Raw genomic sequence first — 99,635 nt, forward strand, 5'->3', positions numbered from 1 at the left:
TCACTGGTTCGAGACCGGTATCGCCCACCACTTTATTTTCAAATTCTCCAAATAATTTTCTTTTCCCGTTCAATCTATTACGTTTACGTGATAAAGTGCGCAAACATTGTCATGTCTCATTTTAGTCTGTTATACATCATAGGGAAAATTCATGATCGCTTATATTTTCTTAGCTTTATTCACGATTGCGGCAGTGATTTTTATCGTAAACTCCCATTATCGTTGGACTTATTTCTTTGCTATTACGCTTTTTACTTTTTTATTTGGTGGCATGCTTATGGTTTCCGGCCAATGGCAACGTGCTTTAAATTTTTCATCTGTGCTTTTTGTGGTACTGATGTTATTTCACCGTTTAAAAATTCATTATTACAAACAGCCTTTGCTAATTTCAGATTTCTTTCTTGTGGTAGATTGGCGAAATTGGGAAACCTTAATTCATTATAAAGGTGCATTGTTTGGCGTTATTGGGCTAATTGCGTTATTAGGTTATGCGATTTTTGGTTTTAATGATGTCGAGTCTTTAGGGCTATTAGGTAACAGCATTGGGGCGTTATTGTTTATCGTTAGCTTTAGCTTGATGTGGCATTATTCTAAAAAGCCAAGTGCGGTGCAAGTTTGGTTAGATTCTTTGCCCGATGATGGTCGCGATGTGTTTTTGAATTTACCAATGTCTTGCCGCGGTATTTTTTTCAAAGTGCCAAATTTTGATGGCAATAGCCAAAATTTTATTGAAAAAATGACCGCACTTTCATCTGATACAAACAACCTATCTGAAACAAAACCTGATATTGTTGTGACATTAATGGAATCCACGCTGAACCCTCATCAATTTGCTTTTAGTCAGCAATCTATTCCAGCACTTTCCATGTTTGAACCTCAAAATGATACAGTATTTGCTTCGCCGTTGCGTGTACATACTTTTGCTGGCGCAACGTGGAAATCAGAATTTGCTTTTTTAGCTGGTGTGCCCTCGACCGATTTTGGGGCGTTAGCAAGTGGTGTTTTTTATTCTGTTGTACCGCACTTGCAATCTGGCTTAGTGAAAAATCTAAAAGCTCAAGGATATTTTTGTGTTGCTTTGTCGCCTTTTACAAAAGGCAACTACAATGCAAAATCAGCTTATGATCATTTCGGTTTTGATTTGATGTTACAGCCACAAGATCTTGGTTATCCTGCACCTATTAGTAAAAATCTTTGGGATATTAGTAGTGAAGAAATGATGAAGTACACTCGAATGATTTTGGAAAAGCAGCATCCTGAATTAGAAAATGTAGATCAGCCGATGTTTGTTTATGTGTTGACTATGCGTGAACATGGTCCATACGAATTGGGCATGGAAAATACATTTAATCTTCAAATGCCTAATTTAGGGGCTAAAAGTATTTCAGCATTGAATGACTATACTCAACGTATTGTCGCCTTGAATGAAGCGATTGAAGGAATGAATAACTATTTACATGAACGTAAGAAGCCTTTTGTTCTAGGTTATTTCGGTGATCACCAGGTGGCATTTGATAATGTTATCCCTCCGAAGAAAGGAGATTATGCTCAGCCCGATTATGTGACTCAATTTGTTGTAAGAAGTAATTGTGCGAGTCAATTTAAGCAAGAGCAACGTTTTTTAGATCTCGCTTTTGCCGGAGGCGTCTTGATGAATGTAGCTGGATTATCAGCAGAAGATGAATTTATGAAAGCGAATATGGCAATGTGTAAACTAAGTCACGGAAAATTGGAAGATTCCTCTAATCCTGAATTCGTGAATGACTATCGTCATTATCTCTATCAAACCTTAAAGATTGCAAAATAGCTAAATAAAAAAGACCGATTGTGATAAATCGGTCTTTCTATTCTTATTCTTTTAATTCGCCTAATACTTCAGATAATTGTGCCCCGACCAACACAACTAGCCAGCTAATCTGAATCCACAATAGCATAATCGGTAATGTTGCCATTGCGCCATAGATTAGTTGATAAGAAGGGAATGTGGTGATGTACCAAGTAAAGGCTTGTTTACCGAGTGTAAAGAAAATAGCAGCAATAAGTGCACCACAAGCAGAATATCTGATATCCACTTTCTTATTTGGCACGATGGTATAAATTAATGTGAAAATAAACCATGTGAAAAAGAATGGGAGTAAACTGAGCAATTTCACACCGAGAGAAAGCGTTTCTGATTGTTCAAATACCACTTTTATATAAGAGCTAATCCCTATACTTGTACCTATAAGGAGAGGTCCAAAAGTCAGAATCATCCAGTAAATCGCGAAAGAGGTAAAAATAGGACGAATACTTGTATCATGCCAAATGCTGTTGAGGGTTCGGTCGATGTTATTAATTAGCATCAAGGCAACGGCAATTAAACTCACAATTCCCACCGCACTCATTTTCTTTGAGTTTGAGACGAATTGATCGATATATTCACCTACCATATCACTCGCTGATGGCGCAAAATTGGTGAAAATCATTTCTTTCAATTCTCCAGTGACTTCATTGAATACAGGAAAGGCAGAGAATATAGAAAAAATCACCATCACCATTGGCACGATAGCAAGCATCGTGCTGTAAGTTAGTGCGCCAGCAGCTTGGTTGAGTTTATTTTCTGAAAAACGTTTCCAAAAGAGCAGGCTAAATTGTTTCAATGAAATCATAAAAATCCCCCACAGCAATGTTTAAATTTTTTACCGGAACCACATACACAAGGTTGTTTCATTGTAGGCAAGGATACGGTCGGATCCACAAAATACCAACGATTTTCAATTTTCACAAAAATTGACCGTTCTTCATGAGCTAGTTCTCCCTCTTCGCCTTGAAAAATAGCTTTAAATTCCACCGCACTTTGAGTTTTTGTGAGATTTTCTGTTTTTAGGATTTCTAACCCTAGCCATGTAGTATTGTCAGCCCATTCTTGCAATAGATGAGTCTCTAACAAAGTTTGTTGGCTTGGCACAGTTGTTGCAACAATATAAGGTATATTTTTTAAAACATAAGCCGTATAACGTGAACGCATGAGTTGTTCTGCCGTTTCGGGAAACGCTTGTCTTAAATGAAATTTTCCACAACAATCTGCGTACTGATGACCAGATTGACATGGACAGTCTTCTGAAAGTGCGGTTGAAATTTCTGACATATTTATACCTATTGTTTGAATTTCGATACTTGCGATCGAATTGAGCGTTTAAAGGCCTCAGCTAATACTTCAATCTCTAATGCCGCTTCTAGTTCAGCTTCATTTTCGGGGGCGGATAACAAGCGATTTAAATGGCGAATTGTTACTTGCGGATAAGGGCGCGCGAGCAATTTTAATTCATCACCTTGTCTAATTTCTCCTGTTTCAATGACGCGAACATACCATCCACTGAGCCCAGTTTGATAAACAATATCGCGAGTCTCTTCGTTTTCCGTATTTTTTGATAAACGCTCACAAGGTTTACGTGGCTGAGATACTTCTAAAATTGTTGACCCGATTTGATAACGATCGCCAATGCAGACATTGTCTTCATTCAAGCCTGACACAACAAAATTTTCTCCGTATGTAGCAGTTTCCATATAAGAAAAATCTTTATTTAATAAAGCATTTAATTCATTAAAAGAATCTGCCGACATAAAAAAGAGAGATTTATCTACACCACCATGATGTTTTTTTAAACCGACATCATTCCCTTCAGCTCCAAGAGGATGAATTTTTACTGATTGTACGGTTTTCTTACGAATTGCGCTTTCGTATACGCTTCCATCTGAAAAGGTTAGGGTTTGAACTTGACCCACTTTTATGACCAAAATTTTTGCATTCATTTTACTTTTTTATTGTTCTAGAAAAAATTTTCGTGGAATTATAACCGAAAACGTTTAACTTTTTGACCGCACTTCTTTTTTTACTTATTATTCGTTACAACCAAAAATAAAAGGATATTCATTTATGCAATACGATCTCTCTCGCACAGAACAAGGTAAAATCCTAGGCATCACGGCCAAAATGGCTAACCGCCATGGACTTATTGCTGGCGCAACAGGTACGGGTAAAACTGTCACATTACGTAAAATGGCAGAAGCCTTCAGTGATGATGGGGTTCCGGTATTTTTAGTAGACGTAAAAGGCGATCTTTCTGGCTTAGTAAAGAGCGGTCAATTTCAGGGAAAAATTGCGGAACGAATTGAGCAGTTCGGGTTAGGCAATGAAAGTTATCTCAATGGCTATCCTGTTTCTTTTTGGGATGTTTTTGGCCAAACGGGCATTCCTCTTAGAACAACTATTTCTGAAATGGGGCCGTTGTTGCTTTCTCGTTTATTGAATCTAAACGCTACGCAAGAAGGATTATTAAACCTCGTATTTCGTGTGGCAGATGATAAAGGTTTATTGCTCATTGATTTAAAAGATCTTCGTGCAATGCTGAAATATGTTGCAGAGAATGCGAAAACCTTCCAAGTTGAGTATGGCAATGTTTCTACTGCAAGTGTTGGTGCAATCCAACGAGCATTACTGACACTTGAAAATGAAGGCGCCACAAATTTATTTGGTGAGCCAGCATTGAATCTAGATGATTGGATGCAAACTCACGATGGGCGAGGGGTGATAAATGTACTCAATTCTGAAAAATTGATTAATTCCCCAAGAATGTATAGCGCATTTCTATTATGGTTGATGGCAGAACTCTTTGAACAACTGCCAGAAGTGGGTGACCCTTATAAACCTAAATTTGTTATGTTTTTTGATGAAGCACACTTATTGTTTGATGGTGCGCCGAGCGTACTCGTGGAAAAAGTAGAACAAGTTGTGCGTTTGATTCGTTCTAAAGGTGTGGGAATCTATTTTGTCACGCAGAACCCACTTGATTTGCCAGATACAGTATTAGGCCAGTTAGGTAACCGTGTTCAACACGCTCTTCGTGCATTTACTCCTCGCGATCAAAAAGCCGTGAAATCAGCTGCAGAAACTTTCCGAGCAAACCCATCAGTGAATGTCGTCGAGACCATTTCAACCCTTGGAGTGGGCCAAGCATTGGTATCATTTTTAGATGAAAAAGGCATGCCAACGCCGGTTGAAATTGCCTATATCTATCCGCCAAAAAGTCAGCTTTCACCATTAACGACAGACGAACGTAATGCTTGGGTGAAAGATGATGATCTTTATGCGTATTATAAAGAATATGTAGATAATGAATCTGCCTTTGAAGTATTAACTGCTCAAGCGGATTTAGCTGCGGTACAACAAAAACAAGCAGAGCAAGCCCAAGCGGAAGAAGAAAACGGATTCTTAGGTAGTTTGAGCCGAATGATTTTTGGTACGCAAAAGCGCGGTGAAAAATTATCGCCAACTGAGCAAATAGTAAATAGTGTTGCGCAGTCTGTAGGGCGAAATATTCGAAATCAAATTACCAAGCAAATTATGAGAGGAATAATGGGCGCGCTTAAGAGATAAAGTTGTATTTTCGAAAAATACTCACGTGCTTTTATTTATTCAAAAATCTGATTTCACCTCAGGGTGAAATCATCACGTTAAATGGCAATAAGGAGATTTATTATGTCAGACGTATTCCACCTAAACCTCACAAAATCCCAATTGAAAGGGGCAACACTCGCTATTGTTCCTGGCGATCCTGCGCGTAGTGAGCGTATTGCTAAACAACTTGATAATCCAGAGTTTCTGGCTAGCACGCGTGAATTTACTTCATGGTTAGGCTACCTCAATGGACAACCTGTTGTGGTATGTTCTACGGGGATTGGTGGGCCATCAACATCAATTTGTGTAGAAGAACTTGCTCAACTTGGTGTTCGCACTTTCTTGCGTATCGGTACAACGGGTGCAATTCAACCACATATTAATGTAGGTGATGTTCTTATCACAACCGCTTCTGTTCGCTTAGATGGCGCAAGCCGTCATTTCGCACCATTAGAATATCCCGCTGTGGCAAACTTTGAATGTACAACCGCACTTTATAATGCAGCGAAAGCAAAAGGTATCGAGCCTTATGTAGGCGTAACTGCATCATCTGATACATTCTATCCAGGTCAAGAACGTTATGATACCTATAGCGGTAAAGTATATCGTGATTACCAAGGTCTACTTAAACAATGGCAAGATTTGAATGTGATGAACTATGAGATGGAATCATCAACATTGTTTACCATGTGTAGCGCATTAGGTTTGCGTGCTGGGATGGTTGCGGGCGTGATTGTAAACCGCACTCAGCAAGAAATTCCAAATGAAGCAACAATGAAACAAACGGAAGAAAAAGCGGTGTCTGTTGTGATCGCAGCTGCGCAGGCGTTATTAAGTTAATGTCTTTTAACTGAAAGAGTAAAGCCTTGTTTTCACAAGGCTTTATTATTAGGTCTAAAAAGTATTATTCAGCATTACAGAATCATTTTCACTAATTTATCCGCTTTAATTCGTGCAAATTTTTTCAAAAGTTTTTGCACTGGTTCTGGGTATTGATTCAATTCTTCTAATTCAGTGTAATGTTTTAATACTTTTGTATGTTGGCGAATTTGATTTTGCTCTTTTTTCACTTGGGCTAAAAGCTGTTGTTGTGGATCGTAAATTAATAAGCCATTTTCAGCATCCAAACGCCATGCTCGAGGGTTAAGATTATTGCCCGTAAGTAAAATATAACGGTCATCTACCCACACACCTTTTAAGTGGTAAGTATTATCGCCATCACGCCATAAACGCACCACAAGCTGACCATTTTCAATTTGAGACTCAAATTTTTCACAGAAACGGCGAAGATTACTTTCATAAAGATAAGGTAACGCTCCCGCCATTTTGAATGGTTGTTCTGGTGGAATATAAAAATCGTTTGCGACTTTATCGCCAACAATAATTTCTACTCGTTTACCATTTTCTAATAACGTTGCTATTTTATGTTGCAATGTACGTGGGAAATTAAAATATGGCGTACAAATCACTAATTTTTCTTGTACTTGCAAGAATAAATCTTCAATCACTTGATTTAATTCGTTGCCCGATGCCCCTAAGCCAAACAGTGGCGATACGCTTAAAACATTCGGTAATTTCACCGCACTTTTTAATGAATATTCACCATTTTGAGCAAGGTCTTTACGATAAGCGCGAATATTGCCTCGGATCTCTTTGGTACGAGGGCGGTTGGTCACATCAAGTGGATAAACTGCACTGAAATCTAACAAGTAATCATTGATGAAATTCACCATCGAATCAGCCAATTCTGCATTAACAATTTTTTGATAGCGGTCGTAACGATATTTTTCAAATTGATGAAGATAGACGTTATTAATGCTTGCACCGCTATAAAGCACCGTATCATCAAATACAAAGCCTTTTACGTGCAATACACCAAAAACTTCTCGCGTATTAATTGGCACGCCAAAGAACATATTCGGATCATCAGGTAGCTGATAAGTTTGGCGTTGTTCGCAATACCAATCTGCATTGGTGGCCGATTTTTCCGCACCTAATAAATTGCGTTGTGCGCGATGCCAATCTATGAGAATTTTTACATCTAAGTGTGGATTTTCTTGCTTCACGCGATAAATTTCATCGAGGATTTCCTGCCCCGCTTCATCTTTTTGCCAATAAAGTGCGGTGACATAAATACGTTTTTTTGCGTTTCTGATTAATTCAATAATTTGAGTTTTAAATTCAGCCGGGCTACCCAAAAATTCAATTTGCTCAGCTTGCAAAGCAAGGAATGGCAAATTATTTAAATTTTGTTCAGCTCGTTTGGTTTTATTGATTAACATAATCCATCTCGTGATTAAAGACTAGTGCGTTAGTTTACAATATTTCACGCGCTTATTAATAGAAAAAAGGCTTTTTTTCGTTATAATGCTCACAAATTTTAGCATTTTTTGGCTAAAAAACAGCCACTTTTACTCAGGGAAACCCTATGAACGACAAACGCAAACCGTCTTTTCAAGCCGTCGGCAGATCCTTTCAAGAACGCTCAGTAGGTGAAAAATACAGAGAAAAACCAACTCAAAATCGACCGCACTCTAATGATAAATTTAATGGAAAGAGAAACGAAAAATCTCGTTTTCCTCGTGATAAACAAGAAGTGAAAGAAACTAAAATTACGCAACTTTCTTTATCTCGTGCGCCATCAAATAAAAATGCAGAACAACCTAAGGTTCAAGTGACGATAAAAAGTACGGGTACGGTTTATAAAACAAAAGAAAAGAAAACGGGGGCGCTTTCTCCTCGAGCACCTGAAAAAATTAAGAAAAACCGTGCGGAAGAAATGAAGGTTTACGGTGAAAATGCCTGTTTAGCGTTATTTGCAGAACGCCCTGAAAGTATTGTTCGATTGTGGGCAACCGTACAAATGTCACACAAAATTGGCGAGGTATTGAGTTATTTAGCCGAAAACAAGAAGGCTTATCATGTTGTAGATAGCGGAGAATTAGCTCGAGTGAGCGGAACCGAACATCATGGTGGCATTTGCTTATTGGTGAAGAAACCGCGTGCTTTCACGTTGCAAGGGTATTTGGATATTCCTCGTGAAGAGGATTGTTTAGTGCTATTAGACAACGTGAATAATGCGCAAAATATTGGTGGCGTATTGCGTACTTGTGCTTATTTTGGCGTAAAAAATATTGTCGCCGATAATGTAGAAAATCTGTATTCGGCAGCCTCAATGCGCGTAGCAGAAGGTGGTGCAGAATATATTCGTGTGTTAGAAACGGATTATATTGATTCGGCTTTAATGCAATTGCGTAAATCAGGCTATCAAATGATTCACGTATCGCACAATAAACAAGGCGATCCGTTGGATAAAGTGCGGTTAAAAAATAAAGTGGTTTTTGTGCTAACTGAAAGTTCTACGGAAAGTTTAGCGACTCCAGAAGACACACAAGTGCGTTTAACGCTCGCAAGTCCGATTAAATCAGGCTTAAATATTGCAGTGAATGCGGGTGTGTTGTTAGCAAAGTGGTATTTTAGATAGTGTATGATTAAAGGGGAAAATGATTTCCCCTTTAAAATTTCAAATAAAAGTCTTTAGTCAATTCAATAAATGCTTCAGTGTATTGATTATCCGCATCATAAATCACCAATTGATCTTGTGTTAAAACTTCAGGCTGTTTGGCAAAGGTAAGTAGCATTCTCTGGGGCGTTTTCTCCATTTTTGTAATGACATTCGTTTGTTTTATACAAAAAAGTGCGGTGGATTTTATAAGTGTTTTGCCTGCATCATAAGGTAAAACAAAACTTATTTTCCCATTTTCCGCTAAGTGCATTGCTGCCCATTCTAACCAATTTAAGTGGCTTTGCTTGGTATAACGAGCCAATTCTCTTTCTTCATTTTTGCAAGCTATGCCTTGTTCAAAATAAGGTGGATTTGCCACAATTAAATCAAAGGTTTGTTCAGTGGTTTGTAAAAAATGTTGTATATCCGTTTGAATAAGTTGAATACGATTTTTCCAGACAGAATCATTGATGTTTTCTTGTGCTTGTTTTGCTGCAAGGGGATCCAACTCAGCCGCTTGAATTTGGCAGTTTTCTTCTGTTCGTTGTGCCAACATTAGAGCCAATAATCCTGTGCCACTGCCCATATCTAAAATATTTTTACAATGTTTTACATCAGCCCAAGCACCTAACAAAATGCCATCAGTGCCGACTTTCATGGCACAAGAATCTTGATTGATATGGAATTGTTTAAAGGTAAATCCTCTCATAAATTTTTCGTAAATTGACCGCACTTTTAGGTGCTTTTCGGGTATAATTCGCGCCAATTTTAACAAAGAACCGCACAATAATGAATTTATCCCAATTTGAACAATTTGATCTTTCTCCTGAGCTTTTAAAGGCGCTTGAGAAAAAAGGTTATTCCCGCCCAACAGCTATTCAAATGGAAGCCATTCCTGCTGCAATGGAAGAGCGTGATGTATTAGGCTCTGCACCAACGGGAACAGGGAAAACGGCTGCTTTTTTATTACCTGCGCTACAACATTTATTGGATTATCCGCGTCGTAAACCAGGCCCACCGCGTATTTTGGTATTAACGCCAACACGTGAATTGGCAATGCAAGTGGCAGAACAATCAGAAGAATTAGCGCAGTTCACTCATTTAAATATTGCAACAATTACAGGTGGCGTGGCGTATCAAAATCACGGTGATGTGTTCAATACCAATCAGGATTTGGTGGTGGCCACGCCTGGTCGTTTATTGCAATATATTAAGGAAGAAAATTTTGATTGCCGTTCCGTTGAAATGCTGATTTTTGATGAAGCCGATAGAATGTTACAAATGGGGTTTGGGCAAGATGCGGAAAAAATCGCGGCTGAAACCCGTTGGAGAAAACAAACCTTGTTGTTTTCTGCAACCTTGGAAGGGGAGTTATTGGTCGATTTCGCAGAGCGTTTGTTGAATGATCCCATTAAGGTGGATGCCGAACCAAGCCGTCGAGAAAGAAAAAAAATCAATCAATGGTATTACCACGCAGACAGCAATGAACACAAAATCAAATTGCTCGCGCGTTTTATTGAAACTGAAGAAGTGACGCGTGGAATTGTGTTTGTTCGTCGTCGTGAAGATGCGCGTGAACTTTCTGAAACATTGCGTAAACGAGGCATTCGTTCCGCGTATTTAGAAGGTGAAATGGCACAAACTCAACGTAATAATGCGATTGATAAATTGAAATCAGGTATTGTGACGGTATTGGTTGCAACGGATGTGGCTGCGCGTGGTATTGATATTGATGATGTAAGCCATGTTATGAATTTTGATTTGCCGTATAGTGCGGATACTTATTTGCATCGAATTGGACGTACAGCGCGAGCAGGTAAAAAGGGCACGGCAGTCTCTTTTGTCGAAGCCCATGATTACAAGTTACTGGGTAAAATCAAACGCTATACCGAGGAAATTTTAAAGGCGCGCATTTTAGAAGGTTTAGAACCTCGCACTAAGCCACCAAAAGATGGTGAAGTGAAATCTGTAAGCAAAAAACAAAAGGCACGTATTAAAGAAAAACGTGAAGAAAAGAAAAAAACAGAGGCGAAGAAAAAAGTGAAATTACGTCATAAGGATACGAAAAATATCGGAAAACGACGTAAGCCGAGTAATTCAAATACTGAACAATAATTTAATGATAGAGAGCCTTTCCTAAGATTTTGGAAAGGCTCTTCTTTATGCTTGATTTAACCTCTGTCTAGGCAAACATTGTTTAATCAAAAGTGCGGTAAATTTGTAATATGATTTTATAGTCTAATTTTTTCGCCACCAAATTCATCTAATAAATTTTCAGTGAGTTTGGCTAAAATACCAGTCATCAGTACAAAATCTGCATCGAAACGCTGTGCAAAATCTTCTTTCAGAATATCATCATTTTTTTCGCGTACACTATCTGCAAATTTTAAACGTTTGAGGGTGCAATCCTCGTTAAAAATGAAAGTTAAGGTATCTTCCCATTCTAAGGCTAATTTACTTACTACTTTTTTGCCATCTCGCAGAAGGGCGAGAATTTCTTCATTTTCTAAGGGTTGTTTTTTACAACGGATAACGCTGTCTTCCTGACTGCCACGAAGCTCGGCTTCTTCTAATGCAAGTAACCAATGCGGTAAGCTATCTTGAAGGATCCAATTGGTTAAAATCGTGCTGGGTTCATTAGCAAAGGTTAAAGGCACGACAGGAAGCGAACCTAAGGATTTGCGCAGTAATGCGAGCGCATCTTCCGCGCGTTTACTCGATGCGGCATCAACATGAACAAGATTATTTTCCGTATCAATCCACAGTGCCGTATGCTGATTTTTACTAAATGCACGAGGCAATAAATTCATAACAACATCATCTTTTAATGTCTGTTTTTCTACCTTTTTAAGTTTGCGATTTTCTTTTTGTTCAAGGCTTTCAATGCGTTCATCTAGTTCACGTTTGACCACATTTGCTGGCAAGATTTTTTCTTCTTTTTTCGCCACTAATAGAATTTGCTTTCCTACAGAAAAATAGAGTAAATCACTTCCTCGTAATGGGGCTGACCAGCCAAATTTACTTTGATCTTGTGCACCGCAAGGATGGAATTGACAATCTTCCAGTTGAGTTTGTAGCTGTGCAAGATCCCAATCTAGCGGTTTAGTCAGTCTATAAGTCATTAAATTTTTGAACCACATCGTAACACTTCCTTCAATATAGGGTAGAATGTGCGGCATTATAGCCCATAAAAGTAGGAAAAACGATGCAACACAAATTGATTGCCTTTATTGGTGGCGGCAATATGGCGCAGGCGATTATTCTTGGATTATTGAAACAAGGTTATCCAGCCGAGCAAATTATTGTGAATGATCCGAATGAGGAAAAAAGAGCATTTTTTGCCAATCTTGGCGTGGCAACTTCAGAAAATAATGTGGAAAGTGCAACCAAAGCTGAGGTTGTGTTGCTTGCGGTAAAACCTCAAATGATGGCTGATGTTTGTTCTCCACTAAGTGCGGTGGATTTTTCCGATAAATTATTAATTTCCATTGCTGCGGGTATTTCAACTGAACGCTTGAACGCATTAATTCCAAGTATAAAATCGATAGTGCGCGTCATGCCAAATACGCCCGCATTAGTGGGGGAAGGCATGGCGGGGTTATTTGCACCGAAAAAGACGAGCGAAAATCACCGCACTTTTGCACAAGATTTATTGGAATCTGTGGGAAAAACGGTTTGGGTGGGGGATGAAACTCAAATGCACGCAGTAACTGCCGCGTCAGGAAGTAGCCCTGCCTATTTCTTTTTGATGCTGGAAACGATGCAGCAAGCCTTAATCAAAATGAATATTGATGAGAAAACTGCCCGTGAATTAGTGCAGCAATCCATGCTTGGCGCAGCAAAAATGGTGACTGAAAATCCGCAAATTGCACTTTCAACTTTGCGTGAAAATGTTACCTCGAAAGGTGGCACCACTGCTGCGGCATTAGCGGTATTTGACGCACAACATTTTAATCAAATAATAGAGCAAGCTATGCAGGCTTGTTTGTCTCGTTCACAAGAAATGGAAACTTTATTCTGATGCAAGTTCGTCCTTTTTATTGGCTCGCCCTGAGCTTTCTAGGTTACTACTGCGCTTATGGCGTATTTTTGCCGTTCTTTCCCGCATGGTTGAAATCACAACAATATGGTGAAGAAATGATTGGTTTGGTGATCGGGAGTGCTTATATTTTCCGATTTGCAGGCGGATTATTTTTTTCATCGCTGATTAAAAAAGCTAATCATATTATTAATTCCTTACGTCTATTGGCATTAGCATCGGCCATTATTATGGCCGCTATGAGTTTAGTTGCACATAATTTTTGGTTGTTGTTTATTGCTATTGGTTTATATGCCTCTGTGAATTCAGCGGGAATGCCGATTGGAGATTCGTTGGCATCCACTTGGCAACGCCAAATTGGCTTGGATTACGGTAAAGTACGTTTAATTGGCTCTGCTGCCTTTATCCTTGGCGTAGTGGTGTTTGGTGGCATGATTGGCTGGGTTGGTGAGCAAAATATCGTGTGGATTTTAACCGCACTTTTATCTTTCTATACCATCATTCAGCTTTTAAAACCGACCATTCCCCCAAAAGATGAAATACCTGAAGGCGGCGCTCAAAATAATATTGGTTTTATTGCTTTACTGAAAAATCCCATTACATTGCGAGTCATGATTGCAGTGGGGCTGATTCAAGGCTCTCATGCGGCTTATTATGTTTATAGCACAATTTATTGGACAAGTATTGGGATCTCCGTTTCTCAAACTAGCTTACTTTGGGGCATTGGCGTATTAGCAGAAATTGTATTATTTTTCTTTTCTCGTCGCTTATTTCAAAATATTTCTATCAGCGTGCTGCTTTATATTTCTACGCTTGCGTGCATCGGACGCTGGGCTGTAATGGGATATATTGATGAAGATTTTTGGTTGATATTCTTATTGCAACTTATGCATAGTTTGACTTATGCCATTTGCCATTATGCGATCGTTCGCTATATCACCACTCAACCGCAAAGCCATATTGCGAAGTTACAAGGTTTGTATAATGGTTTATCGAATGGTGTGCTTATTGCCATTTTCACAGCGATTGCAGGTATGATTTATCCAACGTCGCCAGCGATGACATTTGTATTTATGAGTATCATTGCGGCGGCTGCATTTTTTGTGATTCCACGCAAGTTAAATGCCTTTTTGATTGTTCAGCATAAATAGGACGCATCGCTTTCCTTGTAGAAAAGTAATATGAAAAATCTAGCGCTCATTGATTTGTTTCTTAACGAATATTGGATTGAAAAAGGGCTTTCAGAAAATACCGTTCAATCTTATCGTTTGGATTTAACCGCACTTTGTGATTGGTTGGATAAAAACGGCTTGTCTTTGGAAACCTTAGATGCTGTTGATTTGCAAGGTTTTCTAGGTGAGCGTTTGGAGAAAGGTTACAAAGCCACGAGCACTGCGCGAATGTTAAGTGCGATTCGTAAACTTTTCCAATATTTATATCGGGAAAAATACCGAGTGGATGATCCAAGTGCGGTGCTAAGTTCGCCTAAATTACCCAGTCGCCTGCCAAAATATTTAACTGAGCAACAAGTGTCTGATTTGCTTAATACGCCAGATGTGGAAGTTCCTTTGGAATTGCGTGATAAAGCAATGTTAGAGTTGCTTTATGCGACGGGGCTTCGTGTCACGGAGTTAGTTTCGCTGACGATTGAAAACATGAGCGTGCAACAAGGCGTGGTGCGAGTGATTGGTAAAGGGAACAAAGAGCGTATTGTGCCAATGGGGGAAGAAGCTGCCTATTGGGTTCGTCAATTTATGCTTTATGGTCGCCCTGTGCTATTAAATGGGCAGAGTTCTGATGTTGTGTTTCCAAGTCAGCGCGCACAGCAAATGACTCGTCAAACTTTCTGGCATCGAGTAAAATATTATGCCATTCTCGCGGATATTGATGCTGATGCACTTTCCCCTCACGTTCTTCGCCATGCTTTTGCCACTCATTTAGTGAATCACGGTGCAGACTTACGCGTGGTGCAAATGTTGCTAGGGCACACAGATTTATCCACAACACAGATTTATACTCATGTGGCAAAAGAGAGATTGAAACGATTGCATGAAAGATTTCATCCTAGAGGATAGATAGGTTTAACAAGGCTTTACATGCTAATTGTGGTTTTCTAATTGAGTTCATTAACCAAATCAGGTAAACTATCGTCCCGTCTTTGATAGCTAGTTATCTTCGATTTTTGACCGCACTTTTGGTTGATTTTGTCTGTAAGATGATTAGCTATAATCATTTATATCCCAATACAGATTAGGTTCCCTATGGCTACAAATTATATTTTCGTCACTGGCGGTGTGGTTTCATCGTTAGGTAAAGGCATTGCGGCAGCATCATTGGCGGCAATTTTAGAAGCTCGCGGTTTAAACGTAACTATTATGAAATTAGATCCATATATTAACGTGGATCCAGGTACGATGAGCCCAACCCAACATGGGGAAGTTTTCGTCACTCAAGATGGCGCAGAAACAGATTTAGACTTAGGTCACTATGAGCGTTTTATCCGCACGAAAATGACTAAACGTAATAACTTCACCACAGGTAAAATTTATTCTGAAGTATTACGTAAAGAGCGTCGTGGCGATTATCTTGGTGCAACAATTCAAGTGATTCCACATATCACCAATGAAATTAAAGATCGCGTCATTGCTGGTGCTCAAGGTCATGATATTGTGATTGTTGAAGTGGGCGGTACCGTTGGGGATATTGAATCACTCCCATTCTTAGAAGCATTACGTCAATTAGCCGTTCAAGTTGGTCGTGAACATACGTTATTTATGCACTTAACTTTAGTGCCCTATATTCCAACTGCAGGTGAAGTAAAAACGAAACCAACTCAACATTCTGTAAAAGAATTGCTTTCTATTGGTATTCAACCTGACGTGTTGATTTGTCGTTCAGATCGCATGATTCCGCCAAATGAACGAGCGAAAATTGCTTTATTCTGTAACGTTCCAGAACGTGCAGTCATTTCATTAAAAGATGTAAATTCGATTTATCAAATCCCTGCATTATTAAAATCTCAAGGTTTGGATGATTTCGTCTGTGAACGTTTCCGTTTAACTTGTCCTGAGGCGGATCTTTCTGAATGGGAGCAAGTGCTTTACAAACAAGCGAATCCAGTGGGTGAAGTGACCATTGGTATGGTGGGTAAATATACTGAGTTACCCGATGCTTATAAATCTGTAAATGAAGCATTGAAACATGCCGGTTTAACGAATCGTTTAAGCGTTAACATTAAATATATTGATTCCCAAGATGTTGAAACCAAAGGTGTTGAAGTATTAAAAGGCATTGATGGTATTCTTGTTCCTGGTGGATTCGGTTATCGTGGTGTGGAAGGTAAAATTCGTACCGCACAATATGCACGTGAAAACAAAATTCCTTACTTGGGTATTTGCTTAGGTATGCAGATCGCGTTGATTGAATATGCACGTAATGTAGCGGGTTTGACTAAAGCAAATTCATCTGAATTTGATAAAGATTGTGAGCAACCTGTGGTTGCATTAATCACGGAATGGCAAGATGCAGATGGTAATACTGAAGTGCGTACCGATGAATCTGATCTTGGCGGAACAATGCGTTTAGGTGCACAACAATGTCATTTGGTGTCAGGTAGTCGCGCTCGCGAGCTTTATGGCAAAGAAACCATTGAAGAGCGTCATCGTCATCGTTATGAAGTGAATAACACGTTACTTCCACAAATTGAAAAAGCAGGATTGAAAGTAACGGGCTTATCTGCAGATAAAAAATTGGTAGAAATTATCGAAGTGCCAAATCATCCTTGGTTTGTCGCTTGCCAATTCCACCCAGAATTTACTTCTACGCCTCGTGATGGCCATCCGTTGTTTGCAGGCTTTGTAAAAGCAGCCTATGAAAATCACAAACAATCCGTGAAGTAATGGATTAAATTAGAGTAAAAAGAGCGGTGAGAAATGATGAATTTTTTCACCGCTCTTTTATTTTGTAAAAATAGATAAAGATCAAAGCATACGCATTTTTTACAAGACAAAATCTCAAAATAGCTTTATCATATCGCCTGTTTTAGGCTCGCCTAACCCGTTTTAATTAACTTAATTGAGGAAAATAAAAATGGCAAAAATCGTTAAAGTGATTGGTCGCGAAATCATCGACTCACGCGGTAATCCAACTGTTGAAGCTGAAGTTCATCTTGAAGGTGGTTTTGTTGGTTTAGCAGCGGCTCCATCTGGTGCATCAACTGGTTCTCGCGAAGCATTAGAATTACGTGACGGCGACAAATCTCGTTTCTTAGGTAAAGGCGTATTAAAAGCTGTAGCAGCAGTAAATGGCCCAATTGCTGAAGCAATTCTTGGTAAAGATGCGTCTAACCAAGCTGAAATCGACCAAATCATGATCGATTTAGACGGAACCGAAAACAAGTCTAACTTTGGCGCAAACGCAATCTTAGCGGTATCTTTAGCAAACGCAAAAGCAGCAGCAGCATCTAAAGGTTTACCACTTTACGCTTACATCGCAGAACTTAACGGCACGCCAGGCGTTTACTCTATGCCATTACCAATGATGAACATCATCAACGGTGGTGAACACGCAGATAACAACGTGGATATCCAAGAATTCATGATTCAACCAGTTGGTGCGAAAACGTTACGTGAAGCACTTCGTATCGGTGCGGAAGTGTTCCACAACCTTGCGAAGGTATTAAAATCTAAAGGCATGAGCACCGCAGTTGGTGATGAAGGTGGTTTCGCACCAAACCTAGCCTCTAACGCAGACGCGTTAGCCTGTATCAAAGAAGCGGTAGAAAAAGCAGGTTATGTATTAGGTAAAGACGTGACTTTAGCGATGGACTGCGCATCTTCTGAGTTCTACAACAAAGAAACCGGCAAATATGAAATGAAAGGCGAAGGCCGTTCATTTACTTCGCAAGAATTCACACACTATCTTGAAGAATTAACCAAACAATACCCAATCGTGTCTATCGAAGACGGTCAAGACGAATCTGACTGGGAAGGCTTCGCATACCAAACTAAAGTGTTAGGCGACCGCGTTCAATTAGTGGGCGATGACTTATTCGTAACTAACACCAAAATCTTAAAAGAAGGTATCGAAAAAGGTATCGCAAACTCCATCCTAATCAAATTCAACCAAATTGGTTCTTTAACTGAAACCTTGGCTGCGATTAAAATGGCGAAAGATGCCGGTTACACCGCAGTAATCTCTCACCGTTCAGGTGAAACCGAAGATGCAACTATTGCTGACTTAGCAGTGGGTACTGCAGCAGGTCAAATCAAAACCGGTTCTATGAGCCGTTCTGACCGTATTGCGAAATACAACCAATTAATCCGTATTGAAGAAGCATTAGAACGCGCGGGTACACCGGCGCCGTTCTTAGGTTTAAAAGCGGTTAAAGGTCAAGCGTAATTCACGCTGAATTTACTGTAAAATCTCACCGCACTTTGTATAAAAAGTGCGGTGTTTTTATATCTAATATTTAAAGGAAAGGGAATGTTACATTTAACTTTAGAGGATGAACTCTTTTTAGGAACGCCAAAGCAAGTGGGAACGCATTCTACGGTATTTGAGCATTTTGCTGTAATGTTTGAAGATGACGGTGAAACGGGCTATTTTTATGCACTTGATATGCGTCAAAATGCTCAACCGATAGTGGATATGTTGCACGTGTATAATGTTGATTCAACCTCTAATCATCATGAGGCTCGCAAACTTGAAATTTGTTGGGATGAAAGTGGTTATTTAGCATTGTTGCTTATTAATGGCTATCCTCATGCCGTATTTGATTTTGCTCGTTTAGTCGGCTATAACGGCAATAAATATCCACAACCAGATTTAATGAGTATGTGGACTCGTGAAGAAATTACTAATAAACAGGCCGAGCAATGGCTAGGCGTGAAAACCATTCGATAAAAATTGAGAACAATGAAAAAGAAAAATCAGATTTTAGTTAGTTTATCTATTGTGGCCTTATTAGGAGGCTGTTCAGAAGAACAAGTACAACGTGATGTGTATCAGTCTTTAGATGATTGTTTAGCGGATTGGAAAAAAATTGAGCTTTGTGAGGCAGATAAAAATACCGAGAGTACTCAGAAAACTGAAACCACACCACAACAGGGGCTTGGTTTAAATATTCGTAATAATGGTAATGAAGAAAGTGCGATAAAAAATCCAGTTGAAAATAATGCACAAGCGAATCAAAGCGAGAACAATGTCGAATCGACTGCAAAAGCTGAAAGTACCGATCCTTCTTTAGGGGCCACGATTGCTGGTGGAGTTATGGGGTATATGGCAGCTCGTGCAATTAGTAGTTTCCTTGGCCCAAGTTATCATCCTGGAAATCGAGCTGTCACCACGCCAACAGGGCAAGTTGTGCAACCACAAACAAATCGTTCTGTTGGAAAACCAATGCTTGTGAAAGGAAATGCAGGAAGCATGAATAGCAAACCTGTATCTCGTGGTGGTTTTAGTAGCCCAAATAATACTAATCGTAGCAGTGGGGGCTAAATGAAACGTGTAACAGGGTTTCCTACTCGACCGGATATGGTGCAACAGCTACTTAATGTTGGGTTTGATTATTATAACTTGCCTTCCAGTGATGGATCTCATTATTGGTCTGATAATGTCGCCTATGAATTTACCTTAGCGGAAATTGATCGCATTGAGGATACAACTAATGAATTACATTCAATATGTTTAGATTTTGCGGCGGATGAAATTAAAAAAGGCGATTATGAAAATTATCGTTTTACAGAGTTGCAAAAACAGCTTATTGAAACCTCTTGGCGTAACCAAGATCCTTATTTATATGGGCGTTTTGATTTTGGCTATGATGGCGACAACCTAAAAATGTTTGAATATAACGCTGATACGCCAACATCCTTGTTGGAGGCTGCGGTTGTTCAATGGCAATGGTTAGAACAAATTGAGGGCTTAAAACACCGTGATCAGTTCAACTGGATTCATGAAGAATTAATTAAACATTTCCAATTTTTGAAACAACAAAGTGGCAAAACAGATTTACATTTGAGTGCCATGCAAGATGCAGGCCGTGAAGATTGGGGCAATGTAGATTATTTAGCCGATGTGGCTTATAATGCTGGTTGGAATATTCATCAATTAGCGGTGGAAGATATTGGCTATAACAGCGAAACAGAAAAATTTGTAGATTTAAATGATCAGCCTATTGAAATGTTATTTAAATTGTATCCTCTGGAATGGCTAAGCCACGCTGAGTTTGCTCGTCATATTACGGTAGCTCAAACACGATTTATTGAACCAGCGTGGAAAATGTTGTTAAGTAATAAAGCACTATTGGCAAAACTTTGGGCGCGTTATCCTAATCATCCGAATTTATTGCCTGCTTATTTTACGCCTTTCGAATTACCAAAAGATTTATCGATGTGGGTGAAAAAACCATTGTTAGGTCGAGAAGGTGCCAATGTCTTCTATTATGAGAAAAACAATGGCGTAGAATTTGCAGCGAAAGGAAGCGAACACTCTACGTTTTATGGTAATTCAGGTTATGTTTATCAACAAAAATTTGAATTGCCGAGTTTTGATGGAATGTATCCAATTATCGGCTCTTGGGTTGTGGGTGATGTGGCTTGTGGTATGGGGCTACGCGAAGATTTTACTGCAGTGACAGGGAATGATAGCCATTTTATACCTCATTATTTTGTACCTTAATATGTCCTGAGTATTACTAAAATAATCAGAAAACTAACCGCACTTTTGTCTTTTTTGATAAAAGTGCGGTTATTTTTTCACCTAAAAACTATTACTAAAGAGTTATGGTTATTTTATCTGAAAAAATCTTGCAAAATATCAAATTTTGTTAGAATAAATCGTAGCATTTCTTTGAAATGAAAAATTAAAAGAGTAAAATGTCCTCGGTGGTAGAAGTATTTGAAGTTGTAAACATATTAGAAGTATTAAATTTTCATCAAATTTTTTAATATTTGGAGTTTGATTATGGCATCAGAAATTCAAAAACTGTCTTCTGTTGCTCTCACACCTGTTGAAGCAACGGATTATGCAGAAAGTACAGCTACTTATAAAGCAAATAAACGTCCATTTTTATCGTTTATGTCTGGCATTAGTGCTGGAGCTTGTATTGCTTTAGCTTTTGTATTTTACACGACGACACAAGCTGCTAGTGCCGGAGCACCTTGGGGGCTGACCAAATTAGTGGGTGGGTTAGTTTTCTCATTAGGTGTGATTATGGTGGTGATATTAGGATCTGAATTATTCACCTCTTCTACTTTAACATTAGTTGCCCGAGTGGGCGGTAGAATCACCACGACACAAATGATTCGAAATTGGATCGTGGTGTATTTAGGCAACTTCGTTGGTGGTTTATTTATTGCGGCTGTTATTTGGTTTGGTGGACAAACAATGGCAGCAAATGGCCAATGGGGTTTAACAATTCTTGCAACCGCCCAACATAAAATTCATCACACTTGGTTTGAAGCTTTTAACCTAGGTATTTTATGTAACATTATGGTGTGTGTGGCGGTTTGGATGTCTTATTCTGGTAAGACTGTTACAGACAAAGCATTTATTATGATTATGCCGATTGGTTTGTTTGTTGCGTCAGGATTTGAACACTGTGTGGCTAATATGTTTATGATTCCGATGGGAATTATTACTGCACATTTTAGTACTCCTGAATTTTGGCAACAAATCGGCGTTGATCCGATGAAATACGCAGATTTAGATTTGTATCATTTCATTGTGAAGAATTTAATTCCCGTAACGTTGGGAAATATTGTCGGCGGGGCAATTTGCATGGGTGTATTCCAACGTTATTTAACCAAAACGCATTAAAGATTTATTTACTTATTAATTAACAAAGGAAATGACTATGTCAGAACTTAATGAAGCGCAAAAATTAGCGTGGGCTGGTTTTACTGGTGGTGATTGGCAAGAAAATGTCAATGTACGTGACTTTATCCAAAAAAACTACACCCCATATGAAGGTGATGATTCTTTCTTAGCGGGTCCAACTGAAGCGACAACAAAACTTTGGGAGACTGTAATGGAAGGAATCAAAGTTGAAAACCGCACACATGCGCCATTAGATTTTGACGAGCATACGCCTTCAACAATTACTTCTCACGCACCAGGTTACATTAACAAAGACTTAGAAAAAATCGTTGGTCTTCAAACTGATGAGCCTTTAAAACGTGCCATTATGCCATTTGGTGGTATCAAAATGGTGGAAGGATCATGCAAAATTTACGGTCGAGAATTAGATCCTGAAGTGAAAAAAATCTTCACTGAATATCGTAAAACCCACAACCAAGGTGTATTCGATGTTTATACTCCAGACATTTTACGTTGCCGTAAATCAGGTGTATTAACCGGTCTTCCTGATGCTTATGGTCGTGGCCGTATCATCGGTGACTACCGTCGTGTAGCGCTTTATGGTGTAGATTTCTTAATGAAAGATAAATACGCACAATTCTCTTCTTTACAAAAAGATTTAGAAGATGGCGTAAATCTTGAAGCAACAATTCGTTTACGTGAAGAAATCGCAGAACAACACCGTGCATTAGGCCAATTAAAACAAATGGCTGCAAGCTATGGTTATGATATTTCTAACCCAGCAACTAATGCTCAAGAAGCCATTCAATGGATGTACTTTGCTTATCTTGCTGCAATCAAATCACAAAATGGTGCGGCAATGTCATTCGGTCGTACGGCAACCTTTATCGATATCTATATCGAACGTGATTTACAAGCAGGTAAAATTACTGAAACTGAAGCGCAAGAATTAGTTGACCACTTAGTCATGAAACTCCGTATGGTTCGTTTCTTACGTACACCTGAATACGATCAATTATTCTCAGGTGACCCAATGTGGGCAACAGAAACCATCGCGGGTATGGGGTTAGACGGTCGTACATTAGTAACCAAAAATACATTCCGTATTTTACACACCCTTTACAACATGGGTACTTCTCCAGAACCAAACTTAACGATCCTTTGGTCTGAGCAATTACCTGAAAACTTCAAACGTTTCTGTGCGAAAGTATCGATTGATACCTCATCAGTTCAATACGAAAACGATGATTTAATGCGTCCAGACTTCAACAATGATGACTACGCAATCGCATGTTGTGTATCACCAATGGTTGTGGGTAAACAAATGCAATTCTTCGGTGCGCGTGCAAACTTAGCGAAAACATTGTTATACGCAATCAACGGCGGTATCGATGAAAAATTAGGTATGCAAGTCGGTCCAAAAACTGCACCAATTACTGATGAAGTATTAGATTTCGATACAGTCATGACCCGTATGGATAGCTTTATGGATTGGTTGGCAAAACAATATGTGACAGCCTTAAACGTAATCCACTATATGCACGATAAATATTCATACGAAGCCGCATTAATGGCATTACATGATCGTGATGTATACCGTACCATGGCTTGTGGTATTGCAGGTCTTTCTGTTGCGGCTGACTCACTTTCAGCAATCAAATATGCGAAAGTTAAGCCAGTTCGTGGCGACATCAAAGATAAAGATGGCAATGTTGTAGCAAGCAACGTAGCAATCGACTTCGAAATCGAAGGTGAATATCCACAATATGGTAACAACGACAACCGTGTTGATGACATCGCTTGTGACTTAGTTGAACGTTTCATGAAGAAAATTCAAAAACTTAAAACTTACCGCAATGCAGTGCCTACACAATCTGTATTAACCATTACTTCTAACGTGGTTTATGGTAAGAAAACTGGTAACACCCCAGATGGTCGCCGTGCTGGTGCACCATTCGGACCAGGTGCGAACCCAATGCACGGTCGCGACCAAAAAGGTGCGGTAGCATCATTAACTTCTGTAGCTAAACTTCCATTTGCTTACGCGAAAGATGGTATTTCTTATACCTTCTCAATCGTACCAAATGCGTTAGGTAAAGATGCAGAAGCACAACGTCGCAACCTTGCTGGCTTAATGGATGGTTACTTCCATCACGAAGCAACGGTTGAAGGTGGCCAACACTTAAATGTGAACGTGTTAAACCGTGAAATGTTGTTAGATGCAATGGAAAATCCGGATAAATATCCGCAATTAACCATCCGTGTATCTGGTTACGCAGTACGTTTCAACTCTTTAACTAAAGAGCAACAACAAGACGTCGTAACCCGTACATTTACTGAGTCTTTCTAAATAAATAGAATTATGCTTTAATATAAACCACTCACAGAATAGTTTTGTGAGTGGTTTATTTTTATATAGGAGAGCAAATTATGCTAACAGTTATTGCCCAATTTTCAGTAAAAGCGGACAAAATTAATGATTTTCTAGCCCAATGCCAAGAATTAATTAAGCATACTCGTCAAGAAACAGGATGCGTATCTTATGAATTACAACAAAATAGCGAACAAGCTAATCATTATGTTTTTATTGAGCAATGGAAAAGCAAAGCCGATTTAGAACAACATTTTGCAACGCCACACTTTACCTCAATTGTACCTGTATTGGTCGAGTATTGTGAACAAGCGCCAGTGGTGCAAACTTTTCAAAAAGTCAGCGAATAATGACCGCACTTTGATAAATATATTTTAATTATGAGCCTGATTTAAATCAGGCTCATTTTTTATAAACTAAATCTTTGGTAAAATTTAGCTATATCTAGTTTTAGGAAATTTATGTATGTCAGTTCTTGGACGAATTCACTCTTTTGAATCCTGTGGCACTGTAGATGGGCCAGGTATTCGTTTTATTTTATTTATGCAAGGCTGCTTGATGCGCTGCAAATATTGCCACAATCGTGACACTTGGGATCTTGAAGGTGGTAAAGAAATCAGTGTCGAAGATTTAATGAAAGAAGTAGTGACTTACCGCCATTTTATGAATGCTACTGGCGGTGGTGTCACTGCATCTGGTGGCGAGGCTGTGTTACAAGCTGAGTTTGTACGTGATTGGTTCCGTGCTTGTAAAGCAGAGGGGATTAATACTTGCTTAGATACAAATGGTTTTGTACGTCATTATGATCATATTATTGATGAATTATTAGATGTAACAGATCTTGTTTTACTCGATTTAAAAGAGCTTAATGATCAAGTTCATCAAAATCTTATTGGGGTACCAAATAAACGCACCCTTGAATTTGCAAAATATTTGCAAAAACGTAATCAACGTACATGGATTCGTTATGTTGTTGTTCCTGGTTATACCGATAGCGATCACGATGTGCATTTATTAGGTCAGTTTATTGAAGGTATGACCAATATTGAAAAAGTTGAACTTCTTCCTTATCATCGATTGGGTGCGCATAAATGGAAAACCCTTGGGTTAGATTATGAGCTTGAAGATGTATTACCGCCAACCAAAGAATCGTTAGAGCATATTAAAACAATCCTAGAAGGTTATGGGCACACTGTAAAATTCTAGAATAAATGTCAGCTAACATAAGGAGTAAATAATGAAAAAAATTATTTTAACATTATCACTTGGGTTACTTACCGCCTGTTCTGCTCAAACTCAAAAGGCTGAACAAAATGATGTGAAGCTGACACCGCCGACTGATGTGCGAAGCGGATATATACGTTTAGTGAAGAATGTAAATTATTACATCGATAGTGAATCGATCTGGGTGGATAATCAAGAACCACAAATTGTACATTTTGATGCTGTGGTTAATTTAGATAAGGGATTATATGTTTATCCTGAGCCTAAACGTTATGCACGTTCTGTTCGTCAGTACAAAATTTTGAATTGTGCAAATTATCATTTAACTCAAGTGCGAACTGATTTCTATGATGAATTTTGGGGGCAGGGTTTGCGTGCTGCGCCTAAAAAGCAAAAGAAACATACATTAAATTTAACACCTGATACAACGCTTTATAATGCTGCTCAGATTATTTGTGCGAATTATGGCAGAGCACAGCCTTCAGATAAAAAATAACAAAATCTCGCGGATAAAAAAATACGGTGAAATTTCACCGTATTTTTTTAATTAAATATTCTTCTTTGTTTTCGTGTTTTGACTACTTGCACTATTAATAATAACGCAAGAATTATCACATATACTGCAAAAATAAATACCAACCATTGCACCATCGTCACACCAAATAATGACCATTGACTTTCATTACAAGAGCCGGTCGGGCTAAACATAAATGGAAACCATTGGTGAAACGGTAAAGTCTCAGGAAAGTTTGGAATAAATTCACATTGTTTCCAAGGGGCTGGATTCATTTGTAAATCAAGATGACGGAATGAAACCAATAATCCCTTAATGCTACTGAATAAGCCTAATGCCAAAGCGATTAATCGAATGATTAAAGCGCGAGGTTGAAGTAAACCTATAATGCCCGCAATAAATAACCCAATTATTGCTAAACGTTCATATACACAAAGTACACAAGGTTGTAATCCCATTCCATATTGGAAGTAAAGTGCGGTGGATTCTAGTGCTAAACTTGAGAATGCCAGCAGGAACCAAGCAGAACGTTTTTCAGAAAATCGTTTTAAAAGTGCGAGCATTTATTCTCCTTAGATTGGCAAAATTAAGCCTAAACTTGCTAGCCAAATAGTGGCGGCTGGTAAGATAAATTCAATAGCTAGTAAACCAATGAGTGAAAGTACAATCGTGTAAGGTAAAGCCATATAAACCATTCTTCCGTAAGAAAGACGAATTAATGGCGCTAGCGATGAGGTCAATAAGAACAAGAATGCGGCTTGTCCATTTGGTGTTGCTACTGACGGCAAGTTTGTACCTGTATTGATTGCAACTGATAGCAATTCAAATTGGTGCGGAGCAATTACGCCATTCGTTAATGCTGCTTTGGCTTCATTGATGTAAACCGTTGCAACGAATACGTTATCAGAGATAGAAGAAAGCAAGCCGTTAAATACATAGAATAAGGCAAGCTGTGTATTTTCTTCTGAAGAAAGAACGAAGTGAATGATTGGTGCAAAAAGTTTTTGATCAATAATTACGGCAACTACTGAGAAGAATACCACGAGCAATGCAGTGAAAGGTAAGGATTCTTGGAATGCTTTACCGATAGTGTGCTCGTCAGTCACACCTGTGAATGCTGTAGCAAAAATGATGATACTTAAACCAATTAAGCCTACCGCCGCGAGATGGAACGCCAATCCAAGAATTAACCAAATCGCGATTAACGCTTGGACGCCTAATTTGATTTTGTCTTGTTTAGACATTTTCTCTGAATTAGTGCGGTCTAAATCTGACAAGATTTTCCATACGTCTTCAGGTAACTTTTCACCATAACCAAATAATTTGAATTTTTCGACTAAGAAGCAAGTGAGCAATCCGCAGATAAATACTGGAACAGTAACTGGTGCCATGCGGAAGAAAAATTCGATGAAGTTCCATTTGGCTTGTTCGGCAATGATTAAGTTTTGTGGTTCACCCACCATTGTCATTACGCCACCAAGTGCAGTTCCGACACCAGCATGCATCATCAAACTACGTAAGAATGAACGGAATTTTTCTAAGGTTTCATGATGTTGTGTTGCAATTTTTCCATCATCAGCAATATCAACGGCATCAATTAAATTATTACCTGATGCGACTTTGTGATAAACACCATAGAATCCCATTGCTACGCTGATAATTACGGCAACAACCGTTAATGCATCAAGGAAAGCTGATAGGAAGGCTGCACTAAAACAGAAAGCTAAGGAAAGCGCGATTTTTGAACGAATTTTGACAAGTAGTTTCGTGAATACGTAAAGAAGCAGTTGTTTCATGAAGAAAATTCCTGCCACCATGAACATTAATAGCAATACCACTTCAAAGTTTGCCATAATTTCCGTTTTTACGTGTTCTACGTTAGTCATCCCTATAATTATAGCTTCAATTGCTAATAAGCCACCGGGTTGTAACGGATAGCATTTTAATGCCATTGCTAACGTAAAAATGAATTCAGCAACGAGCAACCAACCCGCAAGAAAGGGACTGATAAAAAAGAAAATAATTGGATTAACAATGAGAAAAACGACAATGGCGAGTTTGTACCAATCTGGGCTCGCTCCAAGAAAGTTTTTCATAAAGGCTTGTGTGTTTGTCATAGAGCACTCCATTATTTTTTATTGCGCTAACATTGTAATATATCCCCCTTTAAAGGATAATAAAAAGTGAGTAATTTTTTTATAAAATTGCATTTTTTTTGATTTTTATCTGATTTTTTAATATATGCAACATGATAATGACATTTTGAAAGCCCAAAGCCCCGCCGCTTTAGCTGAAGAATATATAGTGAAAAGCATTTGGCAAGATGTTTTCCCTGCGGGCAGCAATTTACCCTCAGAGCGTGATTTGGCTGATAAGATTGGTGTAACGCGTACAACTTTACGTGAAGTTTTACAACGTTTGGCTCGTGATGGTTGGTTGACAATTCAGCACGGTAAACCCACAAAAGTAAATAATATTTGGGACACAGCAGGGCCGAATATTATTGAAACGCTAATCGGTTTAGATATGCAGTCAGCACCTTTGATTATTGATAATATGTTGTCTTTACGCAGTAAAATGTCTGAATCTTATATTTATGAGGCAGTAAAAAATTCTCCTCAACAATCTGCCGCACTTTTTGCTGAATTAGATCAATTACAAAATACGGCGCAAGATTATACAGAATTTGATTATAAATTATTCCGTCAATTTACCGTAGTGGCTAATAAACCCTTTTATCGTTTAATTTTTAATAGTTTGAAAGGGGTTTATCAACGAATTGGTTTTTTATTTTTTAAAGAAGAAAAACATCGAGAACTTACAAAAACATTCTATTTAGAAATGCAACAAATTTGCCTTACGGGAAATGCTGATGCGGTGGTAGATTGTATTCGTAAACACAATTTACGTTCTTCAACTTATTGGAAAGCTATTCTAGAGCGATTGCCGCAGAACCTTTCGGATTAATTTCAACATCAAAAGTGCGGTGAAGTTTAACCGCACTTTTTTATTAATATAGATAAACATTATGCGCATACCAAGAATTTATCATCCTGAATCCCTTAAAAATCAAACTCAATGTCAACTTTCCGAAGACGCGGCAAACCATGTAGGGCGCGTGTTAAGAATGACAGAAGGCGAGCAAATTGAACTCTTTGATGGTTCTAATCATATTTATCCAGCCAAAATTATTGAGTCGAATAAAAAAGCTGTAAAGGTAGCGATTTTTGGGCGTGAGCTTGCGGATAAAGAATCCAATTTAAAAATTCATTTGGGACAAGTGATTTCTCGCGGAGAGCGAATGGAATTTACCATTCAAAAATCGGTAGAATTGGGTGTGAATGTGATTACGCCATTATGGTCAGAACGCTGTGGCGTAAAGCTTGATGGCGAACGCATGGATAAAAAAATCCAACAATGGCAAAAAATTGCGATTGCTGCTTGTGAACAGTGTGGCCGTAATATAGTGCCAGAGATTCGTCCACTGATGAAATTGCAAGATTGGTGCGCAGAAAATGACGGATCGCTAAAATTGAATTTGCATCCACGCGCGCAATATTCTATTAAAACGTTACCGAATATTCCCGTTGAAGGCGTTCGCTTATTAATTGGCTCAGAAGGTGGATTATCTGCACAAGAAATTGCACAAACTGAACAGCAAGGATTTACTGAAATTTTATTAGGAAAGCGTGTTTTGCGTACTGAAACTGCATCGCTTGCGGCGATTAGTGCACTACAAATTTGTTTTGGAGATTTAGGTGAATGATGGAGTTACAAGGGAAATTTTTGATCGCGATGCCACACTTAGACGATTATTTTAATCGTACTGTGGTGTTTATGTGCGAGCATAATGAGCAAGGCTCGATGGGGTTAGTGATTAATCAGCCAACGGATTTAAGCATTGCGGAACTTTATTCAAAACTCAATTTTATGATGAAAAATGACCGCACTTTCAGCAATGAAATGGTGGTAGCAGGTGGTCCTATGCATAGCGAAAGAGGTTTTATTCTACATAAGAATACACCTAATGAATTCCAGCATACTTATAAAATCACGGATGATCTTTCAATGACAACCTCTGCTGATGTAATAGAGACGCTAGGTTCTGAACTTGCACCAGAAAAATATCTTATCGCTCTAGGATGCTCTAGCTGGGAGGCTGGGCAGTTGGAAAAAGAAATCACTGATAATGCTTGGTTAGTCGCGACTGCGAACGATCAGATTTTATTCGATATGCCTTATGATGAGCGCTATGTTGCGGCGAATCAATTGCTTGGTATTCACCCACATAATTTTGTGTTTGCACAGGTGGGGCATAGCTAATGGGGATTACTGCACTTGCTTTTGATTTTGGTACCAAAAGTATTGGCTGTGCTGTAGGACAAAGTATTACTGGCACCGCACAAGCCTTGCCTGCTTTTAAGGCGCAAGATGGTATCCCAAACTGGGATGTGATCGAAAAATGCTTGAAAGAATGGAAACCAGATGTCGTCGTTGTTGGTTTGCCTTTAAATATGGACGGAACAGAACAAGATCTCACTTTGCGTGCTCGTAAATTTGCAAATCGTTTACAAGGTCGTTTTGGCGTTAATGTTCAGTTGCAAGATGAACGTCTAACAACAACAGAGGCTCGTAGTGAAATTTTTGACAGAGGCGGTTTTCGTGCCTTAAAAAAAGGTAAAGTAGATGGGATCTCTGCTTGTTTGATTCTAGAAAGTTGGTTTGAGGTCGCAGAATATTCCGAATAAAAAAAGCCCTTTCAAAAGCTGAAAGGGCAAAAATATTTGGAGTCATACTATGAGTTGTTGAATTAACAAATCAGGTATGTGGCGTATTATAATAATAAAATACAAAAACGCAACATTTTTTTAACAAATAATTTTTTGTCATTTAATTATGTGGATTTCTTGTATTGCTATTGACTAAATTACGCATTAGTAAAGCGTGGTCTAAGTTGATATCTTGTGGTACGTCTAAGAACACAAAATGCCCATCACCTAGTGCTGCATCAACTGCTTCATTTTTACGATTTAGCATTTTTTCAATCTTAAAGACGATGTTGCCTTGTGGTGTCATCATTTCCACTTCATCTCCAAGCAAGAATTTGTTTTTCACCGCCACTTCAGCCATACCTTGTTCGTTACGTTTACCAGTAAATTCACCGACAAACTGTTGACGATCAGAAATAGAATAACCGTATTCGTAATTTTGGTATTCATCGTGTGTATGACGACGTAAGAAACCTTCGGTATAACCACGATGAGCAAGGGATTCCAACGTATCCATTAAGCTTTCATCAAATGGTTTGCCCGCAGCCGCATCATCAATGGCTTTGCGGTAAACTTGTGCGGTTCTTGCGCAGTAATAGAATGATTTAGTACGACCTTCGATTTTTAAAGAATGCACACCAAGTGCGGTCAATTTTTCCACGTGTTGTACTGCACGCAGATCTTTTGAGTTCATAAAATAGGTGCCGTGCTCATCTTCAAAAGCCGTCATTTGCTCGTCTGGCTTTTGTGATTCGGTATAAAGGAAAACTTTATCTGTTACCGCACCTTCGCCTAAAGTTGGCGCCACATTTTTCACTTCGATTTGTTGAGCGGGATCGATTTTCGGCACGATGTTGCCCACTTCATCCGTAGTGCCTTCTTCCATTTTGTATTCCCAACGGCAAGCATTCGTGCAAGTACCTTGGTTTGGGTCGCGTTTGTTGATATAGCCAGAAAGCAAGCAACGGCCAGAATACGCCATGCACAACGCACCGTGTACGAAAATTTCGAGTTCGATATCGGGCACATGTTGGCGAATTTCAGCGATCTCTTCGATGGATAATTCGCGCGATAAAATCACACGCGTTAACCCCATTTGTTTCCAGAATTTTACCGTTGCCCAGTTTACCGCATTTGCTTGTACAGAAAGATGAATATCAATATCGGGGAAGTTTTCACGCACCAACATAATTAAGCCTGGGTCAGACATAATTAAGGCATCAGGGCCCATGTCAATCACAGGTTGTAAATCTTTGATAAAGGTTTTGAGTTTGGAGTTATGCGGTGCAATGTTTACGACCACATAGAATTTTTTGCCAAGCGCATGGGCCTCATCGATCCCGATTTTTAAATTGGCATGATTAAATTCATTGTTACGTACACGCAAGCTATAACGAGGTTGGCCTGCATAAACGGCGTCTGCACCATAGGCAAAAGCATAGCGCATATTTTTGAGAGAGCCAGCTGGGGAAAGTAATTCTGGTTTGAATTGGGTTGTCATAATATTCTCTTTTGTCTGATTTCAGGTCAGGGATTTGCGCTAGGCAAATCGTTAGGTGGGGTATTGTAGAGAAAATATTTGGCTTGTAAAGGAAAGTGCGGTCAAATCCTAATTAGAAATTCAGTTTATCTGGTTCTGATATAAAGATTTAACCGCTTGAATTATCCTATATTAAATAAAATTATGGGCTCCAAATTTTGCCCTATGACAATTGCTTGTCTTTTATTTTGATTATGAGTTAACTATATTACTTTCTTCCTTTAAAGCTTGCGTTGCTGATTTTATATTATTTGCTTGAGTTATGGCTGTGATCACAGCAACACCATCTGCGCCGTATTTCCGTAGGGGTTTCACATGTTCTAGTTTTATCCCTCCAATCGCTACAAGAGGTTTGGTGATACCTCCATTTCTCAAGGTTTGAATAAATTCCATTCCTAGAGTCGGGGAAGGATTTTCTTTTGACTGGGTTGTGAAAATTGGACCAACACCAAAATAGTCGATTTCAGATAATTCCTCTCCGATTCTGGCTTCATCTAATCGGTTGACCGACCAACCAATAATCAGAGGTTTATTGGTTTTTGCTCGAATCGTTTTTACAGGCGTATCGCTTTGTCCAACATGAATTCCATCCGCTTCAATTTCCAATGCTAAATCAACGTTGTCATCAACAATAAATGGCACATTATATTGACGACATAAGTCTCGGCACTTAATGGCTAAGGAGCGCTGTTCATCTGGCGAATTTTCGAGTGAGAATTTGCCTTTATCGCGAAATTGAAAACAGGTAATTCCACCTTCTAAAGCTTGTCTAAGAACAGAAAGCAAGTTATCAGCTGGATTATCACCTAAATGTCGGCAATCTTGTGTGCCTGCTACAAAATAGAGCGGTAAAATTTCTTGAATATTTTTCATCTTTCAATCCTTAAAGGCGACTGTAAGCCCAATGATTTGTTGGTCCATGTCCATGACCAATATTCAATGGGTGAGAGATGGCTGCCGTAATAAAATCTTTAGCAGTTTTTACCGCACTTTTTAATGGCGCGCCTTTGGCTAATTCTGCCGTTAAGCAGGCTGAAAAAGTACAGCCTGTACCGTGAGTATGTTGTGTATCGAAACGCGGACTTTCTAAAACAAGATGCTCAGCATTTTGTAAAAGGATCCAATCTTGGCATTGCTGACTTTGTGAATTGAGCGAATGTCCACCTTTAATAATCACATTCTTTGCTCCTTGTTTTTGCAAGTCTAACGCAGCTTGTTGAATGCTGGCTGTATCAGAAATTTTGATGCCTGTTAAAGCTTCTGCTTCGGGAATATTAGGTGTAATCACATCGGCAAGTGGCAATAAATATTTGCTTAATGCGGAAACTGCTTGTTGTTGCAATAAAGGCGCTCCACCTTTCGCAATCATCACAGGATCAACCACTAATGTGCCAAATGGGCGATGACTTAAAAAATCAGCAACACATTCAATAATATCTGCTGTGCCAAGCATACCAATTTTGGCACTTGCAATCTGAAAGTCATTTTTGACCGCTTCCAGTTGTGCTTGAATCGTGTTCAGTGGAATTGGGTGAATATCAAATACGCCAAGTGTGTTTTGAGCAGTGACTGCAGTAATCACTGAAGTGCCAAAAACACCCTGCATTTGAAAGGTTTTGAGATCGGCTTGAATTCCAGCTCCACCACCGCTGTCAGAACCAGCAATAGTCAATACTTGTGCGATGTTAGACATATTTCACCTCCGCATTTTGTTCTATTACATTAGGTGTTAAAGCAGACAATTCATCAAGTAAGCGAATTTGGAACTGCCCAACTTGTGTGGTTAAGTTTTTAGCCGCAATCTCTCCTGCAATGGTGTAAGCAGCACAAGCTTCGAGTGTTGCTGAAAAATGTTTACCTTCATCAACGGCTAAAAATGCTGCGCATACTGCACTTAATAAACAACCCGATGCGGTGACTTTTGGAAATAGCGGCGTACCGTTATGGATTGTGGCAGTTTGCTGACCATCACTGATAATATCGACCTCGCCACTAATTAGCACCGTACATCCATAGCGTTGTGCAACACGTTGAGCAACCTCTTGTAGATTTGTTTTTCCTTGTCCTGCATCGACGCCTTTTGCTTGCCAGTTTGCACCTGCAATTGCTGCAAGTTCACCCGCGTTACCTCGGATTAAGGTAAATTTCACTTCAGCCAATAATTGACGGATAGTTTCGCGTCGGTAGCTAGTCGCGCCTACTCCAACAGGATCAAGCACCACAGGAATACCTATTGAATTCGCTGTTTTACCCGCTAGTAACATGGCATCTCGCTCTTGACCAATGACTGTCCCGATATTGATGACTAATGCTTGGCTGATTTTTGGTAGTTCAATCATTTCTTCAATATTAGCAGACATCAACGGTGATGCACCCAAAGCAAGTAAACCATTGGCACTAAAATTTGCCGCAACAATATTGGTAATATTATGAATCAATGGATTCTGTTCACAGATTTTTGATAAATAAACTGATTTCATTTTACACCTTCATTTTTATGCTAAATCGAATCCCATTTGCCAAAATCCGATTTCCATTCGAGTGGCTGTGGTAAAAATCTGTTGGATATTAGCTATTTGAGAATCATTAAGTGGCTCACAAAGTGCGGTAAGAAAATCAACAGTTTCTTGTGCGGCTTGTTGATATTCTGGTGCCGAGTATGCGTCAATCCATGCTTGATAAGGATTGCTTGGTAGTTTTGGATAATTTTCTGTGATGTAGCGGGCGACTTGTGCGTAACCTAAAGCACAAGGCGTAACAGCTGCATATAGCTCTGGTAAGCCACCCATCATTCCACAATCAAGCAGGTAACGTGTATAGGAAATACATGCTGCACTTTCTGGTGTTTGGAATATTTCCTGTTCACTTATTTCCCATTGTCGGCAGTAATCCAAATGTAATTGGATTTCTTGGCAAAGAATGTCGAGCGTTTTACGCGGCATGTCCATTTCGGCAAAATTTCTCGCCTTGAACACGCCTAAGGCAAAAGCACGGCTATAATGGAAAAGATAGATGTAATCTTGTTTTAAATAGTGTTGAAAACAAGCTTTTGGCAAGGTGCCTTTTGCAAGTTGCTGCACAAATTCATGCTCAACATATTGCTTCCAATAAGGTTGTGCTTGCTGAATGAGTTGCTTGATCATCATTTTCCCTTACTGTAATTCGACAGTATAGTCTTTCAATTCAAGTGCTTTTGGAATCAAGCCTTTTTGATGCATAAATTCCGCCATTTGTTGATAACGTTTGGCATCCAATTGACGAGGTTTCGTTGCTAATAAAGGCAAGGTATCTTTCCACGCTAATTGATTTAATTCTGTATTGAGTTCTTTTGGCTTATGGTTCACAAAAGCTTGCCATGCTTCATCTGGATGGCTTTGTAGATAGGCTGTAGCTTGCTCAAGTGCGGTCAAAAAAGCAGAAATTTTTTTAGAGGCAAGACTGTTTCTATTCGCCACTAAAATCAATTCATCATAAGCTGGCACACCATATTGTTCTGGGAAAAATGCCACGCCTTCTTGTTTTTCTAAATGGATTTGATTCAGTTCGAAATTACGAAATGCCCCGATGACCGCATCGACTTGTCCTGTTAAAAGGGAAGGGGAAAGCGACCAATTCACATTCACCAATTTTACGTCTTGGTTGCTGAGCCCGATAGAGTGGAGCATGGTATCGAGTAATACATCCTCAAAGCCACTGACTGAATAGCCCACTTTTTTCCCTTTCAGGTCGGCAAGCGTTTTGATATTGCTATTTTTTAGAACCACTACGCTATTTAATGGGCTGGAAATCAGAGAGCCGACATGCACTAAAGGTAATCCTTCCGCAACTTGTTGATAAAGTTGAGGTTGATAATTAATGGCTAAATCCACTTTTCCTGCAGCAGCCAATTTAGGCGGTAACGATGGATCGGCTGGTTCGATAATTTCGACATCTAAGTTATTTTTTTCAAAAAAGCCTTTTTGTTGCGCCACGATGATCGCTGCGTGATCAGGGTTCACATACCAATCAAGCATTAAGCTAATTTTCTCTCTTGCCAAACTGGTAAAACTGGCGCTGAGTCCAATTACAAGACTGAAATAACGGATGATTTTCTTCATTTTTGTCTCCTTTTGTCATGAAGTGTTAAACGTGCCAAATAAAACGGCGTAGTAGCCAATCGATGCTGAAATATAAACAAAGCGAAATTGCCACTAAGATCAGCAATGCGGCAAACATTAAATCTACCTGCATACGAGCGTTGGCATGGATCATTAAATAGCCAAGCCCTTCTGATGAACCTACCCATTCTCCGATTACGGCACCAATCGGGGCGACTGAAACAGCGATTCGAAAGCCTGATGCAAATGCAGGTAAAGCAGCTGGTAAACGTACTTTAAGTAATAAACGTAAAGATGAGAGTTTGAACGTTTTAGCGAGATCGAGCCAAGCTTTAGGCGTATTGCGTAAGCCATCGTAACAAGCTGCAGTTACGGGGAAATAGATAATGAGAATAGCCATAACAATTTTTGATGGCATTCCATAACCTAGCCAAAGTACGAGTATCGGAGCGATAGCAAAAACAGGAATCGCTTGAGAAATCACTAAAACCGGTAATAGTAAGGACGATATTTTAGGCGAAAAAGAGAGTAATAGGGCTGATGACAATCCAAAAAGAAAACCCAGTAGCAGCCCTAAGCCAATTTCAATTAAGGTGATTAGTGTATGTTGCCAAAGCAGTTCTGAATGAGAAGTTAATTGCAGCCATACAGCTTGCGGAGAAGGAAATATGTAATGGGGAAAATCACCGAATACACCAATAAGTTGCCAAAGACAAAGCAATATAATTCCAATAAAGAGCGGTTTAAGAAGGCTAAGTTTCATCTTTTTCCCTCTAATAACTCGTTCAATAATTGCTGTTGGAGCATCCACAAATTGTTTTGGTTTAGATCTCGTGGTGCTTTACCTTCAGGTTTTATGACATCGGATAATGCTGATTGATTAGGCTGCGGTGAACGTAATACAAAAATACGTTGGCTTAAGCGTAATGCTTCTTGAGGATCATGGGTAACTAATAACACTGATTTATTTTTTAATAGTTCATAGGCCAAGTTTTGTAATTGGTAACGACTAATCGCATCAAGAGCAGAGAAAGGTTCATCAAGTAAAACTAAATCAGCGTTTTGCATTAATACTCGAGCGAGTGCCACTCTTTGTTTTTGCCCTCCAGATAATTGAGCACAGTTTTTATGCAGATGCTCTGACATACCCACTTGTTCAAGTAGTGCTTTTGCTTGAAGAGTTGTTTTTGCAGATTTATTTCCAAATAGTACGTTTTCTAATTGGACGTTATCAACAATTGAAAGCCAGGGATAAAGGGTATCTTTTTGTGGTAACCATGCCACTCGAATATTTGGATGTGAGATGATATTGCCTTGGATTTTCCCTTGTATATCAAGCCCTGCAATTAATCTCAAAAGCGTTGATTTACCTACACCAGAGCAGCCAAGTAAACTCACCCACTCATTAGGCAAAAGCGTTAAATCAAGGTGTTCAAATAGTACTTGTTCTCCAAAAGCAAGACTAAGATCCTGAATATGCACCATAGCACTAACCTAAGGATTAACTACTAAAAGTAACGATAGAAAAGGAATGAAAAGAGGTATGAAGAATGAGAAAGTATTTTTGCATATTAGTTTCCTACGTCAGTGCTAACTGTTTCAGGTTCACGGGTATCATCTCAGCCATCTTGTGGCACCCCGACTAAAAGTAGGAAAAATTCTATACTGCAATGAAAAATAAAACAAGGCTGAATTTTATTGGCTTTGGTTTATCATTTTTTAGAAAAACTAAATTTATAAAAAATGCCTTTCCGATTTTATACTTCGGAAAGGCATTGAAATTGAATGTGGTTTTATCCATTTTAGATATTTATACTATTTCTAAATAATACCGTAGAAATTAACCGCACTTTTGTCATCTAAGTAATTATTTTACGCGAGATACGTATTCGCCAGAACGAGTATCTACTTTGATTACTTCACCGATTTGAACGAAAAGAGGCACTTTTACTACTGCGCCAGTGCTTAATGTTGCTGGTTTACCGCCAGTACCTGCTGTATCGCCTTTAAGACCTGGGTCTGTATCGACGATTTCTAATTCAACAAAGTTTGGTGGAGTAACAGTAATTGGCGCACCATTCCATAAAGTCACGATACAATCTGCTTGGTCTAATAACCATTTTTCTGCATCACCTACAGCTTTTGCATCAGCAGAGTATTGTTCAAATGTTTCTGGGTGCATGAAGTACCAGAATGCATCGTCTTTGTATGAATAAGTTAAGTTAAGATCCATAACATCAGCAGCTTCAACCGAAGTACCAGATTTGAAGTTTACGTCTAATACTTTGCCTGAAATTAATTTACGAATACGAGTACGGGTGAAAGCTTGACCTTTACCTGGTTTTACGAATTCATTTTCAACGATTACGCAAGGTTCACCGTCTTGCATAAATTTTAGACCTGGTTTGAAATCACTGGTAGTATATGTAGCCATATTTTTAATATCCTAAAAATTAGAGATGGTTTGAAAAGTGCGTATTTTAACCCAAGAACCCGTCATTAGAGAAGAACAAAATTGGCTCACAATTCTAAAAAATGCGATTTCAGATCCTAAATTATTGCTAAAAGCCTTAAATTTACCAGAAGATGATTTTGAGCAATCTATTGCTGCGCGGAAACTTTTTTCTCTTCGCGTACCACAACCTTTCATCGATAAAATAGAAAAAGGTAATCCGCAAGATCCCCTTTTCTTGCAAGTGATGTGTTCTGATCTAGAGTTTGTACAAGCCGAAGGATTTAGTACGGATCCATTAGAAGAAAAAAATGCCAATGCCGTGCCGAACATTCTTCATAAATATCAAAACCGCTTGCTCTTTATGGCGAAGGGCGGTTGTGCGGTGAATTGTCGTTATTGCTTCCGCCGACATTTTCCTTACGACGAAAACCCAGGAAATAAAAAAAGCTGGCAACTGGCATTAGATTACATTGCGGTGCATCCTGAAATTGAAGAAGTGATTTTTTCAGGCGGTGATCCTTTAATGGCGAAAGATCATGAGTTAGTGTGGTTAATAAAACATTTGGAAAACATACCGCACTTACAACGTTTGCGTATTCACACTCGTTTGCCTGTTGTGATTCCGCAACGGATTACTGATGAATTCTGCACTTTATTAGCCGAAACTCGTTTGCAAACAGTTATGGTGACACACATTAATCACCCAAATGAAATTGATCAAATTTTTGCTAATGCGATGCAAAAATTAAAAGCCGTGAATGTCACGCTTTTGAATCAATCCGTTTTGCTAAAAGGCGTGAATGATGACGCACAAATTCTAAAAATATTGAGCGATAAACTTTTTCAAACAGGAATTTTGCCTTATTACTTGCATTTGCTAGATAAAGTGCAAGGGGCGAGCCATTTTCTGATTAGCGATATCGAGGCTATGCGAATTTATAAAACCTTGCAATCTCTTACATCTGGCTATCTTGTTCCCAAACTCGCACGAGAAATTGCCGGCGAACCAAATAAGACTTTATACGCGGAATAAGATCCGATAAAATATCGCGTAATTTTTTCGCCGCACTTCCGCGGCTAATTAACATGAATAACAACAAGTATCAGGAGTAATCCAGTGGATTCTATGAATAAAAATCAAAATGAACAATCATCTCAAGATGAATTAGATTTAGGTCTTAATCAAGTTGAACCAATTACACCAAAGAAAGTGGTGCAACCTAGCGAGTCAATTTTTAATAAAGCAAAAGGTTTATTTGCTAAAAAAGATCATGTAGAAACAAATTTTCATGAGCGTAAAGAACCCACTTTTGGCCATACTCCAGCTCAAGAAAGCGCGCCTTTTATTTCTAGCGAAACATTGAGAACAGAGCAAGAACCAGTTGTCCAGACTGTATCTTCAGAAGAGACAATATCTGCGGTTGAAGAAGAAATTAAAACTGAAACTATTGCCACAGAAACTATTGCCACAGAAACTATTGAGCAAGCGGAGAAACGTACTTTAAGCCAACCAGAAAAATGGAAAGTGTTGCAAGTATTACCAGCAAAACATCGCCGTTTATTTATGGCTATTTTGGCGTTGGTCATTTTATTAATTATTTTCTTTGCATTAAAACCAAGTTCTGACACCGTTGAGTCTTTCACTCAATCTAACAGCAATGAAATCCCCGTGCAGTTCCAATCTTTAGATCAAAATCAACCAGTTGAAACCACGATTTTAGATAATCCTCCTGCACAAAATCAGATGGCTGCAGAGCAAGCTAACCAACCTGAAAATGCGCCAAAAGCAGATGAATCAGTTAATAGTGCTACCGCTCAAAATCAACCTGCAGAAAACATGGCTGCGCCACAAAACATGGTTACGCCACAAAATATGGCTCAATCTCCAGTTCAAACCTCAAATACAATGGATTCAGCTTCAGCTAAACCTATGCAAGCAGCTCAATCAGAGCAACCACAAACTCAAGCTCAAGTGGAACAGCCAAAAGCGCCAACTGTTGTAGCACCAGTTCAACCGGTGAAAAAAGTAGTAGAACAACAAGTTGCGCATAAAGATATTGCGAAAAAAGAAGTGAAGGTTGCTGAAAAAGCACATGTACCAGCAAAAACAACTGAACAAAGCGTCGCTAAAACAGCAGGAAAAGCACCAATTGTTGAAGCCAAACCGATTCAAGTTAAAAAAGAAGCTAAAGTTCAAATTGTTGATGCCAAACCTGCAACGAAAGCAGCTGCACCAACTGCATCGGCGAAAACATTAACTGTGCCTAAAGGCGTTTCTCTTATGCAAGTATTCCGTGACAATCAACTTAATATTTCGGATGTTAATTCAATGAGTAAAGCAGCGGGTGCGGGCAATGTTTTAAGTAGTTTTAAACCGGGTGATAAAGTTGCAGTATCCGTAAATAGCCAAGGGCGAGTAAATGAAATGCGTTTATCTAACGGTACGCGATTTGTTCGTCAGTCTGATGGTTCTTATGAATATAAAAAATAATTTTTAGGGCGAGCAATCGCCCATTTTTCTTTTTCAAGTAGGATGTTATGTTTAAAAAAACGTTTCTAATTTTAACCGCACTTTGCTTGGTCGGTTGTGCTCAAAATGGTTTACCAAAGAAGCCAGAGCCGCAAAAGATGCAGGTGGAAAAAGTAGATAAGGCTTTGCAAAAAGGTGAAGCTAAAGTTTATTTGTGTAAAGATGATAAGCAAGTTCGTGTTGTTCATTCTACTCAAAAAAAACGTAAAAAATCATTGCATCACATTACGGTGACTTTCAATTCTATGTCAGAAAAATTGACATTAATGATTTCTGAGCGCGGTAAAAATTACGGCAATATTCGTTGGGCGTGGCAAGAGCGCGATGATTTTAGTGTGCTAAAAACTAATTTAGGTGAAGTTTTAGCGGAACAATGTGTGTTACAACCCGTAGAGCGTTTATCTGGTAATTAATTGTGCAAACCGAACTCCAGCGTGGCTTTATTCTTCATCGTCGCCCTTATAGTGAAACGAGTCTTTTAGTCGATTTGTTTACTGAAGAAAGCGGTCGCCTAACCGTGATTGCCAAGGGGGCACGAGCAAAGCGTTCATCTTGGAAGTCGGTTTTGCAGCCTTTCACACCTTTATTGTTGCGTTGGACGGGAAAAAGCTCATTGAAAACCCTCACTAAAGCAGAACCCGCCGCAATAACACTTCCTTTACAACAAACCGCACTTTATAGCGGTTTTTATGTGAATGAGTTACTGACTCGTGTCATTGAGCCTGAAACGCCGAATCCTTCGCTGTTTCAACATTATTTAAAATGCTTAACAGGCTTGGCAACTGAAACCAACGTTGAGCCAACTCTGCGTCTTTTTGAATTTCAACTTTTACAAATTCTCGGTTACGGCGTGGATTTTCTGCATTGTGCAGGGTCTGGCGAGCCAGTCGATTTCTCAATGACATATCGTTATCGTGAGGAAAAAGGTTTTATCGCGTCCTTAGTGAAAGATAATCTCACCTTTTACGGAAGAGATTTGTTAGCCTTTGAAGCTCTCGATTTTTCCGATGAGGCGGTTCGTCAAGCGGCAAAACGTTTTACTCGTATTGCACTTAAACCTTATCTTGGCGATAAACCGCTAAAAAGCCGAGAATTATTTTCACAGCACATTCTCTTGTTAAAATGATTTTTTAAAAATGTAAAGCAAAAATAAAGGCAAACAATGTTTGCCTATGATGTTTATTTTAAACCGTTTTCACTTACTCCCGCTTTTGTGCTAAAAAATAATCCGGCAAAGCCGAAAACAAAGAAACTTATTGCAGAGTAATATGCTAACTGAATGCAATTTAAGATAGGCATATTTTCATTATTAAATGTAAGAACCTCGCCTAAGGTAAAAGCATATCCAACACTTAATGACACAAGTACGATAATTTTTCCAATTGTTCTTTCTATATTCATTACTTTTAATCCAAATAATGCAATTAAAAGTAAAACTATAAGAATTCCAGAACTAATAAATAGATCATTCATTTTACTATTTCTTAATTTCTTCTAACATTTTGCAACCATTAGAAAAGCCATTTTTACAAGATTTTTGAAACCATAATATTGCTTTCTTTCTATTCTTCTTAGCTAAATAACTATGGCCGAGGACAGCTTGAGCCCCTGCAATCACATGTTGGTTAAATTCTTTAATAGGTGCGTTTGCTACAGGTTCAGCATATTCTATAGCTTTAGAATAATTACCTGCACCCATTTCAAGAGCTGCCTGCTTTACGCGCCCACTCATTGCTACTTGTATGTTTGATTGTTCAAGAGTTAATTCATAAGAGTAAGTAGATAAACTCATTAATGATAAACCGAGTAATGTTGTAGTAACAGTTATTTTAAACTTGTTCATTTTTCATTCCTTTTTATAGAAAATTTCTTAGCAAGATGTTTTGTGTTATCTCTGTAAAGAGATAACACTAGTAAGTATACTTACTGGAAAATTGGCTATAAAAAGAGTATAAAAAACAGCGATTACTGGCTTATATAAAGATGGAAATATCACTAGTGGTACAGTAAATGCGGTTGCCACTTACACCTTTTCTTATCAGTGATTTACTCTAAATAAAAATTATGCCAATATTTGCGGGATCAAAGTATCAAATGGGATATCAATGAATCACAATTCTGTAATGTGTATACTTAACTAATTTGGCGTAATTCTTCAAACAATGGTTCTTCTTTATACCCCAAAGCAAAAAACAAACAATGTTCAAACCATTACGGCTGATATTCTTGATTTAGATTATCAAGGTTTAGGCGTGGCGAAAATTAATGGTAAAACTTGGTTTATTGAAAATGCACTTCCGCACGAAAAAGTGGAATGTCGTATTCTGGAGGATAAACGCCAATATGGACACGCCATTGCAAAAAAATGGTTAGTAAAAAGTTCTGAACGTTTAGCACCTAAATGTGCTCATTTTATGCGTTGTGGTGGTTGCCAAGGACAACATATTCCTATTGAAATGCAGAGGAAAGCGAAAGAATCCGCATTGTTTAAACGATTAAGTAAATTACAGTCAGAACCGATTTCATTTCAACCTATGATTTGTGGCGATGCTTGGGCGTATCGTCGTCGTGTGCGTTTGAGTTTATGGTTTAACCCAAGCACAAAACAAATCGAGATGGGCTTTCGTCAGAAAAATACCAACGATTTAATTACCGTTCAATCTTGCGAAGTGGCAGAACCTGCAATTAATTATTTACTGCCTAAATTAACCGCACTTTTAGAACAATTCTCTGCGCCGAAACAGCTTGGGCATATTGAACTTGTGGCGGCAGATAATGGCGTCGCAATGTTGTTACGTTACACCAAAAAACTTGTAGAAATTGACCACACTTTATTACTTAAATTTGCTGAACAAGAAAAGTTAATGCTGTTTTTACAAAGCGATGAAGGCATTGAACAAATCCATGGCGATTCACCTTATTATCAATTTTCTGATGGCATAAAATTACATTTTGATATTCGTGATTTTATCCAAGTAAATCGTTCATTAAATGAACGTATGGTAAATACAGCCTTGGATTGGCTTGAATTGAGCCAACAAGATTGCGTACTCGATTTATTTTGCGGTATGGGAAATTTTACCCTTCCTCTCGCCAAACACGTGAAAAGTGCGGTAGGAATTGAAGGCGTTTTTGAAATGGTTCAAAAAGCGGCGCAAAATGCCGAAAGAAACCAAATCAAGAATATTGAATTTTTCCAAGCCGATCTTGACCAATCCTTTGTTGAACAACCTTGGGCACATCAGTCGTTCAATAAAATTTTGCTTGATCCTCCCCGCAGCGGCGCAGCTTTCGCGTTAAATGCTTTGTGCGAGTTGAAAGCAGATAAAATTTTATATGTGTCTTGTAATCCCGCAACATTAGTGCGTGATGCGGAAATTTTACGCGATTTTGGCTACAAGATTGAAAAAAGTGCGGTGATAGATATGTTCCCTCATACGGGGCATTTGGAATCGATAACGTTATTCACTATAAAATAACTCGGTTATTCGGTACAATATCCACCCAAAATAAAAGCGACAGGAAGTTGCTTGCTCTTCATCAACAAGGGGGTGTTATGGTTGCTGTTCGTGGTTCTCATTTGTTAAATCCGCAGGATTTTGTGATTGAACAATGGTGCGCTGGCTTAAAACTGGCAGAACAAACAGAAAAAAGTTTGATCGATGCGTGGTATTACGCACGTGACTTAATGAGCACCCATCCCGATGAAATGAAGAATGCTACCTTGATGCTCCAGTCTGGCGTGGAAATGGTAGAAATTTTGCACGAACTTAATATGGATGCAGAAACATTGCTTACTGCCATGTTGTTTCCTATCGTTGCAAATAAATTAACAGACTGGGAAAGCCTAAAAGAAAAATTTAGTGCGAAAATCACTAAATTACTTAAAGGCGTGTTGGAGATGGATAACATCCGTCAACTCAATGCCAGCCATTCCGCTAACGCATTACAAGTGGATAATGTTCGCCGTATGTTATTGGCGATGGTGGATGATTTCCGTTGCGTGATTATCAAACTTGCCGAACGTATTACTTTCTTGCGTGATGCAGAGCATCGTTGTGCAGAGGAGGACAAAGTCCTTGCCGCCAAAGAATGTTCTAATATTTATGCCCCTCTTGCCAATCGTCTTGGGATTGGTCAGTTGAAATGGGAGTTAGAAGATTACTGCTTCCGTTATCTCCATCCTGAACAATATCGCGCTATTGCTAAATTATTGCAGGAGCGTCGCCTTGATCGTGAACATTACATTGCTGATTTCGTAACTGAGTTGAGCGGTTATTTACGTGAAAATATCGAGCAAGTGGAAGTCTATGGTCGTCCGAAACATATTTATAGCATTTGGCGAAAAATGCAGAAAAAGCATCTTGAGTTTAGTGGTTTATATGATGTAAGAGCGGTCAGAATTATCGTGCAAAAATTGCAAGATTGTTATACCGCACTTGGGATTGTTCATACTCAATTTAAACACTTACCCAAAGAATTTGACGATTATGTCGCGAACCCGAAACCGAACGGTTATCAATCTATTCATACTGTTGTTTTAGGTAAAGGCGGCAAGCCAATTGAAGTGCAAATTCGAACCCAACAAATGCATGATGATGCAGAGTTAGGTGTGGCGGCCCACTGGAAATATAAAGAAGGCAATACAGGCAGTATGTCTGCCTACGAAGAGAAAATTGCATGGTTGCGCAAATTGTTAGCTTGGCAAGATGATATTACGGATTCAGGCGAAGTGATGGCAGAGTTGCGTAGCCAAGTGTTTGATGATCGTGTATATGTGTTTACGCCAAAAGGCGAAGTAGTGGATTTGCCAACGGGATCTACACCATTAGATTTTGCTTATGCAATTCATAGTGAAATTGGTCATCGCTGCATCGGGGCAAAAGTGGCAGGACGGATTGTGCCATTTACCTATCAGCTACAAATGGGTGATCAAATCGATATTATTACCCAGAAAAATCCGAATCCGAGCCGTGACTGGCTAAATCCAAATTTAGGATTTACTCACACGGCAAAATCTCGCGCCAAAATCCAAGCGTGGTTTAAAAAACAAGATCGCGATAAAAATATTCCAGCGGGTAAAGAATTACTCGATAATGAATTAGCGCGTTTAAATTTAAGTATTAAGCAAGTGGAACCTTATGCGTTACCACGCTATAACTTGAAAAATTTGGACGATCTTTATGCGGGCATTGGCAGTGGCGATATTCGTTTAAATAACTTAATCAATTTCTTGCAAAGTAAATTGATTAAGGTGACCGCTGAAGAGGCTGATCAAGAAATTTTACGCCATGTTGCTAACAAAAGTGCGGTGAATTCTCAGCAGAAATCTGAGAAAAAAAATGGCTATGTGATTGTGGAAGGCGTGGGCAATCTTATGCATCATATTGCACGTTGCTGCCAACCAATTCCAGGTGATGCGATTGTTGGTTATATCACAATGGGGCGTGGTATTTCTATTCACCGAGCGGATTGTGAACAATTCTTAGATTTGCAAGCAGCTCACCCCGAGCGCGTGGTGGAATCTATTTGGGGCGAAAATTACGCAAGTGGGTTTCATATTAATATCCGTATTGCGGCAGGCGATCGCAATGGCTTATTACGTGATATTACGACGGTTCTGGCAAATGAAAAAATTAGCGTGTTAGGGGTTTCAAGCCGTGCTGATACCAAAAAACAGCTTGCTACCATTGATATGGAAATTGAACTCCATAATGTTGAAAGTTTAAGTAAAATATTGGCTCGATTAGCAAAATTAGATGACGTAATCGAGGCGAAGCGTTTATAAAAATAGGAAAAGTTATGTATAAAACGACGGGGCTAACCCATTTAATCAACTCCACTAAATATTCATTACAAGGCTTAAAAAGTGCGTTTAAAAATGAAACGGCTTTTCGCCACGAATGTTTTTTAGCCTGCATTTTAATTCCTCTTGCCTTTTTCCTAGGTGAGACAAAAATGGAAATTATCTTGATGATTTCTTCTGTTTTGCTTGTGATGGCGTTGGAACTTTTAAACAGTGCGGTAGAGGCAGTTGTTGATCGCATTGGTACAGAACGCCACGAACTTTCAGGACGAGCGAAAGATCAAGGTTCTGCATCGGTATTTATTGCTCTTTGTATTGTTGGTATCGTTTGGGGCGGAATCTTATTCTTCTAGCCCTTCAAAAGTGCGGTAAGTTTTTACCGCATTTTTGATTTATCCAATCACGTCAAAATCATTTATAAAAATAAGGAAAAATATGACCGCACTTTTAAAAATTGGTTTGTTGTCTGTTTCTGATCGTGCATCAGCAGGCGTATATCAAGATCAAGGCATCCCAGAATTACAGGCTTGGTTAGAACAAGCACTTGTCGATCCTTTCCATTTGGAAACAAGATTAATCCCCGATGAGCAGCCAGTTATTGAACAAACATTAAAAGAGCTAGTGGATGAACAAGGTTGCCATTTAGTGCTGACAACCGGTGGAACAGGGCCTGCAAAACGCGATGTAACGCCTGATGCCACCCTTGCGGTAGCAGATCGAGAAATGTCAGGTTTTGGTGAACAAATGCGTCAAGTGAGTTTGCATTTTGTGCCCACCGCAATTTTATCTCGCCAAGTGGGTGTGATTCGTAAGGAAAGCCTGATTTTAAATCTTCCGGGTCAGCCTAAAGCGATTAAAGAAACCTTGGAAGGCGTGAAAGATAAAGAGGGAAATGTGCTTGTAAAAGGCATTTTCAGCGCGGTGCCTTATTGTTTGCAACTGATTAACGGCTTATATATTGATACCAAGCCTGAAATCATTGAGAGTTTCCGTCCTAAATCTGCAAGACGTGAAAATCTGGAGAAATAGCATGAAAAAAATCGAAGCAATGATCAAACCGTTTAAATTAGATGATGTGCGAGAAAGTCTTTCAGATATTGGTATTTCTGGTATGACAATCACGGAAGTACGCGGATTTGGTCGCCAAAAAGGTCATACAGAACTTTATCGTGGTGCGGAATATATGGTGGATTTTTTGCCGAAAGTGAAATTGGAAGTAGTGGTTCCTGATGAGCTTGTGGATCAATGTATTGAAGCGATTATTGAAACGGCACAAACAGGCAAAATCGGTGACGGCAAAATTTTTGTTTATAACGTTGAGCGAGCGATCCGGATTCGCACGGGCGAAGAAAACGAGGAGGCGATTTAGTGAAAAATAATTTAAATTTACACCGCACTTTGCTTAGCATTGCTTCGGTGATTATTATCTTAGCTGGCGTAGCATTGGCGGCAGAAATTGTGGTGCCATTCTTGCTATCGCTATTTATCGCGATAATTTGTTCACCGATAATTAAGGCAATGACGCAACGCCGAATTCCTCATTGGTTGGCCATTACTTTGCTTTTCGTCTTGATTTCTTTGGTGTTTTTCTTCTTAGTCGGGCTGATTAACAGCACGGCAAGAGAATTTACTCAATCTATTCCACAATATAAAGTTTTGCTTTCACAACGCGTGAGTGATTTAACTGGATTGCTGCAACGCTTCAATCTGCCTTTCACGCTTTCGCGTGAAACCATCCAAGAAAATTTTGACCCAAGCATCATTATGAATTTTGTGAGTCGAGTATTGCTGAATTTCTCTGGTGTAGTGAGTAATGTGTTTGTTTTGGTGTTGGTCGTGATTTTTATGCTTGTTGAAGCGCCAACGATGAAACATAAATTTGCTATGGTGATTAGTTCAACCCCTCATGATGCCGCCAAAGAAGAACGCCATATTGACCGAGTTTTGCAAGGCGTAATTGGTTATCTCGGCATTAAAAGTATCACGAGCTTGCTTACTGGTGTTGGTATTTTTATTTTGTTGGAAGCCTGTGGGGTTCAATATGCCATTTTGTGGGCAACTTTGAGTTTCTTGCTGAATTATATTCCGAATATTGGTTCTATCATTGCGGCTATTCCAATTATTGTGCAAGCCTTATTACTAAATGGTTTTGGTGTTGGTTTTGGTGTGGCAATCGGTGTTATTGCGATCAATATGGTTGTCGGTAACATTATTGAGCCTAAAATGATGGGCCAACGATTAGGGCTTTCAACTTTAGTGGTGTTCCTTTCATTATTGTTTTGGGGATGGTTACTTGGAACCGTGGGAATGCTACTGTCTGTTCCTCTGACGATGGCATTAAAAATTGCCTTGGAGTCCAGTCCCAATACGGCAAAATATGCCTGTCTATTGGGTGATGTCGAAGATTTCAAATAGATTTCATAGAGAAAGTGCGGTGAGTTTTCACCGCATTTTTTATGATAAGTCTTGTGGATCGACGTCCAAAATTAACCGCACTTGGCTGCTTTTTTCAAGTTCGGCTTGTTGATATTCTCTCAATGCTTTTTGCAACGTCATTCTTGACGGATGTTGCAATAATAACTGCCAGCGATATTGCCCTGCTTTTTTGCTGAACGGTGCAGGCATTGGGCCAAGCATTTGCAATCCCATAATTTGCTTCGATTTAAAAAAATCTGCAACGTGGCTTAAGCAATTTTCTGCAAGCTCAGAATGTCGAGCCTGTGCTTTGAATAACGCCTGAAAAGTGAAAGGTGGCAATCCCATTGAATGACGTAATTGTAAGGTTTCTTTTGCAAAAGCTTGGTAGCCATTCGCTAATAACGTAGTGAGCAAAGGATGATCAGGATAATGTGTTTGTAGCACGACTTCGCCTTGTTTATCGGCACGCCCTGCACGTCCAGCAACTTGAATATAAAGTTGAGCTAAACGTTCTTCTGCACGAAAATCCAGTGAAAATAATGCACTATCTACATTCACTAAGGCAACGAGAGTAACATTCGGGAAATGATGTCCTTTCGCAAGCATTTGTGTACCAATCAAAATTTGACTTTTGCCTTGTTGAATATCTTCTAAATAACCTTCCAATTTTCCTTTACGCGCAGTGCTATCGCGGTCTATTCGGGCCACAGAATAATGAGGAAATAGCATTTTCAAGGTTTCTTCTAATTGTTCCGTGCCGAGACCTGTGGTGACTAAATGAGTCGAGCCACAATCACCACATTGTCGAGGAATAGTTTTCTGTGCACCACAATGATGACAACGCAATACATTTTGATGCTGATGATAGGTATAAGGTTTTTCACAATGAGGGCATTGTGCAATCCAACCACATTCATGGCAAAGCAATACAGGGGCAAAGCCGCGACGATTCAAGAAAAGCAACACTTGATTGCCTTTTTCGAGGTGGGCTTTCATTCGTTCCAATAAGGGTCTTGATAACCCATTTTGTATGTTTTGATTTTTCAAATCAATAACGAAATGACGAAGTGCGGTAGAATTCTCCGCTCTTTTTGATAAAACTAAATGTTGGTATTTGCCGTTTTGTACATTATTAATACTTTCTAAACTTGGCGTGGCGGACCCCATTAATACGGCAATATTTAGTTTTTGAGCTAGCACAATAGCCAGGTCTCGCGCGTGGTAACGCCAGCTATCTTGCTGTTTGTAAGACGCATCGTGTTCTTCGTCCAAAATAATTGCACCAAGATTAGAAAATTGCGTGAACAATGCCGATCTCGTGCCAATCACAATGGCACTTTGTCCCGAACGCGCACGATCCCATACGTGAAGTCGTTGCGTATCGGTTAAATTAGAATGAAGAACATCAATTTCTACGTTGAAACGCGCCTTGAAACGGTGCACCGTTTGTGGCGTTAGCCCGATTTCGGGTACAAGTACTAATACTTGTTTACCCGATTTTAAAATTTCTTCAATATACTGCAGATAAATTTCTGTTTTGCCTGAACCAGTCACCCCATCGAGCAGCCATACGTTGAAACCAGAATGAAAGAGCAATTGACTAAACGCTAAGGCTTGCTGCTTATTTAAGGTTAAACGATTTTCAGCATTGACAATTGGATTATCTCCTAAGCTTTGTTGCCAGCTTAGGGGCGTTGTTTGGATAGTAATTTCCTCAATAAACCCTTTGGCTTTTAAGGCTGACCAAATTGCAGAAGAAAAATCATTATTGCCTTTTTCAAGATCAGTTTCAGACAAGCATTGTAGGGCTTCAACTTGCTTTTTCGAGCGTTTTAACAGGCCTTGTTCAAGAGCATTTTTCCCCGCATCTGTAATTTTCCAAAAAGTGCGGTCATTTTTCACCGCACTTTCGCCGTTACGCAATTTCACAGGCAAGGCTTGAAATAACACATCGCCTAATCCCGCTTGATAATAATTTGCTGCCCAATGCAACCAATCCCAATAAATTGGGGTAAAGAGCGGAGCTAAATCCAATGGTTGAAGAATGGCTTTGAGCTTATCCTCTGGCACGTCCGATTTTGTCGGGAAATCAGCCACAATCGCTACGCGTTTTTGTGTGCCAAAAGGCACAAGAACGCGCATACCGATTTGTAATAAAGCATCATCGGTAACGAGATAATCAAATAAACGAGGAAGCGGCACAGACAGTGCCACTCGGACAATTTTCATAATCAACCTTGGGAAAAATTTTGCCCTATTATACGAGAAAAACGTGTATAATCGCCGCCAATTTTTTTCACGAACAAGATTTTTATGACACAAACTTTTGCTGATCAAAAACGTAAAACCGTTGAAACCGCAGAATTTACCGAAGATGGCCGCTATAAACGCAAAGTCCGTAGTTTTGTTCTCCGCACTGGTCGTTTGAGCGAATTTCAGAAAAACATGATGAATGATAACTGGGGAACACTTGGTTTAGACTATCAAACGGAACCTTTTGATTTTGCGAAGATTTATGGCAATGGTAATCCAGTTGTATTAGAAATTGGCTTTGGAATGGGAAAATCGCTCGTGGATATGGCTTTTGCTAATCCCGACAAAAATTACCTGGGCATTGAAGTTCATACTCCTGGCGTTGGTGCTTGTATTGCTTATGCAGTGGAAAAAGGTGTAACGAATTTACGCGTGATTTGTCATGATGCCACGGAAATTTTACGAGACAGTATTGCAGATGGTGCGCTTGGCGGTTTGCAGTTATTTTTCCCCGATCCTTGGCATAAAGCAAAACATCATAAACGACGTATTGTTCAACCGCACTTTGTGGCACAAGTTGTGCAAAAATTAGGTGAAAATGGTTTTATCCATATGGCGACAGACTGGGAAAATTATGCTGAGCAAATGATAGAAGTATTAAGCGCAAACACTGATTTAGTGAACGCTTCGAAAAATGGTGATTATATTCCAAGACCAGATTTTAGACCTTTAACTAAATTTGAAGCCAGAGGCCACAGACTTGGTCATGGTGTTTGGGATTTATACTTTGTGAAGAAATAAGCCTATTTTGGGCAAATTAACTTTTGGGTGAAGATTGATGTTGGGAAAATCCGATGCCAAATTCACGAATTTAATATAGAATACTGATTTGAATACGACCTTAATAGGAGAAATACTATGTCTAAATCTTACAATCAACGTCAACGCAAAAAACTTCACCTTGCTGAATTCCAAGAACTTGGTTTTCTTGTAAATTTCCAATTTGCAGAAGGTACTGCGATTGAAACTGTAGATGAAATCGTTGATCGTTTTATTAACGAAGTGATTCAACCAAATGGTCTAGCTTATGAAGGTAGCGGGTATTTACATTGGGAAGGGTTAGTTTGTCTAGAAAAAATTGGTAAATGTGATGAAAGCCACCGTGAAACTGTGAAAAAATGGTTAGAAACCAATGGTTTGCAAAAAATTGAAGTAAGTGAATTATTTGATATATGGTGGGAATATCCAGCAAAAGCAGAGTAATTTGATTTAAAAACAGTATGGCAATCACTGTGCTGTTTTATTAAAAATATTAGCGAAATTCACCGTATTTTAGATTTTTTGATCTATCACAAATAAAGCTCAATAATTTAACGATCTACCTATTTTGGGTGGTTTATATTGTAACTGTTGCGTCGCATAATTCTACGCCTTAAAAAAGCATTTGTTTATTTATTCACAAAAGGCACGCTAGATGACCGTTGAAAACTTACCCCGCAGACAGTTTTTACGAGGTAAATTCTTAACGTCTTTACATTCAGAAAATGAGCAAAAACAAGGCTTTGATGGAATTCGCCCACCTTGGGCTGTCGAAAATTCTATTTTTGTGGAGCAATGTACTCGCTGTGGCGATTGTCTTTCTGTCTGTGAAACCAATATTTTGGTGAAAGGTGATGGAGGTTTTCCTGAAGTTCGTTTTGATAATGGCGAATGTACTTTTTGTGGAAAATGCGTAGATGTGTGTAAACAACCTATTTTTCATTCTCGCGATGAAAAACCTTGGTTACACAAAATCGAAATTGGCATGGCTTGTTTAAGCCAACATCGCATTGAGTGCCGTTCTTGCCAAGACAGCTGCCCGATGAGAGCAATTAGTTTTCGTCTGCAAATGGGTGGAGTGGCGCAGCCTTTAGTGAATACGGATGTTTGTAACGGCTGTGGGGCTTGTTTACAGGGGTGTCCGGTGAATGCGATTAAAATTAGTTATCTAAAACAAAATGAGTAATACAAATTTATCTCCGGAAAGCTCAAAAGATTGGCATGTTGTTGGGCTAATTGTTCAAGGTAATCCGGAAAAATTTGCGGCAATTCGAACCGCACTTTTAGCGATTGAGCATACTGAAATTCCAACTTTTGATGAAAAATTTGGAAAGATGGTCGTAGTGATGCAATCGCATAATCAACATATTCTGCTAGATAATATGGAAAGCGTGAAAGACATTGATGGTGTTATTAATGTGTCATTGGTGTATCACGAGCAAGACGAGCAGAAGAAATAAATTACTATAACAATACCGTAATTCTCTTGTAAGCAAGAGAAATGCTTAAAAGATAAAAGAAAAGTTTTTGTCTTTTATCGTAAGGCTACTGCCTTATAGGTGTGTAAAAAAGTTTACATATTAATAATAAATCAGTGTTTAACGTGGGGGAAACGCGATGAGTTTAAGTCGTCGAGACTTTATGAAAGCCAACGCAGCTGTAGCTGCGGCAACGGCTGCGGGGCTAACCATCCCAGTCAAAAATGTGGTTGCGGCTGAATCCGAAATTAAATGGGACAAAGCAGTATGTCGTTTCTGTGGTACCGGTTGTGCAGTATTAGTTGGTACTAAAGATGGACGTGTTGTGGCATCTCAAGGCGATCCGGATGCAGAAGTAAACCGTGGTTTAAACTGTATTAAAGGTTACTTCTTACCGAAAATTATGTACGGTAAAGACCGTGTAACTCAGCCACTTTTACGTATGACAAACGGAAAATTTGATAAGAACGGCGATTTTACGCCTGTTTCTTGGGATTTTGCGTTCAAAACAATGGCTGAAAAATTCAAAGAAGCTTTCAAAAAGAACGGTCAAAATGCAGTAGGTATGTTCAGTTCTGGTCAGTCTACCATTTGGGAGGGCTACGCGAAGAATAAACTTTGGAAAGCTGGTTTCCGTTCTAACAACGTAGACCCGAATGCACGTCACTGTATGGCATCGGCTGCAGTTGCGTTTATGCGTACCTTCGGTATGGATGAACCTATGGGTTGTTATAACGACATTGAAAATGCAGATGCTTTCGTTCTTTGGGGCTCAAATATGGCGGAAATGCACCCAATTTTGTGGTCGCGTATTACTGATCGCCGCATTTCTAATCCTGATGTTCGTGTAACTGTACTTTCTACTTACGAGCATCGTAGTTTCGAACTTGCTGATCACGGTTTGGTATTTACACCACAAACCGATTTGGCGATCATGAACTACATCATCAATTATTTAATTCAGAACAATGCTGTAAACCACGATTTTGTGAACAAACACACTAAATTCAAACGTGGTGAAACCAATATTGGTTACGGTTTACGTCCTGAAAATCCATTAGAAAAAGATACTAACCGTAAAACTGCAGGCAAAATGTATGATTCTTCTTTCGAAGAATTAAAACAAATTGTGTCTGAATATACACTTGAAAAAGTATCTGAAATGTCTGGTGTGGATAAAACTCAGCTTGAAACCTTAGCAAAACTTTATGCTGATCCAAGCAAAAAAGTGGTATCTTTCTGGACAATGGGCTTCAACCAACACACTCGTGGTGTGTGGGCAAACCACCTAATTTATAATATCCATTTATTAACTGGTAAAATCTCAATTCCAGGTTGTGGACCATTCTCATTAACTGGTCAACCTTCTGCTTGTGGTACAGCGCGTGAAGTAGGTTCATTCCCTCACCGTTTACCGGCAGACTTAGTGGTAACTAATCCTAAACACCGTGAAACAGCGGAACGTATTTGGAAATTACCAAAAGGTACGGTTTCTGAAAAAGTTGGTTTGGATACAATTGCACAAGACCGAGCAATGAATGATGGCAAAATGAATGTGCTATGGCAAATGTGTAATAACAATATGCAAGGTGGTCCAAACATTAATCAAGATCGTTTACCAGGCTGGCGTAAAGAAGGCAACTTTGTTATTGTATCCGATCCTTACCCAACTGTATCCGCACTTTCTGCTGACTTAATTCTTCCAACTGCAATGTGGGTGGAAAAAGAGGGTGCTTACGGTAATGCAGAACGTCGTACTCAATTCTGGCGTCAACAAGTAAAAGCACCAGGTGAAGCAAAATCAGACTTATGGCAAGTAATGGAGTTTGCAAAATACTTCACGACTGATGAAATGTGGACAGAAGAATTACTTGCTCAAATGCCTGAATATAGAGGTAAAACCTTATATGATGTGCTCTTCAGAAATGGTCAAGTAGATAAATTCCCATTAAGCGAACTTGCTGAAGGTCAATTAAACGACGAATCAGAACACTTTGGTTACTATGTACACAAAGGTTTATTTGAAGAATATGCATCATTTGGTCGCGGTCATGGCCATGACTTGGCTCCGTTTGAAATGTATCACAAAGCGCGTGGTTTACGCTGGCCGGTTGTCGAAGGTAAAGAAACCTTATGGCGTTACCGTGAAGGCTACGATCCGTACGTTAAAGAAGGTGAAGGTGTGGCATTCTACGGTTATCCAGACAAGAAAGCGATTATTCTTGCGGTGCCTTATGAACCAGCTGCTGAGTCTCCAGATAAAGAATATGATTTATGGTTATCTACTGGTCGTGTTCTAGAGCATTGGCATACAGGTACTATGACTCGTCGTGTGCCTGAATTACACCGTGCTATGCCGAATAACCTTGTTTGGATGCACCCATTAGATGCTGAAGCTCGTGGTTTACGCCATGGCGATAAAATTAAGATTTCATCTCGTCGAGGCGAAATGATTTCTTATTTGGATACTCGCGGACGTAATAAACCACCTCGTGGCTTAGTATTTACCACTTTCTTTGATGCTGGTCAGCTTGCAAATACCTTAACGTTAGATGCGACAGACCCAATTTCAAAAGAAGCCGACTTCAAAAAATGTGCGGTAAAAGTGGAAAAGGCTGCGTAAAAACAATGTAAAAATCAACCGCACTTTATTTTCCCTTATTAATAAAAGAGGAAGATGAAAGTGCGGTTAAAATCTAAAAGAAAATGAAGAAACCAGCTCTCAATCCTGAACGTAGAAAATTTCTCAAAGAAGCAACCCGTACTGCGGGTGGTTTAGCTGGCGTTGGGATTTTGTTGGGATTGCAGCAAAATCAAAGTCTTGCTCGTGAAGGTGTGCCATTGCGCCCGCCGTTTGCTTTGCAAGATGCGAAAGCGTTTTCTGCCGCTTGTATTCGTTGTGGACAATGTGTTCAAGCCTGTCCTTATGACATGCTACATTTAGCATCTTTATTATCGCCAGTAGAAGCGGGAACACCTTATTTTATTGCGCGTGATAAACCTTGCGAAATGTGCCCTGATATTCCTTGTGCTCATGCTTGTCCAACAGGTGCGCTTGATCGCAATGCGACAAATATTAATGACTCGCGTATGGGTCTGTCAGTACTGTTAGACCACGAAACTTGCTTGAACTGGCAAGGGTTACGTTGCGATGTTTGTTATCGAGTTTGTCCATTAATCGATAAAGCGATTACATTGGAAAAACAACATAATCAACGTTCTGATAAGCATGCGTTATTTATTCCAACAGTACATTCTGATGCCTGTACCGGATGTGGGAAATGTGAGCAAGCTTGTGTGTTAGAAGAAGCTGCGATTAAGGTTTTACCAATGGATCTTGCAAAAGGTATGTTAGGTAAACATTATCGTTTGGGCTGGGAAGAAAAAGCGAAAGCTGGCCATTCTCTTGCGCCTAAAGATATGATTTCGTTGCCAACTCGCACGCCAGAAGGAACAGCTGTAATTCCTGAACCGGCAGAACCCGTGCTTGCACCTATTTTAGGGAGTGGCAAATAATGGCAAATACACCAAAATTTGCAGGTAAAGAGTCGCGAGAAAAATGGGGTTGGTGGTATGCAAACCGCTTTTTGTTTTGGCGTCGACTAAGCCAACTTAGCATTCTGGCGATGTTTTTAAGTGGTCCTTATTTTGGCGTGTGGATTTTAAAAGGCAATTATAGTGGAAGCTTATTGCTCGATACTGTCCCATTAAGCGACCCTTTAATTACAGCAGAAAGCTTGGCTGCAAGACATTTACCTGATGTTCTCACCTTGATTGGTGCAGCAATTATTGTGTTATTTTACGCAGTACTTGGTAGTAAAGTATTTTGTGGTTGGGTATGTCCACTAAATGTTGTGACGGACTGTGCTGCATGGCTACGCCGTAAGTTAGGCATTCGCCAAACAGCAAAAATTTCACGCGGTTTACGTTATGGCATCCTTGCACTTATTTTACTAGGCAGTTGCGTAAGCGGAATGTTGCTTTGGGAGTGGGTTAATCCAGTGGCTGCTCTTGGCCGTGCCTTTATATTTGGTTTTGGTGCAACAGGCTGGCTATTGCTTGTTATTTTTCTTTTTGATTTATTGATTGTAGAACATGGTTGGTGTGGACACCTTTGCCCAATTGGTGCTGCTTATGGTGTGATTGGTGCAAAAAGTTTAATCCGTATCAAAGTGATTGATCGTGCAAAATGCGATAATTGTATGGATTGTTACAATGTTTGTCCTGAAGCCCAAGTGTTACGTTCACCTTTACATGGAAAAAAAGACGAAAGCCTACTTGTGCTTTCCAAAGATTGCATCAGCTGCGGACGTTGTATTGACGTTTGCGCTGAAAAAGTTTTTAAATTTTCGACCAGATTCGATCATTCAGGGGAGTGATTAATATGACTAAACAGGTATCTAAAATTTTAGCGGGATTATTTACCGCACTTTTTGCTGGCTCACTGATGGCATCTGATGCACCAGCAGTGGGAAAAGATTTAACTCAAGCTGCAGAAAATATTGCTCCAGCATTTCATAATGCACCTCGTCAAGGTGAATTACCAGCATTAAACTATGTAAACCAACCTCCAATGGTTCCACATAGTGTTGCAAATTATCAAGTGACAAAAAATGCGAACCAATGTTTAAATTGCCACAGTCCAGAAAATTCTCGTTTGAGTGGTGCAACTCGAATCAGCCCAACTCACTTTATGGATCGTGATGGCAAAGTGGGCTCAAGCTCATCGCCACGTCGTTATTTCTGTTTACAATGTCACGTTTCTCAATCAAACGTAGATCCGATTGTTCCAAATGATTTCAAACCGATGAAAGGTTACGGAAACTAATTTAAGAGGTCTATATGTCTGAGAAAAAACCAAATATCTTAAAGCGTTTCTGGCAATGGTTTAGAAAACCAAGCCGTATGGCGATAGGTACGATCATTATCTTATCAGCTATTGGTGGTATTCTTTCTTGGGTTGGTTTTAACTACGGTCTAGAGAAAACTAACACTGAGCAGTTCTGTGCGAGTTGTCATACCCAAGATGCTTATCCAGAATATTTGCATAGCGTGCATTATCAAACTCGTACCGGTGTAGGTGCAAGCTGTCCAGATTGCCATGTGCCGCATGAATTTGGTGCTAAAATGAAACGTAAAATTGTTGCAGCGAAAGAAGTATTTGCTCACTATACTGGAAAAGTGGATACATTAGAAAAATTCAATGCACATCGTTTAGAAATGGCTGAAAACGAATGGGCTCGAATGAAAGCTAACGATTCTAAAGAATGCCGTAACTGTCATAAAGTAGATCGTATGAATTTCAACGATCAACGTTCTGTGGCTGCACGTATGCATGAAAAAATGAAGACTGAAGGTAAAACTTGTATCGACTGTCACAAAGGTATTGCACACCAATTACCTGATATGAGTGGCGTTGAGTCAGGATTCAAAGACGAGAAATAATTTTCTCAAAATATTGTGAAAAAATACCGTGCTTATCTAATAAGTGCGGTATTTTTATTTTGTGTTTATACACGATAATCTATTGATGTTAGTCTTTATTTAAAGCCTATTTTTAAGTAAACTTAGCAAGTTTTGTTAAATTATTAAAATATTACTTAAAATTTAGGAATTTATTGTGGCTCACCGAGATTTTGCCGCACGTCGCGGTTTAAATAATAAGAAAAAAACAAAAAAGAATAAGAATATTCTGATCATCCTCGCTTTAGTCATTATGTTGGCTTTTGGTGCAGGGCTTTATTTGTTGAAAAATAAAAATAGCGAAGCTGTAGTGCAACAGGCTGCGATACAACAAGAAAAAACGCAACCTAAAAGTGTTTTACCTAATCGCCCAGAGGAAGTTTGGAGTTATATCAAAGCATTAGAAACTCGAACTGTTCCTGTTGATAATAAACCTACAAGCGTAGAGCAAAATATGCGCTTAACCGAAGAACAGCGCCAAGTCCTAGTGCAAATGGAAAAAGAACAACAAGCAGCGGAAGAGGCGCGTAAATTAGCGGAGCAACAACGTGCGGTAGAAACAGCGAAAGCTCAACAAGTGCAAGCAGCGCCAAAAGTAGAGCAAGCGAAAAAGCCTGAAGCCGTAAAAACAGAAACTGTAAAATCTGAACCTGTTAAAAAACAAGAACAGCCAAAAATTGAGACGGCTAAAAAAATTGAGCAACCTAAAACTGCAGATAATCCGAATGGTGGTAAAAAATTTGGTTTGCAATGCGGTGCTTTCAAAAATAGAGCGCAAGCTGAAAATATGCAAGGTCGTTTGGCTATGACCGGTTTAAATGCACAAGTGCAAGTGAATGGAGAGTGGAACAGAGTTCGTGTAGGTGGCTTTGCTAGTCGAGATGCTGCAGTGCAAGCGCAAAGTAAAGCCAAAAGTGTGGCAGATTGCGTTGTGATTGGTATGTAATGCTAATCTAACGTTGTTAAGTTATTTTGATACGTTAAATCTCTATCATTGAAATAAAAAAATCCCAACTAAAAGTGCGGTGCAATTAGTTGGGATTTTTCATTAAGGATTATTACAAAATAATCATATCATCACGATGCATTGCTACTGCACCGTATTCATAGCCTAAAACATTTTCAATGTCTGCTGATTTCCGGCCCTTAATTAATTGTAGGGCATCGCTGTTATAGCGTGGCATACCTAGTGCAATGTCTTTACCAGTTTGAGTGCGTATTTTGACTACTTCACCACGCGAGAAACGCCCTTCCACGTTAATAATGCCAGCTGGTAATAAGGATTTATTTTGTTCAAGAATAGCGTTTTGGGCACCTTCATCAACAGTGATGATGCCTGCAGATGGCGCGGCGAAAAGCCATTGTTTGCGACTTTCTAACCGATCAGATTGGTGTGCAATAAATTTTGTACCAATATTTTGTTCATAAGCAAGATCTGCGATCACATTTGGGCGATTACCTGGGGCAATAATTGTTTCAATTCCAGAGCGAGTGGCAACATCGGCTGCAATGATTTTAGTCATCATTCCACCTGTGCCAAGATTTGTCCCACTGCCACCAGCGATTGAGCGAATGTGATCAGTGATTTGTTCTACAACTGGAATTAATTTCGCTTCAGGATTTTTACGCGGATCACTATCAAATAAACCTTGTTGATCAGTCAATAAATAAAGTTGTTCCGCTTGAACAAGAATAGCGACTAATGCAGATAAATTGTCATTATCGCCCACTTTAATTTCTGCGGTCGCCACCGCATCATTTTCATTAATTACAGGAATTATGTGGTTATCTAAAAGAGCGTGTAAAGTATCTCGCGCATTTAAAAAACGTTCGCGATCTTCAATATCGGCACGTGTTAATAAAAGTTGTCCGATATGAATATCATAAATAGCAAATAATTTTTCCCAAGCCTGAATTAATTGGCTCTGACCAACCGCTGCAAGTAGTTGCTTTGAGGCAATTGTGGGTGGTAATTGAGGATGATTCAGATAATGGCGGCCCGCTGCAATAGCGCCAGAAGTAACGATTACTATACGAAATCCATCATTATGCAGTTTTGCAATTTGACGAACGATTTCCATCATGTGCGGTGAATTCAGTTTTGGTGAACCCTGTGTTAGGGTACTTGTACCAAATTTCACTACGATTGTTTTTTTGTTCATAGTCGTTTCCAAAGTTCTTAAAATTGACATTAACGTTATCACTAAATCAATGAAAAATCACCTAATATCAGGTATAGTAATGGCAAATTTTAGGGGGATTTATGACATTTAGTTTAATTGTGGCGACGACATTAAATAGCGTGATTGGTAAAGATAACCAAATGCCTTGGCACTTGCCTGCAGATTTAGCATGGTTTCGTCAGAACACCACTGACAAACCGGTCATCATGGGGCGTAAAACGTTTGAAAGTATTGGTCGTCCGCTACCTAAACGGACGAATATCGTACTTTCTCGTCAGCCTTTTGAACACGAAGGTGTGGTATGGAAAGATAGCCTTGAAAGTGCGGTAGATTTTGTCAGAGATTTTGATGAAATTATGTTGATTGGTGGGGGAGAGTTATTCAAACAATATTTGCCACAAGCAGATAAGTTATACCTTACTCAAATTCAGGCAGAACTAGATGGTGATACTTTTTTCCCTCAATTAAATTGGGAAGAGTGGGAAATTGAATTTGACGAATATCGTAAGGCGGATGAACAAAATCACTATGATTGTCGATTTTTGATTCTTACACGAAAATAAATCAAATTAATGAGACTGTATTTTTAGAGCATTCATTAATCTAGAAAATAAAGAGATGATGATTTCTCTTGAGTTCCCCTTTTTAAAGTTTCATAATGACCCTTCATTTTTATTTTTGATAGTTTTAAAGGTTATCTCAAATATCTCATTTTTAAACATTATCCCAACTTAGGGAAGGCATTATGACGCAAATTGCAACTGAAAACCCATCAACTAAATCTGTATCAAATAAAACTAACCGTAAAAAAGGCCTAAGCATTTTTATTCTTGTCCTGCTTATTATTGGTATTGCTTGTGCTTTGTATTGGTTTTTCTTCTTGAAGGATTTTGAAGAAACAGAAGATGCTTATGTGGGTGGAAATCAAGTAATGGTGTCATCACAAGTTGCGGGTAATGTAGCGAAGATTAATGCTGACAATATGGATAAAGTCCATGCAGGTGATATTCTAGTTGAATTGGATGATACGAATGCAAAACTGAGTTTCGAACAGGCCAAAAGCAATCTCGCCAATGCTGTGCGTCAGGTAGAACAACTCGGTTTCACTGTGCAGCAATTACAATCAGCTGTGCACGCCAATGAAATTTCTTTAGCTCAAGCACAAGGCAATTTGGCTCGCCGTGTTCAACTTGAAAAAATGGGCGCGATTGATAAAGAATCTTTCCAACATGCAAAAGAAGCCGTTGAGCTTTCCAAAGCAAATTTAAATTCCTCTAGAAACCAATTAGCTGCTAATCAGGCTTTATTGAGTAACGTTCCACTACGTCAACAACCGCAAATACAGAATGCAATGAGTTCGCTCAAACAGGCGTGGTTAAATTTACAACGTACAAAAATTAGAAGCCCTATTGATGGCTATGTGGCGCGTCGTAATGCCCAGGCTGGGCAAGCCGTTTCAGTGGGTGGCGCATTAATGGCGGTGGTGTCTAATGAACAAATGTGGTTAGAAGCTAACTTTAAAGAAACCCAATTAACGAATATGCGCATTGGCCAGCCAGTAAAAATTCATTTTGATTTATATGGTAAAAATAAAGAATTTGATGGTGTAATAAATGGCATTGAAATGGGGACTGGCAATGCGTTTTCTCTCTTACCTTCACAAAATGCTACTGGTAACTGGATTAAAGTGGTGCAACGTGTGCCTGTGCGAATTAAATTAGATCCACAACAATTTGCTGAAACGCCATTACGAATTGGTCTTTCTGCAACGGCTAAAGTAAGAATTACAGATTCATCTGGCCCAATGTTAAGAGAAAAATCAGAACCGAAAACGTTATTTGCTACTGATACACTTAAGTATGATGAAAGTGCGGTAGAAGATTTGATTGAATCTATCATTCTGCAAAACAGCCATTAAGGCGGCGTTATGGACAATTCCGCAAAAAAATTCCCGCCTATTCAAGGTGGTGCCTTGGTTTTATTAACGCTAGCTTTATCTCTCGCCACCTTTATGCAAGTATTAGATTCTACCATTGCAAATGTGGCGATTCCTACTATTGCGGGCGATCTTGGCGCATCTTTTAGTCAAGGTACGTGGGTAATTACTTCTTTTGGTGTGGCAAATGCGATTTCTATTCCAATAACCGGTTGGTTAGCAAAACGTTTTGGCGAAGTGCGGTTATTTTTAGTCTCAACTTTTTTATTTGTTGTCTCTTCTTGGCTTTGTGGGATTGCAGATAGTCTTGAGGCATTAATTATTTTTCGCGTCATTCAAGGTGCTGTCGCAGGCCCTGTGATCCCTCTTTCGCAAAGTTTATTATTAAATAATTACCCACCAGAAAAACGCGGAATGGCATTGGCGTTTTGGTCAATGACTATTGTGGTTGCGCCTATTTTTGGCCCAATTTTAGGCGGATGGATTAGTGATAATATCCACTGGGGATGGATCTTCTTTATCAATGTTCCGATTGGTTTATTAGTTGTGCTAATCAGCTGGAAGATTTTGGGGAACCGAGAAAGTGAAATTGTTCATCAACCTATTGATAAAGTCGGTTTAGTTTTACTTGTCTTAGGCGTGGGATGTTTGCAATTAATGCTTGATCAGGGGCGTGAGCAAGATTGGTTTAATTCTAATGAAATCATTATATTAGCCGTTGTTGCTGTCGTTTGTCTGATTGCCTTGGTTATTTGGGAATTGACAGATGATAATCCTGTAGTGGATATTTCGCTTTTCCACTCTCGTAATTTTAGCGTAGGGTGTTTATGTACTAGTTTAGCCTTTTTGATTTATCTAGGTTCTGTGGTATTAATTCCGCTCTTGCTGCAACAAGTCTTCCATTACACCGCGACGTGGGCAGGGCTTGCGGCTTCCCCAGTTGGATTATTCCCAATTTTGCTTTCACCGATTATTGGGCGTTTCGGTTATAAGATCGATATGCGAGTTTTAGTGACGATAAGTTTTATCGTATATGCAATAACATTTTATTGGCGAGCGGTGACTTTCGAGCCATCAATGACTTTTGCTGATGTTGCTTTACCACAATTAGTGCAAGGTTTAGCGGTAGCCTGTTTCTTTATGCCACTTACCACAATAACGCTGTCTGGCTTGCCTGCGCATAGAATGGCTTCAGCCTCTAGCTTATTTAACTTCTTGAGAACTTTAGCAGGTTCTGTAGGGACATCTTTAACCACATTTATGTGGTATAACCGTGAAGCTATTCACCATACTCAATTAACAGAACACATTAATCCTTATAACCCAATTTCCCAAAGTTTTTACCATCAAATGAATCAATTTGGTTTAAGTGACACCCAAACTTCAGCTTACCTCGCTCAACAAATAACATCGCAAGGATTTATTATTGGCGCAAACGAAATATTTTGGCTATCAGCTATGGGATTCTTAGGATTGTTTATTGTGATTTGGTTTGCAAAACCACCTTTTGGCGGGCGTCATTAGTATCATATTCTTCAAAATTTGAATGATTTAACCTCAAAATGTTAACCCCGCGCAACATAACCGAAATAAAAAAAGCGAGATAAATTATTCATCTCGCTTTTTTCATATAGTGTAATGTTACAGTCTCTTAGAATTTAAAGACCATATTGTCTTCATATCCCCCTGAATAACTCGCTGATGCATTCACTACAATTCTTTTCGCACCATCAAATGCCTGCCAATTATCCACATTATCTTCCTGCATATACTCAATAAACCGCATAAACTCCGATTTTGTTGAGCTGAAGAAATGAGTTCTGGCACATAAGGGCGGTCTAAATACACACAAAAGCATAAGATGTCCGCCATCAATAACGCCCCGAAAAATTGGATAAAGGCGGTAGTACTGAGCCTGCAGTTATCGTTGGTGATGAGTTCTTTGATTGTCATTAGTAACTCCAGCGTAAATAAAACCATTAAGCAACGGTGCCACCTTTATTGATTGCACGGCTAATTTTGGCGTTATTGCTTAATTTTTTCATTGTGTTCTCCGTATTCTTCAAATCTCCCCAGCCCCTATTTTCTAAATAGGGGGCTGTTTTTTCTCCGTTTTACCGATCCCCTCTTTTGTAAAGAGGGGGTAGGGGAGATTTATTTAAATAAATGCTCAATGTTCACGACTTCTTCGCTATCCAACCAGATCCACACATCAAAGCACGGGTAGTCTTTAATCCATTCATTTGGGCTGATAGTGCCATCGCCATTTAGGTCTGGGCTTAAATCGCGATGTTCACAAATGCGAGCGCTGGGATATTTTGCTTCAAGCTCACGTAGTAAACGGTATAGGGATTTTCATCGAGCTTCGGTATATTCGCCGTGATTGCGTTTGTCTTTGGTAATACCGCCGACTAAGCAGATGCCAAGGCTGTTTAAATTATGTCCTTTGACGTGTGCGCCAGTTTCGCCTTCTTTGCGACCTGTTTCGACCGTGCCGTCGGTATCAATCACGAAGTGATAGCCAATATGTTGTAGATGAGGATTAAAGGCTTTGTAATTGCCAGCCAAGCGTTGAAAGCCACGCTGTTTGTGCCAGTCGTTAATACGCTCTGCAGCGGTTTGGGTAGCGGTACGAAGTTGCTTGCCATTTTGGGTAGCTGAGCAATGGATCACGATTTTTGTGATGGGTGAGGTTTGCATAAAAAAACTCCAGTTATCACGGATTGGTTGATAACTGGAGTTTAGTTAAAAGGTATTTAAATTAAAATTAGTTTAAAGATTTTCTGGTTTACGTTCTTTTATTGCATTATCTAATTTTTCTTTCTGTAACTGATAGATTTTGTTAGGTAAGAAGAGCGAATAACCTAGAGCAATACTCGCAAAATATAGATAAATATATTCTGCATACTTAACAATTTCTTGATATAAAGAATCTTCTGATTTTGCAAATAAAATGCTAATAAACACAAAAACGAGCACGATTAAATAACAATAAAATAAGTGCTTATTTTTTGCCGCTCGAACACGGATCGTTTGTTTTTGTAATGAAACTTCCCGCCAGTTTGTTTCGTTATTAATTGAAAAATCAGAGAATAGCGTCATTATCGCTACAAGAAAACCAGCCAAAATAGAAAAAACATTGATGATTAAATCAACTGCTTTCTCATTACCATGAATATGTGGCTGAGCAAAATAAGAAATAATACCCGAAAATACGATAATTATAATAAAAATTGTCACTTTCCGAATATCTATTTCTCTAGTCATTTCCTAAATCTCCGTAAATTTTTGGCGTTTCAATTCATCGAAATAGTCACTTAAACTAAGCCAAGCATCTTCGTGCTGAAGGCTGTTTGAATTATTTAACTTTTGAACGGTAATCGTTTTGTGTAATTGGATTTCTGAACTTTTTATAGTTTCATCATTCCCTGTAATGAATTCTACTTCTGGTGGTAACTCATCGTCTGCCAACATTTCTTGGGCTTCCATTTTTACAAATTTTTGTGCTTCAAAGCTAGCTCGAGAGTTACCTATTAAACGAACTGAAACATCAACTTGTAATTCCTGTAAAATTTTTTGTTCTTCTTCTGTTAGGTCTTTGGAAAAAGCATTTTTGGCGTTCTGAATAAAATCATTAAATAGAGAAGAAATTCGTGAGCGATTCGCTGCATCAGCTATCCTATTTAATTCATCTTGTGTCATTGCATACATTGATGCTGAAAAATTAAAGGCTTTTACCCCATTTCTATTGAGTAATTGTAGCTTGTCGATATTTGCAACATTAGTGAACTCAAAGCTATCATCAACATCTTTATTGTGTAAAAAACTATTGAGATAGTTTTGGACAGTAATCAATGTTAGTCCATGAGAACAAAAAACAACATGATGGTCTTTAAATAATAAATAGGCTTCTCCATTAATAAACTCGTGCTGACTAGGTGCTTTTTGCTCTTTCCCATCATCAAATTCTTCAGTACATGCCATATTCATAGTAATAGCTGTTTGGCCAATTACACCAGATACAATATGTAATAAAAGTGTTTTTTCTCTAGTAAAAGCATCTGTATCTTCTCGATAATGTTGGATACGATAAACTACATCGTTAAGAGTACACTCTGTGGCATGAACATTTTTTAATTGTTGTTTACGTCGATTTAAACGTTTGGTTATGTCTTCTACACCTTGAGCTGTTTTTGTTCTTACATAATATGCTTTCTTTCTTAAAAACTTAGCCATGTTTATTCCTCAGTTCCTCAATTATTTCTTTTTCTTCCCACCACAAATACTTTCACAAGGTACGCCGTCTTTGTCGCGGTCTAGGCTACTGACACCGCATTGAGTGAGATAGAAACGGGCTTCTTCGCAGCTATCCATCTCTTTACAGATGCGTTTGCCTTCGCATTGGAATTGTTCTTTGGCAAATACGACAGCCGCTACGCCTAGTAGGGCAAAAGCGGCGTATTTTAGGGATTTTTTCATCGTACTACTCCAAAATTTTAGCCTTTTGAATTGCTAATTCATCGTCTGTTAAAATACCAGCTTCTTTAAGTTTTTGCAGGCGTTCTAACTGGGCGATTTTATCTTCCATTGATAAACCTTGAGCGGGTTGAGTTGGCTGCTCTGCTGGGGTTGATTTTCCTTTATTTTCGATTCTTGCACGCACTGTTTCGGCAAAAATACGTACAAGATCTTTCGTTGCATCTTTCAATTCCGATTTATTACCTGAAGCAAAAATAGTGATTTTGCCAAACATTAACCCTGTTTCATATTGAATTGATGTGATTTTATCGTAAGGGAAATCTTCCACTTTCAAACCAAATAGCAATCCTTTATCCACAAAAATCAGGCGTTTGTTAGTGGCAAACAATGCACCGATTTTAGAATTGTAAGTTCCTGTAATCATTCCTTCGACTACTTCATCTTCTCATAAAATGTTAGGAAGCTCTTTGATTTCTTTTCTTCCGAAAAGGCTTTCAATACCACTAGCGTGAGATAGTTGTGCTTTAATTTGTTCTAATGTTGGCATAATTTGATTTCATTATGGTTAGACTAAAAATTCTTTACGCTACTTTGCGAGCCGTAAGTGCCACCGTCGCCGCCAAAGTACTTGCAGTTTTCTCTATGGCTTCTTTGTCTTGCTTGTTACTTTCTCGGTAATCTTCAAGTAAAGCTGTTTCTGACTCGGTTAAAGGCACAGCTCGTATTCCCGAAAATAAAAAACTATATCTATCCCAATCTCATCCAATGAGAACAAAACTTCACTTCCCGCTAAAGCCACACCACGTTCATATTTTCCCCACTTTTCACGAGAAACACCGCATTTACTGGCAATCTCAGCCTGTGTAAGACCCAAACGAGTTCGTTCATTTTTTAAGTGAATAGAAAAAAGAGAATTGTTATTCACATTCAACCTTTAACTTTAAGAACTTAAATTCTCATGATGCAGTTAAAAGATTGGTTAAAGACTCAACTAATTATAAACCAAGAAGGAGTACAAAACCAATGCAACAAACAGTGAAAACGCCGAGCGAAGTCGAGTCGAGCTTTCGGGCAAGAGGAGAAACTTTTGCCCAGTGGGCAAAGGATAATGGGTATGACCCCACTCACATTTCTCGGGTGCTGAATGGCACGATTAAAGCGAGTTACGGCAAATCCCACGAAATGGCCGTGAAACTCAGCTTAAAAGCGGCGGCTTAATACACGCAACCTGCTCTTTAACAATTTGGAAAAACAGCGAAAAATCGACCGCTCTTAACTAAAAAACAATAGGTGAACAAGATGAAGATGCGGTGGTGTTAGCTGCTCAAGCAATATCGCAAGATTTGGCTCAAGCTCACAAGGGTATGGGTATGGTTAAAGCTTTCAGTTTTGTGCAAAAACTCGCAACGGTTGCGAATTGGGAGCCGCCGCCTCTGCGCGGCTGTGTGTTGAAACGTTCACGCATTAAGCCAAGGGGTAACCCTTACAACGCAGCTGTTTCAGCCAGCGTGTGTTAAAATAGCTCTGTTTTTTTATTATTTAAATGTTATTTTTTTGTTAAATATATTTTACTTGAGTATAATGCTCAACATTATTCCTCACGGAAGATAATCCGTAGAATAATGAGATTAATCGTAAATATAAGGAACAAAAATGGATTTCAATCGAATTATCACTCACATGAATGAACATCACCAAGATGATATGATTGCTCTTTGTAAAAAATTTGGTGGCGAAAAGGAAATCACGGATGTGACATTAGTTAATGTAGATTTTGGTGGTTTAGATTTTAAATATAATGGTGGAAAAACATTGCGCGTGGAATTTCCACAACAAGCTGACGAAGGTTCAATTAAACAAGCAATCATCAATCTTTGTGTAGAAAATAAACCAGTTGCAAATTACGATCGTATCAAAGCTAAAATTGATGAATTTCGTCAAGAATTTAAAAGCTGTGTGCTTGCCACTTTAGATAAAGATGGCTTACCGATGGCATCTTATGCGCCAATTATTTCGCTTGATGGAAAATATTATATTTATATCAGTGCCATTGCAGAGCATTATGACAATTTAAAACGGAATCCGAATCAAGCGGAAGTGATGTTTTTAGAAGATGAAAGCAAAGCTAAATCAATTATTGTACGTACTCGTTTACGTTACAAAGCAAGTGCACGTTTTATTCCTCGTGAGGATCCAATTGTTGAAAAAGTTTTAGATAAATTAGCGGAAACTATGAATGATGTGGGCGGAATTAAAACGATTCGTGAATTTACTGATTTTGATTTAGTTGAACTTACATTTGGAACAGGCCGTTTTGTAAGAGGTTTTGGCCAAGCTTATTTGATTGATGCTAATGGGGAAATTTCCCATATTGGAGTGAAAGGCAATCCACACGAAAAAGAAAGCGATAAATAATATCGTCTCTTAATGAAGATAAAGGGTTGAGTATAAATTTATACTCATCCCTTTTGTTTACGATAAATGCTAATGAAATTGAAATTTCTTTATTTTTTACCGCACTTTATTTTTATTAAGGACAAGGTTTACTCACCATAATTTCGATAACTTGTCTGTCGATATGTTGCATACTTTTTGATGCAATAGCGCAGAGATTATCAATGGTTCGATCAAGATCATGTTCGACAATACCTTCATTTCCAGTAACGTGGGTTTCATCCATTGCCATAAGTACCGATTTATAGCCTGAAGCAACGCTAGTGGAGACTTTCATGGCGCAGCTATTGGCGGCGCCATCACAGATGATGCCACTAATATCGCCAATCATACTGCAAATGCCCATGCTGGCTGTTTCAAATTTACCTGTGAGTAAATAAGCAATACCAGCGCAACTTCCCATTGATGCCGTAGTGACAGCACAAAGTGCGGAGAGTTTTGGTAATTTACTATGAATATAAATGGCCATTAAGTGGGATAAGAAAAGTGCGCGGATTCGTTTTTCCTCACTCACCTTGAGATAATCTGCAACAACGACAACAGGCATCGTTGCTGCGATTCCTTGATTGCCTGAACCAGAATTACTCATCGCAGGCAAGGTTGCTCCGCCCATTCTTGCATCTGATGCGGCTGTGGTTTCAATCATAATTTTGCTTAGCAAATCATCAGAAATTAAACCGCTACCCACTTGTTTTCTCAACGTGCGACCAATATGCAAGCCATAATTTTCTCGCAAACCTTCATCTGAAAGCGCTCGATTAAGCTCTGCAGCTTGACGAATAAAACGAATTTTTTCTAATTCAACCACATTGGAAAATTCAAAAATCTCGCGAGCACTAATTTGTTTAAAAACTTCATAGGGATCGCAATTGGTACATTCATCTTCCACTTTCTGAAAAAGGATTTCGCCATTTTTTTCGATCAAAATAACATTGGTATGCTGATCTTGAATTGCGACTTTCACGTAATCATTATCGGCAAACAATGTTGATTCTGAATATAAAATATGTTCGGTTTGATGAATATCTACACTCACTAATTTTTGTTCAAGCATCGTTTTAGCGGCAATAACTTGTTCTGGCGTAATATGTTTTAATACTTCTAAACCGCCATCTGGATTACCGCCTAATGCACCAATTGCCGCAGCAATGGGTAAGCCGACCATGCCAGTTCCAGGCACTGCAACACCCAATCCATTTTTCATTAGATTAGGAGATACTTTGGCTTCAATGCGTTCAGGTGTTTTGCCCAAATATTTCGCCGCTGTAGCAGATGCGAGCGCAAGAGAAATGGGTTCAGTACAGCCTAGGGCTGGCACAACATCATGTTTAACGATGTGGAGTAATGGTTTTTCAATTTCTTTGAGTCTTTCTTGATTCATAAAATTCTTTTTAACTTGTTAAATACTGTCTTCTTTCTCTATGACTAATATGCGCACTTCGCCTTGTGGATGAGCAACATGTTCGGTACCGATACCCGCATAAAAAATATCACCCGTATGGAGCAATACGGCTTTTTTTTGACCATCTTCTTTGTAGCGCATTTCCACCGTACCATCCATGACAGCAAAGACTTCTTCACCGTCATTGATATGCCATTTGTAAGGTTTATCTGTCCAGTGCAGACGCACCGAAATACCATTCATATTGGTAATATCGAGGGCTCCCCAAGCACGTTCTGCCGTAAAGTGGCGACTTTGAATAACTTTATTCATGGCTAAATTCCTTAGTGCGCTTCATCCCAATTTTGTCCAACACCCACTTCCACAATCAACGGAACAACTAATTTCGCAGCGGCTTCCATGTGTTGTTTAATTTGCTCGCGGAAAAATTCTACTTTTTCTGACCGCACTTCAAACACTAATTCATCATGTACTTGCATAATCATTTCAATATCTGGATCGTGACGGATTACTTCATCAAGTTTAATCATCGCTCGTTTAATAATATCCGCAGCCGTGCCTTGCATCGGTGCATTTATCGCTACGCGCTCTGCTCCTTTACGACGCATTGCGTTGCTAGAATTGATATCAGGTAAATATAAACGGCGACCAAATAACGTTTCCACATAGCCTTGTGCTTTTGCTTTTTCACGGATATCGGTCATAAATTGCTGTACGCCAGGGTAGCGTTGGAAATATAAATCCATGTATTTTTGTGCATCAGGACGGGAAATACCCAGTTGGCGTGAAAGTCCAAACGCAGACATTCCATAAATTAAGCCGAAATTAATCGCTTTAGCATTGCGACGTTGCTCGCTAGTGACCTCATCTAATGATACACCGAAGATTTCAGCAGCCGTGGATCGGTGAATATCCTTGCCTTGAGAGAAGGCGTTAATTAAACCTTGATCGCCAGAAAGATGTGCCATAATGCGTAACTCAATTTGAGAATAGTCAGCGGCGACAATAGAATAACCTTCACGCGCGATAAATGCTTGTCGAATACGACGACCTTCTTCATTCCGAATTGGGATATTTTGTAGGTTGGGATCACTTGATGATAAACGTCCTGTCGCTGTGACCGCTTGATGATAAGAGGTATGCACTCGGCCTGTTTGTGAGTTGACCATTTGAGGCAGTTTATCCGTGTAAGTGGATTTAAGTTTACTCAAGCCACGATGCTCAACCAAAATTTTTGGTAATTCGTGGCTATAGGCTAATTCTTCCAATACTTCTTCATTCGTTGATGGCGCACCTTTTGGCGTTTTTTGTAGAACAGGTAGCCCAAGTTTATCGAACAATATTTCTTGTAATTGTTTGGTGGAGGCCAAATTAAATGGCTGACCCGCTAATGCATAAGCTTGTTCCTCAAGTGCGGTTAATCTTGTAGCAATTTCGTTAGATTGCATAAAGAGGGCATCACTATCAATCAAAACGCCTGTACGTTCCATACGAGAAAGTACATGAAGTAATGGTAATTCCATTGTTTTATACAATTCAACAAGCGTTGGTTCTTCTTGCAATTTTAACCACAGCGCTTGTTGTAACTTCATTGTCACATCTGCATCTTCTGCCGCGTATTCTGTGGCTTGTTCTAATGGAATTTGATTAAACGTAAGCTGACTTTTCCCTTTTCCTGCAATGCTTTCAAATTCGATAGTCTCATGTCCTAAATAACGTTTAGCTAAATCGTCCATATTATGACGACCCGTACTATTTAGCGTATAGGAAAGCAACATCGTATCAAATTCAACACCTTGTAATTCAATGCCATGACGGGCAAAAATGCTTTCATCAAATTTAATATTTTGTCCAATTTTGTGAATATTAGGATTTTCTAAGATTGGTTTGATAGCCGCAAGTGCGGTCGATTTTTCGAGTGTTTTTGGCGCATCCAAATAATCCAATTGCAATGGTAAATAAGCGGCTTCGCCATTTTCAAGAGCAAAAGAGATACCCACTAAATTCGCAGACATATAATCAAGACTATCTGTTTCAGTATCCACTGCAATGAGTTTTGCTACATTGAGCTTTTCAATCCAGCGTGTTAAATCCGTTTGAGTGAGCAAGGTTTCATATTTTGTACGATCGATTTGCATTTTGGGCGCATTTTCCACCGCACTATTTCCCACCGAATTTTGAGCTGGTGAGGTCACCTGATACTGGTTCATTTTCACAGGCTGTTCAGTGGTTTGGGTAATCGAATCCGCGCCATTCATCACTTCATTAAGCCAGCGTTTAAATTCGTAGCGAGCAAAATATTCAATGAGTTGATCGTTTTGGCTTTCTCCAAGCAACAATTCATCTGTTGTCACGTTAAGTTCAACATCGGTTTTGATGGTTGCTAATGTATAAGAAAGATCGGCATTGTTTTTTTCTGCCAATAATTTTTCACCTAGTTTTTTAGCACCACGAATTGGCAATTCAGATACTTTTTCAAGATTGGCATAAATCTCAGCCATGCTTCCGATGCCTTGTAGTAAACCAAGTGCGGTTTTTTCGCCCACACTAGCAACGCCAGGAATGTTATCTGCACTATCGCCCATGAGTGCTAGGTAATCAATAATGAGTTCAGGTGGAATACCGTATTTTTCAATCACACCCTCGCGATCTAACAGGCTATTATTCATGGTGTTGATGAGCATAATATTGTCATCAACTAACTGTGCCATATCTTTATCGCCAGTACTAATGAGCACTTTTTTACCCAAACGCGATGCTTGTAGTGCGAGCGTGCCGATCACATCATCCGCCTCAACACCTTCCACCACTAAAAGCGGAATCCCCAGTGCACGAATCATATCGTGCAAAGGCTGAATTTGTTTGCGTAAATCATCAGGCATTGGCGGGCGGTGAGATTTATATTGTTCAAACATTTCATCACGAAATGTTTTCCCTTTTGCATCAAAAACAACAGCTATATGAGTGGGCTGAACTTGTGAGATGAGGCTTTTTAACATATTTAACACGCCGTACATTGCACCTGTTGGCTCACCTGCGGTATTAGTTAAAGGAGGAAAGGCATGAAATGCACGATATAAATAAGAAGAACCATCCACTAGCACAAGCGGATTTGTTGCAATTTGGGCCATAAAAATCTCGTTTTAAACTGAAAAATGCGGGCATTATAGCGTAATTTATGGTGATGAGCGAACGGGGGATTCAATGTAAAATTTGTGACGAACGTTTTTTGCTATGGCATAATATCAGCCACTCAAATATTTAATTTAAGGAAATCAAATGTCGTTAAAATTGGTCGAAATTTTAGTTTTGGGTCAGGTCTTGCGTTTAAACGTGCCCGTTGAACAAGAGGAGTTATTGCGCCAAGCTGCCCGTAATTTAGATGTATTGGTTTCTGAAATGAAAGAAAAGACAGGTCTTATTCAGCTTGATCGTGTGCTTTCTATTGTGGCGCTTAATTTGAGTTTTGAATTAAGCCAAGAAAAAAATAAAGCGGCTAAAATTGAAGAAGTATTGAGAACGGGTATCCAACAATTAGACCATTCGTTAGAAAATATCCGTGTAAATAAAGAACAATATTAAATTGGAAAGTGCGGTGAAATAGAGCAGAGATTTTTTCAAATTAAAAGATGTAGCTAATTCAGCTCAATTAGTTAAAAATCACTTAAGTCACCGCCATATTCTTTAGATTTTCCTCTACAAGATCAAGAAATACCTAAAACTAATTTGTGTTATCACACCTGTTTTGTCGTTTTATAATCAACTCATCAAAATTGATAAATAAATACTAGTCAATACTGAGAATTTGGGCTAGTATAAACCCATAAGAATTACCTGGAGTGTTCGTTAGTAGGCTATGTCCCTGAGCCGATACTTTAAATCTTATAAATTGGTTTCCTATCGTTGGTGTGTAGGCTTAACCTTTGACTCGTTCATTGGGCTAAGAAACCTGAAAACGGTATCAACTGATTTCCTTGAACCGTCGGGTTCAAGGACTACTGCCCGCAGCGGCACTCTGGGTCCTATCTTCTCTTTTCATGTCTATGAATACTCAAAAACGCCAGCAAATCCGCTCTGAAATTCGAAAAATACGAGCAAATTTAACCGCACTTCAACAGCAACAAGCTGAACAATCAGTGACTCAACAGGCGTTAAATCTTATCGAGCAACGACAAGCCAAAAATATTGCATTATATTTTTCTTTTGATGGTGAAATTTCTACAAAGGCCTTAATCCAATCCCTTTGGGTGCAGAACAAAAATGTATATTTGCCTGTTTTACATCCTTTTACTAAACATCATTTATTGTTTTTACGCTATTTACCTGATACGCCAATGAAACAAAATCAGTTTGGTATTTGGGAGCCAAAGTTGAATGTTAAAAATGTTTTGCTATTAAATGAATTGGATATTTTATTTACGCCATTGGTGGCTTTTGATAAACAGGGAAACCGCCTTGGTATGGGCGGTGGATTTTATGATCGCACGTTGAAGAATTGGCAAAATAAGTCTTTTATTCCAGTAGGTTTAGCGCATCAATGTCAGCAAGTAGAAAATCTTCCCACTGAGCATTGGGATGTGCCACTATTCGATATTTTGGTCGGCTGAAACCTATCATCAGATTTTTATTGATAGATAAAATCAAAAATATTTCATTTTTTCTCTTGAAATCCTTTCAAACGATCTTACTTAATTTGGGCAAACGGCGAAAGCCAAAACTAAATTGAGGAAAGTGTATGAACATTGAAAAATTTACGACAAAATTCCAAGAAGCTTTAAGCGAAGCACAATCACTTGCTATCGGAAAAGACAATCAATTTATTGAACCCGTGCATTTATTAACCGCACTTTTAAATCAACAGGGCGGCTCCATTGCGCCAATTTTAACTGCAAGTGGAGTAAATGTGGCGTTATTGCGTAATGAGTTAAAGACTGAGTTAAATAAATTGCCGCAAGTTATTGGCAATGGCGGTGATGTACAACTTTCACGCCAGCTTATTAATTTACTCAATCTATGCGATAAATTTGCACAACAAAACCAAGATAAATTTATTTCGAGCGAATTGTTTTTGCTTGCAGCTTTAGAAGAACGAGGAGCACTCAGTGATATTTTGAAAAAGTGCGGTGCGAAAAAAGAACAAATTTCGCAAGCCATTCAGCAAATTAGAGGGGGACAAAACGTGAATGATCAAAATGCAGAAGAAAGCAGACAAGCATTAGAAAAATATACGATTGATTTAACTGCTCGTGCAGAAAGTGGCAAACTTGATCCTGTAATTGGACGTGATGAAGAAATTCGTCGAGCCATTCAAGTATTACAACGCCGTACTAAAAATAACCCCGTGTTAATTGGTGAACCAGGTGTGGGGAAAACGGCGATTGTGGAAGGCTTGGCACAACGTATTATTAATGGTGAAGTGCCAGAAGGTTTGAAAAATAAACGCGTACTTTCATTAGATATGGGTGCCTTGATTGCTGGGGCGAAATATCGCGGTGAATTTGAAGAACGCTTAAAAGCTGTTTTAAATGAATTATCAAAAGAAGAAGGTCGCGTTATCCTCTTTATTGATGAAATTCATACTATGGTCGGCGCGGGTAAAACCGATGGTGCGATGGATGCGGGTAACTTGTTAAAACCAAGTTTAGCTCGCGGTGAATTACATTGCGTGGGGGCAACCACTTTAGATGAATATCGCCAATATATCGAAAAAGATGCCGCACTTGAGCGTCGTTTCCAAAAAGTCTTTGTGGATGAACCAAGTGTAGAAGATACGATTGCGATCTTACGTGGTTTGAAAGAACGCTATGAAATTCATCATCACGTGGATATTACTGACCCTGCGATTGTCGCAGCAGCAACGCTTTCACACCGTTATATTTCCGATCGTCAATTGCCGGATAAAGCCATTGATTTGATCGATGAAGCAGCGTCTAGCATTCGTATGGAAATAGATTCTAAACCTGAACCGCTTGATCGTCTTGAACGTCGAATTATCCAACTAAAATTGGAACAACAAGCGTTACAAAAAGAAGAAGACGAAGCAAGTCGCAAACGTTTAGAAATGTTAGAGAAAGAATTGGCTGAAAAAGAACGTGAATATGCCGAACTTGAAGAAGTGTGGAAATCTGAAAAAGCAACGCTTTCTGGCTCTCAACATATTAAACAAGAATTAGATACTGCAAAAACCGAACTAGAACAAGCTCGTCGCGCGGGTGATTTAGCTAAAATGTCTGAGTTGCAATATGGCCGCATCCCTGCTCTTGAAAAGCAACTCGAGCAAGCTGAAACTAGTGAAGGAAAAGAAATGACACTTTTACGCTATCGTGTCACGGATGAAGAAATCGCAGAAGTGCTTTCTAAAGCCACAGGCATTCCAGTATCAAAAATGATGGAAGGTGAGAAAGAAAAACTCTTACGTATGGAAAATGAACTACATAAACGTGTGATTGGCCAAGAAGAAGCGGTTGATGCCGTCGCGAACGCGATTCGTCGTAGTCGTGCAGGTCTTTCCGATCCTAATCGCCCAATTGGTTCTTTCTTGTTCCTAGGGCCAACAGGTGTCGGTAAAACAGAGCTTTGCAAAACTTTGGCTAAATTCTTGTTTGATAGTGAAGATGCCATGGTGCGCATTGATATGTCAGAGTTTATGGAAAAACACAGTGTCTCTCGCTTAGTCGGAGCACCTCCAGGCTATGTCGGCTATGAAGAAGGTGGTTATTTAACTGAAGCTGTTCGTCGTCGTCCGTATTCAGTGATCTTATTAGATGAAGTTGAAAAAGCTCATGCGGATGTATTCAATATCTTGTTACAAGTATTGGATGATGGTCGTTTAACTGACGGGCAAGGTCGTACCGTGGACTTCCGTAATACGGTGGTGATAATGACCTCTAACTTAGGTTCTGATTTAATCCAAGGTAACAAAGAGGAAAGCTATAGCGAAATGAAGGCCTTAGTGATGTCGGTTGTTAGCCAACATTTCCGTCCGGAATTCATCAACCGTATTGATGAAACTGTGGTATTCCATCCACTTGGTAAAGAGAATATTCGTGCAATTGCAAGTATCCAATTAGAACGTTTAGCAAAACGTATGGAAACTCGAGGTTACGAATTGGTGTTTACCGATGCTTTATTAGATTTCATTGGTGAAGTAGGTTACGATCCAATTTATGGTGCACGTCCATTGAAACGTGCAATTCAACAAGAGATAGAAAACAGCTTAGCACAACAAATTCTATCTGGTGCGTTATTACCAGGTAAAGTTGTTACCATTGATTACGCCAACGCAGAAGTTCAAGCGAGACAATAGGTGTTAAAAAAGTGCGGTAAATTTACCGCACTTTTCTTATGAACTTAAACGCTGACGTACAATTTCAAATAAACATACCCCTGTTGCGACAGATACATTTAATGATGAAACTGAACCAGCCATTGGAATGCTAATCAGTTGATCGCAATGTTCACGCGTTAAACGACGCATTCCTTCGCCTTCAGCTCCCATAACAAGTGCTAGTGGCCCTGTCAGTTTGCTTTGATAAATGGTTTCAGTGGCTTCGCCAGCAGTGCCAACCACCCAAATATTATGGTTTTGTTGTAAATCGCGTAGTGTGCGAGAAAGATTGGTTACACGAATTAACGGCACTGTTTCTGCTGCACCACAAGCAACTTTACGCGCGATAGATGTTAATTGTGCCGATTTATCTTTTGGTACGATTACGGCCGCTGCACCCGTTGCATCAGCTGTTCGCAAACATGCTCCCAAGTTATGTGGATCCGTCACGCCATCCAAAACTAATAAAAGCGGATTTTGTTTATTGGCAAGAATTTCATCAAGATCATTTTCATTAAGTTCTTTTGTCGCTTGTACCCGAGCAATGACACCTTGATGAACTTCGCCATCGGCTTTTTTATCAAGTGTTTGGCGATTAACGAATTGCACACCAATTCCTAGGGAATAAAGCTCATTTAAGAGTGGCTGTAGCCGTTTATCTTCACGGCCTTTAAGCACGAATACTTCAATTAAACGTTCTGGCGAATGGGTTAAAATACTATTAACAGCATGAATACCGTAGATTTGTTCTGACATAAATTTCTCTTTTTCTTATTTGAATTTTTAATTCATTCTTAAAATAGGAAGTGAATTATTTTCGTTTTCTAGATGTTTTCTTCGAAACTTCTTTCTTTTTTACCGCACTTTTTCGTTTTTTGGATGCTTTAGACGGTAGCTCTTTAAAAACTTTCTTAGCTTTTTCTTTCGCCGTTTTTCCTGCTCGACGAGGCTTACGTTCACTCCCCATCAGCGAGAAATCGACCATTTTATTTTCTAAATGTACTGCTTCAACTTTGATGCGAACTTTATCGCCTAAGCGATATTGCATTCCGCTATTTTCGCCAATTAAACGCTGTTTTGCTGCATCGAATTGGTAATAATCGTTTTCTAAGGTGGAAATATGGACTAAACCATCGATGAATAAATCATCTAAGCGTACAAATAAACCAAATCCCGTCACAGATGAAATAACACCACTAAATTCACCGCCAACATGATCTTGCATATATTCGCATTTCAGCCAATCTGCCACTTCACGAGTTGCGTCGTCAGCACGGCGTTCCGTCATTGAACAGTGATTGCCAAGTGAATCCATTTCATCAAAAGAGTAATGATAACCGCCTGTATCGGTGGTTTTACGTTTTGCGCCTTGTTCTTTAGCGAGTAAATATTTGATGCCTCGATGAAGTGTTAAGTCTGGATAACGGCGAATTGGCGAAGTAAAGTGTGCATACTCTTCCAAAGCCAAACCAAAGTGCCCGATATTATCAGCGTGATAGACAGCTTGGCTTAATGAACGTAGCAACATTGTTTGAATAAGTTCATGATCAGGTCGTTCTTTAACTTTTTCTAAGAGCGCAGCATAGTCTTTTGTGATTGGTTTTAATCCGCCTTCTAAAGTTAAACCAAACTCACTTAAGAAAGTGCGGAAAGATGTTAATTTTTCTTCGCTCGGGGTGGCATGAATACGATATAACGCAGGCTCTTTATGTTTTTCCATAAAATTGGCTGCTGCGATATTCGCAAGAATCATACATTCCTCAATGATTTTGTGGGCATCATTTCGAACAACGGGGTCAATACGCTCAATTCTTCCCATTGCATTGAAAATAAACTTAGTTTCAATGGTTTCAAAATCGATCGCACCACGTTGATGACGCGCACCAAGCAAAGCTTGATAGAGTTTATAAAGATCTTCTAAATGAGGTACAAGCGCAGAATAACGAGTGCGTAATTCCTCATCGCCTTCAAGCATTTTGGCTACTTTGGTATAAGTGAGGCGGGCGTGAGAATTCATCACTGCTTCATAAAAACGATAATCTGTGAGCTTACCTTTGGCAGAAATTTGCATCTCACATACCATACACAAACGATCCACTTGTGGGTTAAGAGAGCATAAGCCGTTCGATAAAATTTCAGGTAACATTGGTACAACTCGGTTCGGAAAATAGACCGAGTTACCACGATTATGCGCTTCTACATCCAAAGCGGAACGTAAACGTACGTAATAACTGACATCCGCAATCGCCACCCAAAGTTTCCAGCCTTTTCCATGTTTTTCACAATAAACAGCATCGTCAAAATCACGCGCATCTTCACCATCAATAGTCACAAGCGGTAAATTGCGTAAATCCACACGACCTTTTTTGGCTTCTTCAGGTACTTCTTCAGTGAATTTTTTTACATATTTTTCCACCGCACTTGGAAATTTATGGGGAATATCGTGGTTGCGCAAGGCGATTTCCACTTCCATTCCTTTCGCCATATTATCGCCTAGAATTTCAGTGATTATGCCAATTGGTTGGTTAAAACTGGCAGAACGTTCTTGCAACTCGACAACGACCACTTGCCCCATTCGTGCGCCATTACGATGTTCATTTTGCACAAGTATATCTCGGCCAATTCTGCTGTCATCAGGCACCACATAGCTAAAACCGTTTTCTAAGAAAAAACGGCCCACAATTTGTTTTTTACGACTTTCTAATACGCGCACAATTCGCACTTCACGGCGACCACGACGATCTAATCCAGCAGGTTGCGCTAAGACAAAATCCCCATGCATGACTCTTTGCATTTGATGGTTCGGAATGAATAAATCATCCTTTTTGCCATCGACCTGTAAAAAACCAAAACCTTCGCGATGACCAATTACCGTGCCTTTAAATAAATCTAATTTTTCTGGTAAGGCATAACGTTTACGTTTGGTGAACACTAATTGGCCGTCATTTTCCATCGCGTGTAACCGGCGACGCATCGCTTCTATTTGATCTTCATTTCGAATGGAAAGTGCGGTCAAAATTTCATCCCGATTCATCGGCGCATTATTGTTTCGAATAACGCTTAAAATGAACTCACGGCTCGGGATTGGATTACCGTATTTTTCCAATTCTCGTTTGTAATGAGGATCTTGGCTGATTAAGTTTTTACGTTTTTTTGTCATTATTTTTTACAGTTTTAAAAAGTGCGGAGAGTTTGACACTGTAAGGGGGATAATGCAAGAAAAAGAAAATCTGCACTCGTGATGAGTGCAGATAGAAAGTGAATTAAGCGGATTTTTTGGTAAAGCCAATATAGGCGCAGAATATAAATCCAAGAACTAAAGCGTAAGGCGTGAATTCACCAATGCCAGCACCTGAAGCGGCAAGGCTTAAACGATGTGCAGCGGCTGCACCTAAAAGCATACCAAGCACAAAAATAGCGGAGTCATTATCGCCTTCACCAAGATGAACCAAATGTTTGCCTGGGCAACCACCGCCAAGGGCGAAGCATAATCCGCAAAGTGCCATGCCGAGGAAGTTCCAAAGATATTGATTATGTGCACCAGGTTGTTGCTCAAACCCTAAATGGAATTGGCCAAGTAAAGCATTTGTAATTGCGGCAAATACCACTAGAGCGATGACACCGTTCAATAAGGAAGAATCACGGAATAGAATGAAATTACGGAATGCGCCAATTGAGCAGAAACGTGATTTTTGCATTAATACGCCTATGATTAGCCCGCCTGCTAAAGATAATGCCCAAAATGCATGTTGTGTTCCCGGGCCTTTTTGTGAGAAATAAAGCGGTAAGCTTTCGCCAAAACTAAATTGTGTGATAACGCCAATAAGTAATAAGCCCGCAATAATGACAGAAATCCAGCCTGTAACAGGAGCTTGTTCTTTTGCTTTGCCGAGCGAAAATCCTCGATTGCTAAAGAAAATTCCGCCTAGTACGCCGACAAATAAACCAACAATACCGGCAATCGCAGATAAATCGCCGCCGCCTAAACGCAAATATGCACGCCATGGACAACCTAAGAATGTTAGGGCGCCAATCATGGCAAATGCGCCTAAAATTAAGCGTATGAATGGTGATGAACCACCACGAGCACGAAATTCTTTCGCAAATAACGCACTCACTAACGCACCGAAAATTAATCCGATGAGTTCGGGGCGAATATATTGAAGTGGAGCGGCTTGATGTAAGCCAATGGAGCCAGCTGTATCGCGTAAGAAACAGGCTGCGCAGAATCCCATGTTGCCGGGATTTCCGCTATAAGTAAGTAGTGGAGCGATGATACCAAGTGCAGCACCTGCAACCACAGGCCATTTTGATCCTTTCATAATGAAACCCTTGTGATATCTAAAGTTAAACTAAATTGTGTACTCTCGAATACTCGAAAAGCACGTTCATTTTAATCCAAGAAGTTAAATGGTAAAGAATGTTTTGATGAAAAGATGAGATAAATCAAAAATTTGGTAGGAAGAAAGTGCGGTAAAAATTTTATTGATTTCCGTAATGAAAATAAAAGATCTATACTAACAGCGTTCATTTTTTACTCGGAAGATACTATGACAGAACGTTCAGCCAATATTATTACCCACGATCCTTTTGGTAGCTTGCTTGGATATGCGCCTGGTGGCGTGGCAATTTATTCCTCAGATTATAATACTGCAGATGATAAAGAGTTCCCGAATGATGCTGCATTTCGGAGTTATCTAGGGCGAGAATATATGGGCTATAAATGGCAGTGTGTGGAATTTGCACGTCGTTATTTATATCTCAATCATGGCGTTGTGTTTGCCGATGTCGGTATGGCGTACGAGATTTTTTCTTTACGTTTTTTACGCCAAGTGGTGAACGATGCTTTGTTGCCCTTGCAGGCATTTGCTAATGGTTGTAAACGTAAACCTCAAGCAGGTTCCTTATTAATTTGGCAAGAAGGGGGCGAATTTAAACACACGGGGCATGTAGCAATTATCACCGAGGTGTTGCCTGATAGCGTCCGAATCGCCGAGCAAAATGTGATTCATTCCCGCTTGCCAAGTGGTCAGCAATGGACGCGTGAATTGCCGATGATTGTTTCAGAACAAGGTTATTTTCTACAAGATACTTTTGATGATACTAAAATTCTTGGCTGGATGATTCAAACAAACGATACTGAATTTTCAGAACCCCAACCTTTCCCAAAATCAACCGCACTTCGGTTACAAGCTCATCATGTTGACAATCACGGTCAATTTAGTGGGAAATGGTTAAATGAAAATAAGCCATTTGATACGGCGTATATCAAGGCGATGGGCGAGCATAAAGTCAGTCATTCTGATCAATATCGCTATTTTGCTATGTCTGAAAGCGCTCAACAGGAATTAATTCACGCCACTAATGAACTGCATTTGATGTATTTGCATGCGACAGACAAAGTACTCAAAGATGATAACCTGTTGCAGTATTTCAATATTCCGAAGCTCCTTTGGCCACGCTTAAGACTTTCTTGGCAAAATCACCGTTATCAGACGATTACAGGTCGTTTAGATTTCTGTATGAGTGAACGAGGTTTGAAAGTCTATGAATATAATGCAGATTCAGCTTCTTGCCATGCTGAAGCTGGCGATATTATGAATCGCTGGGCAAAACAAGCTGGTGGCGTATTGGGGGAAAATCCGTCTGATGGTTTGCGTAATGCGTTAGCTGATTGTTGGCAACATAGTCAAGCCACAAAATTAGTTCATATTCTGCAAGATCACGATGATGAAGAAGATTACCACGCTATGTTTATGCAACAAGCATTGGTACAAGCAGGCTTCCAAGCCAAAATTATTCATGGCACGGAGGGTTTACATTGGGATAATCGTGGCCGCCTGATTGATGATGAAAATAACCAAGTTCAAACCGTTTGGAAAACCTGGGCGTGGGAAACCATGCTGGAACAACTTCGTGAAGATGCAACCGGAATGGAAGTCGCTCCGCCTATTCGTACAGGTTATCCTGAAGATAAAGTGCGGTTAATTGACGTACTACTTCGCCCAGAAGTATTGGTTTATGAACCGCTTTGGACGGCAATTCCAAGCAATAAAGCGATTTTGCCTGTGCTTTGGTCTTTATTCCCTAATCATCGTTATTTGTTAGAGGCAAGTTTTTATATCACACCAAACTTAATCCAAAACGGCTACGCACAAAAACCAATTGCAGGTCGCCGAGGTGATAACGTTAAATTGATTGGTGAAAATAATTCCATGCTAGACACAACTGATGGACAGTTTGGTCAGCAAGATAGTATTTATCAACAACTTTGGTGCTTACCACAAGTGGAAGACCAATATTTGCAAATCTGTACTTTTACCGTGGGAGGGCATTATGGTGGCACTTGCCTACGTTCTGATTCGAGCCGTGTCATCATGGGAAATAGTGATATGCAGCCTTTAAGAGTGTTGAAGGATAAAGCATTCTTTGAACGGTAAAAGATTACTTATTGTTTAATAAAAGAGCAATCAAATTATTTTACATAAGTGAATTGACTTATTTGTGTGCATTATTGCTTCAAATCTATTACTATCGTAGGATAATTTCAAAAATTTTGCAGTACTTTACTGTACTTCACTCGATTTTATTTTCTCTAAAGATTAGTGTAAGAATCTCCTATTTTATGAGGAAACTTTATGCATCAAATTCGTTTTTTTCGTCCAACTCTATTAGCGTTAAGCCTTGCTTTAGCTGGTTCAAATGTTCAAGCGTCCATGGTTCGCAGTGATGTGGATTATCAATACTTCCGTGATTTTGCCGAAAATAAAGGCGTATTTTCAGTGGGGGCGACGAATATTCCAATTTTTAATAAACAGGGCCAGCAGGTTTCAACTATGTTACCCCATTGGGCTATGCCTGACTTACACGTGGCTAGTCGGGTAAGCGGCGTTGCGACCTTATTTAATCCTCAATACATTGCCAGCGTAAAGCATAACTTAGGTTATGGTTCAGTGCAATTTGGTGAAAATAGCAACAATACAGATAATCATCACTTTAATTATCTTATTACAGAACGTAATAATCACCCTACCCTTGATTTTCATGCACCACGTTTACATAAATTGGTAACCGAGATTGCGCCAATTTCGTTAAATAATATTGCTTTTGATAATGCTAAAAAAACAGGACCGCATAATGGTGCTTTTTTAGATAAAAATCGTTACCCGTACTTTGTGCGTGTAGGATCTGGGCGTCAATATTTACGTAGTAAAGATGGTAAGGAAAAAATATCTTTAACATCCGCATATAATTATCTTACTGGTGGTATGCCTCTTAAACCGAATAGTTCAATGGACAATTGGGTGCTATTTAACGGTGATCTTTATGATTCGTTAGGAACCTATGGCTTGCCAGGCGATAGTGGTTCTGCGCTTTTAGCCTATGATGTGAAAGCGCAAGGTTGGGTATTGGTCGGAGTATTATCAACTTATGCAGGTTATGATGGTTCAAATAATATTTATACAATTATTCAACCTGATACTATCAACAAAGCATTTAAGGATGATGAAACAACCGTCCAGCTAAATGCAAACAGAATAACTTGGGATAATAAGAATAATGGAATAAGTATTTTACAAGTTGGTAATCAGAATATTACCTTACCAGTTGCTGACTTGACTAAGAAATCTCAGGATAATAACCAATTTCGCCCTTCATTAGAAAATGGTAAGACAATTCATTTCCAAGGCGGAGAAGGTTCAACATTGATATTGAAAAACAATATTAATCAGGGGGCAGGAGCGTTACATTTTAATCAGAATATGACCGTTCAGGCTGATAACAATGATTATACTTGGCTTGGGGCAGGCATTGTGGTGAATGGTGATAAAACTGTTCATTGGCGAGTAAAAAATCCTATTAATGACCGTCTGTCAAAATTGGGAACAGGTACGCTATATATTGATGGTCAAGGTAAAAATCTAGGCGATATTAGTGTAGGGGATGGCACAGTTGTTCTTGCTCAAAAAATGCTTAATGGACAGCAACAGGCCTTTAATCAAGTCGGAATAACTAGTGGACGGGCAACTGTTGTACTGGCAAATAACAAACAGGTTAATCCAGATAACATTTATTTTGGCTTCCGTGGGGGACGTTTAGATGTAAATGGAAATAATCTGACTTTCCATCGAATTCAAAATGCAGATGATGGTGCAAAGATTGTTAATAATAACCGCACTCAATCTGCCGACATTCACATTATTGGTCGAGATGTTCTTAGTGAACAAAATATTGAATGGGTAAAATGGGGACAAGAACCTACATCATCATTAGCTATTTATGAATACAAAAATAATTATAGAAATAACCGGTTAGATTATTTCCGCCTAAAAGAAGGAAAAAATCCACGTGCTTATTTTCCTTGGGATATGGAAACAACAAATGATTGGGAATTCTTAGGTAATACTAAATCTGCCGCCATCCAAAAAGTATTAGCCAAAGCTAATGGCCAAAAATATTTAGATACATTCAGTGGTTTTTTGGGCGAAGATAATAGTTCGCGTTATAACGGTAAATTATCGATCTCTTATCGTCCTCAAAATGCAAATAGCACTTGGGTCTTAACTGGCGGAGCCAATCTTAACGGTAATATTTATGTAGAAAATGGCAAATTGTTATTATCTGGTGTTCCCGTCCCGCATGCCTATGATCACCTCAATAACAAAGAAGTAATTGAAGAAGATAATTGGATTAATCGTAAATTTAAAGCTAATGAGTTTGATGTGGCTGGAACTGCAATGTTAGAGAGTAGCCGCAATGTAAGTTCATTAGAGGGTAATTTTAACGCTCGTCATCAAGCTAAAATTCAATTAGGTTTTGTTCAAGGGAAATCTGATGAATGTATACGAGCAAGTTATAGTGGAAAAACTCAATGTTCGGAAAATGCAATTATTTCTCAAACTGCATTTAATCGCTTACCTGTCACAACTGTATACGGTAATGTTTCATTGGAACATCAAAGCCAATTTATTTTAGGTAAGACTCATTTAATAGGACGGATTAACTCTGTTGGAGCTGCAACACAAGTTAATTTACAGCCATTCAGTGAGTGGACATTAAATAATAATAGTGTAGTGGGTAACTTATCTCTTTCTCCAAATAGTCAAATTACTTTAAATAGCCAATATGATGAGATTAAACCTAATCATAAAGGTTGGTTCAAAGTTAATCAGTTAGTTATTAATGGTGAATTAAAAGGTAATGGGCATTTTCGCTTTTTAACTGATGTTGCTGAACACCGTGGTGATAATATTGTCGTCAATGGTTTAGCATTTGGAGACCATTTACTTTCTGTAAAAAATACAGGTTTAGAACCTAAAGATGTAAATCCATTAAGTTTGGTAAAACTGAATCATGCCAATCAAAAATCGCAAAATGTACGTTTTGCTTTAGAAAATGGGTTTGTTGATTTAGGTGCTTATCGTTACATTTTAGCAAATTTTAATAATGACTATCGCCTGTATAATCCATTACGTGATTCAGAATTACATTTTAGAAGTAGTTCAGATTTAGTAGCGAATAGCCGACGTGATTTTAACTCTGTTCATCAAGCGTTAATCAGTAAAGAAAAAGAATTAGATAGATTACAGCGTGAATATTCCGAAGCGATTGCTCGAAATAAAATAGAACAAAATCAGGCAGAACGTGTATTGGCAGATGTTCGCAATATTAGCAATAGCTATAACAATTTAATTTCTGAATATAATCGTACTGCGCGCATCCGTTTTATTAAACGTCGTTCTCTATATAATCAATTTACAGCATTACGCTCAAAATTGGAGAGACAACGTAATGAATACAACAATTTAAATAATCAGTCACAAAATAATCTGAAGAAAGTACAACAATTGTTGAATTTAGTAAACCAAACACAATCAGAACTTCGCTCGCTTGAGTCTAGTCAAGATAGTTTATTGATGGAAGTAAATCGACTACAAGCTGGGTTATCAAGTAGTATTGCTCGTACTCACCAGATTTGTGAGTCACAAGGGCTTTCTTCTGATATTTGTCGTAAAGTCGCAAAAGTAGCCGATGAAAGTAACATTACTGCATTTGAAGCGGAAATTGATGCAAACATTACAGGTGTTGAATCAGCTCAACAAACTTTAATTAACGCTCAAACCTCTGGCAATCAAAGTGCGGTTAATTCTGCGCAAGTTTCCTTGAATGAGGCGGTATTGGCATTACTGAATAGCCTTGAAAAGGCTTATCAAACTGAGCAGGAAATTCAGCAATTTTTAAGTTCTCAATCTTTGACTGTTGCTCTGCCAGTGCAAGCTCAACTGATTAGTCGTTATTCCAATACGGCTTTATCAGAGCTTTCTGCAAATGTGAATTCGGTATTACAAATTGGACGAAACTTAGATCGTCATTTATTAAGCCAAGATAAATCGAATGTTTGGGTGAATACGGAAGCAAGTCAGAAAACTTATCGATCTGACTACAACCGTCCATATAAGCAAAATTTAACTTTGACTCAAATTGGTGTGGCTCAGAGATTAAATTCGAATATGCAAATTGGTGCGGTACTTTCTCATTCTCGTGCGAATAATGAGTTTGATGAAAATGTATCGGGTACAAGCCGACTAACTGGCATAAATAGTTTTGTTAAAGGCGAGTGGAATAATGGCGTCTTCACAAGTTTTGACTTAGGCTATGGACGCAGCCGTAACAATGTAAAATTTGACGAAGAAAACAAAACGTTCCACCGTAATATTTTGAGTGCAGGCGGAAATATTGGGGCTTCTTTGGACTGGGGAATTAACGTCATACCTTCGGTTGGTATGCGCTACCACCGTCTATCTAGCACAAACTACCAATTAGACGGTGCAAATATCAACAGTAAAACGTTACATTTAACGACTTACCGTGCTGGTGTAATGTTAGATAAAACGTTTGATATAAATGGTGTAAAATTCACCCCAAGTTTCTCAAGCAATTATTATGATGCCACTCAACGAAAACTTGCCATTGAGGGTGTATTAAGCGTCAATGATGTCGCATTAAAACAACAATTTGGACGTTATTTTACTCATGAACTTGGTTTTAGTGCTCAGATGAAACAGTGGAATATAAGCACGAATATTGGGATGCTTAAGGGCTCTGATGTCGCACCACAGAAATTTGCTTCATTAAAAGTCGGCTTTACTTGGTAGAAGTGCGGTAGAAATTTAGAGCAAAATAAATACTAGCTTTAAGGACTGATGACGATATTTATCGGATTCAGTCCTTTTTATTTTGTATTTTTTAGGGCGAGGTTTCTAAATTGGAATAAAAAATCAACCATCAAACAGTGGTTATATAGTCCCATGTTTGATGGCAGCTGATGAAGATTAGTTTTAATTTGAATATTAATGACCTGCTTTAGGCAATGCTTTTCCAATTAAAATGCTTGTAACTAACATCACTAAAGTCGGAACCAACCAAGCCATTCCTTCAGATGAAAGAGGGAAGTGCTCCAATAATGAATTAATGCTTTCTGGTAACATTTTAACGTTATTTAAGCTGTCACATAAACTAAAACAAACAGTTACGATTAATGTGCTGTTGTATGTAAATTTTATTGATGGAAGTTTTTTGCGTAAGAATTGCAATAATACAAGCACAATAGCCACCGGATAAATTAATAACAAAGCAGGGATCGTTATGCGAAGTAGATCCGTTAAACCATATTGTGAAACAGTTATTGTCATTGCGGTAAAAAGTGCGGCCCAAAACGGATAAGAAAAACGCACAGAGAATTTTGAAAAATAGTCAGCGGCAGCACTCGTTACACCAACAAGGGTTGTTAAGCTCGCTAATACAATAATACCAGCCATAATCCAAGTTCCAGCAGAACCGAATAAGACATTTACATAACGAGAGAAAATTTGTCCGCCATTAGTTGCACCTTCTGCAACTGCAGCACTAGTCGCGCCTAGATAGAAAAGCGAAAAATATAAACCTGCAAGTAAGATGACTGAAACAAATCCAGCTGAGATAGTGTATTTAACGATGTCTTTAGGTTGAGTTACATTTTTTGCTGCAAGTGCGCGAGCGACGATTCCACCGAAAGCAATAGCTGCGAGTACGTCCATTGTTTGATAACCACTGATTAAGCCGATTAATAAAGAATGGCTATTTTCATACGCTTTACTTGGCGCTTGAATTTCAGACAAAGGTGAAATAAAGACAGTGACGGCTACAGCAACTAATAACACAAGCAATGCCGGTGTCATGAATTTACCAACACTTGAAATAATGGTATTTGGGCGAATCATAAAGCCCATCGCGATTAAGTTAAAAATGAGCGAAAACAGGAAACGAACACTCGCATCATCTTCTACTAAGCCTAAAGGTAACCAGGCCATTTCGTAAGCAACATTTGTGATACGTGGCATTGCAAAGGTGGAGCCAATGGTTAGATAAAGTATAACGAGAAAACCTGTACCCGCCCATTTAGGTAAATCTTTCGTGAGTTCTTCACCACGACCTAAAATTGATACAATAACAAGTGTAATAAAAGGCATTAAAACGCCGGTTAATACAAAACCGAAGGATGCGCCTGCCCAATGCTGTCCTGCAGTGAAGCCTTCCATTGGAGGAAAAATGATGTTACCTGCGCCTAAAAATAAGGCGAAGATCATCATTCCTAAAACGATAATATCTTTACGTGAAAACATAATTTTTTGACTCTAAAAATAAAAAGGCCTGCATTCTACTACAAAGTGTAGAAAATCCCTATTCTGTAAAACTAAAAATGTGAATTTCGTCACAATATGAAGAATCTTATCGACAATTCGATAAAAATCCCTGCAAAATCCACCGCACTTTTCCCTTTGAGGGCAAAAATATGCTAGGATTCAGCCTCTGTTAATTTTTTGTTATTTATTTTTGGAAGGAGTTTGTGTGGTACAACTGATTCAACGCTTTTTAAAATTAGAATCTGCTGGTGGTATTTTGTTGCTTTTTTCTGCTGCCGTAGCGATGTTGCTGGCTAATTCGCCATTGAGCAATCAATATAATGATTTTTTGAATTTGCCAGTCAGTTTGCAAATTGGCAGTTTCTCTATTAATAAAACCTTAATCCACTGGATTAACGATGGTTTTATGGCGGTGTTTTTTGTGTTAGTGGGAATGGAAGTTAAAAAAGAATTATTCGAAGGCGCACTTTCTTCCTACCAACAAGCTATTTTCCCTGCAATTGCTGCGGTGGGTGGAATGATCGTGCCCGCATTGGTTTATTGGTTTATTGCAAAACAGGAGCTTAGCCTTGCAAACGGCTGGGCTATTCCTATGGCGACAGATATCGCTTTTGCGCTTGGCATCATGGCATTATTGAGCAAGCAAGTGCCATTGCCTCTCAAGATTTTTTTACTCGCACTCGCTATTATTGATGACTTAGGCGCGATTGTTGTAATTGCCCTGTTCTTCTCTCATGAATTAAGTGTGCAGGCTCTAATTTTCTCTGGTATTTCGATTTTGACTTTGGTTTTATTAAACCGCTTTAGAGTTAGCGCGCTTTGTGCCTACATGGTGATAGGGGCAATTTTATGGGCATCTGTTTTAAAATCTGGTGTTCATGCGACGTTGGCTGGTGTGATTATTGGTTTTTGCATTCCATTAAAAGGTAAAAAAGGTGAACGACCATTACACGATTTTGAGCATATTCTAGCGCCTTGGTCATCCTTCGTTATTTTACCGCTCTTTGCATTTGCCAATGCAGGTGTTAGTTTTGACGGTATTGATGTGAGTATGATTTCATCGCCATTATTATTGGCTATCGCGTGCGGTTTAATTATTGGTAAACCAGTCGGCGTTTTCGGATTTAGTTATATTTCCGTTAAGTTGGGATTAGCTAAATTACCAGATGGAATCAATTTTAAACAAATTTTTGCCGTAGCGGTTTTATGTGGTATCGGCTTTACGATGTCAATGTTCTTAGCAAGCCTTGCTTTTGATGCGGATGCTGGAGAAAGTGTCAATACGCTTTCTCGTTTAGGAATCTTACTCGGTTCAACGGTTTCGGCAACGCTTGGGTATTTATTCTTAAAACAGACGACAAAACTAAGTTAATCATACACAAAGTGCGGTAAAAATTTACCGCACTTGTTCTATAAGATAATTCCACTATCTGCTTTGGTAAAATTCATTACAAATAAACTTTTATAAGTTCTTACATGAAATTCGCCAGTCAATACTCGACGTGTGAATGAGTGATAGCTTTCCATATCTTTTGCATGGAGTAGCAACATAAAATCATAGTCCCCTGAAATTTCGTAACAGCTCACGACTTCGTCTTCTTGACGCATTTTTCGTTCAAATTGCTCTTGATAATAAGAGTGTTGATTATCCATTTCGACCATGACAAACACGCTAATCGTACGCCCAACGGCTTTTGGGGAAACGACTGCAACTCGTTTTGTAATAACTCCCGAATCAGTTAATGCTTGTACACGTCGTTGACAGGTTGCAACGGAACTATTCACTTTTTCTGACAGTTCTTTTAACGGAATCATGGCATCTTGTTGTAATACATTCAAAATATTACGATCTAATTTGTCCAGTGTTTGCATAAGATAATTTCTCAAAAGTGTAACCATTGAGAAAAATATTATCACAATAAAAATAAAGTTGAGATTTTTTATTGTCTTGGGCTTTTATAATAATCATATTGATGAGATGAGGTTCAAGATGAAAGTAGTCACTCAAGGCGTATTATTGTGCATTTTTTCACAATGTTTATTTGGCATATTATATTTATTTAGCATATGGCTCCAACCACTTAGTGGAACGGATGTGTTTGCGTGGCGTATGTTAACCATGATCTTTGGGCTACTTTTAATTTTATTCCCGACTATTGGTTGTCGCTCTCTTTTGTCTCTTATCACGACAACTTTAGGAAAAAGTTGGACGCGTTGGGTTTTATTTTTACTGGGGACATTAGATGCGGGAAGTCAATTTTGGCTCTTTATGTGGGCACCGCTGAATGGTGAAGGGATAAATATTGCTATGGGATATTTCCTTTTTCCGCTGATTATGGCTGTTTTAGGATGGACTTGGTTAAAAGAACGCTTATCACTTATTCAGAAAATCGCGCTTTTACTGGCTGCCTGCGGTGTTGCACATGAATTATGGCACACTCAAAGTTTTTCATGGACAAGCTTGTGGGTTTGTACGGTTTATCCATTTTATTATCTAAGCCGTAAATTAATGAAAATCCCTGCTCTACAAGGAATTACATTGGATATTATTTTAATTTCGATTCCTTGTTTTATTTATATTCTTTCTCAAAGCGATACACTTTCTTTGGTTACGCAAGAATATCGTTATTGGTTATTGCTACCAGCACTTGGTATAGTGAGTGCGATTTCGCTTTCAGCCAACTTAAAATCAAGCCAACAAATTCCAGTCAGTATTTTTGCGGTATTGAGTTATATCGAACCCATATTGCTTTTTTTAATAGCTGTCTTTGTGCTAGATAATCAAATAACCACAAGTGACTATTTTACTTATGTGCCTATTTGGTTAAGTCTCATTGTGATTGGCATAGAAGGGCTTTTAAACAAAAATAAAGTGCGGTGAAAATTAACCGCACTTATTAACGCTACTGAAATACTTAAAAAGTATCTGAAAAAGTGATTTTTTATTCCCACTCGATTGTTGCGGGTGGTTTTCCGCTGATGTCATACACCACTCGGGAAATGCCATTCACTTCGTTGATAATGCGGTTAGACACTTTGCCTAATAAATCATAAGGTAAATGAGCCCAATGTGCGGTCATAAAATCGATTGTTTCTACCGCACGTAGTGAGATAACCCAATCGTATTTACGGCCATCGCCCATTACACCGACAGATTTTACTGGTAAGAATACGCTGAAGGCTTGGCTGGTTTTTTCATACCAACCGCTATTGCGTAATTCTTCGATAAAGATTGTATCCGCACGGCGTAATAAATCGCAGTATTCCTTTTTTACTTCGCCTAATACACGCACGCCTAAACCCGGGCCTGGGAATGGGTGACGGTTGATCATTTCATCCGGTAAGCCTAATGCTAAACCGATTTTACGTACTTCATCTTTAAACAATTCACGTAATGGTTCAACTAAGCCAAGTTTCATATAGTCTGGTAAACCACCTACGTTGTGGTGTGATTTAATCACATGTGCTTTACCGGTTTTGCTTGCTGCAGATTCGATGACATCAGGGTAGATCGTGCCTTGTGCCAACCATTTCACATTAGTGAGTTTTTTCGATTCATCATCAAATACATCAACGAACACTTTACCGATAATTTTACGTTTCGCTTCAGGATCCGATACGCCTGCAAGTTCGCCTAAGAAACGGCTTTCAGCATCAACACGGGTAATATTTAAACCGAATTTATCGCCAAACATTTCCATGACTTGATCGCCTTCGTGTAAGCGGAGTAAGCCGTTATCGACGAATACGCAGTGTAAGTTTTTGCCGATAGCACGGTGTAAAAGTAATGCAACCACAGAAGAGTCCACGCCACCAGATAAGCCTAAAATCACTTCATCATCGCCCACTTGCTCTTTAATGCGAGCAACGGCATCTTCAATGATGTTTTCAGCTGTCCATTTAGTTTCGCAACCACAGATATTCACAACAAAATTAGTTAATAATTCTAAACCTTTTTTGGTGTGGGTTACTTCTGGATGGAATTGTACACCGTAGAAACGACGATTTTCGTCAGACATTGCTGCAATTGGGCAGGTTGGAGTCGTACCTGTTACTTGGAAATTTTGAGGTAAACGAGTGACTTTATCTCCATGGCTCATCCAAACATCTAAAGTCAGCTCATTTGCTGTCAAGTTATCATTAAGATTTGCAAAAAGTGCGGTGGAATTTTCAAGAGAAACTGAAGCATAGCCGAACTCTCTGTGATCAGACGTTTCGGTTAAACCGCCAAGTTGCATTGCCATAGTTTGCATACCGTAGCAAATGCCCAACACTGGCACCCCTGCATTAAATACGTATTCAGGTGCACGCGGGCTGTTTTCTTCGGTGGTGCTTTCAGGACCACCAGAAAGAATAATACCCGTTGGAGCAAATTCACGAATTTGTTGTTCGGTTACATCCCACGCCCAAAGTTCGCAGTACACACCGATTTCACGCACACGACGAGCAATTAGTTGAGTATATTGTGAACCGAAGTCGAGGATTAGGATTTTGTGGTGGTGAATGTTTGTCATTGTTTTTCTCAATTTATTAAATATTAATAGTATCGTTTAGCAATAATATATTCATCAACGTCGATCCCAAATATTGAAAGGAGCCAGCGGAGGATTATAAATAATGCGATTATTGCCAAAAATGGTAAGATAATTCCAATAATTGGAATTGCTAATAACATATATTTAAAGTTTGTTTTTTTATAGATGTGAAATAGCAATCCAATAAAAACAAAAGCCGATAATATACAAAGGATGTATCCATTCCATTTATCAATAGTCGCTTCAGCGATACTTATTCCAAATAAGAATAAAATTCCTATGATAGCTTCAATAATAAAAATCTTTTTAGAAAAAATGTCGAATTTAAAATTCATCCAGTAAATTCTAAAAATCTTTCTAAATGAAATAAATAATAGATAACAAATTATTGCTACACCTAAAACGCCTAAAATGATTTGTAATGTAAGCATAAACAATCCTTAATATCTAATCGTATTTTAAAACAGTAAAAGGGGGATAATTGTTCGATAAATTTTCCAATCTCCCCACCCAACGGTTAGCCCATACGGTAGTTAGGCGCTTCTTTCGTAATCGTCACATCGTGAACGTGAGATTCTTTAATACCAGCACCACTGATTCGAACGAATTCTGCTTTTGTGCGTAATTCTTCGATGGTTGCGCAGCCAGTTAAGCCCATGCAAGAACGTAAGCCACCCATTTGTTGGTGGATGATTTCTTTTAAGTAACCTTTGTATGGAATACGACCTTCGATACCTTCTGGTACGAGTTTATCTGCAGCGTTATCTGATTGGAAGTAACGGTCTGATGAACCTTTCGCCATGGCACCTAATGAACCCATACCTCGGTAAGATTTAAAGGCACGACCTTGATAAAGTTCGATTTCGCCTGGTGCTTCTTCAGTACCTGCGAACATAGAACCAACCATTACACAGCTTGCGCCTGCAGCGATAGCTTTTGCAATATCACCTGAGAAACGAATACCACCGTCGGCGATAACTGGAATACCACGAGCTTTTAATGCTGCCGCTGCATCTGCGATAGCGGTGATTTGTGGAACACCTACACCTGTTACAATACGCGTTGTACAAATTGAACCAGGGCCAATACCTACTTTCACTGCGCTTGCGCCTGCGTCTGCAAGTGCGATAGCACCTTCAGCAGTCGCTACGTTACCCGCAACGATAGGCAAATTTGGATATTTTGCTCGAGTTTCACGAACGCGTTGTAATACGCCTTCTGAATGACCGTGAGAAGAGTCGATTAACAATACATCTACGCCCGCTTTTACTAATGCATCAATGCGTTCTTCGTTACCTGGGCCTGCTCCTACAGCGGCACCCACGCGTAAACGACCGAATTCATCTTTGCATGCATTTGGTTTTTGTTCTGCTTTTTGGAAGTCTTTAACGGTAATCATGCCTTTAAGTTTGAAACTATCATTAACCACTAATACTTTTTCAACTCGGTGTTTATGCATTAATTCCAAAATTTCTTCGCGACTCGCCCCTTCTTTTACTGTCACCAAGTCTTCTTTTTTCGTCATTACCTGTGAAACAGTTTTGCTCAAATCCTTTACGAAACGGGTGTCGCGTCCAGTAATGATACCGATTAGGTTATTTTCACTATCTACAACAGGGTAGCCAGCGAAACCGTTTTTCTTCACCATTTCAGCAAGTTCGGCAAGCGTTAAATTTGGTGAAACAGTTACTGGTTCAGAAACGATACCACTTTCGAATTTTTTCACTTTACGCACGCGATCCGCTTGGCGTTCAATGGTCATATTTTTATGAATAAAGCCGATTCCACCTTCTTGCGCTAAAGAGATCGCAAGTTTGGTTTCGGTTACGGTATCCATTGCTGCTGAAAGCATAGGAATATTCAAATTAATTTCTTTAGTGAGTTTGGTTGAAAGATTGGCTGTATTTGGAAGCACTGTTGAATGTGCTGGGACGAGTAGAACATCGTCAAAAGTAAGGGCTTCTTGTTTAATGCGTAATGACATTGCAATATTCTCGCTAAGTTGAAGTTAAAAAATATTGCGGTGGGATTATACAGATTTTACTTGATTTTGAAAACGAAATTTTTGGATTTGTGCTATGATTTTCGCTCCGTTTGCTACAAGGAATAAATGATGAATTTCGCTTTATTGACATACTTATCTGATTGTCAGCCGAAAGTGCGGTTTGAATTGGAAAAGTTTTCTCCAGATATTGAAGAGGACATTAAACAATTACGTGAGCTAGGCTTGGAAATTGTCGTTGATGGCCAAAATTATTGCTTAGTGCCTAGTCTTCCTTTATTAAATCCTCAGCAAATTTCAACCGCACTTTTTCCTTATAGTATCCATTATCAGCCGATTATTTCCTCTACAAATGAATGGATATTACAAAATATTCCTTCCTTAAAAAAAGGTGATCTTTGTGTGGCTGAATATCAAACTGCAGGACGCGGTCGGCGTGGTCGTCAATGGTTATCGCCTTTTGCTGGGCAAATTATGTTTAGTTTTTATTGGGCATTTGATCCTAAAAAATCAATTGAGGGTTTAAGTTTAGTCATCGGTTTGGCGATTGCAGAGGTACTAAATGTGCAAGTGAAATGGCCAAATGATATTTTGTTTGATGGGAGAAAGTTAGGTGGAATTTTGGTTGAAATCGCTAACCATAAAAATGGCATGCTCAATTTAGTGATTGGCATAGGTATTAATGTGTCGTTGCCAAAACAAACGGAAATTAGTCAGCCTTATGCGGAAGTATGTGAAATTGATCCTGATGTAGATCGACAAACCTTATTAGCCAAACTCATAGAACATATATATACACGTTTAAATATCTTTGAGAAAAATGGTATTAATGATGAATTTCAACAAGCGTGGAAATCATATAATGCGTTTTCAAATAGTGGAGTAAATGTGCTGACTGAACAAGGTGTTATTTCAGGTATTGAACAAGGCATAGATGAACGCGGTTATCTAAAAGTATTATGTGGCAATAAAATCCAGATGTTTAATGGTGGCGAAGTTTCATTGCGTAAGAAATAATAGTAATAAAAGTTTGACTATTCTAACCACACTTTTTGATAAAATGTTTATATTTCCATCAAAAGATCATTTTTTTAAA

93 protein-coding genes, 1 tRNA gene, 1 other RNA gene, 3 pseudogenes and 1 riboswitch (1 of these 99 running past the window's edge) are annotated in these 99,635 nt (G+C 39.0%); of the genes and pseudogenes, 57 read left to right on the forward strand and 41 right to left on the reverse strand.

The window, feature by feature from the left end:
* Both HMPREF9096_RS0108855 and lpt6 read left to right on the forward strand, forming a co-directional pair.
* Window positions 1–30, forward strand: a tRNA-OTHER gene (locus tag HMPREF9096_RS0108855) (it extends 40 nt beyond the left edge of the window).
* Between the two features lie 121 nt (window positions 31–151).
* Window positions 152–1,807, forward strand: coding sequence for a phosphoethanolamine transferase Lpt6 (gene lpt6, locus HMPREF9096_RS01110; RefSeq protein WP_009500858.1), 1,656 nt, complete (start codon window positions 152–154; stop codon window positions 1,805–1,807).
* A 43-nt stretch (window positions 1,808–1,850) separates the two neighbouring features.
* Here lpt6 and HMPREF9096_RS01105 read toward each other — a convergent pair whose 3' ends face one another.
* Genes HMPREF9096_RS01105 through HMPREF9096_RS01095 form a run of 3 tightly spaced genes read right to left on the reverse strand, consistent with a single transcriptional unit; the run spans window position 1,851 to window position 3,792 of the window.
* The gene (locus HMPREF9096_RS01105; protein WP_009500859.1) at window positions 1,851–2,648 is read right to left on the reverse strand and encodes a virulence factor BrkB family protein; all 798 of its coding nucleotides are present in this window, start codon (window positions 2,646–2,648) and stop codon (window positions 1,851–1,853) included.
* Window positions 2,645–3,127, reverse strand: coding sequence for a YchJ family protein (locus HMPREF9096_RS01100; RefSeq protein WP_009500860.1), 483 nt, complete (start codon window positions 3,125–3,127; stop codon window positions 2,645–2,647). Before HMPREF9096_RS01100 ends, HMPREF9096_RS01105 begins: the two co-directional genes overlap by 4 nt.
* An 8-nt stretch (window positions 3,128–3,135) precedes the next feature.
* Complete coding sequence (locus HMPREF9096_RS01095) at window positions 3,136–3,792, reverse strand: MOSC domain-containing protein (protein ID WP_009500861.1); 657 nt, start codon at window positions 3,790–3,792, stop codon at window positions 3,136–3,138.
* Window positions 3,793–3,916: 124 nt separating this feature from the next.
* On the opposite strand from HMPREF9096_RS01095, the gene HMPREF9096_RS01090 reads away from it, so the two are divergent.
* Both HMPREF9096_RS01090 and udp read left to right on the forward strand, forming a co-directional pair.
* Window positions 3,917–5,416, forward strand: a complete 1,500-nt coding sequence (locus HMPREF9096_RS01090) for a helicase HerA-like C-terminal domain-containing protein (protein WP_009500862.1) — start codon at window positions 3,917–3,919, stop codon at window positions 5,414–5,416.
* Window positions 5,417–5,518: 102 nt separating this feature from the next.
* Window positions 5,519–6,277: a uridine phosphorylase gene (udp, locus tag HMPREF9096_RS01085; RefSeq protein ID WP_005635080.1), complete on the forward strand. Its 759-nt coding sequence runs from the start codon at window positions 5,519–5,521 to the stop codon at window positions 6,275–6,277.
* A 74-nt stretch (window positions 6,278–6,351) separates the two neighbouring features.
* Here udp and pssA read toward each other — a convergent pair whose 3' ends face one another.
* Window positions 6,352–7,719: a CDP-diacylglycerol--serine O-phosphatidyltransferase gene (gene pssA / locus HMPREF9096_RS01080; RefSeq protein WP_009500863.1), complete on the reverse strand. Its 1,368-nt coding sequence runs from the start codon at window positions 7,717–7,719 to the stop codon at window positions 6,352–6,354.
* Between the two features lie 146 nt (window positions 7,720–7,865).
* Here pssA and HMPREF9096_RS01075 point away from each other — a divergent pair, with 146 nt between their 5' ends.
* Entirely contained in the window at window positions 7,866–8,921 is a 1,056-nt protein-coding gene (locus HMPREF9096_RS01075) for a tRNA/rRNA methyltransferase (protein WP_009500864.1), read from the forward strand.
* A gap of 31 nt (window positions 8,922–8,952) precedes the next feature.
* Here the strand turns inward: HMPREF9096_RS01075 and HMPREF9096_RS01070 are convergent, their stop codons facing one another.
* Window positions 8,953–9,651, reverse strand: a complete 699-nt coding sequence (locus tag HMPREF9096_RS01070) for a tRNA1(Val) (adenine(37)-N6)-methyltransferase (protein ID WP_009500865.1) — start codon at window positions 9,649–9,651, stop codon at window positions 8,953–8,955.
* 80 nt (window positions 9,652–9,731) lie between these two features.
* Between HMPREF9096_RS01070 and srmB the strand changes: the two genes are divergently transcribed.
* On the forward strand, window positions 9,732–11,057 hold the full coding sequence (srmB, locus tag HMPREF9096_RS01065; protein ID WP_009500866.1) for an ATP-dependent RNA helicase SrmB: 1,326 nt from the start codon (window positions 9,732–9,734) through the stop codon (window positions 11,055–11,057).
* Between the two features lie 116 nt (window positions 11,058–11,173).
* Here srmB and rdgC read toward each other — a convergent pair whose 3' ends face one another.
* Entirely contained in the window at window positions 11,174–12,082 is a 909-nt protein-coding gene (gene rdgC / locus HMPREF9096_RS01060) for a recombination-associated protein RdgC (RefSeq protein ID WP_032803586.1), read from the reverse strand.
* Window positions 12,083–12,147: 65 nt separating this feature from the next.
* Between rdgC and proC the strand changes: the two genes are divergently transcribed.
* The 13 genes from proC to HMPREF9096_RS00995 all read left to right on the forward strand — a co-directional run bounded on the left by proC (window position 12,148) and on the right by HMPREF9096_RS00995 (window position 25,892).
* Window positions 12,148–12,963 (forward strand): pyrroline-5-carboxylate reductase, encoded by an 816-nt coding sequence (gene proC, locus HMPREF9096_RS01055; RefSeq protein ID WP_009500868.1) that lies wholly within the window; start codon window positions 12,148–12,150, stop codon window positions 12,961–12,963.
* Window positions 12,963–14,132: a 3-phenylpropionate MFS transporter gene (locus tag HMPREF9096_RS01050; protein ID WP_009500869.1), complete on the forward strand. Its 1,170-nt coding sequence runs from the start codon at window positions 12,963–12,965 to the stop codon at window positions 14,130–14,132. The genes proC and HMPREF9096_RS01050 overlap by 1 nt, the downstream gene beginning before the upstream one ends.
* Before the next feature lie 30 nt (window positions 14,133–14,162).
* Complete coding sequence (gene xerD, locus HMPREF9096_RS01045) at window positions 14,163–15,056, forward strand: site-specific tyrosine recombinase XerD (protein WP_009500870.1); 894 nt, start codon at window positions 14,163–14,165, stop codon at window positions 15,054–15,056.
* A 186-nt stretch (window positions 15,057–15,242) separates the two neighbouring features.
* Window positions 15,243–16,880 carry a glutamine hydrolyzing CTP synthase gene (pyrG, locus tag HMPREF9096_RS01040; RefSeq protein WP_009500874.1) on the forward strand — a complete coding sequence of 546 codons (1,638 nt, stop codon included), beginning with the start codon at window positions 15,243–15,245 and terminating at the stop codon, window positions 16,878–16,880.
* Between the two features lie 190 nt (window positions 16,881–17,070).
* Window positions 17,071–18,381, forward strand: a complete 1,311-nt coding sequence (gene eno, locus HMPREF9096_RS01035) for a phosphopyruvate hydratase (RefSeq protein ID WP_009500877.1) — start codon at window positions 17,071–17,073, stop codon at window positions 18,379–18,381.
* A gap of 84 nt (window positions 18,382–18,465) precedes the next feature.
* Window positions 18,466–18,885, forward strand: coding sequence for a DUF2251 domain-containing protein (locus HMPREF9096_RS01030; protein WP_005635101.1), 420 nt, complete (start codon window positions 18,466–18,468; stop codon window positions 18,883–18,885).
* 12 nt (window positions 18,886–18,897) lie between these two features.
* Window positions 18,898–19,479: a hypothetical protein gene (locus HMPREF9096_RS01025; protein ID WP_009500881.1), complete on the forward strand. Its 582-nt coding sequence runs from the start codon at window positions 18,898–18,900 to the stop codon at window positions 19,477–19,479.
* Window positions 19,480–20,661 (forward strand): glutathionylspermidine synthase family protein, encoded by a 1,182-nt coding sequence (locus tag HMPREF9096_RS01020; protein WP_009500883.1) that lies wholly within the window; start codon window positions 19,480–19,482, stop codon window positions 20,659–20,661.
* 285 nt (window positions 20,662–20,946) lie between these two features.
* Window positions 20,947–21,801, forward strand: coding sequence for a formate transporter FocA (gene focA, locus HMPREF9096_RS01015; protein WP_009500885.1), 855 nt, complete (start codon window positions 20,947–20,949; stop codon window positions 21,799–21,801).
* Between the two features lie 37 nt (window positions 21,802–21,838).
* The gene (gene pflB / locus HMPREF9096_RS01010; protein WP_009500886.1) at window positions 21,839–24,151 is read left to right on the forward strand and encodes a formate C-acetyltransferase; all 2,313 of its coding nucleotides are present in this window, start codon (window positions 21,839–21,841) and stop codon (window positions 24,149–24,151) included.
* Between the two features lie 80 nt (window positions 24,152–24,231).
* Entirely contained in the window at window positions 24,232–24,522 is a 291-nt protein-coding gene (locus HMPREF9096_RS01005; protein ID WP_005647085.1) for a putative quinol monooxygenase, read from the forward strand.
* Between the two features lie 115 nt (window positions 24,523–24,637).
* Window positions 24,638–25,378: a pyruvate formate lyase 1-activating protein gene (gene pflA, locus HMPREF9096_RS01000; protein WP_005635116.1), complete on the forward strand. Its 741-nt coding sequence runs from the start codon at window positions 24,638–24,640 to the stop codon at window positions 25,376–25,378.
* Between the two features lie 31 nt (window positions 25,379–25,409).
* The gene (locus HMPREF9096_RS00995; RefSeq protein ID WP_009500888.1) at window positions 25,410–25,892 is read left to right on the forward strand and encodes a surface-adhesin protein E; all 483 of its coding nucleotides are present in this window, start codon (window positions 25,410–25,412) and stop codon (window positions 25,890–25,892) included.
* Window positions 25,893–25,939: 47 nt separating this feature from the next.
* Here the strand turns inward: HMPREF9096_RS00995 and dsbB are convergent, their stop codons facing one another.
* Both dsbB and nhaB read right to left on the reverse strand, forming a co-directional pair.
* A complete protein-coding gene (gene dsbB / locus HMPREF9096_RS00990; RefSeq protein ID WP_009500889.1) occupies window positions 25,940–26,473 on the reverse strand; it encodes a disulfide bond formation protein DsbB in 534 nt (177 codons plus the stop codon).
* 9 nt (window positions 26,474–26,482) lie between these two features.
* Complete coding sequence (nhaB, locus tag HMPREF9096_RS00985) at window positions 26,483–28,027, reverse strand: Na(+)/H(+) antiporter NhaB (protein WP_009500890.1); 1,545 nt, start codon at window positions 28,025–28,027, stop codon at window positions 26,483–26,485.
* 124 nt (window positions 28,028–28,151) lie between these two features.
* On the opposite strand from nhaB, the gene fadR reads away from it, so the two are divergent.
* The 4 genes from fadR to ruvX all read left to right on the forward strand — a co-directional run bounded on the left by fadR (window position 28,152) and on the right by ruvX (window position 30,658).
* Window positions 28,152–28,877, forward strand: a complete 726-nt coding sequence (gene fadR, locus HMPREF9096_RS00980; protein WP_009500891.1) for a fatty acid metabolism transcriptional regulator FadR — start codon at window positions 28,152–28,154, stop codon at window positions 28,875–28,877.
* A gap of 61 nt (window positions 28,878–28,938) precedes the next feature.
* The gene (rsmE, locus tag HMPREF9096_RS00975; RefSeq protein WP_009500892.1) at window positions 28,939–29,676 is read left to right on the forward strand and encodes a 16S rRNA (uracil(1498)-N(3))-methyltransferase; all 738 of its coding nucleotides are present in this window, start codon (window positions 28,939–28,941) and stop codon (window positions 29,674–29,676) included.
* Window positions 29,673–30,233, forward strand: coding sequence for a YqgE/AlgH family protein (locus HMPREF9096_RS00970; protein ID WP_005627726.1), 561 nt, complete (start codon window positions 29,673–29,675; stop codon window positions 30,231–30,233). Before rsmE ends, HMPREF9096_RS00970 begins: the two co-directional genes overlap by 4 nt.
* Entirely contained in the window at window positions 30,233–30,658 is a 426-nt protein-coding gene (gene ruvX / locus HMPREF9096_RS00965) for a Holliday junction resolvase RuvX (protein ID WP_009500893.1), read from the forward strand. Before HMPREF9096_RS00970 ends, ruvX begins: the two co-directional genes overlap by 1 nt.
* Window positions 30,659–30,800: 142 nt before the next feature.
* Here ruvX and yegQ read toward each other — a convergent pair whose 3' ends face one another.
* The 9 genes from yegQ to efp form a co-directional block, all read right to left on the reverse strand.
* A complete protein-coding gene (gene yegQ / locus HMPREF9096_RS00960) occupies window positions 30,801–32,180 on the reverse strand; it encodes a tRNA 5-hydroxyuridine modification protein YegQ (RefSeq protein ID WP_009500894.1) in 1,380 nt (459 codons plus the stop codon).
* 231 nt (window positions 32,181–32,411) lie between these two features.
* Window positions 32,412–33,092 (reverse strand): thiamine phosphate synthase, encoded by a 681-nt coding sequence (thiE, locus tag HMPREF9096_RS00955; protein ID WP_009500895.1) that lies wholly within the window; start codon window positions 33,090–33,092, stop codon window positions 32,412–32,414.
* Window positions 33,093–33,102: 10 nt separating this feature from the next.
* Window positions 33,103–33,912, reverse strand: a complete 810-nt coding sequence (thiD, locus tag HMPREF9096_RS00950; protein ID WP_009500896.1) for a bifunctional hydroxymethylpyrimidine kinase/phosphomethylpyrimidine kinase — start codon at window positions 33,910–33,912, stop codon at window positions 33,103–33,105.
* Window positions 33,905–34,699, reverse strand: a complete 795-nt coding sequence (gene thiM / locus HMPREF9096_RS00945) for a hydroxyethylthiazole kinase (RefSeq protein WP_009500897.1) — start codon at window positions 34,697–34,699, stop codon at window positions 33,905–33,907. Before thiM ends, thiD begins: the two co-directional genes overlap by 8 nt.
* 15 nt (window positions 34,700–34,714) lie before the next feature.
* Window positions 34,715–35,362 carry a thiaminase II gene (tenA, locus tag HMPREF9096_RS00940; RefSeq protein WP_032803587.1) on the reverse strand — a complete coding sequence of 216 codons (648 nt, stop codon included), beginning with the start codon at window positions 35,360–35,362 and terminating at the stop codon, window positions 34,715–34,717.
* Window positions 35,363–35,371: 9 nt separating this feature from the next.
* Entirely contained in the window at window positions 35,372–36,316 is a 945-nt protein-coding gene (locus HMPREF9096_RS00935; RefSeq protein WP_009500899.1) for an ABC transporter substrate-binding protein, read from the reverse strand.
* Window positions 36,317–36,341: 25 nt separating this feature from the next.
* The gene (locus tag HMPREF9096_RS00930) at window positions 36,342–37,079 is read right to left on the reverse strand and encodes an ABC transporter permease (protein WP_009500900.1); all 738 of its coding nucleotides are present in this window, start codon (window positions 37,077–37,079) and stop codon (window positions 36,342–36,344) included.
* Window positions 37,076–37,801: an ABC transporter ATP-binding protein gene (locus HMPREF9096_RS00925; RefSeq protein WP_009500901.1), complete on the reverse strand. Its 726-nt coding sequence runs from the start codon at window positions 37,799–37,801 to the stop codon at window positions 37,076–37,078. The genes HMPREF9096_RS00930 and HMPREF9096_RS00925 overlap by 4 nt, the downstream gene beginning before the upstream one ends.
* Before the next feature lie 74 nt (window positions 37,802–37,875).
* A riboswitch (TPP riboswitch) is annotated at window positions 37,876–37,967 on the reverse strand.
* A gap of 216 nt (window positions 37,968–38,183) precedes the next feature.
* Window positions 38,184–38,750 carry an elongation factor P gene (efp, locus tag HMPREF9096_RS00920; protein WP_005635150.1) on the reverse strand — a complete coding sequence of 189 codons (567 nt, stop codon included), beginning with the start codon at window positions 38,748–38,750 and terminating at the stop codon, window positions 38,184–38,186.
* Between the two features lie 37 nt (window positions 38,751–38,787).
* On the opposite strand from efp, the gene epmB reads away from it, so the two are divergent.
* From epmB to recO, 4 genes are all read left to right on the forward strand, one after another.
* The gene (gene epmB / locus HMPREF9096_RS00915) at window positions 38,788–39,804 is read left to right on the forward strand and encodes an EF-P beta-lysylation protein EpmB (RefSeq protein WP_009500903.1); all 1,017 of its coding nucleotides are present in this window, start codon (window positions 38,788–38,790) and stop codon (window positions 39,802–39,804) included.
* 84 nt (window positions 39,805–39,888) lie between these two features.
* Window positions 39,889–41,262, forward strand: coding sequence for an opacity-associated protein OapA (oapA, locus tag HMPREF9096_RS00910; protein ID WP_032803588.1), 1,374 nt, complete (start codon window positions 39,889–39,891; stop codon window positions 41,260–41,262).
* A 47-nt stretch (window positions 41,263–41,309) separates the two neighbouring features.
* Window positions 41,310–41,714: a hypothetical protein gene (locus HMPREF9096_RS00905; protein ID WP_009500905.1), complete on the forward strand. Its 405-nt coding sequence runs from the start codon at window positions 41,310–41,312 to the stop codon at window positions 41,712–41,714.
* A gap of 2 nt (window positions 41,715–41,716) precedes the next feature.
* A complete protein-coding gene (recO, locus tag HMPREF9096_RS00900; RefSeq protein WP_009500906.1) occupies window positions 41,717–42,427 on the forward strand; it encodes a DNA repair protein RecO in 711 nt (236 codons plus the stop codon).
* 53 nt (window positions 42,428–42,480) lie between these two features.
* Here recO and HMPREF9096_RS00895 read toward each other — a convergent pair whose 3' ends face one another.
* Window positions 42,481–42,774: a hypothetical protein gene (locus HMPREF9096_RS00895; RefSeq protein ID WP_009500907.1), complete on the reverse strand. Its 294-nt coding sequence runs from the start codon at window positions 42,772–42,774 to the stop codon at window positions 42,481–42,483.
* Window positions 42,775–42,778: 4 nt separating this feature from the next.
* Window positions 42,779–43,144: a hypothetical protein gene (locus HMPREF9096_RS00890; RefSeq protein ID WP_009500908.1), complete on the reverse strand. Its 366-nt coding sequence runs from the start codon at window positions 43,142–43,144 to the stop codon at window positions 42,779–42,781.
* A 319-nt stretch (window positions 43,145–43,463) separates the two neighbouring features.
* Between HMPREF9096_RS00890 and rlmD the strand changes: the two genes are divergently transcribed.
* From rlmD to HMPREF9096_RS00860, 6 genes are all read left to right on the forward strand, one after another.
* Window positions 43,464–44,780, forward strand: coding sequence for a 23S rRNA (uracil(1939)-C(5))-methyltransferase RlmD (gene rlmD, locus HMPREF9096_RS00885; RefSeq protein ID WP_009500909.1), 1,317 nt, complete (start codon window positions 43,464–43,466; stop codon window positions 44,778–44,780).
* Window positions 44,781–44,857: 77 nt separating this feature from the next.
* Window positions 44,858–47,089 carry a GTP diphosphokinase gene (gene relA, locus HMPREF9096_RS00880; protein WP_032803589.1) on the forward strand — a complete coding sequence of 744 codons (2,232 nt, stop codon included), beginning with the start codon at window positions 44,858–44,860 and terminating at the stop codon, window positions 47,087–47,089.
* A gap of 14 nt (window positions 47,090–47,103) precedes the next feature.
* Window positions 47,104–47,460 carry a diacylglycerol kinase gene (locus HMPREF9096_RS00875; protein ID WP_005635165.1) on the forward strand — a complete coding sequence of 119 codons (357 nt, stop codon included), beginning with the start codon at window positions 47,104–47,106 and terminating at the stop codon, window positions 47,458–47,460.
* An 82-nt stretch (window positions 47,461–47,542) separates the two neighbouring features.
* A complete protein-coding gene (gene mog / locus HMPREF9096_RS00870) occupies window positions 47,543–48,136 on the forward strand; it encodes a molybdopterin adenylyltransferase (protein ID WP_009500911.1) in 594 nt (197 codons plus the stop codon).
* Between the two features lies 1 nt (window position 48,137).
* Window positions 48,138–48,476 (forward strand): nitrogen regulatory protein P-II, encoded by a 339-nt coding sequence (gene glnB / locus HMPREF9096_RS00865; RefSeq protein WP_005635169.1) that lies wholly within the window; start codon window positions 48,138–48,140, stop codon window positions 48,474–48,476.
* Entirely contained in the window at window positions 48,476–49,522 is a 1,047-nt protein-coding gene (locus tag HMPREF9096_RS00860; protein ID WP_009500912.1) for an AI-2E family transporter, read from the forward strand. The genes glnB and HMPREF9096_RS00860 overlap by 1 nt, the downstream gene beginning before the upstream one ends.
* 39 nt (window positions 49,523–49,561) lie before the next feature.
* On the opposite strand, the gene priA is transcribed toward HMPREF9096_RS00860, so the two are convergent.
* Window positions 49,562–51,754 (reverse strand): primosomal protein N', encoded by a 2,193-nt coding sequence (gene priA, locus HMPREF9096_RS00855; protein WP_009500913.1) that lies wholly within the window; start codon window positions 51,752–51,754, stop codon window positions 49,562–49,564.
* A gap of 84 nt (window positions 51,755–51,838) precedes the next feature.
* Here priA and trmB point away from each other — a divergent pair, with 84 nt between their 5' ends.
* The 10 genes from trmB (at window position 51,839) to ftsN (ending at window position 60,484) form a co-directional block, all read left to right on the forward strand.
* On the forward strand, window positions 51,839–52,579 hold the full coding sequence (gene trmB, locus HMPREF9096_RS00850) for a tRNA (guanosine(46)-N7)-methyltransferase TrmB (RefSeq protein ID WP_009500914.1): 741 nt from the start codon (window positions 51,839–51,841) through the stop codon (window positions 52,577–52,579).
* Window positions 52,580–52,696: 117 nt separating this feature from the next.
* Complete coding sequence (locus tag HMPREF9096_RS00845; RefSeq protein ID WP_005627035.1) at window positions 52,697–53,041, forward strand: YggL family protein; 345 nt, start codon at window positions 52,697–52,699, stop codon at window positions 53,039–53,041.
* Between the two features lie 211 nt (window positions 53,042–53,252).
* Window positions 53,253–53,783: a ferredoxin-type protein NapF gene (napF, locus tag HMPREF9096_RS00840; protein WP_005636506.1), complete on the forward strand. Its 531-nt coding sequence runs from the start codon at window positions 53,253–53,255 to the stop codon at window positions 53,781–53,783.
* Window positions 53,776–54,057: a chaperone NapD gene (locus HMPREF9096_RS00835; RefSeq protein WP_009500915.1), complete on the forward strand. Its 282-nt coding sequence runs from the start codon at window positions 53,776–53,778 to the stop codon at window positions 54,055–54,057. The genes napF and HMPREF9096_RS00835 overlap by 8 nt, the downstream gene beginning before the upstream one ends.
* A 157-nt stretch (window positions 54,058–54,214) precedes the next feature.
* The gene (gene napA / locus HMPREF9096_RS00830) at window positions 54,215–56,698 is read left to right on the forward strand and encodes a nitrate reductase catalytic subunit NapA (RefSeq protein WP_032803590.1); all 2,484 of its coding nucleotides are present in this window, start codon (window positions 54,215–54,217) and stop codon (window positions 56,696–56,698) included.
* Window positions 56,699–56,781: 83 nt separating this feature from the next.
* Complete coding sequence (gene napG / locus HMPREF9096_RS00825; RefSeq protein WP_009500917.1) at window positions 56,782–57,591, forward strand: ferredoxin-type protein NapG; 810 nt, start codon at window positions 56,782–56,784, stop codon at window positions 57,589–57,591.
* Window positions 57,591–58,454, forward strand: coding sequence for a quinol dehydrogenase ferredoxin subunit NapH (napH, locus tag HMPREF9096_RS00820; RefSeq protein WP_009500918.1), 864 nt, complete (start codon window positions 57,591–57,593; stop codon window positions 58,452–58,454). Before napG ends, napH begins: the two co-directional genes overlap by 1 nt.
* A 5-nt stretch (window positions 58,455–58,459) precedes the next feature.
* Window positions 58,460–58,903, forward strand: coding sequence for a nitrate reductase cytochrome c-type subunit (locus tag HMPREF9096_RS00815; protein ID WP_005636511.1), 444 nt, complete (start codon window positions 58,460–58,462; stop codon window positions 58,901–58,903).
* A 14-nt stretch (window positions 58,904–58,917) separates the two neighbouring features.
* The gene (locus HMPREF9096_RS00810; RefSeq protein ID WP_005632140.1) at window positions 58,918–59,520 is read left to right on the forward strand and encodes a cytochrome c3 family protein; all 603 of its coding nucleotides are present in this window, start codon (window positions 58,918–58,920) and stop codon (window positions 59,518–59,520) included.
* A gap of 175 nt (window positions 59,521–59,695) precedes the next feature.
* Window positions 59,696–60,484, forward strand: coding sequence for a cell division protein FtsN (ftsN, locus tag HMPREF9096_RS00805; protein ID WP_009500919.1), 789 nt, complete (start codon window positions 59,696–59,698; stop codon window positions 60,482–60,484).
* A 112-nt stretch (window positions 60,485–60,596) separates the two neighbouring features.
* Here the strand turns inward: ftsN and proB are convergent, their stop codons facing one another.
* Window positions 60,597–61,700: a glutamate 5-kinase gene (gene proB / locus HMPREF9096_RS00800; RefSeq protein WP_032803592.1), complete on the reverse strand. Its 1,104-nt coding sequence runs from the start codon at window positions 61,698–61,700 to the stop codon at window positions 60,597–60,599.
* A 101-nt stretch (window positions 61,701–61,801) separates the two neighbouring features.
* On the opposite strand from proB, the gene folA reads away from it, so the two are divergent.
* From folA to HMPREF9096_RS00785, 3 genes are all read left to right on the forward strand, one after another.
* Window positions 61,802–62,284, forward strand: a complete 483-nt coding sequence (gene folA, locus HMPREF9096_RS00795; protein ID WP_009500922.1) for a type 3 dihydrofolate reductase — start codon at window positions 61,802–61,804, stop codon at window positions 62,282–62,284.
* Between the two features lie 182 nt (window positions 62,285–62,466).
* Complete coding sequence (locus tag HMPREF9096_RS00790; protein WP_009500923.1) at window positions 62,467–63,639, forward strand: EmrA/EmrK family multidrug efflux transporter periplasmic adaptor subunit; 1,173 nt, start codon at window positions 62,467–62,469, stop codon at window positions 63,637–63,639.
* Window positions 63,640–63,648: 9 nt separating this feature from the next.
* Window positions 63,649–65,181 carry a DHA2 family efflux MFS transporter permease subunit gene (locus tag HMPREF9096_RS00785; RefSeq protein ID WP_009500924.1) on the forward strand — a complete coding sequence of 511 codons (1,533 nt, stop codon included), beginning with the start codon at window positions 63,649–63,651 and terminating at the stop codon, window positions 65,179–65,181.
* 127 nt (window positions 65,182–65,308) lie between these two features.
* On the opposite strand, the gene HMPREF9096_RS09475 is transcribed toward HMPREF9096_RS00785, so the two are convergent.
* The 9 genes and pseudogenes from HMPREF9096_RS09475 to HMPREF9096_RS09435 all read right to left on the reverse strand — a co-directional run bounded on the left by HMPREF9096_RS09475 (window position 65,309) and on the right by HMPREF9096_RS09435 (window position 69,061).
* Window positions 65,309–65,443 (reverse strand): hypothetical protein, encoded by a 135-nt coding sequence (locus tag HMPREF9096_RS09475; protein WP_301279643.1) that lies wholly within the window; start codon window positions 65,441–65,443, stop codon window positions 65,309–65,311.
* A gap of 29 nt (window positions 65,444–65,472) precedes the next feature.
* Window positions 65,473–65,610, reverse strand: a pseudogene (locus HMPREF9096_RS09210) (DUF2644 domain-containing protein); the annotation flags it as partial.
* A gap of 201 nt (window positions 65,611–65,811) precedes the next feature.
* Window positions 65,812–66,357: pseudogene (locus HMPREF9096_RS08980) on the reverse strand (N-acetylmuramoyl-L-alanine amidase).
* A 72-nt stretch (window positions 66,358–66,429) separates the two neighbouring features.
* A complete protein-coding gene (locus HMPREF9096_RS00780) occupies window positions 66,430–66,924 on the reverse strand; it encodes a hypothetical protein (protein WP_009500927.1) in 495 nt (164 codons plus the stop codon).
* A 3-nt stretch (window positions 66,925–66,927) separates the two neighbouring features.
* Window positions 66,928–67,893, reverse strand: a complete 966-nt coding sequence (locus tag HMPREF9096_RS00775; RefSeq protein ID WP_009500928.1) for a hypothetical protein — start codon at window positions 67,891–67,893, stop codon at window positions 66,928–66,930.
* A gap of 21 nt (window positions 67,894–67,914) precedes the next feature.
* Entirely contained in the window at window positions 67,915–68,136 is a 222-nt protein-coding gene (locus tag HMPREF9096_RS00770) for an excalibur calcium-binding domain-containing protein (RefSeq protein ID WP_009500929.1), read from the reverse strand.
* Between the two features lie 4 nt (window positions 68,137–68,140).
* A pseudogene (locus HMPREF9096_RS08985) lies at window positions 68,141–68,569 on the reverse strand (PH domain-containing protein); the annotation flags it as partial.
* Window positions 68,570–68,717: 148 nt separating this feature from the next.
* A complete protein-coding gene (locus HMPREF9096_RS09480; protein WP_009500931.1) occupies window positions 68,718–68,852 on the reverse strand; it encodes a hypothetical protein in 135 nt (44 codons plus the stop codon).
* Window positions 68,843–69,061: a helix-turn-helix domain-containing protein gene (locus HMPREF9096_RS09435; RefSeq protein WP_009500932.1), complete on the reverse strand. Its 219-nt coding sequence runs from the start codon at window positions 69,059–69,061 to the stop codon at window positions 68,843–68,845. Before HMPREF9096_RS09435 ends, HMPREF9096_RS09480 begins: the two co-directional genes overlap by 10 nt.
* Window positions 69,062–69,159: 98 nt before the next feature.
* Between HMPREF9096_RS09435 and HMPREF9096_RS00760 the strand changes: the two genes are divergently transcribed.
* Both HMPREF9096_RS00760 and HMPREF9096_RS00750 read left to right on the forward strand, forming a co-directional pair.
* Window positions 69,160–69,354 (forward strand): DNA-binding protein, encoded by a 195-nt coding sequence (locus HMPREF9096_RS00760; protein ID WP_009500933.1) that lies wholly within the window; start codon window positions 69,160–69,162, stop codon window positions 69,352–69,354.
* Between the two features lie 435 nt (window positions 69,355–69,789).
* A complete protein-coding gene (locus HMPREF9096_RS00750) occupies window positions 69,790–70,551 on the forward strand; it encodes a HugZ family heme oxygenase (RefSeq protein WP_009500935.1) in 762 nt (253 codons plus the stop codon).
* Window positions 70,552–70,666: 115 nt separating this feature from the next.
* On the opposite strand, the gene HMPREF9096_RS00745 is transcribed toward HMPREF9096_RS00750, so the two are convergent.
* From HMPREF9096_RS00745 to polA, 3 genes are read right to left on the reverse strand one after another with little or no spacing between them, the layout of a single operon-like run.
* Window positions 70,667–71,971 (reverse strand): serine dehydratase subunit alpha family protein, encoded by a 1,305-nt coding sequence (locus tag HMPREF9096_RS00745; protein ID WP_009500936.1) that lies wholly within the window; start codon window positions 71,969–71,971, stop codon window positions 70,667–70,669.
* An 18-nt stretch (window positions 71,972–71,989) separates the two neighbouring features.
* Complete coding sequence (locus HMPREF9096_RS00740; protein ID WP_009500937.1) at window positions 71,990–72,304, reverse strand: cupin; 315 nt, start codon at window positions 72,302–72,304, stop codon at window positions 71,990–71,992.
* An 11-nt stretch (window positions 72,305–72,315) separates the two neighbouring features.
* The gene (polA, locus tag HMPREF9096_RS00735) at window positions 72,316–75,123 is read right to left on the reverse strand and encodes a DNA polymerase I (RefSeq protein ID WP_009500938.1); all 2,808 of its coding nucleotides are present in this window, start codon (window positions 75,121–75,123) and stop codon (window positions 72,316–72,318) included.
* Window positions 75,124–75,271: 148 nt separating this feature from the next.
* Between polA and HMPREF9096_RS00730 the strand changes: the two genes are divergently transcribed.
* The 4 genes from HMPREF9096_RS00730 (at window position 75,272) to clpB (ending at window position 79,298) form a co-directional block, all read left to right on the forward strand.
* Window positions 75,272–75,574, forward strand: coding sequence for a cell division protein ZapA (locus tag HMPREF9096_RS00730; RefSeq protein ID WP_009500939.1), 303 nt, complete (start codon window positions 75,272–75,274; stop codon window positions 75,572–75,574).
* A gap of 246 nt (window positions 75,575–75,820) precedes the next feature.
* Window positions 75,821–76,018, forward strand: a non-coding RNA gene (gene ssrS / locus HMPREF9096_RS09215) — 6S RNA.
* Window positions 76,019–76,035: 17 nt separating this feature from the next.
* Complete coding sequence (locus HMPREF9096_RS00725) at window positions 76,036–76,599, forward strand: 5-formyltetrahydrofolate cyclo-ligase (RefSeq protein WP_032803596.1); 564 nt, start codon at window positions 76,036–76,038, stop codon at window positions 76,597–76,599.
* 128 nt (window positions 76,600–76,727) lie between these two features.
* Window positions 76,728–79,298, forward strand: coding sequence for an ATP-dependent chaperone ClpB (clpB, locus tag HMPREF9096_RS00720; protein ID WP_009500941.1), 2,571 nt, complete (start codon window positions 76,728–76,730; stop codon window positions 79,296–79,298).
* A 36-nt stretch (window positions 79,299–79,334) separates the two neighbouring features.
* Here clpB and rlmB read toward each other — a convergent pair whose 3' ends face one another.
* The 3 genes from rlmB to yedE form a co-directional block, all read right to left on the reverse strand.
* A complete protein-coding gene (gene rlmB / locus HMPREF9096_RS00715) occupies window positions 79,335–80,075 on the reverse strand; it encodes a 23S rRNA (guanosine(2251)-2'-O)-methyltransferase RlmB (protein WP_009500942.1) in 741 nt (246 codons plus the stop codon).
* Between the two features lie 55 nt (window positions 80,076–80,130).
* Window positions 80,131–82,479 carry a ribonuclease R gene (gene rnr, locus HMPREF9096_RS00710; RefSeq protein WP_009500943.1) on the reverse strand — a complete coding sequence of 783 codons (2,349 nt, stop codon included), beginning with the start codon at window positions 82,477–82,479 and terminating at the stop codon, window positions 80,131–80,133.
* A 103-nt stretch (window positions 82,480–82,582) separates the two neighbouring features.
* The gene (gene yedE, locus HMPREF9096_RS00705; protein ID WP_009500944.1) at window positions 82,583–83,641 is read right to left on the reverse strand and encodes a YedE family putative selenium transporter; all 1,059 of its coding nucleotides are present in this window, start codon (window positions 83,639–83,641) and stop codon (window positions 82,583–82,585) included.
* Window positions 83,642–83,869: 228 nt separating this feature from the next.
* Here yedE and gss point away from each other — a divergent pair, with 228 nt between their 5' ends.
* Both gss and HMPREF9096_RS00695 read left to right on the forward strand, forming a co-directional pair.
* Complete coding sequence (gene gss / locus HMPREF9096_RS00700) at window positions 83,870–85,759, forward strand: bifunctional glutathionylspermidine amidase/synthase (protein ID WP_032803597.1); 1,890 nt, start codon at window positions 83,870–83,872, stop codon at window positions 85,757–85,759.
* A gap of 198 nt (window positions 85,760–85,957) precedes the next feature.
* The gene (locus HMPREF9096_RS00695) at window positions 85,958–90,475 is read left to right on the forward strand and encodes a S6 family peptidase (protein WP_009500946.1); all 4,518 of its coding nucleotides are present in this window, start codon (window positions 85,958–85,960) and stop codon (window positions 90,473–90,475) included.
* A 195-nt stretch (window positions 90,476–90,670) separates the two neighbouring features.
* Here the strand turns inward: HMPREF9096_RS00695 and brnQ are convergent, their stop codons facing one another.
* Entirely contained in the window at window positions 90,671–91,981 is a 1,311-nt protein-coding gene (gene brnQ / locus HMPREF9096_RS00690) for a branched-chain amino acid transport system II carrier protein (protein ID WP_009500947.1), read from the reverse strand.
* A gap of 226 nt (window positions 91,982–92,207) precedes the next feature.
* Here brnQ and nhaA point away from each other — a divergent pair, with 226 nt between their 5' ends.
* Window positions 92,208–93,374 (forward strand): Na+/H+ antiporter NhaA, encoded by a 1,167-nt coding sequence (nhaA, locus tag HMPREF9096_RS00685; RefSeq protein WP_009500948.1) that lies wholly within the window; start codon window positions 92,208–92,210, stop codon window positions 93,372–93,374.
* 38 nt (window positions 93,375–93,412) lie between these two features.
* On the opposite strand, the gene HMPREF9096_RS00680 is transcribed toward nhaA, so the two are convergent.
* The gene (locus tag HMPREF9096_RS00680) at window positions 93,413–93,874 is read right to left on the reverse strand and encodes an Lrp/AsnC family transcriptional regulator (RefSeq protein WP_032803600.1); all 462 of its coding nucleotides are present in this window, start codon (window positions 93,872–93,874) and stop codon (window positions 93,413–93,415) included.
* A 118-nt stretch (window positions 93,875–93,992) separates the two neighbouring features.
* On the opposite strand from HMPREF9096_RS00680, the gene rarD reads away from it, so the two are divergent.
* Entirely contained in the window at window positions 93,993–94,883 is an 891-nt protein-coding gene (gene rarD / locus HMPREF9096_RS00675) for an EamA family transporter RarD (RefSeq protein ID WP_032803601.1), read from the forward strand.
* A gap of 61 nt (window positions 94,884–94,944) precedes the next feature.
* Here rarD and guaA read toward each other — a convergent pair whose 3' ends face one another.
* The 3 genes from guaA to guaB all read right to left on the reverse strand — a co-directional run bounded on the left by guaA (window position 94,945) and on the right by guaB (window position 98,521).
* Window positions 94,945–96,516, reverse strand: coding sequence for a glutamine-hydrolyzing GMP synthase (gene guaA / locus HMPREF9096_RS00670; RefSeq protein WP_009500951.1), 1,572 nt, complete (start codon window positions 96,514–96,516; stop codon window positions 94,945–94,947).
* 23 nt (window positions 96,517–96,539) lie between these two features.
* Window positions 96,540–96,968 carry a hypothetical protein gene (locus HMPREF9096_RS00665; RefSeq protein ID WP_009500952.1) on the reverse strand — a complete coding sequence of 143 codons (429 nt, stop codon included), beginning with the start codon at window positions 96,966–96,968 and terminating at the stop codon, window positions 96,540–96,542.
* 86 nt (window positions 96,969–97,054) lie between these two features.
* Window positions 97,055–98,521, reverse strand: coding sequence for an IMP dehydrogenase (gene guaB, locus HMPREF9096_RS00660; protein WP_009500953.1), 1,467 nt, complete (start codon window positions 98,519–98,521; stop codon window positions 97,055–97,057).
* A 129-nt stretch (window positions 98,522–98,650) separates the two neighbouring features.
* Between guaB and birA the strand changes: the two genes are divergently transcribed.
* Entirely contained in the window at window positions 98,651–99,556 is a 906-nt protein-coding gene (birA, locus tag HMPREF9096_RS00655) for a bifunctional biotin--[acetyl-CoA-carboxylase] ligase/biotin operon repressor BirA (protein WP_032803603.1), read from the forward strand.
* The last annotated feature ends 79 nt before the right edge of the window (window positions 99,557–99,635 follow it).

It is taken from the genome of Haemophilus sp. oral taxon 851 str. F0397, from assembly GCF_000242295.1.
GTDB lineage: Bacteria > Pseudomonadota > Gammaproteobacteria > Enterobacterales > Pasteurellaceae > Haemophilus.

Excerpts from the sequence above, each read along its gene's own strand:
- lpt6 (WP_009500858.1), top strand. The coding sequence starts at position 152 with ATGATCGCTTATATTTTCTTAGCTTTATTCACGATTGCGGCAGTGATT.
- HMPREF9096_RS01105 (WP_009500859.1), bottom strand. The coding sequence starts at position 2,648 with ATGATTTCATTGAAACAATTTAGCCTGCTCTTTTGGAAACGTTTTTCA.
- HMPREF9096_RS01100 (WP_009500860.1), bottom strand. The coding sequence starts at position 3,127 with ATGTCAGAAATTTCAACCGCACTTTCAGAAGACTGTCCATGTCAATCT.
- HMPREF9096_RS01095 (WP_009500861.1), bottom strand. The coding sequence starts at position 3,792 with ATGAATGCAAAAATTTTGGTCATAAAAGTGGGTCAAGTTCAAACCCTA.
- HMPREF9096_RS01090 (WP_009500862.1), top strand. The coding sequence starts at position 3,917 with ATGCAATACGATCTCTCTCGCACAGAACAAGGTAAAATCCTAGGCATC.
- udp (WP_005635080.1), top strand. The coding sequence starts at position 5,519 with ATGTCAGACGTATTCCACCTAAACCTCACAAAATCCCAATTGAAAGGG.
- pssA (WP_009500863.1), bottom strand. The coding sequence starts at position 7,719 with ATGTTAATCAATAAAACCAAACGAGCTGAACAAAATTTAAATAATTTG.
- HMPREF9096_RS01075 (WP_009500864.1), top strand. The coding sequence starts at position 7,866 with ATGAACGACAAACGCAAACCGTCTTTTCAAGCCGTCGGCAGATCCTTT.
- HMPREF9096_RS01070 (WP_009500865.1), bottom strand. The coding sequence starts at position 9,651 with ATGAGAGGATTTACCTTTAAACAATTCCATATCAATCAAGATTCTTGT.
- srmB (WP_009500866.1), top strand. The coding sequence starts at position 9,732 with ATGAATTTATCCCAATTTGAACAATTTGATCTTTCTCCTGAGCTTTTA.
- rdgC (WP_032803586.1), bottom strand. The coding sequence starts at position 12,082 with ATGTGGTTCAAAAATTTAATGACTTATAGACTGACTAAACCGCTAGAT.
- proC (WP_009500868.1), top strand. The coding sequence starts at position 12,148 with ATGCAACACAAATTGATTGCCTTTATTGGTGGCGGCAATATGGCGCAG.
- HMPREF9096_RS01050 (WP_009500869.1), top strand. The coding sequence starts at position 12,963 with ATGCAAGTTCGTCCTTTTTATTGGCTCGCCCTGAGCTTTCTAGGTTAC.
- xerD (WP_009500870.1), top strand. The coding sequence starts at position 14,163 with ATGAAAAATCTAGCGCTCATTGATTTGTTTCTTAACGAATATTGGATT.
- pyrG (WP_009500874.1), top strand. The coding sequence starts at position 15,243 with ATGGCTACAAATTATATTTTCGTCACTGGCGGTGTGGTTTCATCGTTA.
- eno (WP_009500877.1), top strand. The coding sequence starts at position 17,071 with ATGGCAAAAATCGTTAAAGTGATTGGTCGCGAAATCATCGACTCACGC.
- HMPREF9096_RS01030 (WP_005635101.1), top strand. The coding sequence starts at position 18,466 with ATGTTACATTTAACTTTAGAGGATGAACTCTTTTTAGGAACGCCAAAG.
- HMPREF9096_RS01025 (WP_009500881.1), top strand. The coding sequence starts at position 18,898 with ATGAAAAAGAAAAATCAGATTTTAGTTAGTTTATCTATTGTGGCCTTA.
- HMPREF9096_RS01020 (WP_009500883.1), top strand. The coding sequence starts at position 19,480 with ATGAAACGTGTAACAGGGTTTCCTACTCGACCGGATATGGTGCAACAG.
- focA (WP_009500885.1), top strand. The coding sequence starts at position 20,947 with ATGGCATCAGAAATTCAAAAACTGTCTTCTGTTGCTCTCACACCTGTT.
- pflB (WP_009500886.1), top strand. The coding sequence starts at position 21,839 with ATGTCAGAACTTAATGAAGCGCAAAAATTAGCGTGGGCTGGTTTTACT.
- HMPREF9096_RS01005 (WP_005647085.1), top strand. The coding sequence starts at position 24,232 with ATGCTAACAGTTATTGCCCAATTTTCAGTAAAAGCGGACAAAATTAAT.
- pflA (WP_005635116.1), top strand. The coding sequence starts at position 24,638 with ATGTCAGTTCTTGGACGAATTCACTCTTTTGAATCCTGTGGCACTGTA.
- HMPREF9096_RS00995 (WP_009500888.1), top strand. The coding sequence starts at position 25,410 with ATGAAAAAAATTATTTTAACATTATCACTTGGGTTACTTACCGCCTGT.
- dsbB (WP_009500889.1), bottom strand. The coding sequence starts at position 26,473 with ATGCTCGCACTTTTAAAACGATTTTCTGAAAAACGTTCTGCTTGGTTC.
- nhaB (WP_009500890.1), bottom strand. The coding sequence starts at position 28,027 with ATGACAAACACACAAGCCTTTATGAAAAACTTTCTTGGAGCGAGCCCA.
- fadR (WP_009500891.1), top strand. The coding sequence starts at position 28,152 with ATGCAACATGATAATGACATTTTGAAAGCCCAAAGCCCCGCCGCTTTA.
- rsmE (WP_009500892.1), top strand. The coding sequence starts at position 28,939 with ATGCGCATACCAAGAATTTATCATCCTGAATCCCTTAAAAATCAAACT.
- HMPREF9096_RS00970 (WP_005627726.1), top strand. The coding sequence starts at position 29,673 with ATGATGGAGTTACAAGGGAAATTTTTGATCGCGATGCCACACTTAGAC.
- ruvX (WP_009500893.1), top strand. The coding sequence starts at position 30,233 with ATGGGGATTACTGCACTTGCTTTTGATTTTGGTACCAAAAGTATTGGC.
- yegQ (WP_009500894.1), bottom strand. The coding sequence starts at position 32,180 with ATGACAACCCAATTCAAACCAGAATTACTTTCCCCAGCTGGCTCTCTC.
- thiE (WP_009500895.1), bottom strand. The coding sequence starts at position 33,092 with ATGAAAAATATTCAAGAAATTTTACCGCTCTATTTTGTAGCAGGCACA.
- thiD (WP_009500896.1), bottom strand. The coding sequence starts at position 33,912 with ATGTCTAACATCGCACAAGTATTGACTATTGCTGGTTCTGACAGCGGT.
- thiM (WP_009500897.1), bottom strand. The coding sequence starts at position 34,699 with ATGAAATCAGTTTATTTATCAAAAATCTGTGAACAGAATCCATTGATT.
- tenA (WP_032803587.1), bottom strand. The coding sequence starts at position 35,362 with ATGATCAAGCAACTCATTCAGCAAGCACAACCTTATTGGAAGCAATAT.
- HMPREF9096_RS00935 (WP_009500899.1), bottom strand. The coding sequence starts at position 36,316 with ATGAAGAAAATCATCCGTTATTTCAGTCTTGTAATTGGACTCAGCGCC.
- HMPREF9096_RS00930 (WP_009500900.1), bottom strand. The coding sequence starts at position 37,079 with ATGAAACTTAGCCTTCTTAAACCGCTCTTTATTGGAATTATATTGCTT.
- HMPREF9096_RS00925 (WP_009500901.1), bottom strand. The coding sequence starts at position 37,801 with ATGGTGCATATTCAGGATCTTAGTCTTGCTTTTGGAGAACAAGTACTA.
- efp (WP_005635150.1), bottom strand. The coding sequence starts at position 38,750 with ATGGCTACATATACTACCAGTGATTTCAAACCAGGTCTAAAATTTATG.
- HMPREF9096_RS00905 (WP_009500905.1), top strand. The coding sequence starts at position 41,310 with ATGTTTAAAAAAACGTTTCTAATTTTAACCGCACTTTGCTTGGTCGGT.
- HMPREF9096_RS00895 (WP_009500907.1), bottom strand. The coding sequence starts at position 42,774 with ATGAATGATCTATTTATTAGTTCTGGAATTCTTATAGTTTTACTTTTA.
- HMPREF9096_RS00890 (WP_009500908.1), bottom strand. The coding sequence starts at position 43,144 with ATGAACAAGTTTAAAATAACTGTTACTACAACATTACTCGGTTTATCA.
- rlmD (WP_009500909.1), top strand. The coding sequence starts at position 43,464 with ATGGTTCTTCTTTATACCCCAAAGCAAAAAACAAACAATGTTCAAACC.
- relA (WP_032803589.1), top strand. The coding sequence starts at position 44,858 with ATGGTTGCTGTTCGTGGTTCTCATTTGTTAAATCCGCAGGATTTTGTG.
- HMPREF9096_RS00875 (WP_005635165.1), top strand. The coding sequence starts at position 47,104 with ATGTATAAAACGACGGGGCTAACCCATTTAATCAACTCCACTAAATAT.
- mog (WP_009500911.1), top strand. The coding sequence starts at position 47,543 with ATGACCGCACTTTTAAAAATTGGTTTGTTGTCTGTTTCTGATCGTGCA.
- glnB (WP_005635169.1), top strand. The coding sequence starts at position 48,138 with ATGAAAAAAATCGAAGCAATGATCAAACCGTTTAAATTAGATGATGTG.
- priA (WP_009500913.1), bottom strand. The coding sequence starts at position 51,754 with ATGAAAATTGTCCGAGTGGCACTGTCTGTGCCGCTTCCTCGTTTATTT.
- trmB (WP_009500914.1), top strand. The coding sequence starts at position 51,839 with ATGACACAAACTTTTGCTGATCAAAAACGTAAAACCGTTGAAACCGCA.
- HMPREF9096_RS00845 (WP_005627035.1), top strand. The coding sequence starts at position 52,697 with ATGTCTAAATCTTACAATCAACGTCAACGCAAAAAACTTCACCTTGCT.
- napF (WP_005636506.1), top strand. The coding sequence starts at position 53,253 with ATGACCGTTGAAAACTTACCCCGCAGACAGTTTTTACGAGGTAAATTC.
- HMPREF9096_RS00835 (WP_009500915.1), top strand. The coding sequence starts at position 53,776 with ATGAGTAATACAAATTTATCTCCGGAAAGCTCAAAAGATTGGCATGTT.
- napA (WP_032803590.1), top strand. The coding sequence starts at position 54,215 with ATGAGTTTAAGTCGTCGAGACTTTATGAAAGCCAACGCAGCTGTAGCT.
- napG (WP_009500917.1), top strand. The coding sequence starts at position 56,782 with ATGAAGAAACCAGCTCTCAATCCTGAACGTAGAAAATTTCTCAAAGAA.
- napH (WP_009500918.1), top strand. The coding sequence starts at position 57,591 with ATGGCAAATACACCAAAATTTGCAGGTAAAGAGTCGCGAGAAAAATGG.
- HMPREF9096_RS00815 (WP_005636511.1), top strand. The coding sequence starts at position 58,460 with ATGACTAAACAGGTATCTAAAATTTTAGCGGGATTATTTACCGCACTT.
- HMPREF9096_RS00810 (WP_005632140.1), top strand. The coding sequence starts at position 58,918 with ATGTCTGAGAAAAAACCAAATATCTTAAAGCGTTTCTGGCAATGGTTT.
- proB (WP_032803592.1), bottom strand. The coding sequence starts at position 61,700 with ATGAACAAAAAAACAATCGTAGTGAAATTTGGTACAAGTACCCTAACA.
- folA (WP_009500922.1), top strand. The coding sequence starts at position 61,802 with ATGACATTTAGTTTAATTGTGGCGACGACATTAAATAGCGTGATTGGT.
- HMPREF9096_RS00790 (WP_009500923.1), top strand. The coding sequence starts at position 62,467 with ATGACGCAAATTGCAACTGAAAACCCATCAACTAAATCTGTATCAAAT.
- HMPREF9096_RS00785 (WP_009500924.1), top strand. The coding sequence starts at position 63,649 with ATGGACAATTCCGCAAAAAAATTCCCGCCTATTCAAGGTGGTGCCTTG.
- HMPREF9096_RS09475 (WP_301279643.1), bottom strand. The coding sequence starts at position 65,443 with ATGCGGTTTATTGAGTATATGCAGGAAGATAATGTGGATAATTGGCAG.
- HMPREF9096_RS00780 (WP_009500927.1), bottom strand. The coding sequence starts at position 66,924 with ATGACTAGAGAAATAGATATTCGGAAAGTGACAATTTTTATTATAATT.
- HMPREF9096_RS00775 (WP_009500928.1), bottom strand. The coding sequence starts at position 67,893 with ATGGCTAAGTTTTTAAGAAAGAAAGCATATTATGTAAGAACAAAAACA.
- HMPREF9096_RS00770 (WP_009500929.1), bottom strand. The coding sequence starts at position 68,136 with ATGAAAAAATCCCTAAAATACGCCGCTTTTGCCCTACTAGGCGTAGCG.
- HMPREF9096_RS00760 (WP_009500933.1), top strand. The coding sequence starts at position 69,160 with ATGCAACAAACAGTGAAAACGCCGAGCGAAGTCGAGTCGAGCTTTCGG.
- HMPREF9096_RS00750 (WP_009500935.1), top strand. The coding sequence starts at position 69,790 with ATGGATTTCAATCGAATTATCACTCACATGAATGAACATCACCAAGAT.
- HMPREF9096_RS00745 (WP_009500936.1), bottom strand. The coding sequence starts at position 71,971 with ATGAATCAAGAAAGACTCAAAGAAATTGAAAAACCATTACTCCACATC.
- HMPREF9096_RS00740 (WP_009500937.1), bottom strand. The coding sequence starts at position 72,304 with ATGAATAAAGTTATTCAAAGTCGCCACTTTACGGCAGAACGTGCTTGG.
- polA (WP_009500938.1), bottom strand. The coding sequence starts at position 75,123 with ATGGCCCAAATTGCAACAAATCCGCTTGTGCTAGTGGATGGTTCTTCT.
- HMPREF9096_RS00730 (WP_009500939.1), top strand. The coding sequence starts at position 75,272 with ATGTCGTTAAAATTGGTCGAAATTTTAGTTTTGGGTCAGGTCTTGCGT.
- HMPREF9096_RS00725 (WP_032803596.1), top strand. The coding sequence starts at position 76,036 with ATGAATACTCAAAAACGCCAGCAAATCCGCTCTGAAATTCGAAAAATA.
- clpB (WP_009500941.1), top strand. The coding sequence starts at position 76,728 with ATGAACATTGAAAAATTTACGACAAAATTCCAAGAAGCTTTAAGCGAA.
- rlmB (WP_009500942.1), bottom strand. The coding sequence starts at position 80,075 with ATGTCAGAACAAATCTACGGTATTCATGCTGTTAATAGTATTTTAACC.
- rnr (WP_009500943.1), bottom strand. The coding sequence starts at position 82,479 with ATGACAAAAAAACGTAAAAACTTAATCAGCCAAGATCCTCATTACAAA.
- yedE (WP_009500944.1), bottom strand. The coding sequence starts at position 83,641 with ATGAAAGGATCAAAATGGCCTGTGGTTGCAGGTGCTGCACTTGGTATC.
- gss (WP_032803597.1), top strand. The coding sequence starts at position 83,870 with ATGACAGAACGTTCAGCCAATATTATTACCCACGATCCTTTTGGTAGC.
- HMPREF9096_RS00695 (WP_009500946.1), top strand. The coding sequence starts at position 85,958 with ATGCATCAAATTCGTTTTTTTCGTCCAACTCTATTAGCGTTAAGCCTT.
- brnQ (WP_009500947.1), bottom strand. The coding sequence starts at position 91,981 with ATGTTTTCACGTAAAGATATTATCGTTTTAGGAATGATGATCTTCGCC.
- HMPREF9096_RS00680 (WP_032803600.1), bottom strand. The coding sequence starts at position 93,874 with ATGCAAACACTGGACAAATTAGATCGTAATATTTTGAATGTATTACAA.
- rarD (WP_032803601.1), top strand. The coding sequence starts at position 93,993 with ATGAAAGTAGTCACTCAAGGCGTATTATTGTGCATTTTTTCACAATGT.
- guaA (WP_009500951.1), bottom strand. The coding sequence starts at position 96,516 with ATGACAAACATTCACCACCACAAAATCCTAATCCTCGACTTCGGTTCA.
- HMPREF9096_RS00665 (WP_009500952.1), bottom strand. The coding sequence starts at position 96,968 with ATGCTTACATTACAAATCATTTTAGGCGTTTTAGGTGTAGCAATAATT.
- guaB (WP_009500953.1), bottom strand. The coding sequence starts at position 98,521 with ATGTCATTACGCATTAAACAAGAAGCCCTTACTTTTGACGATGTTCTA.
- birA (WP_032803603.1), top strand. The coding sequence starts at position 98,651 with ATGAATTTCGCTTTATTGACATACTTATCTGATTGTCAGCCGAAAGTG.